Annotated in this window: 104 protein-coding genes, 10 tRNA genes and 1 pseudogene (1 of these 115 running past the window's edge); 62 read left to right on the forward strand and 53 right to left on the reverse strand. The window is 28.5% G+C overall.

Annotation, left to right across the window (positions count from 1 at the left end; translation table 11 throughout):
* Positions 1-12 precede the first annotated feature (12 nt).
* The 17 genes from dnaA to VC03_RS00085 all read left to right on the forward strand — a co-directional run bounded on the left by dnaA (position 13) and on the right by VC03_RS00085 (position 8,023).
* Positions 13-1,401, forward strand: a complete 1,389-nt coding sequence (dnaA, locus tag VC03_RS00005) for a chromosomal replication initiator protein DnaA (protein ID WP_052727729.1) — start codon at positions 13-15, stop codon at positions 1,399-1,401.
* Between the two features lies 1 nt (position 1,402).
* Positions 1,403-1,606 (forward strand): S4 domain-containing protein YaaA, encoded by a 204-nt coding sequence (gene yaaA / locus VC03_RS00010; RefSeq protein WP_046328102.1) that lies wholly within the window; start codon positions 1,403-1,405, stop codon positions 1,604-1,606.
* Positions 1,606-2,649 (forward strand): DNA replication/repair protein RecF, encoded by a 1,044-nt coding sequence (recF, locus tag VC03_RS00015; protein ID WP_046328103.1) that lies wholly within the window; start codon positions 1,606-1,608, stop codon positions 2,647-2,649. The genes yaaA and recF overlap by 1 nt, the downstream gene beginning before the upstream one ends.
* A complete protein-coding gene (locus VC03_RS00020) occupies positions 2,639-3,448 on the forward strand; it encodes a hypothetical protein (RefSeq protein ID WP_046328104.1) in 810 nt (269 codons plus the stop codon). Before recF ends, VC03_RS00020 begins: the two co-directional genes overlap by 11 nt.
* Positions 3,432-6,110, forward strand: coding sequence for a transcription-repair coupling factor (gene mfd / locus VC03_RS00025; protein ID WP_046328105.1), 2,679 nt, complete (start codon positions 3,432-3,434; stop codon positions 6,108-6,110). Before VC03_RS00020 ends, mfd begins: the two co-directional genes overlap by 17 nt.
* Positions 6,103-6,666, forward strand: a complete 564-nt coding sequence (locus tag VC03_RS00030; protein ID WP_046328106.1) for a hypothetical protein — start codon at positions 6,103-6,105, stop codon at positions 6,664-6,666. Before mfd ends, VC03_RS00030 begins: the two co-directional genes overlap by 8 nt.
* Positions 6,666-6,911 carry an RNA-binding S4 domain-containing protein gene (locus VC03_RS00035; protein WP_046328107.1) on the forward strand — a complete coding sequence of 82 codons (246 nt, stop codon included), beginning with the start codon at positions 6,666-6,668 and terminating at the stop codon, positions 6,909-6,911. Before VC03_RS00030 ends, VC03_RS00035 begins: the two co-directional genes overlap by 1 nt.
* A 193-nt stretch (positions 6,912-7,104) precedes the next feature.
* Positions 7,105-7,192, forward strand: a tRNA-Leu gene (locus VC03_RS00040).
* Between the two features lie 9 nt (positions 7,193-7,201).
* Positions 7,202-7,278, forward strand: a tRNA-Met gene (locus VC03_RS00045).
* Between the two features lie 7 nt (positions 7,279-7,285).
* Positions 7,286-7,361, forward strand: a tRNA-Gly gene (locus tag VC03_RS00050).
* A gap of 8 nt (positions 7,362-7,369) precedes the next feature.
* Positions 7,370-7,445: transfer RNA gene (locus VC03_RS00055), tRNA-Lys, on the forward strand.
* A gap of 38 nt (positions 7,446-7,483) precedes the next feature.
* A tRNA-Lys gene (locus VC03_RS00060) sits at positions 7,484-7,559 on the forward strand.
* 13 nt (positions 7,560-7,572) lie between these two features.
* A tRNA-Arg gene (locus VC03_RS00065) sits at positions 7,573-7,649 on the forward strand.
* 9 nt (positions 7,650-7,658) lie between these two features.
* Positions 7,659-7,735, forward strand: a tRNA-Ile gene (locus VC03_RS00070).
* A 9-nt stretch (positions 7,736-7,744) separates the two neighbouring features.
* A tRNA-Glu gene (locus VC03_RS00075) sits at positions 7,745-7,819 on the forward strand.
* Between the two features lie 30 nt (positions 7,820-7,849).
* Positions 7,850-7,939 (forward strand) — tRNA-Ser (locus VC03_RS00080).
* Between the two features lie 8 nt (positions 7,940-7,947).
* Positions 7,948-8,023 (forward strand) — tRNA-Phe (locus VC03_RS00085).
* A gap of 74 nt (positions 8,024-8,097) precedes the next feature.
* On the opposite strand, the gene VC03_RS00090 is transcribed toward VC03_RS00085, so the two are convergent.
* From VC03_RS00090 to yhfZ, 9 genes are read right to left on the reverse strand one after another with little or no spacing between them, the layout of a single operon-like run.
* Positions 8,098-9,321 (reverse strand): phosphopentomutase, encoded by a 1,224-nt coding sequence (locus VC03_RS00090; RefSeq protein WP_046328108.1) that lies wholly within the window; start codon positions 9,319-9,321, stop codon positions 8,098-8,100.
* Positions 9,314-10,462, reverse strand: a complete 1,149-nt coding sequence (locus VC03_RS00095; protein WP_046328109.1) for an alanine racemase — start codon at positions 10,460-10,462, stop codon at positions 9,314-9,316. The genes VC03_RS00090 and VC03_RS00095 overlap by 8 nt, the downstream gene beginning before the upstream one ends.
* Positions 10,459-11,562, reverse strand: a complete 1,104-nt coding sequence (locus VC03_RS00100; protein WP_046329209.1) for an aminotransferase class V-fold PLP-dependent enzyme — start codon at positions 11,560-11,562, stop codon at positions 10,459-10,461. Before VC03_RS00100 ends, VC03_RS00095 begins: the two co-directional genes overlap by 4 nt.
* A 7-nt stretch (positions 11,563-11,569) precedes the next feature.
* The gene (locus VC03_RS00105; protein ID WP_052727630.1) at positions 11,570-12,793 is read right to left on the reverse strand and encodes a serine hydrolase; all 1,224 of its coding nucleotides are present in this window, start codon (positions 12,791-12,793) and stop codon (positions 11,570-11,572) included.
* Positions 12,794-12,803: 10 nt separating this feature from the next.
* Positions 12,804-13,679: a phosphotriesterase family protein gene (locus VC03_RS00110; RefSeq protein ID WP_046328110.1), complete on the reverse strand. Its 876-nt coding sequence runs from the start codon at positions 13,677-13,679 to the stop codon at positions 12,804-12,806.
* Positions 13,680-13,689: 10 nt separating this feature from the next.
* Complete coding sequence (locus VC03_RS00115) at positions 13,690-14,994, reverse strand: YhfT family protein (protein WP_046328111.1); 1,305 nt, start codon at positions 14,992-14,994, stop codon at positions 13,690-13,692.
* The gene (locus VC03_RS00120; protein ID WP_046328112.1) at positions 14,991-15,350 is read right to left on the reverse strand and encodes a DUF2620 domain-containing protein; all 360 of its coding nucleotides are present in this window, start codon (positions 15,348-15,350) and stop codon (positions 14,991-14,993) included. The genes VC03_RS00115 and VC03_RS00120 overlap by 4 nt, the downstream gene beginning before the upstream one ends.
* Positions 15,347-15,712 (reverse strand): PRD domain-containing protein, encoded by a 366-nt coding sequence (locus tag VC03_RS00125; RefSeq protein WP_046328113.1) that lies wholly within the window; start codon positions 15,710-15,712, stop codon positions 15,347-15,349. The genes VC03_RS00120 and VC03_RS00125 overlap by 4 nt, the downstream gene beginning before the upstream one ends.
* Positions 15,713-15,761: 49 nt before the next feature.
* The gene (gene yhfZ, locus VC03_RS00130) at positions 15,762-16,670 is read right to left on the reverse strand and encodes a GntR family transcriptional regulator YhfZ (RefSeq protein ID WP_046328114.1); all 909 of its coding nucleotides are present in this window, start codon (positions 16,668-16,670) and stop codon (positions 15,762-15,764) included.
* Positions 16,671-16,901: 231 nt separating this feature from the next.
* On the opposite strand from yhfZ, the gene VC03_RS00135 reads away from it, so the two are divergent.
* A complete protein-coding gene (locus tag VC03_RS00135; protein WP_046328115.1) occupies positions 16,902-18,260 on the forward strand; it encodes a YadA family autotransporter adhesin in 1,359 nt (452 codons plus the stop codon).
* A gap of 119 nt (positions 18,261-18,379) precedes the next feature.
* Here VC03_RS00135 and VC03_RS00140 read toward each other — a convergent pair whose 3' ends face one another.
* A complete protein-coding gene (locus tag VC03_RS00140) occupies positions 18,380-20,092 on the reverse strand; it encodes an ABC transporter ATP-binding protein (protein WP_046328116.1) in 1,713 nt (570 codons plus the stop codon).
* Positions 20,076-21,818 carry an ABC transporter ATP-binding protein gene (locus VC03_RS00145; RefSeq protein WP_046328117.1) on the reverse strand — a complete coding sequence of 581 codons (1,743 nt, stop codon included), beginning with the start codon at positions 21,816-21,818 and terminating at the stop codon, positions 20,076-20,078. Before VC03_RS00145 ends, VC03_RS00140 begins: the two co-directional genes overlap by 17 nt.
* 105 nt (positions 21,819-21,923) lie before the next feature.
* On the opposite strand from VC03_RS00145, the gene VC03_RS00150 reads away from it, so the two are divergent.
* From VC03_RS00150 to VC03_RS00165, 4 genes are read left to right on the forward strand one after another with little or no spacing between them, the layout of a single operon-like run.
* Positions 21,924-22,922 carry a helix-turn-helix domain-containing protein gene (locus tag VC03_RS00150; RefSeq protein ID WP_158500348.1) on the forward strand — a complete coding sequence of 333 codons (999 nt, stop codon included), beginning with the start codon at positions 21,924-21,926 and terminating at the stop codon, positions 22,920-22,922.
* Positions 22,900-23,238, forward strand: coding sequence for a cupin domain-containing protein (locus tag VC03_RS00155; RefSeq protein ID WP_046328118.1), 339 nt, complete (start codon positions 22,900-22,902; stop codon positions 23,236-23,238). The genes VC03_RS00150 and VC03_RS00155 overlap by 23 nt, the downstream gene beginning before the upstream one ends.
* On the forward strand, positions 23,231-23,971 hold the full coding sequence (locus tag VC03_RS00160; protein WP_046328119.1) for a class I SAM-dependent methyltransferase: 741 nt from the start codon (positions 23,231-23,233) through the stop codon (positions 23,969-23,971). The genes VC03_RS00155 and VC03_RS00160 overlap by 8 nt, the downstream gene beginning before the upstream one ends.
* Positions 23,965-25,989, forward strand: coding sequence for a hypothetical protein (locus VC03_RS00165; RefSeq protein ID WP_046328120.1), 2,025 nt, complete (start codon positions 23,965-23,967; stop codon positions 25,987-25,989). Before VC03_RS00160 ends, VC03_RS00165 begins: the two co-directional genes overlap by 7 nt.
* An 18-nt stretch (positions 25,990-26,007) precedes the next feature.
* On the opposite strand, the gene VC03_RS00170 is transcribed toward VC03_RS00165, so the two are convergent.
* From VC03_RS00170 to VC03_RS00300, 28 genes are all read right to left on the reverse strand, one after another.
* Complete coding sequence (locus tag VC03_RS00170; protein ID WP_046328121.1) at positions 26,008-27,306, reverse strand: ATP-binding protein; 1,299 nt, start codon at positions 27,304-27,306, stop codon at positions 26,008-26,010.
* Between the two features lie 97 nt (positions 27,307-27,403).
* Positions 27,404-27,571, reverse strand: coding sequence for a hypothetical protein (locus VC03_RS06750; protein ID WP_158500349.1), 168 nt, complete (start codon positions 27,569-27,571; stop codon positions 27,404-27,406).
* A gap of 40 nt (positions 27,572-27,611) precedes the next feature.
* Complete coding sequence (locus VC03_RS00175; RefSeq protein ID WP_052727632.1) at positions 27,612-28,730, reverse strand: ATP-binding protein; 1,119 nt, start codon at positions 28,728-28,730, stop codon at positions 27,612-27,614.
* 153 nt (positions 28,731-28,883) lie between these two features.
* A complete protein-coding gene (locus VC03_RS00180; protein ID WP_046328122.1) occupies positions 28,884-29,324 on the reverse strand; it encodes a hypothetical protein in 441 nt (146 codons plus the stop codon).
* Positions 29,325-29,335: 11 nt separating this feature from the next.
* Positions 29,336-30,217 carry a metal ABC transporter solute-binding protein, Zn/Mn family gene (locus tag VC03_RS00185; RefSeq protein ID WP_046328123.1) on the reverse strand — a complete coding sequence of 294 codons (882 nt, stop codon included), beginning with the start codon at positions 30,215-30,217 and terminating at the stop codon, positions 29,336-29,338.
* Positions 30,214-31,098 carry a metal ABC transporter permease gene (locus VC03_RS00190; RefSeq protein WP_046328124.1) on the reverse strand — a complete coding sequence of 295 codons (885 nt, stop codon included), beginning with the start codon at positions 31,096-31,098 and terminating at the stop codon, positions 30,214-30,216. Before VC03_RS00190 ends, VC03_RS00185 begins: the two co-directional genes overlap by 4 nt.
* 12 nt (positions 31,099-31,110) lie before the next feature.
* Positions 31,111-31,800, reverse strand: coding sequence for a metal ABC transporter ATP-binding protein (locus VC03_RS00195; RefSeq protein ID WP_192942029.1), 690 nt, complete (start codon positions 31,798-31,800; stop codon positions 31,111-31,113).
* Positions 31,800-32,705: a metal ABC transporter solute-binding protein, Zn/Mn family gene (locus tag VC03_RS00200; protein ID WP_046328126.1), complete on the reverse strand. Its 906-nt coding sequence runs from the start codon at positions 32,703-32,705 to the stop codon at positions 31,800-31,802. The genes VC03_RS00195 and VC03_RS00200 overlap by 1 nt, the downstream gene beginning before the upstream one ends.
* Before the next feature lies 1 nt (position 32,706).
* Complete coding sequence (locus tag VC03_RS00205; RefSeq protein WP_144406218.1) at positions 32,707-33,153, reverse strand: DUF6162 family protein; 447 nt, start codon at positions 33,151-33,153, stop codon at positions 32,707-32,709.
* Positions 33,154-33,507: 354 nt separating this feature from the next.
* Positions 33,508-34,302 carry an ABC transporter ATP-binding protein gene (locus VC03_RS00210; RefSeq protein WP_046328128.1) on the reverse strand — a complete coding sequence of 265 codons (795 nt, stop codon included), beginning with the start codon at positions 34,300-34,302 and terminating at the stop codon, positions 33,508-33,510.
* Positions 34,303-35,394, reverse strand: a complete 1,092-nt coding sequence (locus VC03_RS00215; protein ID WP_046328129.1) for an ABC transporter permease — start codon at positions 35,392-35,394, stop codon at positions 34,303-34,305.
* Between the two features lie 12 nt (positions 35,395-35,406).
* Positions 35,407-36,315: an ABC transporter substrate-binding protein gene (locus VC03_RS00220; protein ID WP_052727633.1), complete on the reverse strand. Its 909-nt coding sequence runs from the start codon at positions 36,313-36,315 to the stop codon at positions 35,407-35,409.
* Between the two features lies 1 nt (position 36,316).
* Positions 36,317-37,210, reverse strand: coding sequence for an ABC transporter substrate-binding protein (locus tag VC03_RS00225; protein WP_046328130.1), 894 nt, complete (start codon positions 37,208-37,210; stop codon positions 36,317-36,319).
* Between the two features lie 8 nt (positions 37,211-37,218).
* Positions 37,219-38,139, reverse strand: coding sequence for an ABC transporter substrate-binding protein (locus VC03_RS00230; RefSeq protein WP_046328131.1), 921 nt, complete (start codon positions 38,137-38,139; stop codon positions 37,219-37,221).
* Positions 38,140-38,142: 3 nt separating this feature from the next.
* Positions 38,143-39,978, reverse strand: a complete 1,836-nt coding sequence (gene pulA, locus VC03_RS00235; protein ID WP_052727634.1) for a type I pullulanase — start codon at positions 39,976-39,978, stop codon at positions 38,143-38,145.
* Between the two features lie 14 nt (positions 39,979-39,992).
* Positions 39,993-40,481 (reverse strand): flavodoxin, encoded by a 489-nt coding sequence (locus tag VC03_RS00240; RefSeq protein WP_046328132.1) that lies wholly within the window; start codon positions 40,479-40,481, stop codon positions 39,993-39,995.
* 9 nt (positions 40,482-40,490) lie between these two features.
* The gene (gene recJ / locus VC03_RS00245) at positions 40,491-43,070 is read right to left on the reverse strand and encodes a single-stranded-DNA-specific exonuclease RecJ (RefSeq protein WP_046328133.1); all 2,580 of its coding nucleotides are present in this window, start codon (positions 43,068-43,070) and stop codon (positions 40,491-40,493) included.
* A gap of 1 nt (position 43,071) precedes the next feature.
* Positions 43,072-43,593: a hypothetical protein gene (locus tag VC03_RS00250; protein ID WP_046328134.1), complete on the reverse strand. Its 522-nt coding sequence runs from the start codon at positions 43,591-43,593 to the stop codon at positions 43,072-43,074.
* Positions 43,594-44,424 (reverse strand): glucosamine-6-phosphate deaminase, encoded by an 831-nt coding sequence (gene nagB / locus VC03_RS00255; protein WP_046328135.1) that lies wholly within the window; start codon positions 44,422-44,424, stop codon positions 43,594-43,596.
* 373 nt (positions 44,425-44,797) lie between these two features.
* Complete coding sequence (locus VC03_RS00260; RefSeq protein ID WP_046328136.1) at positions 44,798-46,969, reverse strand: coiled-coil domain-containing protein; 2,172 nt, start codon at positions 46,967-46,969, stop codon at positions 44,798-44,800.
* Between the two features lie 280 nt (positions 46,970-47,249).
* Positions 47,250-49,538, reverse strand: coding sequence for a hypothetical protein (locus tag VC03_RS00265; RefSeq protein WP_046328137.1), 2,289 nt, complete (start codon positions 49,536-49,538; stop codon positions 47,250-47,252).
* 286 nt (positions 49,539-49,824) lie between these two features.
* Positions 49,825-50,754 carry a transketolase family protein gene (locus tag VC03_RS00270; protein WP_046328138.1) on the reverse strand — a complete coding sequence of 310 codons (930 nt, stop codon included), beginning with the start codon at positions 50,752-50,754 and terminating at the stop codon, positions 49,825-49,827.
* The gene (locus VC03_RS00275) at positions 50,751-51,560 is read right to left on the reverse strand and encodes a transketolase (RefSeq protein ID WP_046328139.1); all 810 of its coding nucleotides are present in this window, start codon (positions 51,558-51,560) and stop codon (positions 50,751-50,753) included. Before VC03_RS00275 ends, VC03_RS00270 begins: the two co-directional genes overlap by 4 nt.
* A 12-nt stretch (positions 51,561-51,572) precedes the next feature.
* Positions 51,573-52,841 carry a PTS ascorbate transporter subunit IIC gene (locus VC03_RS00280; protein ID WP_046328140.1) on the reverse strand — a complete coding sequence of 423 codons (1,269 nt, stop codon included), beginning with the start codon at positions 52,839-52,841 and terminating at the stop codon, positions 51,573-51,575.
* A 13-nt stretch (positions 52,842-52,854) separates the two neighbouring features.
* Positions 52,855-53,133 (reverse strand): PTS sugar transporter subunit IIB, encoded by a 279-nt coding sequence (locus VC03_RS00285; RefSeq protein ID WP_046328141.1) that lies wholly within the window; start codon positions 53,131-53,133, stop codon positions 52,855-52,857.
* Positions 53,130-53,570: a PTS sugar transporter subunit IIA gene (locus VC03_RS00290; RefSeq protein WP_046328142.1), complete on the reverse strand. Its 441-nt coding sequence runs from the start codon at positions 53,568-53,570 to the stop codon at positions 53,130-53,132. The genes VC03_RS00285 and VC03_RS00290 overlap by 4 nt, the downstream gene beginning before the upstream one ends.
* Before the next feature lie 12 nt (positions 53,571-53,582).
* On the reverse strand, positions 53,583-55,505 hold the full coding sequence (locus VC03_RS00295; protein WP_046328143.1) for a BglG family transcription antiterminator: 1,923 nt from the start codon (positions 55,503-55,505) through the stop codon (positions 53,583-53,585).
* Positions 55,506-55,655: 150 nt separating this feature from the next.
* Positions 55,656-57,878 carry a hypothetical protein gene (locus tag VC03_RS00300; RefSeq protein WP_046328144.1) on the reverse strand — a complete coding sequence of 741 codons (2,223 nt, stop codon included), beginning with the start codon at positions 57,876-57,878 and terminating at the stop codon, positions 55,656-55,658.
* An 811-nt stretch (positions 57,879-58,689) separates the two neighbouring features.
* Between VC03_RS00300 and VC03_RS00305 the strand changes: the two genes are divergently transcribed.
* The 9 genes from VC03_RS00305 to VC03_RS00345 all read left to right on the forward strand — a co-directional run bounded on the left by VC03_RS00305 (position 58,690) and on the right by VC03_RS00345 (position 71,041).
* On the forward strand, positions 58,690-60,294 hold the full coding sequence (locus VC03_RS00305) for a TonB-dependent receptor (protein ID WP_046328145.1): 1,605 nt from the start codon (positions 58,690-58,692) through the stop codon (positions 60,292-60,294).
* A gap of 123 nt (positions 60,295-60,417) precedes the next feature.
* The gene (locus tag VC03_RS00310; RefSeq protein WP_144406219.1) at positions 60,418-61,008 is read left to right on the forward strand and encodes a hypothetical protein; all 591 of its coding nucleotides are present in this window, start codon (positions 60,418-60,420) and stop codon (positions 61,006-61,008) included.
* 224 nt (positions 61,009-61,232) lie between these two features.
* Positions 61,233-62,705, forward strand: a complete 1,473-nt coding sequence (locus VC03_RS00315) for a hypothetical protein (RefSeq protein ID WP_046328147.1) — start codon at positions 61,233-61,235, stop codon at positions 62,703-62,705.
* Positions 62,706-62,992: 287 nt separating this feature from the next.
* Positions 62,993-64,066 (forward strand): hypothetical protein, encoded by a 1,074-nt coding sequence (locus tag VC03_RS00320; RefSeq protein WP_046328148.1) that lies wholly within the window; start codon positions 62,993-62,995, stop codon positions 64,064-64,066.
* On the forward strand, positions 64,020-64,376 hold the full coding sequence (locus tag VC03_RS00325; RefSeq protein WP_046328149.1) for a sortase family protein: 357 nt from the start codon (positions 64,020-64,022) through the stop codon (positions 64,374-64,376). Before VC03_RS00320 ends, VC03_RS00325 begins: the two co-directional genes overlap by 47 nt.
* 285 nt (positions 64,377-64,661) lie before the next feature.
* The gene (locus VC03_RS00330) at positions 64,662-65,882 is read left to right on the forward strand and encodes a hypothetical protein (RefSeq protein WP_046328150.1); all 1,221 of its coding nucleotides are present in this window, start codon (positions 64,662-64,664) and stop codon (positions 65,880-65,882) included.
* Positions 65,854-67,353, forward strand: a complete 1,500-nt coding sequence (locus tag VC03_RS00335; RefSeq protein WP_046328151.1) for a TonB-dependent receptor — start codon at positions 65,854-65,856, stop codon at positions 67,351-67,353. The genes VC03_RS00330 and VC03_RS00335 overlap by 29 nt, the downstream gene beginning before the upstream one ends.
* Before the next feature lie 295 nt (positions 67,354-67,648).
* Positions 67,649-69,067, forward strand: a complete 1,419-nt coding sequence (locus tag VC03_RS00340; RefSeq protein WP_046328152.1) for a hypothetical protein — start codon at positions 67,649-67,651, stop codon at positions 69,065-69,067.
* 300 nt (positions 69,068-69,367) lie between these two features.
* Positions 69,368-71,041 (forward strand): hypothetical protein, encoded by a 1,674-nt coding sequence (locus tag VC03_RS00345; protein ID WP_046328153.1) that lies wholly within the window; start codon positions 69,368-69,370, stop codon positions 71,039-71,041.
* Between the two features lie 153 nt (positions 71,042-71,194).
* On the opposite strand, the pseudogene VC03_RS00350 reads toward VC03_RS00345, so the two are convergent.
* Positions 71,195-72,584, reverse strand: a pseudogene (locus VC03_RS00350) (transposase).
* Positions 72,585-72,639: 55 nt separating this feature from the next.
* Positions 72,640-74,067 (reverse strand): ISNCY family transposase, encoded by a 1,428-nt coding sequence (locus VC03_RS00355; protein ID WP_052727635.1) that lies wholly within the window; start codon positions 74,065-74,067, stop codon positions 72,640-72,642.
* Positions 74,068-74,495: 428 nt separating this feature from the next.
* Here VC03_RS00355 and VC03_RS06840 point away from each other — a divergent pair, with 428 nt between their 5' ends.
* The 14 genes from VC03_RS06840 (at position 74,496) to VC03_RS00420 (ending at position 90,795) form a co-directional block, all read left to right on the forward strand.
* Positions 74,496-74,618: a hypothetical protein gene (locus tag VC03_RS06840; RefSeq protein WP_257719620.1), complete on the forward strand. Its 123-nt coding sequence runs from the start codon at positions 74,496-74,498 to the stop codon at positions 74,616-74,618.
* Positions 74,619-75,625: 1,007 nt separating this feature from the next.
* Positions 75,626-76,879 (forward strand): group II intron reverse transcriptase/maturase, encoded by a 1,254-nt coding sequence (gene ltrA / locus VC03_RS00360; protein WP_046328154.1) that lies wholly within the window; start codon positions 75,626-75,628, stop codon positions 76,877-76,879.
* Positions 76,880-77,029: 150 nt separating this feature from the next.
* Positions 77,030-77,620, forward strand: coding sequence for a hypothetical protein (locus tag VC03_RS00365; RefSeq protein WP_144406220.1), 591 nt, complete (start codon positions 77,030-77,032; stop codon positions 77,618-77,620).
* Between the two features lie 119 nt (positions 77,621-77,739).
* Complete coding sequence (locus VC03_RS00370; RefSeq protein WP_046328156.1) at positions 77,740-78,765, forward strand: alpha/beta fold hydrolase; 1,026 nt, start codon at positions 77,740-77,742, stop codon at positions 78,763-78,765.
* A 490-nt stretch (positions 78,766-79,255) separates the two neighbouring features.
* Complete coding sequence (locus tag VC03_RS00375; RefSeq protein ID WP_046328157.1) at positions 79,256-80,719, forward strand: SIR2 family protein; 1,464 nt, start codon at positions 79,256-79,258, stop codon at positions 80,717-80,719.
* Position 80,720: 1 nt separating this feature from the next.
* Positions 80,721-81,212 (forward strand): TIR domain-containing protein, encoded by a 492-nt coding sequence (locus tag VC03_RS00380; protein ID WP_046328158.1) that lies wholly within the window; start codon positions 80,721-80,723, stop codon positions 81,210-81,212.
* Positions 81,213-81,249: 37 nt separating this feature from the next.
* Positions 81,250-81,819 (forward strand): toll/interleukin-1 receptor domain-containing protein, encoded by a 570-nt coding sequence (locus tag VC03_RS00385; protein ID WP_052727636.1) that lies wholly within the window; start codon positions 81,250-81,252, stop codon positions 81,817-81,819.
* Positions 81,820-81,825: 6 nt separating this feature from the next.
* The gene (locus VC03_RS00390; protein WP_046328159.1) at positions 81,826-82,956 is read left to right on the forward strand and encodes a toll/interleukin-1 receptor domain-containing protein; all 1,131 of its coding nucleotides are present in this window, start codon (positions 81,826-81,828) and stop codon (positions 82,954-82,956) included.
* Between the two features lie 388 nt (positions 82,957-83,344).
* Positions 83,345-84,790, forward strand: coding sequence for a hypothetical protein (locus tag VC03_RS00395; RefSeq protein WP_046328160.1), 1,446 nt, complete (start codon positions 83,345-83,347; stop codon positions 84,788-84,790).
* A 292-nt stretch (positions 84,791-85,082) separates the two neighbouring features.
* Positions 85,083-86,780 carry a TonB-dependent receptor gene (locus VC03_RS00400; RefSeq protein WP_046328161.1) on the forward strand — a complete coding sequence of 566 codons (1,698 nt, stop codon included), beginning with the start codon at positions 85,083-85,085 and terminating at the stop codon, positions 86,778-86,780.
* Between the two features lie 134 nt (positions 86,781-86,914).
* A complete protein-coding gene (locus VC03_RS00405) occupies positions 86,915-88,132 on the forward strand; it encodes a DNA-processing protein DprA (RefSeq protein WP_046328162.1) in 1,218 nt (405 codons plus the stop codon).
* 2 nt (positions 88,133-88,134) lie between these two features.
* Positions 88,135-88,371, forward strand: coding sequence for a hypothetical protein (locus VC03_RS00410; protein ID WP_046328163.1), 237 nt, complete (start codon positions 88,135-88,137; stop codon positions 88,369-88,371).
* A 326-nt stretch (positions 88,372-88,697) separates the two neighbouring features.
* Positions 88,698-89,399: a phosphoribosyltransferase family protein gene (locus VC03_RS06495; protein ID WP_052727637.1), complete on the forward strand. Its 702-nt coding sequence runs from the start codon at positions 88,698-88,700 to the stop codon at positions 89,397-89,399.
* A 229-nt stretch (positions 89,400-89,628) separates the two neighbouring features.
* Positions 89,629-90,795, forward strand: a complete 1,167-nt coding sequence (locus VC03_RS00420) for an amidohydrolase (RefSeq protein ID WP_046328164.1) — start codon at positions 89,629-89,631, stop codon at positions 90,793-90,795.
* 126 nt (positions 90,796-90,921) lie between these two features.
* Here VC03_RS00420 and VC03_RS00425 read toward each other — a convergent pair whose 3' ends face one another.
* From VC03_RS00425 to VC03_RS00475, 11 genes are all read right to left on the reverse strand, one after another.
* Positions 90,922-91,767, reverse strand: coding sequence for a DUF7916 family protein (locus VC03_RS00425; protein ID WP_046328165.1), 846 nt, complete (start codon positions 91,765-91,767; stop codon positions 90,922-90,924).
* Entirely contained in the window at positions 91,760-92,077 is a 318-nt protein-coding gene (locus tag VC03_RS00430) for a PTS lactose/cellobiose transporter subunit IIA (protein ID WP_046328166.1), read from the reverse strand. Before VC03_RS00430 ends, VC03_RS00425 begins: the two co-directional genes overlap by 8 nt.
* A 9-nt stretch (positions 92,078-92,086) precedes the next feature.
* Entirely contained in the window at positions 92,087-93,463 is a 1,377-nt protein-coding gene (locus VC03_RS00435; protein ID WP_046328167.1) for a glycoside hydrolase family 1 protein, read from the reverse strand.
* A 10-nt stretch (positions 93,464-93,473) separates the two neighbouring features.
* Positions 93,474-94,121: a GntR family transcriptional regulator gene (locus VC03_RS00440; protein WP_046328168.1), complete on the reverse strand. Its 648-nt coding sequence runs from the start codon at positions 94,119-94,121 to the stop codon at positions 93,474-93,476.
* A gap of 1 nt (position 94,122) precedes the next feature.
* On the reverse strand, positions 94,123-94,524 hold the full coding sequence (locus tag VC03_RS00445) for a DUF3284 domain-containing protein (protein ID WP_046328169.1): 402 nt from the start codon (positions 94,522-94,524) through the stop codon (positions 94,123-94,125).
* A 1-nt stretch (position 94,525) separates the two neighbouring features.
* Complete coding sequence (locus tag VC03_RS00450; RefSeq protein ID WP_046328170.1) at positions 94,526-95,839, reverse strand: PTS sugar transporter subunit IIC; 1,314 nt, start codon at positions 95,837-95,839, stop codon at positions 94,526-94,528.
* A gap of 4 nt (positions 95,840-95,843) precedes the next feature.
* A complete protein-coding gene (locus VC03_RS00455) occupies positions 95,844-96,149 on the reverse strand; it encodes a PTS sugar transporter subunit IIB (RefSeq protein ID WP_046328171.1) in 306 nt (101 codons plus the stop codon).
* Between the two features lie 128 nt (positions 96,150-96,277).
* A complete protein-coding gene (locus tag VC03_RS00460; RefSeq protein ID WP_046328172.1) occupies positions 96,278-96,478 on the reverse strand; it encodes a hypothetical protein in 201 nt (66 codons plus the stop codon).
* Complete coding sequence (locus VC03_RS00465; RefSeq protein ID WP_144406221.1) at positions 96,478-97,548, reverse strand: hypothetical protein; 1,071 nt, start codon at positions 97,546-97,548, stop codon at positions 96,478-96,480. Before VC03_RS00465 ends, VC03_RS00460 begins: the two co-directional genes overlap by 1 nt.
* 125 nt (positions 97,549-97,673) lie before the next feature.
* Entirely contained in the window at positions 97,674-98,330 is a 657-nt protein-coding gene (locus tag VC03_RS00470) for an HAD family hydrolase (protein ID WP_046328174.1), read from the reverse strand.
* Complete coding sequence (locus VC03_RS00475; RefSeq protein WP_046328175.1) at positions 98,320-100,197, reverse strand: ABC-F family ATP-binding cassette domain-containing protein; 1,878 nt, start codon at positions 100,195-100,197, stop codon at positions 98,320-98,322. The genes VC03_RS00470 and VC03_RS00475 overlap by 11 nt, the downstream gene beginning before the upstream one ends.
* Positions 100,198-100,454: 257 nt before the next feature.
* Here VC03_RS00475 and nadN point away from each other — a divergent pair, with 257 nt between their 5' ends.
* Positions 100,455-102,245: an NAD nucleotidase gene (nadN, locus tag VC03_RS00480; RefSeq protein WP_084710330.1), complete on the forward strand. Its 1,791-nt coding sequence runs from the start codon at positions 100,455-100,457 to the stop codon at positions 102,243-102,245.
* Positions 102,246-102,410: 165 nt separating this feature from the next.
* Here the strand turns inward: nadN and VC03_RS00485 are convergent, their stop codons facing one another.
* The gene (locus tag VC03_RS00485) at positions 102,411-104,213 is read right to left on the reverse strand and encodes an autotransporter outer membrane beta-barrel domain-containing protein (protein ID WP_046328176.1); all 1,803 of its coding nucleotides are present in this window, start codon (positions 104,211-104,213) and stop codon (positions 102,411-102,413) included.
* A gap of 334 nt (positions 104,214-104,547) precedes the next feature.
* Here VC03_RS00485 and VC03_RS00490 point away from each other — a divergent pair, with 334 nt between their 5' ends.
* The 16 genes from VC03_RS00490 to rpsQ all read left to right on the forward strand — a co-directional run.
* Positions 104,548-105,840 carry an ATP-binding protein gene (locus VC03_RS00490; protein WP_046328177.1) on the forward strand — a complete coding sequence of 431 codons (1,293 nt, stop codon included), beginning with the start codon at positions 104,548-104,550 and terminating at the stop codon, positions 105,838-105,840.
* Positions 105,841-106,101: 261 nt separating this feature from the next.
* Positions 106,102-106,473, forward strand: a complete 372-nt coding sequence (gene rpsL, locus VC03_RS00495) for a 30S ribosomal protein S12 (RefSeq protein ID WP_046328178.1) — start codon at positions 106,102-106,104, stop codon at positions 106,471-106,473.
* 15 nt (positions 106,474-106,488) lie between these two features.
* Positions 106,489-106,959, forward strand: a complete 471-nt coding sequence (rpsG, locus tag VC03_RS00500) for a 30S ribosomal protein S7 (protein ID WP_046328179.1) — start codon at positions 106,489-106,491, stop codon at positions 106,957-106,959.
* A 17-nt stretch (positions 106,960-106,976) separates the two neighbouring features.
* Complete coding sequence (fusA, locus tag VC03_RS00505; protein WP_046328180.1) at positions 106,977-109,055, forward strand: elongation factor G; 2,079 nt, start codon at positions 106,977-106,979, stop codon at positions 109,053-109,055.
* 17 nt (positions 109,056-109,072) lie between these two features.
* Positions 109,073-110,257, forward strand: a complete 1,185-nt coding sequence (gene tuf, locus VC03_RS00510) for an elongation factor Tu (protein WP_046328181.1) — start codon at positions 109,073-109,075, stop codon at positions 110,255-110,257.
* A gap of 73 nt (positions 110,258-110,330) precedes the next feature.
* Positions 110,331-110,636: a 30S ribosomal protein S10 gene (gene rpsJ, locus VC03_RS00515; RefSeq protein ID WP_046328182.1), complete on the forward strand. Its 306-nt coding sequence runs from the start codon at positions 110,331-110,333 to the stop codon at positions 110,634-110,636.
* Positions 110,637-110,702: 66 nt separating this feature from the next.
* Positions 110,703-111,329, forward strand: coding sequence for a 50S ribosomal protein L3 (gene rplC, locus VC03_RS00520; protein ID WP_046328183.1), 627 nt, complete (start codon positions 110,703-110,705; stop codon positions 111,327-111,329).
* 15 nt (positions 111,330-111,344) lie between these two features.
* Positions 111,345-111,983 (forward strand): 50S ribosomal protein L4, encoded by a 639-nt coding sequence (rplD, locus tag VC03_RS00525; protein ID WP_046328184.1) that lies wholly within the window; start codon positions 111,345-111,347, stop codon positions 111,981-111,983.
* Position 111,984: 1 nt separating this feature from the next.
* Positions 111,985-112,269 (forward strand): 50S ribosomal protein L23, encoded by a 285-nt coding sequence (gene rplW / locus VC03_RS00530; protein ID WP_046328185.1) that lies wholly within the window; start codon positions 111,985-111,987, stop codon positions 112,267-112,269.
* A gap of 141 nt (positions 112,270-112,410) precedes the next feature.
* On the forward strand, positions 112,411-113,238 hold the full coding sequence (gene rplB / locus VC03_RS00535; protein ID WP_046328186.1) for a 50S ribosomal protein L2: 828 nt from the start codon (positions 112,411-112,413) through the stop codon (positions 113,236-113,238).
* A gap of 27 nt (positions 113,239-113,265) precedes the next feature.
* On the forward strand, positions 113,266-113,541 hold the full coding sequence (gene rpsS / locus VC03_RS00540) for a 30S ribosomal protein S19 (protein ID WP_046328187.1): 276 nt from the start codon (positions 113,266-113,268) through the stop codon (positions 113,539-113,541).
* A gap of 53 nt (positions 113,542-113,594) precedes the next feature.
* Complete coding sequence (gene rplV / locus VC03_RS00545) at positions 113,595-113,927, forward strand: 50S ribosomal protein L22 (RefSeq protein ID WP_046328188.1); 333 nt, start codon at positions 113,595-113,597, stop codon at positions 113,925-113,927.
* Positions 113,928-113,945: 18 nt separating this feature from the next.
* Complete coding sequence (gene rpsC / locus VC03_RS00550; protein WP_046328189.1) at positions 113,946-114,602, forward strand: 30S ribosomal protein S3; 657 nt, start codon at positions 113,946-113,948, stop codon at positions 114,600-114,602.
* Positions 114,602-115,024: a 50S ribosomal protein L16 gene (gene rplP, locus VC03_RS00555; RefSeq protein ID WP_046328190.1), complete on the forward strand. Its 423-nt coding sequence runs from the start codon at positions 114,602-114,604 to the stop codon at positions 115,022-115,024. The genes rpsC and rplP overlap by 1 nt, the downstream gene beginning before the upstream one ends.
* Complete coding sequence (gene rpmC / locus VC03_RS00560) at positions 115,024-115,209, forward strand: 50S ribosomal protein L29 (RefSeq protein ID WP_046328191.1); 186 nt, start codon at positions 115,024-115,026, stop codon at positions 115,207-115,209. The genes rplP and rpmC overlap by 1 nt, the downstream gene beginning before the upstream one ends.
* A 10-nt stretch (positions 115,210-115,219) precedes the next feature.
* Positions 115,220-115,343 carry the 5' portion of a 30S ribosomal protein S17 gene (rpsQ, locus tag VC03_RS00565; RefSeq protein WP_052727638.1) on the forward strand. It continues 131 nt past the right edge of the window, so the window shows 124 of its 255 coding nt (coding positions 1-124); it begins with the start codon at positions 115,220-115,222; the stop codon falls past the right edge of the window.

The following is a 115,343-nucleotide window of genomic DNA, read 5'->3' on the forward strand; positions in this document are numbered from 1 at the left end:
GAGGGAAAATTTATGACACAAGAAGAATTAACGGTTACATGGAATTTAGCAAAAATGGTGTTTCTAAATTCTAACGGAATAGAACATCAGCATCTTTTGAATCAAGTAGATATTTATGATATTAGAGATGGATTTTGCTACTTACACTCATCAAGTAATTATGTTGTTGATGAATTAAAGAAAATGAAAGAAAAAATACAAGATGCAATAAATCAAGTTTTAAAACTTAAAGGATACGCAGTTGAAGTTGTAATAAAAAAAGAAATTTCAACAGATATGTTAGAATTTGAAGTTACAGAAAGTAATGAAAATGAAACTGATAAAGAAGAAGTTCTAGAAACAGGTCTTAGTCCAAAGTTTACTTTTGATAGTTTTGTTGTAGGTCAAAATAGTGAATACCCATATCAATGTTGTATGGCTACTATAGAAGCATTACTTGATAAAAGAACACCTCCATATAATCCGCTATTAATTTATGGTGATTCAGGTTTAGGTAAGACCCATTTAGCACAAGCTGCAGGTAATGAGTTGATAAAAAAAGATTTTAATAAAAAAGTTAGATACTTAACAGCTGAAGAATTCAATAATGAGTACCTTTGTGCAATAAGAAAAGGTAATTTGAAAAATAATATAGATACAGCTGAGAATTTTAGACAAAAGTACAGAAGTTTAGATATGATAATAATAGATGATATTCAATTCTTTGAAAAGGTATTCGGTAAAGGAGACGGTAGTGTGGAAGAAGAATTTTTCAACACATTAAATTCTCTTTTAATAAAAGACAAACAACTAATATTCATAAGTGATAGAAATCCTAAAAAGATAAAAGGTTTATCAGAAAGATTAAAGTCAAGATTTTTATCAGGTCTTAATGCTGAGATAAAAAAACCAGATTATTCAACAAGAGTTGCAATACTACAAACTTTATGCGAAACAAATAATATGCACATGGATAATACCATATTAGAATATATTGCAGATAATGTTACAAAAAACGTAAGGGAAATGCAAGGTATATTAAAATCTATTTCAGCCAAAGCCCTATTATTAAAGAAAAATATTACAATAGATCTTGCTAAAAGCGTTATAGGAGAACAAGCAGAAAAACTTAGAGCCTCTATAACAGCTGAGAAAATAACGCAAGCAGTTGCACAGTATTTTAATGTGTCTGAAGAAGAAATGAAGTCTGAAAAAAGAAAGAGTGAAATATTAATACCAAGACAAATTGCAATGTATATTATGAGAGAAAAATTAGAAATTAGTTTACATGAAACTGGTAAAATTTTTAATAAAGACCACGCTACTGTGTATAACGCTGTAGAAAAAATAGCTTCTAAGATAGCTAAAGATGATAATATTGCAAATGATGTAAAAGAAATTACAAAAAGGATATGTGAATAATATGGAAGTTAAAATAGATACTGAATATATAAAATTAGATCAACTATTAAAGTTTTCTGGATTAGCAGATACAGGTGGTATAGCTAAAGAAGTTATACAAAATGGTGAAGTTCTTGTTAATGGTGAGGTTGAAACCAGAAGAGGTAAGAAGATAAGAAAAGAAGATGTAGTTGAATTCAGAGGAGAAAAAGTAGTAGTAAAATAATGTATATAGAAGAAATTGTATTTAATAATTTTAGAAATATTAGAACTAATAAGATAACTTTATCTAAGAATTTTAATGTTCTTTATGGAAAAAATGCACAAGGTAAGACTAGTGTAATAGAAGCAATATATTTTTTATCAACAGGAAAAAGTTTTAGAACAAGAAAAGTGTTAGAGCAAATAAAAGAAGGTGAAAAAACTCTAACACTTTTTAGTAAGACTAGTGTTGATAATTTTTCTATACAGCTAAATAAAGAAAAAAAGGATTTCTATATTTCCAAAAACAAGGTTAAATACAAAGAATATATAGGTAAATTGCTTGCTATTTCTTTTAGTCCAGAAGACATTTCATTAATAATGGATACACCTGAGAATAGAAGAAGATTTTTTAATTATGAGATGTCTCAGATAAGTAAGCTCTATTTAAATGATTTAATAAATTTTCAAAAAGTATTAAAGGTAAGAAATAAGCTTATAAAAGAAAAAAAGATGGACAGCGAAATATTTAAAATATACAATGATAAGTATATTTTTTTATCACAAAGAATATATGAATTTAGAAAAAAATATATTTCTGATTTATCTAAATATATTAATCAAAAGTATAAGGAGCTATTTGATAAAAAAGAATTGATTATTAGATATGAACCCAGTTGTGATTACAATAAATTAAAGGAAATATTAGAGGAAAAGAAAGAAAAAGAATTATTCATAGGATTTAGTATATATGGACCACAAAAAGACGAGTATAGTTTTTTAATAGATAACAAGAAGGTTAAGACGTTTGCATCTCAAGGAGAGAAAAAGTCAGTGATATTTTCTTTAAAATTAGCTCAAATTGAGTATATAATAAACAGCACCCAAAAGACACCTATTGTCCTATTAGATGATATAACAGCATATTTTGATGAAATAAGAAAAAAAATAGTTTTGGAATATTTTAAAGAAAAAGATATACAGTGTATTTTTACATCTACTGAGGATATAGATATATGTGCTAAAAAGATGTATGTAAGTGACGGTGAAATAAAGGATGAAATTTAAGTCATTAGTGGATATTGTTAGAGAAAATAGTAGTGATATTTGGAGTTTTTTAGTACCTAAAGAATTTTTAAGCGAAACTTGTTTGGTTATAGATAAAGAGACTGCAATAATATATACTAAAGATCAAATATATGCAAATGAATTAAGTTTTTTTAAAGATGAATATCTAGATGCAATACAAAAAAAAGCAAAAGAAGTTAAGAGTATAAAGATAATAGTAAATCCTAAAAGATTTAAAGAAGAAAAGGTTGTAATAAGAAAAAGTGAAAAGAAATTTGAAAGTGTATTAAATGAGAAGAAAAAAGAAGCAGAAAAAATTTTTTCTAATATACAAGACATTGATGAAAAGAAATATCTAGTTTCTTGTTTAGCATTAAAGTTAGTAAAAGAATATTACAGTAAGGAAAATAAGGAAAAAAAATGCGAAAATTGTGGAGATTACTTTAAAGGACCTGATAAAATCTGTATAATTTGTAGAAATATAAAGAGAAAAAAAGATGTTCAGGATATAATTAAATATATGCTAGATGATCCATATTTAAGAAAAGAATATTTTTTGAAAATATTATCATATGACGAATTAACTTACGATCTAGCAAGAGATGAGGTGTTAAGATTACTTTATTTAAAACTACAAGATAAGTATAGAAGTGGAAAGGATTATGAAAAAGAGTTAAAAGATTACCTTGTTATGGATATAAAGTCACCTTATGATTTGGTATTAAACTTAGAAGGTAAAAAGATTATAAAACGATTGGAAACACTTTTTGGTGGAGAAAGAAATGAAAAAAATACTTAAAGAAGAGATAGAAGATATTTTTAAAAATATAGAAAATACTTGTATCTACATTAGTACATCATTGAAAAATATGGAATATTACGAATACATATTAGGGAAAAAAGGATATAATGTAACTTTTTTTAAGACTAATGTAGGAAGTAAAAAAGAATTAATAGATATTAATGTAAGATTAATTAATCTCTTAAATAAAAAAAAGAAGAATATAATATTTATAGACTTTTCATTAGCGATGTCTATATTTTTTGATAAATACGATAGTTTTACTTTGGAAGTAGGTAAAGACTATAACCTAAATAAAATAGAAGAAAAATTACAAGAATATGCATATGAAAAAAACTATTTAATTACTGAAATGGGTCAATATTCAAGAAGAGGAGATTTAATAGATGTATATTCAGCAACTATGGACAACCCTATTAGACTAGATTTTTTTGATGTAGAGTTAGAGAAGATTAAAATATTTGATATAGATACACAAAGATCTTATGAAAATTTAAAAGAAATACAGATTTATTCTAATATTTTAAGAGGAGATAAGGTATTAATAACAGAATTAACTGGTAAAACTACTAGTTTTTTCATAGAAAATCTAGAACTTGTAGAACATAGTCTTGAGACTATGTTACTTTTAGATAACAACGATAAAGAAAAAATACTTGCTAGATATGAGGTATTGAAAGAAAAGTCAGAAATAATAGAGGTAGCCTTAAGCGAAAATAGAAACTATCAATCAGAAATAGAAATAAAAAGAAAAAAAGAGTTAAAGAAAAAAATGAAATACAGCTCTATAACAGAATTAAATAAAGGAGATTATGTAATTCATGTTGAGTACGGTATAGGTAAGTATATGGGGCTTAAAATGATGTATGACAAGGAATACCTATTAATACAGTATGCTGATGATGGAGAGCTTTATGTACCTGTTGAAAAGCTATATCGTATAGAAAAGTATATAAATATATCAAATAAGGAACCAGAACTATATAAATTAGGTACTAAGGGATTTAAGAAAAAGCACAAGAAGTATAAAGAAGAAATTGAAAAAGTAGCAAAGGAACTTATTAGAATTCAAGCTAAGAGAAAAAAAGACAATGGTATTTGTTTTATGGAAGACACAGTATTTCAAAAACAATTTGAAGAAAAATTTGAATATTTAGAAACAGAAGATCAAAAAAAAGCAATAGAAGATGTAAAAAAAGATATGCAAAGCTATAAAATAATGGATAGAATAATATGCGGAGATGTTGGATATGGTAAGACTGAAGTAGCTATGAGAGCAGCTTTTAAGGCTATAGAAAGCGGTTATCAGGTTGCTTTACTAGCACCAACTACAATATTAGCTAATCAGCATTATGAACGGTTTAAAAAGCGATTTGAGGGTTTTCCGATAAATATAGCATCATACTCAAGACTTTCAACTAGAAAGGGAGTATTAGATGATTTAATTAGTGGTAAGATAGATCTTTTAATAGGTACACATAAAATTTTAGGTGATAATGTCATTTTCAATAATCTTGGACTATTAATAATAGATGAAGAACAAAAGTTTGGTGTTAAACATAAGGAAAAAATAAAGGAAAAAAAGACGAATATTGATGTTTTAACTCTGACTGCAACACCTATTCCTAGAACACTAAATTTGGCCTTGTTAGGTATTAGAGATATATCAGTAATATCAACACCACCTCTACAAAAATTACCAATAAAAACAGAAATATTAAATTTTAATGATGAAGAAAAATTAAAAAAAGTAATATTAGAAGAAATTAAAAGAGATGGTCAAGTCTTCTATATCTCAAATGATGTAAAAGGTATGGAAGATAAGGTTAAATATTTAAAAACTCTCCTTCCAAGCTTTATAGGCATAGAATATATACACGGTCAACTTAGTGCAAAAGAGATAAAAGGGAAAATAGATGCCTTTGAAAAGGGAGAATTTCAAGTTTTAGTTGCATCAACAATAATAGAAAATGGGATAGATATAGCAAATGCTAATACGATAATTATAGAAGGCTTTAATAACCTAGGTTTATCACAAATTTATCAATTAAGAGGACGTGTTGGTAGATCAAAAAGGCAAGCATATTGCTATCTATTAAAATCATTAAAACAAACACAAAAAGGTTTAAAAAAACAAGAAAGTATAAGTGAAATTGAAAATATTTCATCAGGTGGTTATGTAATTGCCATGGAGGATATGAATATACGGGGAGCTGGTGAAATTCTTGGAAATAAGCAACATGGTGCTATAGAATCTTTCGGTTATGATTTGTACATTAAATTACTAAATGAAGAAATTAAAAGACAAAAAGGTGAAATTACATTTAATAATTTTGAAGTCAAGATGGATTTAAAAGATAAGGGATATATACCAAATGACTACATAAAGGAAGCTGAAAGAATAAAGATATATAAGCGTATAGTTGAATTAACAAAAATCAGCGAAGTTGACGATATTAAAGATGAAATAGAAGATAGATTTGGTAAAATTCCTAAAGTTGTTAATACATTTTTAGATAGTGTTAAAATAAAGATATATTGTCAAAAACATAAAATAAGTAAAGTTGAAGAAAAAGATGATTTCCTTTATTTCTATTTTACAAATAATGTGTTAAAATTAAGTAAGAAAGAAGTTTTGGAAGGTGAAAAAGATGAATAAAAAGTTAGTATTATTAGTATTAATATTGTCTATAACATCATGTACAGGATTTAAAGGGGTAATTTCTCCCAACGATCCTTATAAAAACGTAGTATTAAGAAAAAAATTGGAACATACAGAAAAGGTAGAAAAACCACGTAATAATGATATAAGTAAAATGATAGTAGTAAAAAAAGAAGAACCAAAACCAAAACCAAGGGTAGAAAGTTTGGATAAAATAATATCAGTAAAAAAAGAAGAACCAAAACCTAAACCAAAGGTAGAAAGTTTGGATAATATAATATCAGTGAAAAAAGAAGAACCTATAAAGCCAGTAGTATTAACAAGGGACATAAAAGAAATTTTAAGAGCCATAAAAAAAGACTATAACCTAGTAGAATCTAATGATGATATAGAAAGAAAGACTGTTGAAGGTTTAACAAGATTAAGAAAAGAAACTAATAAGAATATAACACCAGCAGAATTGTTAAAGGAAATACATAAAGTAATAAAAGAAACAAATACAAAATCATATACTATGGCGATATCAAGAGTTCTAAATAATTGGAGTAAGTAATGAGATTAGATAAATTTTTAAAAATAACAAGAATAATTAAGAGAAGAACTATAGCACAACAATTATGTGATAGTGATAATGTACTAGTTAATGGTAAGGCACAAAAACCATCATATAGTATTAAAAAAGGTGACGAATTAGTTGTAAAATACTTTAATAATACTATAAAAGCAAAAGTATTAGAAATACCCAAAGAGTCACTAAAAAAAGAAGACATAGGAGATTATGTAAGTTTTGAAAATTAAGCTTAAAAAGGTCTCAATATGAGATCTTTTTTTGATAGGTTGGTAGAAAGGATACAAGATGTATAAGTATAAGACAATAGACCTATACACCATATAAAACAAGGTAAAACATATATATAAATAAAAAATAAAAAAAAGTAGTTGACAAAGAAATTGGATTAGTGTATAATCAATCTTGTTCTGATAGAGAAGTGCCTTGGTGGCGAAATCGGTAGACGCACAGGACTTAAAATCCTGTGGAAATTTATTCCGTGCCGGTTCGAGTCCGGCCCGAGGCACCAATGACGTATCGCGGAGTAGAGCAGTCAGGTAGCTCGTTGGGCTCATAACCCAAAGGTCATTGGTTCAAATCCAATCTCCGCAACCAAAAATATGCGGGAATAGCTCAGATGGTAGAGCGTCAGCCTTCCAAGCTGAATGTCGCGAGTTCGACCCTCGTTTCCCGCTCCATTAAGTATGAGCCATTAGCTCAGTCGGTAGAGCACATGACTTTTAATCATGGTGTCACTGGTTCGATTCCAGTATGGCTCACCATTCATTCATACTAATGTAAACTATAATGATATAATAATGGGCTATTAGCTCAGCTGGTAGAGCACATGACTCTTAATCATGGTGTCACTGGTTCGACCCCAGTATAGCCCACCAGTAATAATTATATGTACCTGTAGCTCAGTTGGATAGAGCAACAGCCTTCTAAGCTGTGGGCCAGGGGTTCAAATCCCTTCAGGTACGCCATATCCTTTTGGATCCGTAGCTCAGATGGTTAGAGCACGCGGCTCATAACCGTGAGGTCACTGGTTCGATCCCAGTCGGATCCACCATTAGTGAATGGACCCTTCGTCTAGTGGTTAGGACATCGGGTTTTCATCCCGGCAACAGGAGTTCGATTCTCCTAGGGTCTACCATTATAGCTACCATTAGGTGCTTTTTTTTATGGGCAGATGTCCGAACTGGCTAAGGAACCGGTCTTGAAAACCGGCGAAGATGTAACAGTCGTCTGGGTTCGAATCCCAGTCTGCCCGCCATTATATATGCCCAGATAGCTCAGTCGGTAGAGCAAGGGACTGAAAATCCCTGTGTCCGTGGTTCGATTCCGCGTTTGGGCACCATTGTTATCTCCTAAAGGAGATTTTTTTTTACTTTATAAAAAAAGAGTATGTAAGCATAGCTTACATACATCTTCTTATTTCAATAAGTCAAGATAACTTTTACCTTGTTCAACATTTTCATGTATATTAAAGTATTCTAGAACAGTATTTGCAGAATCAGACATAGTTTCTCTTAATCCTAAATCTATATTTTTCTTTTGATTGAATAATCTCTTATTATATACCAATAATGGTACATTTTCTCTTGTATGTTGTGAATGACCTATTGTAGGATCATTTCCATGATCTGCTGTTATAACTAAAATATCATCGTCATTTAATTTTTCTATAATCTTTCCAATATATTTATCAGCAATGCTCAAAACATTTGCATATCTTTTTGTATTTTGAGAATGTCCAGATAAATCAGTTTCTTGAACATTAATGCACATAAATCCTTTGTGGAAATCATCTAATTTCTTAAGGGTTAATTCGAAGATAGTTTTAGTATCAACTAAATTCATAAAGCTTTCTCCGTTCTTATTGTACACTATATCTGCTACTTTACCTATTAACATAACATCTATATTATTTTTAGTTAATATTGTGGGTACTTGATTATTTGGATCTACACCATATCCCATATGTCTAACCATATATCCTTCTTCATAAACTTTAGATAATGGTGCATCTATTCCCATATATTTTCCTTCTTTTTCTCTAGCAGCATCTAAGATACTTTGGGTTGTGGCTTTTGTTCCACCAAAGACAATAACTCTTTCAACTTTTACAATATCCCTAACAACTTGTGCTATTTTCAATTCATCTTCAAATGATATATTTTTAAATGTTGTTGTAACATTGTATACTTGTCCTAAATCTGTTTCCAAATTATCACCTATTGCAACGCAATCATTAACCCATAAGAAATTAACATTTACACCTTTTCTTTCAACTTTATACCCTTTTTTTAAAAGTTTTTTTTCAACAGTATCGATATAGAATGAAAAAGGCTTGTTCAAAGGTTTTTCAGTTTTAGTTCCCATCAATTCTTGGTGTCCTAAGAAAGTATCACCTCCGTGATGTTGTAATTTTGACTTACCAGCAATTTTGACATTAACTTTTTTCATAAAAGGTGTTTCAAAATCTAAAATATTCATTAATCCTAATTTTTCAAGATTTTCCCATTTAGAATCTGGAAGTTTTTCTAATATGTGTCTTGCAGTATTTGATCCAAAATCTCTTGGTCTAACCTTCAAGACATCATCCATATATCCAACTCCAAATCCATCTAATACTATTATTAAAAATCTAGACATTTTTCTTATCTCCTTGTGTGTTATATATACCAACTATATGTATATTATTACTATGTATACCCTCAATTAAAACAATATCTGATCTTGTAACAAACATTTGTGTTCTAAAGCAAAGTATTATAGGATCAAATATATTATATTTTCCTTCTAATGATAGGTAATAATCAATATTTGTTGCATTAAAATTATTAACGTTTACTATTTCATTATCAATATATCCATGTTTCATATGTCCTCTAGGGTAGTATCCACCACCATAAAAGTATGAATTATTTTTAAAAACATGAGAAATTTCTGAAATGTATAAATAGGCTGGAATTTCAATTCCACTGTCTATATTTAAAGGTGTTGTTCCAGTTAAAGCGTGTCCTGGTTCAGCATCTGTTCCCCCATAAGAATAAATTTTCTTTATATTTTCAACTGTAGATACAGATGGTAAATTTATATGTTTAACATACAAATTTTGATTCTTTAAGAATTCATTTACTTCTAGTACTGAAAAAAGATTATTTGTTTCTTTTATACATTTTTCATCAGGGGAGTACAAAAAACAAGGGAATGAAGTTATTCCATTTAGCTTAACACCTTTTAAATCTTTTAATTTTGGTATAAGTTCTTTAACTTCATTTACAGAAAATCCTGCTTCTTGTCCAGGATAAATTTCAGAATTTTCATCTAATATTCTTAACATAATATCTTGTGTCTTATTTAAAGATAAAGCAATATTAGAAATTTCTTTTATCATGTCATAAGAATAGACTGTTATTATCTCTACACCGTATTCTATTACACGTGATAGCATATTCTTTGGTATTTGAACGAGATGTCCTATATTACAAAGTTTAAGGTTATTTTTCATCATAACTTCAACTTCTTTAAAATCTACGCAGACTGCCCCTTTATACCCTAAATCTTCTAGTTTTTTTGCTAAATAAGGATTTCTACCTACTTGTTTTAACATATAGAAGAGATTAATATTGTATTTTTTTGCTTCATTTAAAATGTTTTTGGCATTTTCTAAAAAAATATCAACATCTATACAATAAGAATCTGGAAGAATTAGTCCTTTTTTGTATAAGTCTAGAGAGGCATCTACAAAAGCTTTATTTGTATCTAAAAGTCTTTTTAAAAACAATATCATTCACCTCTTTCCATAAAATATGCTTTTTCTAAAATTCTTGCTATATTTTCAGCTCCAGCTCTATTAGGATTTATTCTAATCATTCTTTCTGCTAGACTAGGATCAGTATCTATGAAAGTACCAGATACCCTATAAATCAAAGGGTTCATTTCAAATTTAGATTCTGCACCAACTGGGTGAGAAAGGGCACCTAATTTTACAGTTTGTTTTAAAATATTTTTAGCTATGTGTTCGCAAAATTCAACTAAAACAACTTTAGATTGAGAATTTGCGATATATACATCTTTTATATATGGAAATCTTTTTTTATCTTTTAGAATATTATATAAACCTTCTATTTGTTTTGCTTGAATACTTAAAGCAACTGGTGCATAAACTAAACCTCTTAGTACTTCCATAGCTTCAAATCCTTGAACTTGTGAACCACCAGAATAATTATGTTTTCTCATGTTTTCTATAATTTCTCTTTTTCCAATTATCAATCCAATACCAACAGGTCCTAATAGTTTAAAACAAGAAAAAGCAGAGATATCAGCTCCCATTTCTACTCCATTTTCTGGTGTTTTAAGTACGGCATAGTTATCGTCAACAACAATTTTAATGTTATTATCGATTTCTTTTATTTTCTTTATTACTTCTTTTAAAACATATTTATCATCTAATTTTTGACGTGTATGTTGTAATAGTACAACTTTAATATTATTTTCAACTATATATTCTCTTAAAGTAGAAAGATCATTAAAGTTGTACTTTTTAATATTTACTTTCATTGAGTTTAAACTAAATTCACTAGTCTTGTATATTGGACCATCGTGAACAAGTATAGTATTTTCATTTTTTAAAAATTCAAAGAAAGTTAGTCGTAAGGCATTTGTTCCAGATCCCCTAACTAAAAATGCATCTTCAGCATTAAAGAAGTTTGCTAGAATTTTTTCTATTGTTCTTGTTCTAATAGGCATATTATTTGTTTTTTCCACACCTAAGTCGCCCAAATCTAATATTTCTTTACCATTAATATATTTTCCTATTAAATCTACTAATCTAAATTGTTTTTCCATAGCTTCTTCTAAAGTTATAGATTGTAAGGGATATGTTTTCATTTTTACCTCATTTCTTATATAATACATCGCCAACTAAATTCATTATTTCTCTTGCATATTTCCAAGTTGATTTATAGCTTCCGTCAGAATCAACTCCATAATTTTGTTTATTTGTTAAAATAATTACTTGTATTTTATTATCTAAATCATATACAACTTGTGTACCTGTAAATCCTGTGTGACCTACAAATTTATTAGTTGCATATTTTCCCATATATCCTTTGTCTACACCACCTCTATTTATTTCATAACCATAACCATGTCCAAATTTACTTTCAATTTTTGTAAACTCATCTACTACATTTTTATTATATAGTCTTACTGATTTATATTTTCCATTGTTTAATAAGACTTCACCTAAAACATATAGATCATGAGCAGTTGAAAATAATCCAGCATGTCCTGCTACACCATTATTTGCGTAATATGAATTTCCATCATTTACCAAACCAGTTAATGTATGTCTTCTCCAGTATCTGAAAGAATTATATTCTTCATTTATCTTATACCCAAAATTATCATCATAAATCATTTTTTGTTCAAAAGGATTACCATGTGATGTTGAAGCAATTTGATTTTGACTAAACACTTCAAGAGGCAAAAATCTTGTTCTCTTTAAATGTAGAGGCTTATATATTTCTTCTAATACATAATCATTAAGCTTTTTATGTGTAACCTTTTCAACAATGAATGCTAAAGTCATGAATGAAAAATCACTGTATTTTCTATTACTTCCTGTTTTGTATTCTAATGGTAGATTACAAATATATTTTAATTCTTCATCACTATTTTTAACATGATAGTATGTAGGTAACCATGGAGTTAAACCAGATGTGTGAGTTAATAAGTCTTTAATTTTAACATCTTCTTTACCATTTTTAGCAAATTCAGGTATATACTTACTAACTTTGTCATTTACATTTATTTTACCTTCAGAAACTAATTTCATAATTACTTGTGTTGTAGCAAATATTTTAGTAAGTGAAGCTAAATCGAATATAGTATCTGTTTTCATTGGTCTTAACTTTTCTTTATCATCTTCTAAAACTTGTGCATAACCAAAAGCTTTGTTATAAAGAATATGACCATTTTTGGAAACCAAAACAACAGCACCAGGCATTGTCTTATTACTTATATATTTTTCGGTTATAGTTTGTATATCGTTTAAGCTTTTTGTAAAAGTAAAGACACTAAATAATATACTACAAAAAATTAATATTATCTTTTTCATTTTTATTCCTTTATTTGTTGAAGAAATTCATAGGGTTTTTACATAACATTAAATCAAGAGATTCATCTGTTATACCTTTTTCTTTTAGCATAGGTATAAATGAATCAAATATATATGAATAACCTATTCCACCCATAAATTCCATATTAGATTTTCTTGAAATATCTTGTGATAAGAACACTTTATTAAGTAAATTCATATCTTGTAATATTTTTAACATTTCAACTCTTTTAGAGTCTAATAAATAGTTATTTTTCCCTATTGTATCAAATGAAATATATACACCTTTAGATAAAATTTCTATAATATATTGTACATCTCCACTTAAATCAACGTGCCCTATATTTACCTTTGACAAATCAACATTATTTTTTTCAAAAAATTCAATTTGTCCTAAAGCATTTGTACCTAATGTAGTATGTGTGCTAATAGGCACACCAGTCTTTTTATGTGCAATTACAATACTTTCAAATATTTTTTCTTCTTCTTTTGTCATATGATCTTTACTTGTACCAATTTCACCCAATAATTGTGCTTTTATACCTGTACCATCGATACCTATTTCTATATCATTTATCAAAAGTTCAGCAATTTCTTCTTTATCCATTTCATAGACATAGTCAGGTAAGAAAGGTTCTTTATAGAATCCTGTAGAACAAATGAAGTTTATTCCACTTTCTTTTGATATTTTAACAATATTTTTTACATTTCTACCCATACCTCTATTGGTAACTTCTACAATATTTCTAACACCTTTAGAGTATAGTTTTTTCATTTCTTTTGTAATTTCATCTATGCAGTCTACCTTGCAATCTAAATTATGTTTTTGACCAGATAAATCTATTGTCATATGTTCGTGCATAAGTGTATAACCATTTTGTAACATTTTAAATCTCCTATTTAGCTACTACTGGGACAAATAATTTAAGTAAAAATAATATGTTTAGTATTATTCCAAATCCTATTGTTGCAATTGGACCTACTGCCATATCAACTAATGGTTTCTTAGCAGCTCTGTTTAATAAGTAAACACCTATAACAAATAGGAATCCTAAACCATTTTTACCAGCCATATCATTACATGCAATCATAGCACCAACTAGGATTGCAACTTCTAAAACCTTTGTCATACTAGTTCTTATTTGATCACCACAAGCTTTAACACCAGGGAATTTATCTAATAATTTTGCAATTTGTTCTAGTAGTAAAATTTCTATTGCTAAAACGATAGCACCTAAAACAAAGGCGATTATTGGATTTCTAACAAATATACCTATAACAAATACGAATGTTAAACCAGCAGGACCATATACCCCTGTAGTTATAGCTGTTGTAGCAACTAAAGGTATAAATCCTATAGTTCTTGCTAGTGCAACTATTCCTGCATCAGATAATTTCCCTTCTTGCATCAAGTTTAATGAAATAGGGTCACCAGCTAACATATTTAAACTAACAGCAGCAGCAACTAATCCACCCATAATAGATAGTATTAATATATTTTTCTTTACTCTAGCAACTCTTTCAGAGAAAATACCTATTAATTGTTCATTTGAATTTGTTACTTCAGTCTTATCCATTACTGCGAATATTAACATAATAACTATACCTGCAAATAGTGCTATACCATCAGCATTTAATGCAATTTTAGCTTCACCAAATGTAAATTTACCAAATAGTGAAATTAATTGTCTAATAATTAAAACGATAATTAAAGAGAAAGCACCTTTTTTAACACCATATTGGTAACCAACTACTAATACAGGGAAGATTGCAAATGCAACGATTATAGGGCTACCTATGCTAGTTAAATTAGGTAAGAAATTAACAGGTAATTTTGCGAATACGTCAACAATAACCTTTAATCCTAATACTAATCCAATACCATATAAGGCACCTATTATTCCTGATATAGCCATACCTTTTTTATTGTCTGGGCACATTGTTCCTATTATATCAGTTCCAAGCAATATACTATGTATTAATATAACGCTTTTACCGATAGAAAATGGGATACCAAAACCAATAACTAGTCCGAAGCTTAATGCAAAGCTGGTTGCAAGTAATGATTTTCTATCCATTCTTTTTTCCAAGTATTCTGGTATTAATGGTCTTAAACCATCATTAAATACAGCAATACTTTGGTTAGCTAAAATTGAAGCTAGTCCAGCTAATAAAGCCATTACAATAATTCTTGATATCATAATTTACCTCCAATAAATTTTTTTATCATTTTTATAGATTTTTCTGTAGCATTTGGAGTAAAACCAAATGCAATTTTTCCATCTTCAATACCTTTTTTTACTTCTTCTTCAGTTAAAACTTTTCCAGGACTTGCAACAGTCAAGCATTTATTTGCACCAACGATAGCTATAGCCATTGCCAGAGCACCTCCACCACCTGTATTACAAGCACCAAAATAATAATCATAATTTCCTGATTTTAATCCCATAGCAGCATCTATATCTGACTTTACATCAACACTAGCATCAGGAAATTCAGCATTTAAAATTTTTTTGACATTTTCTTTGTCAATTTGTCCACCTACAACAATTTTCATACCCTATCCACTCCTTCTAAAAAATTAATTAAGTGTGCTAAAATAAATGTTTTTTCGCTATCATTAATTGGACCTAGAACGTCCTTTTCTAAATTTTGTATAATCTGCAATGCTAAAGTATATTTTTTAGATTCTTTTAATTCATTTAAACTATCTATATCTAAACCTTCAATACTTTCCTTGTCTTTTCTTTCTAAGTACATAGCAATATGCGTTACTAACATAGAAGAATTTTCCTCTGTAAGATTTAAGTCGTATTTTTCTTTTAAATAATTTAGCATATTAAGTACAGTTTTCATGTTTTCTTCATGTAAAACGCCTGATTTTAAAAGTAAATTTAATCTGTTAATTAATTCATTCATAGTATCTCCTAAATTTTCATTTTTTTGAATATTTAACTTAAAAAAATTATTAGTACCGAGGTACTATAATTTTTTCTAAAACATCTTTTTGTATTTTTCCAATATATTTAATATCTAATATATTTTTTACTAAGCTTTCCATCAACTTATCGGATTTATTTATCACTATAACTGCTTCATTTGCAAGATTTATATATTCCTTATCAAAGATATCTTGAACTTCTATACCATTAATCAGTTTTTCTTCTATTTCATCTAAACTCAATATTGCTTGGTCTATAAGAGAGTTTTGCATATCCTTAACAATGTTATCAGAGTTAACATCAATAACATCATAATCTTTACCGCTGAAGTATTGGTTTGATAAAAAATATTGGTCTTCAGAGTTTTTATCTATACCCACTCTTATCTTCTTGCTTTTTGTAGGAACTTTAAGTAATACGTGCTTTGATACGTAACTTTCAGGACCTAAACTAAAAACCTTTTTAATATTTTTTTTATCAGAATTTTTAAATGCCAAATTAGACATTAAAGCAAAATCATAAATTCCACTTTCAAGTAGTTTTAGTCTTACCCTAGATCCTTGCATATATGCAAAGTAGAAGGTTATACCATGTTTTTCAAATGAATTCTTTATAGCCATAGCTAAGCCTTCATAACGTTTTGAATAAGGTAGAGGCATAACACCTACTATTGAATTAATAAATGCTTTTTTTATTAATTTGTCGTCATATTTAGCTTCTAAAATTTTTCCAAATACACCTTTTTTTGATAAAGATATACATTTTTCACTTTCTAAAATTTCAAAAGCTTTTTGTACACTACCTACAGACATTTGTAATTCTTCTGAATATTCTTTTACAGATTTTAACCTATCCCCTATTTTAAGCCCCATTATATCTCTAGCTACTGTTATTATAGCTATATCAACCTTATTTAAAGTTCTAATTTTTTCCATAAGCCAACTTTCATTTTTTTGAATATTTATATAATATATATTACCTTGAATAAATTAAAAGTCAAGTTAAAAAAATATATTTTGTAGATATATCAAAATTACTAAAAAAGAAGAACTATTTTACATTTAGGTTAAAAAATAAACTGAAATTTATAAAAAAACCTACTTTTTTTTTTTTTTTGAGTAAAATGTGGTTGTAATCAAATATTAATTAAGAAAAGAGATGGAAAAATGAAAAAAATATCAATGATTTTAACTTTGTTATTTTCACTAACAAATGTGATGTATGGTAATACTGGTGATCCTGCTCAAATAACAAATTCTTCTCAAAGAAATGCAGATGGTTCGACAAATTATATAAATCTAGGAGGATATGGTGGAGGAAATTATATTTTTTCACCTAGTGGATCATATGTCTATGGACATGGGAATGTTTCAAATTCTGATACTGCAATTTTAATAGGTGATAATAATTTTAATGGTTATACACAATCTGTTGGAATTGGAGGAGAAACATCTGTTCTAGAACAAGGTTCTGTTGCATTAGGTTTTGGATCAGTTGCTGGTGATATGAAAGAATATACTTTGGAAAATCAAGATATATTTACAAAAATAGCAAAAGGAACTGTAACAAAAGAAGATTATGCAAAATTAGAGAAACCAGCAACAAGATATCAAAGAATAGCCTATAGAAGAAGTGGTTATGATATTTCTACTGGAACACAAATATGGGATGATAATGATATACGGTATAAGGCACAAAGTGAAGTTTCTGTTGGTGTTGAAAAAAATTACAAAAAGAGAAATTATCAGTTCAATTCTTTATATATAAATAAATACAATGAAGATCAAAAAGCATTCACAAGACAAATAACTAATGTTGGTGCAGGTAGTAAAGATACTGATGCAGTCAATTTAGCACAATTAAAAGATTTGAAATCATATATAGATAATATAAGTGTTTTTGAAATGCAAGATAAAAATGGTAACAAAGTAGTTAAAGGTAAAGATGGTAAATTTTATAGAGCAAAAGATATAAAAGGTAGTCTTTATTATAATAATAAATATTTTGTAACTGGTTTAAAAGAAGTAAGTAAAGATGAAATAGTAAATAAGGCTATAGTTAGAACAGAATACGAAGATAAAATAGATGCAATTAAAGCTAGTATTCAAACAAACGATACAAAGTTAACTGGTATTTCAGAAGATATATCTAAAATAAAAGATAATGTAAAGATAGTAGATAAAAAATCAGACCTAGCCTTAAGAGGTGTTTCTAATGCTGTGGCTATGGCTAATTTACCTAATGTTTCAGGAGATAGAAAATTTAATCTTGCAGCATCATATGGCTATTATGGTGGATCACATGCAGTTGCTGTTGGATTTAGTGGTATAAATGACAAGCAAAACTTTACATACAAGTTAAGTGGAGCAGTTAATAGCAAGGGTAATCTTGCCTTTGGTGTTGGTGCTGGATTTATGCTTGGTAGTGTTAATAATAGACTTCAAGAAGAAAATATGAAGCTAAAATCTGATGTTGAAAACTTAAAGAATCAAGTAAAAGAATTATATAAATTATTGAAAAGATAATAAAAAAACCCTAGTGAAGCATAAATTCATTAGGGCTATTTTTATACAGAAAGCTATATTAAAAGTAAAAATATAAATCCATAAAAATAGTATATAATAAATATGGAAAAATGACAAGCTTAATACTTAAATTTTTCTGTTAGATTAACTTTATCTACTAAGTTCTTGTAAGTTTTACAAGATTTTAAAAGTTCATTATGTTTTCCTTCGCCTACAACTTTCCCTTCATCAAGAACCAATATTTTATCAGCATTTTCTATTGATTTTATTCTATGAGAAACAATGATTACAGTCTTATCCTTTATCAATCTTTGTAAGCTTTCTTGTATTTTTGTTTCGTTATACACATCTAGTGAAGAAGAAATTTCATCAAGAAGTATAATACTTGCATTTTTTAAGAATGCTCTTGCAATAGAGATTCTTTGTCTTTGACCACCAGATAAGTTTACACCATTTTCCCCTATTACTGTATTGTAACCTTGAGGTAATTTTTGTATGAATTCATCACAATTAGCAAGGGTTAATGCATTTTTTACTTCTTCATTACTTGCTGATAAATTACCTATTCTAACATTTTCTAATATTGAAGAATTAAATAGCATAACATCTTGGAAAACAACTGATATATGTTTAAATAAGGAAGAAGTTGATATCTTTTTAATATCGTAATTATCAATTAATATTTCACCTGAGTCATAGTCATAAAGTCTTGCTATTAATTTTAATAGTGTAGATTTACCACAACCTGATTTTCCTACTAAAGCTGTAACTTCATTTTGTTTAGCAGTAAATGAAATATTTTCTAATACTTCCTTTTCTTTATCCTCATATCTAAATGAAACATTTTTTAAAGTAACATCAAATGTTTTAAGTTTTTTATCTTCACCTTCTTGAATCTTTGTATTTCTAATTTCTTTTAGTCTTTTAACTCTTGCGTCAATATAGAAAAGTTCTGATATATTAAGAGTAACAGGTATTGCACCTTCATTTAATTTAAGTGCAATTATCATTAAACAAACTATAGACATTATACTAATTTCATGATTTAAGTAAAGATTAGTTCCAACTAGGATTATTACCCCTAATGAAATGAACATAAGTAGATTCATAGCTGAAAGTAGGGCAGTAATAGAAGCTTCTACATCAAAGTGTACAACTTCCGTATCATCCATTTTTTTGTATAACCCCTTATTAACCTCATCTTGCATACCCATACTTTGTATTTCTTGTTGTAATTCAATGGTTTCTTGGAAAGCTTGTGCATTTTCTCTTAATATATTGTAGTATTTAGTATGCTTTTTAACCTGTATTTTTTTTGACATGAAAAGCAGTATAACATTAATTACAAATGGAAAACTTAAAGCAAGTCCCATTTTAATATTAAAGAAAAATATACCTATTGTTGTAACAACAAAGAAGATGATAAAACTAATAGTTTGTGCCAAGCTGTGGCTTATAGCGTGCTCCATCTTTGCAATATCACTCATAATTGTTTGAGATAAGTCTGATAAATTCTTTTTAGAAAAATATGCAAGAGGTAATTTACTTAATTTTTTCCCTATATCTATCCTCAAATTAGCACTTTCATTGTATGTAATATTATACAACTTATCGTATTCATTACTTAGAGAGATGTATAGCAAGATAAGTAGGATAATAGATAAAACTACATAAACATATATATTACTAATAATTTTGTTTAAATAAAGGATAATTAATATTAGAGGTAAAAAACTTGATATATTTACCAATAGTGATGCAAAGATAGCTTTAAATATATTTGATGCTCCCATATTTGTTACAGAAAAGCATTTCTTAATCCATTTTTTCATTATTTACCCTCCAATTATTAGCAGAATGATAAAGGTTCATATAGTATGCATATTTTTGATTCTTTTCCATCAATTGCATATTATTCCCCCGTTCTTCAATTTTTCCGTTTTCTACAACAAGTATTTCATCAGCGTTAGTAATACTTGTTAGTCTATGAGCTATCATTATTATCGTTTTGTCCTTTATTAACTCACTTATTGCAAGTTTCAATTCGTATTCATTATCAGGATCTATTGCTGAGCTTGCTTCATCTAGGAGTATAATCTTAGAATCTTTAAGTAAAGCACGAGCTATTGCTATTCTTTGAATTTCACCACCAGATAAGTATACACCTTTAGAACCTATTATTGTATTTTCTCTATCCTTAAACTTATTTAATATTGTTTCACAACTAGCAAGTTTTAATGCTCTCATAACTTCTTCTCTTGTTGCTGTAGGTTTAGCAACTTTAACATTGTCATAAATACTAATTTTAAATAGTTTAGGATTTTGAAAGACGAATGATATATTTTGTATTAAAGCATTTTTTGTATATGATTTAATATTTTTACCACCTATTAAAATTTCTCCTTTTTGTATATTGAAAAAACCAGAAATTAATTTTGCTATTGTAGTTTTACCACCACCAGATGCACCTACAAGAGCATAAATTTTGTTTTCTTCCAATTTAAATGATAAGTTATCTAAGACCATATTTTTGTCATCATAACTAAAGCTAACATTCTTAAATTCTATATCAAACCCTTCCATTGTATCAATATTACCAAAGCTTAGAGCATCTTTTTTCATGTTGTTAAACAAGTCTTCTAATTTTTCTATTGCATAACTTCCTTTAAATGAATACATAAACACATACATAATACGTATCATAGTAGAATAAAGTACACCAGTTAAAAATAGTATGAACACAATTTCAACTGTATTAAAAAAGTTAAATAGAACAACAAATGGTAAAATTATTGCACCTATTCCAAAGAATACCCATTGGTAAAGTACGAAAGGCATCTTATTTGTCTTTGAGTATTTTAGTGCATTTTTTGAATAGCTAAGTATTGCTTGATGTAGTGTTTTAAAACTTGTAATATCTATACCAAATATTTTAATAACCTGTATAGCACGTATATATTCTACAGTTTTACCACTCATATCATCTAGTGCTTGTTGATAATAGTCCATAAATTTTCTTTTTCCCATCATTAAGAAAACGAAGAGGAAAGTAACTATTAATGAAAGTATTAGTAGTATACCAACACGGTAGCTAATTAAAAATCCTATTACCAAAATCAATATTGGGGTCATAAAAGCATTAGCATTATCAGGGATTAAATGTGCAATTATTGCATGAGTTTGGCTTGCATTATCATCTATTGTTTTACGTATATTACCTGAAGCATTAGAGTTAAAGAATTTAAAACTTGCATTAGTTAAAATATCTATACCCCTTTTACGTAAATTTGTTTCTAGTCTAAATCCTAACTTATGTGATAGCATATTCGCTATATATTGCAGTATAGACCCTATAACCAACAGAACAGAAACCATCAGTGCATAAAACTTTGTCATAGAAGTATCAGCGTTAATTATTAGGTTATTGAAAAATTTGTACATAAAAAAATATGCTCCAACTGTAAAGAAGCTAGATACAAATGACGAAAAAATACTAAGGTATGTGAGATAACTTAGTTCTTTTACATAGTGTAAAATATTTTTGTATACTTTAAACATATGACCTCCACTTTATTTTAATTAGATAAATTAATTGTACTATTTTTTGTTTTATAGTACAATATATACAACATACGAGTGTCTAATCGAGATAGGAGAAAAATGGTGAGTGAATTTGAAAAGGTATTAAAAGATAATTTTGGTTATTCTTTATCTGGATATTGTCATAAATATTCTGACATAGGTAGAACTTATCAAATAGATGATAAAAATTTTAAAGGTATCTATTGGTTTTATGAAACAGATGAATATATTATAGACATATCGGATCTTTATGTAAAAAGAGATGTTGTTATCAATACAGACTATATCCTACAAAACTACTTATACAATTGTGTATATATCCTAACAGGTGATGGTGAATGGTTTGATCCATACCAAAGTTTAAGCTCTAATACCGTTATCTTTATCAATAATCATAAAGAAGTGGCTCACTATTTACTATACGGTAATCGTCCCTTCATATCTGTTAGTATAAGGTTCAAGAAGGATATATTGAATAACAGAGGTAATTGTAATATGTACAGGGTATTTTTCGAGATGAAAGAAAAGTTCTCAAAAGATCTTTTTAAGATAGCTAATGAGATTATGCACTGTCATATGGAAGAGGACGATGCTAAAAAATTCATGGATAAAAAAGCTAGAGAGTGGCTAGATATTATGAAAAAAATTTGTATCGATAATTATAGGGCGAGCATGAATGCTGACGATGAAATGGGGATAATAAATGTTGGCAGGTATATAGCTGAGAATTACAATAAGCAAATAACGCAAAAGCTACTAGAACAAATAGCTATGATGAGTGGAACTAAACTTAAAACCAAATTTAAAGAAAAGTTTAATATGAGTATAACGGAATATATACAAAGAAAGAGAATAAATGTTGCAGAAAGTTTAATTTTAAATACCAAAATGAGTATGTCAAAAATCTCGGAATATGTAGGTTATACGTCAAATAGTAGATTTAGTCTTCTCTTTAAGAGGTATAAAGGATTAAAACCTACGCAAATAAGGGAAATTAGAGGAAAAACTGGTTGCAATGGTTGCCCAATTTTCCATCATGAATGTGAAGGAGTGAAAAATGGAAATAGTAAAAAATATTAAGAAGAATGAAGTTATTGACTTTACTAAAGAAGTTACATACTTAGAAAATCAAATAGTTTCAAAGACAATAGTGCAAGATAAGCAAAAATCAATTACTATCTTTTCTTTTGATAAAGGTCAAGAAATATCTACACACAAATCAAGTGGAGATGCCATAATACAGGTTATAGACGGAGAGGCGTTAATTACAGTAGATGGTGTAGAACATATATTAAAAAAAGGTATGAGTATAGTTATGGAAAATGGACTACCTCATAGTGTGTATGCAAAAGAAAAATTTAAAATGATACTTACGGTGGTGTTTAAATATGAGTAAAGAAATGGGACATATATTTTTGAGAAAATTAGGTAAGAAAAGACTAAGACCAGGTGGTAAAAAGGCTACAGATTTTCTTTTAAATCATATGAAATTAGATGAAAATACAAAGGTTTTAGAAGTAGCTTGTAATAATGGAGTTAATTTGGAAATGCTTTCTAAAATGCACCCTAATACTCAGTTTTTTGGAGTAGATTTAGATGCAAAAATGATAGAAGAAGCAAAAGAAAGAAATCTAGAAAATGTAGAGTTTGTAAAAGCAAATGCAGTTAAATTACCATATGAAGATGGAAGTATGGATTATGTAATAAATGAAGCGATGTTAACTATGTTACCTAATGAAACAAAAAAGAAGGCAATACAAGAATACTTTAGGGTATTAAAAAAAGGTGGACTACTTTTAACACATGATGTATGTATAGTTAATAACGAAGAACAAGCAATTAAAATTTTGTCTAATGGGATAAATATAAACGTCAGTCCATTGACAAAGTCAGGTTGGTTTACAATGTTTTCAGACAATGGGTTTAACGTAGTAGACAGTTTAAGTGGTAAATTAACATTAATGAATCCAATAGGTATGATAAAAGATGAGGGACTATTAGGAACATTAAGAATAATTAAAAATGGATTGAAGAAAGAAAATAGGGGACAATTTATAGCTATGAGAAAGACATTCATGAAATTGAAAAATGATATATCATACATTGCAATTGTAAGTGAAAAATGTTAAAGACAATAATAGCTTATCCTAGAATAGGAGAAAACAGAGAATTAAAATTTTTAGTTGAGGGATATATTAATGGTGAAATTACTGAAGGAGAACTAGAAGAAAAGGCTAGTCTTTTAAGGATAGAAAAGCTAAAGTATTTAAAGTCTTGTAAATTAGAATATATCCCTGTAAATGACTTCTCATACTATGATAGGGTCTTAGATACTGCTGTCTTGTTTGGGATAATAGGGTCAAGTATGAAAGAATATTTTTCTTGTGCAGATAAAATGCCCATGAAAAAATGGTTTAACACTAATTACCATTACATTCAACCAGAATACAAGAAAACAGAATTAAAACTTAATACATCTAAGATAGAAAAAGAATATTTAGAAGCTAAGAGTTTGGGTATAGAACCTAAGGTAACAGTAATAGGTCCATATACCTTTCTTTATTGCATGAATTTAGATAAGATAGATGGATTAATTGAAAAATATGCTGAAATGATAAAAAAATTAAGTGATATGGGAGTAAAATTAGTTCAATTAGAAGAGCCTGTATTAACTATGAAAAAGTTTTCTAGTATACAAGAGGTGTATAACAAAATTGCAGAAGATAAAGGTAGTTTGGAGATACTGGTTCAAACATACTATGAGGGTCTAGGTTTAAACTATCATGAACTATTAAAAACAAATATAGATGCAATAGGTCTAGATTTTGTTAATACAGATGAGAATTTTTTTGTGATACAAAAAGAAAAAAATATAAAGAAGCTATTCTGTGGACTTGTAGACACTCAAACAGTATTTTGTGATGATACAGACCTAATACAGCAAAAAATTGCAACTATACGAAAGTATGCAAGCGATATACTGATATCTTCATCTACTTCTTTAATACATTTACCATATACAACTAAAAATGAAAAAGATGATAGATTTAAAAATCTTGCATTTGCAAAAGAAAAGATAGAGATATTATTGAATATACAAGATAAAAAAGCAAAAGAGTATGTACCTAAAAAAGATAAGGCAAAAAGAAGGATAACAAAATATACTGAATATACAAGTAAGATAGAAAAGGATTTAGTTTTTTCTACCATAGGATCATTTCCTCAAACTAAAGAAGTACGTGATAAAAGAAGAGAGTGGAATAATGGCGATATATCAAAAAGAGAATATGTAGAATTTATACAAAAATGTATTAAAAATTGTGTTAAATTGCAAGAAGATGTAGGTGTTGATATATTAGTTCATGGTGAATTTGAAAGATCTGATATGGTCTACTACTTTGCAGAAAAACTGGATGGTTTTTTAATTGGTGAAAATTCATGGGTTCAATCTTATGGTACTAGATGTGTAAAACCACCAATAATCTACAGCGATATTAAAAGAAGAGAAGAAATATTGCGACCTATATTAGACTATACTAAATCTTTAACTAAAAAGAAGGTTAAAGCAATATTAACAGGGCCTAATACCATATTAGCATGGTCTTATGTAAGAAAAGAAGATATGCTAAAGGCACTGTTTCAAATATCTAGAGTACTAAATTATGAAGTTAGAAATATTAGTGATTATGTACAAATAGATGAACCAGCATTAATAGAAAAGATGCCAATAAGAAAGAAAAAACAAAAAGAATATATATCTAATGCCATTAAAGCTTTTAGGATGGTAATAAGGGGCAAGAGAAAGAATACAAAAGTTTTATCTCATCTTTGTTACAGTGATATATCAAAATATATTTGGGTCTTAAATCGTTTAGGTGTTGATGCCTTTTTAATAGAGTCTAAGAAGTCAAATAATATTGTTGATAAGAAGATAAGCTTTGTATTAGGATTAGGTGTTCATGATGTACATTCAAGAAGAATACCTAGTGTAGAAGAGATAAGGGACAACATATTGGAAGCTAAAAAACACTTTAATATTTTATGGATAAATCCAGACTGTGGTCTTAAGACAAGAAATAACGAGGAAGTGAGAAAAGCACTATTGAACATTAGAAAAGCTATAGATACATTAAATAAGGGTGAATAATGCTACTATAAAGTAGCATTATACATCTAAACTATTTTTATCTAATAGGAAATCAAATAGATTAATTGTAAGTATACCATTTTCATCATAGAAAGGTTTTATTCGGTCTTTTGTGATTATGATTTTTTTGAATGAATCATTAATGTTTAATAAAGAAGCTTTTTCTTGATTTATTTTTTCTGTAGTTGGAAGACTATATGCTGATTGGATATAGTATTTCTTACTTCCAAGATTAGCAATGAAATCAACTTCTAGGTGTTTTTTAATATCTTTACCTTTATCACTTTCTCTTTTAACGATCATTCCGACATCAACCGTATATCCTCTAAATCTTAGTTCGTTATATATAATATTTTCCATAATATGTGTTGGTTCTATTTGTCTAAAATTTAATCTTGCATTTCTAAGCCCTATATCTTCAAAATATATTTTGTAAGGTGTATCTATATATTTTCTTCCTTTTACATCATATCTATAAACCCGTTTTAATATATATGAATCTTCAAAATATTCTATAAATTTATCAATTGTATTAGCAGAAATTTTTGATTTTTTAACTGATGAAAAAGTAGCTGCTATTTTTGTTGGATTGGTAAGAGTTGAAATGCCAGATGCTAAAATATTTAGTAAATCTGCTAATTCAGATTTTAAGCGTATATCATATCTGCCTACAATATCACGTAAATATACATTTTCCAATTGTCCTTTTAGATAATTCATTTTGTCTTCATCATTATTCATTAAAGATTGTGCTGGTAATCCACCATATATTTGATACTCAGCAAAAGCATCTTCTTTATCATTACCATAAGTTTGTATGAATTCAGAAAATACTAGTGGCATTATATGTATTTCATCACCTCTACCTGCAAATTCAGTTATTACATCTTTAGACAGAAATTTAGAATTACTACCAGTAACATAAACATCAAAATTATCTTGACGTAAAAATCCATTTAAAACTTGTTCAAATGATGCTAATAATTGAACTTCGTCTAGGAGTATATAGAATTTATCGCTGTTATTTGTTTTACTCATTATATATTTTAAAAACTTTTTAGGATTAACTAATCTTTTTCCACTTAAAAAGTCTAAATCTGTTAAATCCTCTCCAATTTTCAATAGATCCCTTCCTGAATCAAATGCGAATTTTATAATATGGTCTTCATCTACGCCACTTTCTATTAAATGATTATAGAATAGGTTGTTAAGTAAATATGATTTTCCACTTCTTCTAATTCCTGTGATAATTTTAATAAATCCATTATGCTTTTTTCTTATTAATTTATTTAAATAATGATTACGTGTTATTTCCATGAAATACACCACTTTCTATTTAGAATTATTTCCGTTTTGGAAATTAATATAAATATATTATATATGATTTTTATATTAAATTCAATTATATAAGGATTTATTTGGCTATATATTTACCTATTTCATATGCTAATGCAAGAGGTAAGCTATATGATGTGTTGTCGTTCTTTTCATTAACCCCTATATTCAACAATGAAAACTTAAAGCCTATTTCTGGTTTGTATTTTTTTACGAATACATCATATGATTTAGCTTTTGTATTCATATTTGCCTTAACTTCAATAGGAATAATCTTATTATCATTTTCAATTAAAAAAATCTAATTCTGCACTATTATCTGATCTCCAAAAATATGTTTTGTATCCTTGAGATACAAGTTCGTTGTTAATATAGTTTTCTGATAAAGATCCTCTAAATCCCCCAGTTGCTTCATCCTTTTCCATTAAAGATCTAAGTGTAAAATTAGCTATTCTTGTAAGTAAACCTACATCAGATAAATATACCTTATATGCAGAAGAGTCATTAGAAAAAGAAAGTGGTATTTGTGGACTTTTAATTTTTGATACTACATGTATTAATCCAGCGTCAATAAGCCATGTAATAGACTTTTCTAAATCTTTTGCACGAGCTGACTTTTTTACTCTTGAAAAAACAAATTTGTTGTTTTCTTTTGCTAATTGTTCAGGTATTGAATGCCAAATTAACTTTATATTAGATAATTCATTTTTTGGGCAATGTCTTGAAAAGTCATTTTCATATCCACTAATTATGTCATCTTGAATCTTATTCACTTCAACTAAGTTTTTGTTATTTATCCAACTTTTTACGACTTCAGGCATTCCACCTACAAAAAGGTAGTTTGTATATTCTGTATTCAATTTATCTAGTAAATAATTTGGTAAGGGTTCATCTAATTTGTTTTCATTTATGCGATTAATTGTAGTTCCATTATCTATTGCAAAAAGGAATTCCTTAAAATTCATTGGATACATTTGTAATCTTTCAACTTTACCAACTGGAAATGAAGCACCTTCTTCTCTTATAGATACACCTAAAAGAGACCCTGCACCCATTACCGCAAGTTGAGGTAAATCTTCATAAAAATATTTTAATGATGTAATAGCTTTTGGATTAAATTGAATTTCGTCTATTATTAATAAGGTGGTATTAATATCGAATTCAGGTATTAAGCATAAATTACTAATATCTTGAATTATTCTTTTTACATTGAAATTGTAATTAAATATATCAGAAATCTGAGGATCTCTTTCTAAATTGATATATACACAATTTTTAAAATGTTTTTCCCCAAATTTTTTTAGTATATATGTTTTACCACATTGTCTTACACCTGTAAGTATTAGTGGTTTCCTGTTTTCTTTATTCTTCCAGAATAAAAGATTATTCATAATTTCACGTTCCATAAAAACTTCCACAATAGTATTTCATCTTATTCCTATGGATTTTGCAATATTTTCCAAAATATTCCTATGGATTTTGCAGGAATTCCAAAATTATTCCTATCCTTTTTGCAGTTAAACAAAAAAGACCTAGATAAACTAAGCCTTTTTCCTAAGTTATTTAACTTTTCCTATCCATTTGTCTTTCCATACACCTAAGTGTGTATCTTTTTCTATGGCGACCTTCCAAGCATCCATTTCTTTTTCAGTTAATTTTGGACCTTTCTTTTCTACTACGTGTCCAGGACCTGCATCAAAGATTACAAGGTACTTACCAACATTTGGTTTAGGTAATTTTACTTCACCATTTTTTAATCCCATTTTACCAAATGTAGATTGTAGTATTACCATTTTACCATCACGAGCTTCTTCAGTTCCGTTATAGTTCTTATCTTTTACAACAATTAATTCTACATCATCTGTAGGTGCCCCATTTGAAAATCCAGGGTAAAGATATATATATCCATCATTATTATCTTGTACATCAAGTAAAGGTGCGTGTGCGAATAATAGTAATGAAGATAATAGTGTTGCAATAATTAAAAGTATCTTTTTCATTATACATTCTCCTATCTATTTTTAAGTTGTTTTAAATTATCTTTTAACATATTAATTAATCCATCTTTTTGACTTAATTCATCGTTATTTTCATCTTCAAGAGGGAAGTAACCAGTTTGAATTAATATTACTCTACCACCATTTTTGCTTATTACATCCATAATATTCTTTTTAAATGGTCTTGTAGTCATAAATATCTTTAAACCAGTATCTTTCATAATCTTTTTAACAGTATCTTTTGTAATATTTTCATATTCTACATATGTGTTATATATATTCAAATATTCAACTAAGTAGTTTAAATCTTCGCTTGTTGATATTACACCGTCTATTCCTTCAATATCATTGTAATCATCAATGATACCATCTAAAGTTTTAAGACTACTATCAAGATTTTTTTCTATCTTTTCTTTATCTTGTGGGAAAAGGGCTATAAGGTCGTGTGCAACAATCTTATACATCTTAGATAAGTTATTTAAATTAAGATATGCATAAGGATTACTTACACCCTTGTTTTCTCCTTCATTGTAATTTGCAATTAATAGTGCAAGACTAGATACATTTTGATAAGAGTATGTAGCATCTATTTCTACTACATGTATATTTTCTCTTCTTGCTTGTTCATATAGGACATCATCATTCCATACTCTTTGTAGGTCTATAACAGCTTTGGCATTTTTTAATAGATTCTTATCTACTTCTGCACTTTTAAATGTATTTAATTGATCACTTGCCATATTACCATTAGTTCCATATACATCTTTTACTGTTATATTAGTGTCTTTAGTAAGCATACTACCAATAGTATATGCAACTTGTGTGTTAGTCAAAACTAAATTTTCTGAAAATGCAAGGCAACATGAAAATATTAAAAGTAAGAATAATTTTTTCATATTAAGCTCCTTTTTAAATTTTTAATAATTACTGTAATAAAGAAAATTACTGCTGCTATTAGTATAATTGAACCACCAGATGGTATAGTAACATCGAAGTATAGTGGAAGTAATATACCTAATATACAGCTAATTAGTGCAAAAATGATACTATATACAAAAAAGCTTTTAATAGACTTTGACAGATTCTTAGCAGAAGCAGCAGGTATTAAAAACAGAGCTTCGACCAAAGATGCACCAATAATTTTAATTGATGATACAGTAACAAGTGTAATTAAAAGAATAAACAGATATTCTAATAATTTAACACGAACACCTTTAACTACAGCTACATTTGTATTGAAACTTGATAAAAGCATTTTATTAAAGTTTGGAATAACAATAAGTATTAGTAGTATAGTTGAGAAGAATAGGACTAATAAGTCTCTATCTGATACAGTTAGTATTGATCCAAACAATACACTTTCTAGCATATGCGAATTAACTTTTGATGAAACAAAGATGATAAGTGTACCACCTAGTGCTATTGAGATAGATAAGAATATACCTATCAAAGTATCAGATGACATCTTTGTTCTATTTCTTGTAAAATTGATTAGTATAGCAAAAACAACACAGTATGTGAATAGCATAATATATGGAGATTCATATGGTTCTCCTAGTAATACACCTAGTGCTATACCAGTTAAAGCAGCATGCCCTATTGATTCAGAAAAGAATGCCATTCTTTTTGTTACGACCATAGTACCTAGACCTCCAAGGATGGGCCCAATGAATAATGCTGATAGTAATGAATTAATTACGAAAGCATATTTAAAATAATCGGGAAGAGCTCCTATTTCAGCAAGGTGCATAAAAAAGTTTCTAATTGAATCTAACATTTTTCCTCCTTCTTATACGTAAATATCTAATAATCTTTCATCAGTTAATTCAGTTTTTGGATCTCCTGAGAAGAATACTTCTTTTTTTATACAAGTTACAGTGTCAGCCATTTCACGTACTTGCTTTATATTATGGTGTATCCATAATATAGTAATTCCTTCTTTTTTTAATTTTTTAATAACTTTCATAAAGTATTCCTCACCAATAGCATCTATACCAGAGAATGGTTCATCTAGTATTAATAGATTTGGACGAGGATTAATTGCTTGTGCTAATAGCAATCTTTGTAATTCACCACCAGATAAATTACCTAAAAGTCTTTTTCTTTTATCTTGAAGTCCAACTTCAGTTAATATTTCGTCAAAATATGACTTATTTTTCTTTGTAACACCTAAAAATGCTGGAGTTCTTTGATAACATAACATTAAGAAATCTTCAACAGTTATAGGTAGACTTCTTTCAAATTCTATAAATTGAGGTACGTAACCTATTTTTTTGTTTTCTTCATATTCTAGGTAAATTTCACCATCATAAGGAACTTGTCCTAGTATACAACGGATAAGAGAAGTTTTACCACCACCATTTGGACCAACAATGCAGTTAATTTCTCCACGCTTTATTAAAAGATTGATGTTATTTAATATATGAGTATTACCTAAATTTAATGAAAGATTTTTTATCTCAATTTGTATTCCTTTTATCATCTTTTACCTTTCGAAATGCTCTTTAAAGCAGTAGCTACATTTGATAAATCATGTCTTATGAAGTTTTCAAATGAGTCAGCAGTATAATTACCTTTTGTTATGTGTGAAAGTTTTGCAATCTTTATACCTGTTGCATTATGTAAAGTCATAGCATTTTTAGGGTTTCCACCTTCTTCATCAAATAGCACAGCTATATGATCTTTTTTAATCTTATTAATTGCATATGCAAGGTCGCTAGCATTTGGTGCTTGTGCGTGGTGTGGTTCTATAACTAGGCTAACTGTTAAACCGAATTCATTTAACAAGTAGTCATAACCAGCGTGTGTAGTTGCAACTTTAATATTAGATAGATTACATCCTCTAACTTTACGTAATTCTTGGTTTTTTATACTTCTTAATTTTGAAATATATTGCATTGCATTTTTGTTATAGTATGCCTTGTTAGCTGGGTCATATTGACCTAATCTTTTAGCAATATATCTAATTTGTTGTATGCTTTGAGTAATAGAAATAAAGGTATGTGGATTCTTTGTAGAACCTCTTTTTTGACCTGCAACGTTCATTATAGAAGTTTCAGTGTCTGCATTTATTATCTTTAATTTTCTATTATTCTTCATAGCAGAACGTATCATTGGTTTTACAAATTCATCATGTCCTATACCGTTTACTACTATGAAGTCTAAGTTAGTTAATTTTTTCATGTCATTTGCTGTTGGATGATATGTATGTACGTCAACATTACTAGGTATAACTGGAACTACATCCATCTTATCTTTTACTATATTCTTTGTATAACTATAATATGGTAAAAGAGTTATTCCAACCCTATATTTACTAAATCCTAAAAAAGAACATAGAAATGTTCCTAACAAAATAAGTACAGTTGATTTGAATGATTTCATTTTAATTTCCTTTCGTTTCCTTTGCTAAATCATCACCAGTGTAGGCGACAATTTCTTTAAATTGATTAATAGCATGTGCCAAGGTTTCTTTATTGTTACTTAATTTGTCATAATCTTTAAAGTTTTTTGTGTATCTAATTTTGTATTCAAAGGTTTTGGCGTTAATAACCAAGAAGAAATCTCCAGCAATGTTCTTATCAGAACTGATACCCACATAGTACACATAATTTTCATGTGTAAACATGGTCCATTTGTGTTTACCAGAATCTTCCCATGACGCATCTTTGCAAAAAGGTGCGTAGAATAACTGTTCATCCAATACCTTAGGACTTAGGTCCTTATTATCGCTCTTTAGATCTTTGTAATCTTGTGCGAAAAGTCCTAAATTCGTAAATATCGAAATTTCTTCATTATTTAAATCTATACTAGATATCTGAGTGCTAGTCACAGATTTAGTATAATGCTTTGTGTTTGTAAAATGTAATAAAATACCTGCGAAGAGAATCAATAAAATTATTGTAATAATAATATTTATAGTTTCCGACTTCGGGCTAGCAGGTTTTATAAGTTCCTTTTTTATTATAATCACCACCAATCCTTAATAATTTTATCACTTTGATTTATATTTTTCAAGTTAAAAATACTTTTATAACAAAACTAAAAACCTACAAAATAAAGGCTTACAAAATATTTTTAATTGATAACTGAATTAGGCGCATTTATGCAAACACTGAAAATAAAGGGTTTTCAAGTGAAAAATAATATATAACTGAAAAAATGCTACCATTTGATAGCATTTTTATTAGAATAAATCTTTATCAGATAAATCTGATAATTTAAGTTCTTTTTGTTTAAATAGGTTAAGCAATTTTTCAACTGTTAAGTTTTCTTTTTCTTCACCTTTAATATCGAATATTATCTTTCCTTTATGGAACATTATTAATCTATTACCATATTTAATAGCATCTTGCATATTATGTGTAATCATAAAGGCAATTAGATTATTCTTTTCAATAATTTCTTTTGTCTTTTCTAATATTATTTGACTAGTTTGTGGATCAAGGGCTGCTGTATGTTCATCTAGTAAAAGGATATCAGGTTTTTTTAATGTAGCCATTAAAAGTGATAAGCATTGTCTTTGCCCTCCAGATAATGAACCAACTCTTGTATAAAGTTGTTTTTCAAGACCTAAACCTAAGTCTTTTAGTTGTTCATTAAAATAGTCTATGTGCTTAATATCAAGACCAAAATGTAGATTAAATGGTTTACCCTTATTCATAGCCATAGATAAATTTTCTAAAACGACCATAGAAGGTGATGTACCTAGAGTAGGGTCTTGATATACTTGTGAAATCCACTTAGCTCTTTTATGAGGCTTTAGGTTAGTTATATCAACACCATTTAACTCTATACTACCAGAGTCAACTTCTACATTTCCATTAATAATGTTAAGTAGAGTAGATTTACCAGCACCATTACTTCCTATTATTGTTATAAATTCTCCCTTATTTGCTACAAGGCTTAGATTATCAAAAACAGTTTTAGAATGGCCAAGTTCTGTATAAAAGGTCTTATTAATATTTTTTAATTCTAACATCTACTTCACCTTCTTTTTCTTTTTCTTGTTATCTATTGCAAGTATTATACCTAGTAGTAGTGCTGTTATTATCTTAACGTCTGTCGGTTTAACTGAGAATTTAGATATTGTTTGTTCGCTAAAGTGTAATGCTGTAAGTAATATTTCTGTTATTCCTGATGAGTTAAGTGCAAAGTTAATTACAATATAGTAAACAATAGATCCAACAATTACTATAGATATGTGGTTAATAATATTAGACTTTTTAATTATACCTAGTCCAAAGATTATAGAGGCAAGTCCAATAACCATAGTACCTACTGAAGATGATAGGTCTATAACACGTATGTATTGTGTGAATAAGGCACCTGATAAACTAACTAAGGCATTAGATAACATAAGACCTAAAATCTTTAATTTATCACTGTTAACACCAAGACCTGTTACTATGTTTTCATTATCACCTAAAGCTCTTAAAATGAATCCAAACTTTGATGTTAGTATGTAATCCATTACAAGCTTAATGATAAATACGATTAATACAGTTAGATACATACTAATGTCTTCTGTATAGTATGTGTAATAGCAAAGAACTAATAGTATGACAACATAGATTAAAAAGCTTTTAATAACATATTTGTTCTTTTTAATATTGTAATCATATAGGACTTTTAAAGCTAATAAGACTATGCTTATTATAAAGAATAATAAGAAATGGTGTTCATATGAAATGACTCCATAAATACTCTTATTTGCATCAATAAATACACTAGGTTTATCCACAATTCTTGCATTAACACTGTAAAGAGTTATCATTGTTAAGATACCAGCTAACAGTTTGTCTATACCACATTTAACGTGGAAAACACCAGTAATAAGTCCAGCAATAGCACCCGCTATAATTGAGAATACAAGTCCTACAAAGGGAGAATATGAACTAAGTGCAAAGTATGCAAATACAAACCCTCCTAATGGAAATGATCCATCAACTGTTAAATCTGGGAAATCAAGTATCTTGTATGTTATGTACACCCCCATAGCCATAATTGAATAGATTAATCCAATTTTTATTGACTCAGGGATGACATTAATAAAAATTAATAGTTCATTCATTTTATCCTCCTTCTATTCTTGTATGACTACGTTTAGTAATTTTTCTGTTTCTTTATTGACATATAGCTTAGGTTCTGCAGTTACATAAGGTATATCAGAAGGCTTTTTACCATTTAATATTTCTAATAATATAGAACCAGTTTTTTTACCTAATTCGTAATAATCAACACCATAAGAGAATAATGCACCTTGTTTTACTGATGATGGTTCAGAAGCTATTAATGGTTTTTTAACTTTATTAGCCTCATCTATTAAGTAAGATATATTAGCAACCATTAGATTATCTGTTGGAATGTATAAAGCATCAACTCTTTCTAATACATTTTTTGCTACTTGAGGTATTTCACTAGAATTTGTTGCACCTCCACGTACAACGCTAAGTCCTAATTTTTTTGCTTGTTTTTCTATTTCATTTACTTGTGATACAGAATTCAATTCAGAGTTTGAATAAAGTACCCCTATTTTCTTTATATTAGGAAAACACTTTACAAGTAGTTTTAATTGTTTGTCAACACAAACTAATTTATCAGATGTACCAGTTACATTCTTAGCTAATAAGTTGGCATCTTCAGGACTAGATACAGCACTGAATAATACTGGTGTAGTGTCATTAATATTTTTAAGCGATTGGCTTGATAATGTACCTATACCAATGACAGCGTTTTTACCACTAATTTTAAAGTTTTTAGCTATTAAATCAGCTGTTGCAAGTTCTCCATTTGCAGTTTTGACCTCTATTTGTATATTTTTTCCCTCTAAAACATCTTTTATACCTTTTTCAACTAGGTCTAGTGATGGATGTGCTACAACTTTAGATATTCCAATTTTTATAACACCATTTACTTTAGTATCTTTTTTAGGTTTACCGAGGCACGATAATACTAATAAGGGAAGTAATAGAATAATAAATATTTTCTTCATGCTAGTCTCCTATTTTAACGTTTAATAATTTTTCTGTTTCTTTATTTACAAAAAGTCTTGTATTTTTTGCCATTTGCACTGGAATATCACTAGGTTTTTTACCATTTAAAACTTCTAGTAATATATTAGCAGTTTGTTTACCTAATTCATAGTAATCAAGTCCTATTGAAAATAGAGCACCTAATTTAACTGATGAACTATCAGAAGCAATTAAAGGTTTTCTTTTTTCATTTGCTTTAGTTATTAGATAAGATATATTAGCAACAACTAAATTATCTATAGGTACATATATTGCATCTGCCTTATTAAGCAAATTAGTTGTAACTTGTGGAATCTCAGATGAATTAGTTACCCCCAGTTTTATAACATTTAAATTTAACTTTTTAGCACTAGTTTCAATATCTTTAATATGTACTAGAGAATTCAATTCTGAAGTTGAATAAATAATACCAATATTTTTTACTTTAGGGAAAGCTTTTTTTAGTAATTTTAACTCATCATAAGTAGTATCAAGTCTATCACAAATACCAGTAATATTATCACCTTTTAAGTTAGCACTAACAGGATCTGTAACACATGAGAAAATTACAGGTGTATCTGTATTTGCACTTTTTAGTGCTTGGCTAGGAAGTGTACCTATACCAATAACAGCAGACATATTGCTCATTTTAAAGCTTTTAGCGATTAAATCAGCAGTAGCTATTTCTCCATTAGCACTTTTAACTTCAATTTTAATATTTTTATCTTTTAAACCATCTTTTATTCCTTTTTCAATTTCATTTATTGATGGATGATCAACAACCTTTGCTATACCTATTGTAATAGCTTTTTCTTGCTTTTTACATGAAGTGAAAAAGAAAGGAATAAGTATTAAAAGATATATTAGCTTTTTCATTTTTCACCTTATTTCAAATCACTAGGTAGAGTTATACCTAATTTTTTAAGAGTATCATTATTAATAGATATATCAGATAGAGGCATAGTAGCAACAGGTATGCTAGAGACCTTTATGTTTTTAAATAATATATCGTTTGCCATACTACCTGCACGTTGACCTAACTTAAAGTAGTCTATACCTTTAGTTATTAAAGCACCAGCTTCAACGTGTGCTTTTTCTGAACCTATAATTATCTTTTTTTGAGCTATTGCTTCATCTGAGATTATAGGTAAAACAGAAGCTATTAAATTATCAGTAGGTGTATAAATTGCATCTACTTTGGTTACAAGATATTTAACTGCTTGTGGCACTTCACTTATTTGTGTTACACTTTTTAATTCTAAATTAAGATTTAGATTTGCACAAGCTTTTTTAAGCAGGTTAACAGTTGCAAGTGAGTTAGCCTCAGATGAATTGTATAATACACCAATAGTCTTAATCTTTTTATCTATTTTATTAACCATTGATAGTTGTTCTTGTATATCAACATAATCGCTAACACCTGTAATATTAGGGGCTACAATTCCAGCGTCTTTTGGATTTGTAACTGCTGAGAAAATTATGGGGATATTCGTTGTAGCATGCATCGCAGCTTGAGCACTAGGTGTTGCTATTGCATATATTAAATCAACATGTTCTCTTTCAAATGAACTTGCAATAATATTTGCTGTGCTTATTTCGCCATTTGCATTTTTTACAATAAAAGTAATGTTTTTGTGATCTTTTTTTAAGCTATCTTTGAACCCTTGCAACGATCTATCTAATGCAGGGTGTGCTACAAATTGTATTACACCTATTTTTAGTGGTCTATCTGGGTCATTTTTGGCTTTTTTCGCACAGGAAAAAAGCAGAGCTACAAAAAAGATTGCTAATAAGATCTTTTTCATAAACTATTTCTCCTTTTTTAAAATCATGAAGTTTAGAGATGTGACATTAATATTTCCATTTAATATCTTTTTTTCATCGTTAAACTTATAGTTTGAACTAATAATAGCATATTTAGAAGATATATTAAAGACTTTTGTTTTTTTAGATGTATTTGCAAGTATTAAATATTCCCCTAATTGGTATGCAATAAAGCTTTTTGAGTATTTCAATAACTTAAAGGCTTTTTTAATTTCTTCATAAGTATTTAGTCTAAATACAGGAGTGTTTTTCTTAAACTTAATCAAGTCAGAAACATAATTAACGTACTTTTTATTACTCTTCATTCTAGACCAATCAAATTTATTTATCTTATCACTAGACTTATATGAATTTTCTACATTATACTTCGTTCTATAAAACTCTTGACCAGAGTGTATAAAACTAATACCTTGTGCTAAAAGTGCAATAGAAGTTGCCATTTTATGCATTTTTTTAATTTCATTAATTTTGTTTTTATCACTTGAAATACCTAATTGATCAAATAAGGTATAGTCATCATGTGATTCTACATATTGTACTAATTGATTTGGACTAGTGTATGAATAAAGACCCAAACCTCCCATAATAGATTTTACTAAACTATCTTTTTTTGACTTCCATGAATTAACGAAGCCTGTAGTAATTTGTTCGTATGTTGAACCTTTTAAATCATTTCTAATGTCATCATTGAAGAATGCTACACCAGGCATTTTACCAGCATTAGTTTGGGTAGCCATATCAGCTTTATCTAAATCAGTATTTAGATGCCAACCTTCACCAAGCATGATAATAGAAGGGTCAATTTCATCTAATTTTTTACGTATTTCATTCATTGTTGTAACATCAAGTATACCCATTAAATCAAATCTAAATCCATCAAGTTTGTATTCATTTGCCCAGTATACAACACTATCAACTATATATTTTCTAATCATTAAGTGATCACTTGCAACATCATTACCGCAACCAGAACCATTAGAAAAGTTACAAAATTCATCTTTTCTAAATCCATAATCTGGTACAAGTTTTTCAAAACTATGTTGCATTGCATCATAAACGTGGTTGTAAACAACATCCATAATTACACGTATACCATTATCGTGTAAAGTCTTTATTAATTTTTTAAGTTCCTTTATACGTACAGTAGGCTTTGTAGGATCAGTTGCAAAAGCACCTTCTACAACATTGTAATTTACAGGATCGTATCCCCAGTTATACTTATCAAAAGGGTGAAGTTCGTCTACTGAGTCACAACTAAAGTTGTATATAGGCATCATTTGTACGTGTGTAATACCTAGAGACTTTAAATATTTAATAGCCTTATTCTCACAAAGACCTAGAAACTTACCTTTGTTTTTGAATTTTGCATTAGGATCAACAGTAAAATCTCTAATACTTAGTTCGTAAATAACGGCATCAACAGGATTAGTAAAAGGAGCTAATCTTGTAAATTTTTTAGGATTAGTCTTTAATAAGTTTACAACTACACCTTTTTTACCATTTACTGTAGTAGCTTTTACATATGGATCAACAGCTTCATTAACTAAATTATCAAATTTAATTTGGTAATTATACACAAAACCATCTAAATTTCCCTTTATTGTTATACTAAACACACCCTCATTATCTTTTTCCATAGGATGCAGTATAGTTTGACCATTGTCTAGGTACTCAATTAAATTCATTTCTGTTGCTGTTGGTGCCCAAGCATTGAAAGTAGTCTTACTGTTTGTGTAGATAGGACCTAGTTCTTTTGAAGTATAAAAGAGTTTATCTATCGCATAAGTTCTAAGGTTGTAATCTATTCTTTTCGTATTCATACGTTATCCTTTCATTAATGTATATATTTATTTAATATTTCTAGCCAATTATCTATTCTTTCTTCTGTTTTTTCTGCTTCATTCATGTGGTCTATAGGAAGAGCTATAAACTTGTTGTCTATAATCGCAAGTGAAGCAACGAAGTCATAACCATCTGTTGGCACCATTCCAACAATATTTGCACCATTTTTCTTACACTTATCATATAGCAATCTCATTGCGTCTATAAACGTATCTGCAAATGCAACACAGTCTCCTGTACCTAATAAAGCAACGGGTTTACCGTTAAATTTAGGTAAGTCATCAATTACAGCCATCCAATCATCTTGTAAGTCTCCAAGACCCCAAGTTGAAGAACAGAAAATTAAAAAATCAAAATCGTTCATATTATCTATACCATTTGCGACATCAAACATTTGTGCACCATCAATTTTATCGCATAATATTTGTGCAACTTCTTCAGTTACACCAGTTGTTGTCCCATAAAAAATTCCAACAGACATTTTCCCTCCTTATATTATCTCATAAATACTATCATCTGACAGTATAATCTCATTGTTATTTATTTTATCTACAAATTTCTTTTTTTCCTTTAGTGGAAGAAATTTTGTATATATATTTTCCATACCATATTTTTTAATATTTTCATTATTAAGTTCTAGCACATTTTTAGGTAAAATAACCTCATTTTTAACAGACATAAAGTTATCTTTTTCTGAAATACTATCGTCTAAGAGTATTATCTTTTTAAAATTAGTTAAGTCTACTTTTTCTTTATACGTATTCTTATCTAATATTAAATATGGACTTTTTTCTTTAGACATATAGAATACAAGTCTTTTATCATTCAAGATATCTTTATCACTACTTAAAATTTGAGTTTTAAAACCTTTAACCATGTTATACATACAAAAAGTAAGTAATATATTGTGACTTATAGGGCCAGTGATATTTTTTTTAGATAAAAGTATATTCATATTTTCCTTATACAAACAAGATAAGGCTTTCTTTGTTGTTGAGTCATATTCTAGTGGGCCTATTATATTAGATTTAATATAGTTAAAAATATTTTTGTCATTCTTCTTATACGTACTTATTCCATAGTCCCTGTAGATAATAATCCCAACGTTATTAACCCCATCATATACATTGGTGCTTTCAACTTTAACTTTGAAGTTAAAAGCGTAAAATGTGTGAAGGCAAGTTAAAAGTCTTGAAATATTTTCATCTAATTTACCTACGATTCTTGTATTAGATAATACAACACGATTACTTGTATATTCAATATTTAACATACTATCTTTTTCAAGATAAATATATGAATAGAATACAGATTTCATAGGGAAACTTGTTTCAAATAAAGATTTTAAAAATGTAAATTTATCACTAGATTTAAGTGTAGATTCTTTCATATCATCTATTAAAACTTTAGTATAGAACTTTCCTTTAAATAGATTAATATTTATCTTAAAAACGATATCATAAAATATACTAGAATTCATTTCATTAATTTTATCACCTTTAGAAAACCATATAGCTCCTTTTGTAGCAAATCCTTTTTTTGAGAAGTCAAAACTTAGGTGTGACTTATCTTGCCCTATTAACTTTGCGTTTTCTACAATAACATTTTTAGTTAAAAATGTTGGTGTAGGATTACCAAATCCAAAAGGTTTAAGTAATTCTAAGGTTTTAAAGAATTCATATGAAATTTTTTGTATAGGTAAGACCTTATCTATATCTATTACCTTATAGAAATCTTCTTCTTTAAGTGTTTTTTTAGCGTATTCATTAATTTTTTCTCTAAATTTTTGTATATTTTGTATTTCTATTGTAAAACCTGCAGCACCAGTATGCCCACCATATCTTACAAGTAAGTCTCCACAATATTGTAGTGCCTTTGTTATATCAAAATTAGGTATACTACGACAAGATGCAACAGCGATATTTTCATCACTTTTTTCTTCTAATATTATGCAAGGCTTGTAATACATATCTACTAATTTTGCTGCAACTATGCCTATTACACCATGATGGTATTTAGGGCTTGAACTAATTAATACATAGTCAGTTTGTGAATACTTTTCTATTTCTTCTTTTGCTAAATCGAAGATGCTATTTTGTATTTCTTTTCTTTCTTTGTTTTTAAGTAGTAATTCGTCTATTATAGTGCTAATTTCTCTTTCGTTGTCAGAAATTAAAAGATATACTACAAGTTTTGCATCTTGTAATCTACCAGCTGCATTAAATATTGGGGATATTGTAAATCCTACATCACCTGAAGAATATTCATCAAGCTTATCAGGAAAGACTTTTTTTAGGAGCATTTTAAGTCCTAGATTTTGTGTGTTTTTTAGTCTTTCAAGACCGTATTTAACAATTATCCTATTTTCTTTAATTAATGGAACAACATCTGCAATAGTACCAAGACAAACCAAATCTATATATGAGAAAGCTTCTTCATATATACCTTTTCTTTTAAATAGTGCAAGTACTACCATAAATGCTGTACCAACACCTGCTAGTTCTCTAAAAGGGTATTTATTTTCAAGCCTTTTAGGGTTTATAACAGCATATGCATTAGGTACAACTGGATCTAGTAAGTTATGATGGTCTGTAATTATCACACTAAGACCTATAGAATTAGCATAGTTAATTTCCTTGTATGATGTAATACCACAGTCAACTGTTATTACAAGATCTGTACCATTAGCTTTTATTTGATCTAATGCTTGATTATTAAGTCCATATCCTTCGTCTCTTATTGGAATGTAGAAGTCAAGATTTTTAGCACCTAGCTTTTTAAAGGCTAAGTATAGAATAGACGTGGAAGTAATACCGTCCACGTCATAATCACCATATATACAAATCTTTTCATTATTATCTATAGCTTTTAATATTCTATCCACAGCTTTATCTAGATCTACTAATAGACTAGGTGAGCTTAGGGCCTTAATATCTGGGTGTATAAAATTAATAATGTCTTCTTTTTTTGTAATTCCTCTAGAAGCAAGGATATTTAAAACATCTTTATCGATGTTAAGAGTAGATATACGAGATACCTTTTCTCTTAAATTCCATTTAGTGTTTTGCATACTATTTTATAATTCCTCTCACTTCAATTGGATATATTGGAATAGAAAGATTTTTATCCGCTAAACTTGTAACGTTATTTAATAGAATATTTATAGTAAAATCTTCTAGATAGTATTCTTGGTTAAACCATGTAGAAATACCATTAAATTTAGAATCTGTTATTCCTAAATCAGCAATTCTTTCTTTAATAATTCCGTTTATAGGATCTGCATATCCCTTAACAAATAAATCTTTAAGATTTACTTTTTCTCCTGTTTTGCTGTCAAAAGTTAAACCATAATACTTGTCCTTAGAAGTGATTAAAAAGCTTTTAAAATAGTCATTATTAGCTTTAACTTGTAAATTACCATTAACTTCTTTTGCTTTTTTTTCAACTTCTTCCCATATCTTCTTATTAACAGCATTAGTATTTTTATCAAACGCTTCTTGTGAAACTGTATTTGAAAGATAGAATTCACGCAATGTAAAAGAGAAAGTATTAAGTGCTATTAACATACTTACACCTATTAGAATCTTTTTCATCTAATTTCCTCCTAATATTAATTTTTTTAGATTTTCCAAATTTAAATTTTTTGCTTCAATGTCTTTGAAATATTTGTATGTTTTAAGTCTTAAGTCTAGTGCAGCATCTTCATCTATTACAAGTATAGCTTTTTTATGCATTTGCAACATTGAAACTGTCCACATATGATTAACACCCATTTCAATAGCATGTCTTACAGCCAGTGATTTTTTGTAACCATTAGCCATTATCATTACTTCTTCACTGTCCATTATTGTACCAACTCCGACTGTTAGTGCTAAAGTTGGAACTTTAGATATATCATTATCGAAGAATCTTGAATTAGCTAGAATAGTATCTTGTGTTAATTCTTTATCTCTAGTTCTTGAAGCAAGAGAAGAACCTGGTTCATTAAATGCAATATGACCATCTTCACCTACACCGCCTAAGAAGAAGTTAATTCCACCATAGCTTTTCATCTTGTTTTCATATCTTAAACATTCTTTATCAGGATCACTTGCAAGTCCATCAAGTATATTGATATTTTCTTTTTTTATGTCGATGTGATTAAAGAAATTTTCGAACATAAAATAGTGATAACTTTGCTTGTGACTAGGACTTAATCCAACGTATTCGTCCATATTGAAAGTTACAACGTTCTTGAATGAAACTAATCCTTCTTTGTACAAGTTTATTAGTTCCCTATATGTAACAAGTGGTGTAGAACCAGTTGGCAATCCTAATACGAAAGGTCTTTGTTCAGTAGGTTTAAATTCATTAATACGCTTTGCAATTAGGTATGCACTCCATTTTCCAATTTCTTCTTTGTCTTTTAATATTATTACTCTCATATTTATACCCACCTTTCTCCTTATTATACAAAAAAAATGAAAAAAAGTACAGAAAATGAGCTAAAAAAAGCAAAAAAGTTTAATTAATTCCAAGTATAGTTCATATTAAATTCTGTTTTAACAGTTGAGAAATTTTTAAAGCTAATTTTACCACCAAAGCTTAAACCTGTATCCTTAACTTTAACTTCTGTTTCAATGAAAGTTTCTGGTTTTGCAGAGAGTAATATGACTTTCTGTTGCAGCCTTTTATCATTAATATACTATATCTTAATCATATACGGATGAAATGAAAGATGTTTTTAGAGATGATAAAGAAAATTTTTTAACAAAAAAAAGAAGTGAGACTATTTCTAATCTCACTAATTTAAGGGGGCTATTTCCATTCATATTTCATGTTAAATGCACTTTTTATGCTTGTGCTTTGGTATCCAAATTCATTAATTCCTGTTCTTCCAAAGTTAACTGGTACTTCTACTGAACCTGAAACTTTTAATGTTTCCATTGGATTGTATTCTACAGATACTTTTGGTGCTAATACTAAGCTTGGGTTAACCATTCCAGCATAAATATCAGCGAATGTAGCTGTAACATTAGCTTCTGGACTTACAACTAACTTATCGTTTAATAACTTGAAGTCATATTTTGTACCTGTGTGTAATTTAACATATCCTGTTGTGTACTTAATAGTTTTATCGAATAATGAATGATGTCTACCAGCAAATACACCATCAGCAGTTAATGTTAGATTCTTAACACCAGTGTACTTAGCACCTAATTTGAATCCAAAGTTAACTAGGTCTGAATTATATTTTTGTATATTTACAGCATTTATTATTCCATTTTTAGTTTGTTCAATTTTTTTCTCAAGGTTTTTTACTTTATCTAATGCTTTTCCATATTCGGTTGTCATAATTTTTTTTGCTATGAATTTTTCTTTATTTTCCTCAAATTTTTTAACGTTATTTTCTGCTATAGCAAAATTTTTACCTGCAGTAACTGGTCCTCCAAAAGAAGCTTGTAAAAATTGTAAAAATTGTAAAAATTGGCCAGCTTTGCTATTAGCATCATAAAGTGATAATGTTAGCTTTGCTATTTGTGCTCTAGTTTCTTCTATTTCTTCGCTAATTCTACTTATTTCGTTTTGATATTTTTCTTCATTTATGTATTTAGATTTTACTTTTGTTTTTAAGAAATTATGGTCATTTTCAAGTTTACTTTTTGCTGATTCTAATTCTTCTGCTTTTTTTTCTAGATTATTAATTTTTACTTGAATGTCATATCCTTTTTTTACATCTTCTTTTTCATCATCAGAGTCGTTATAGTCTTTTTTAATTCCTTTATCTTCATTATCTGATTTAGTTTTTAGAACATTTAATTCTTGTTCATACTGAGTGTTTGCCTCTCTATATACTTGTTCTTTCGTAGATGATTTTGATTCAAGATCTTTTAAAGCTTCTTTGTATTCTTTTTCAATTTCAGCTAATTCTAATTGTGAATTAGTTATGAAATTAGGATCATTTGATATTAAGCTTTGAGTGTAAAGTTTTTCTAAAGAATTTCCATTAACTCCACCTTCATTAAAGTGTATGTGTTGTACAAATGCTCCTGCTGTTAATTCTAGGTCTTTTACTCCTGTGTATTTAGCATCTAATTCATATGAGTGTGCATATGCATCTTTGTTTAATACTATGTCTGAATCTGTTATGATATCTTTAACTTTTGAAGTACCTTTTACTTGGTATTTGAAGTTGAATTTACCATCTAATTCTAGATCCTTAACTCCTTTATAGTTTGCTCCAGCTTTTAATGATACAGCCATGTTCTTATCTGTCTTACCATCGTCTTCTTTTTCGTCTATAAAGTTGAATTCTCCATTTAATTTAGTATCTTTTAATCCTACATATGTTCCTTTTGCATTTAATTCAGCTTTTCTGAATCCATCTTTTGCATATACGTGCCCTATAGTTAAGCTTGCTTCTAGGTCTTCAAAGTTATTTAATTTCTTTGCTCCTAATTTTAATGTGTGTTCTGATGAAGCTGCTTTACCATATTCTCCATCTTTCTTTTCGAATGGGAATGTAGTCTTTGAAGTTAATGATACTTCTGCACCGTTACTGAAGCTGTGAGCTAATTGTCCTTCTAATTCTACATTACCTTTTTTGAAGTTTAATGTTTTATCTGCTTCATATTTAGCTTTAGGATTTAATGTTCCTTTTACATATGATTTAATTCCAGAAAATTCTGGTAATTCATATTTAGCGTATACACTTGAATTGTCTAATAAGTTTTCTGTATACATTTCAGTTGTTAAAGGGTTAACTTTAGATATTGCTTTAATATCTTTATTCTTTAATACTGCACCTAAAGTAAGTTTATTAACTTTTACTTCACCTTTAAGTGATAATTCATCAAGATTTCCAGTAAGTACAGTCATATCATCTGCTTTAGTGAAGTTTAAATCACCTTTAAAATTACTCTCAACAAAACCAGTTGATGCCATTGAAACAGTTGTAATTAAACTGGCTAATAATAGCGTTTTTTTCATGAAAATTTCCTTCTTTCCGTTACAAGTATATATTATTAATATTATTTTATATGTAAAATTATAAAATATAAACATAGAAATTAATAGTTTTCAAGATTATTTTTTAACCATTTAAGACATATTCTGAATTTATATAGAATATTGGTAAAAAATACACCTTACAATTTTTTAACCATATTTTTTAAATTTATAGATTTTTAATATTATTTGTTTTTCATTGTCATATTTTTTTTAAATGTATTATACGAATTCAAATAAAAAAGGGCTTTTGCCCTTTTTATTATTTCCATTCATATTTCATGTTTAATGCACCTTTAATAGATGTGCTTCTATAACCGAATTCTTCAAATTGGTTTAAACCAAATTTAACTGGAACTTCTACTGAACCTGAAACTTTTAATGTTTCTATTGGGTTGTATTCTACAGATACTTTTGGTGCTAATACTAAGCTTGGGTTAACCGTTCCAGCATAAATATCAGCGAATGTAGTTGTAGCATTAGCTTCTGGACTTACAACTAATTTATCATTTAATAACTTGAAGTCATATTTTGCACCAGTGTGTAATTTAATGTATCCTGTTGTATATGGTTTGAATTTAAGCAATTGATCATATCCTGAATGATGTCTACCTGCAAATACACTATCAGCAGTTAATGTTAGGTTCTTAACACCAGTGTACTTAGTACCTAATTTGAATCCAAAGTTTACTAAGTCTATTTTTGCTTTGTATTCACTTAGAGTATTTATAGCTTCGTTATATTTGTTTTTAGAATAATTTTCGTAGCTTTCTTTAGTTGCTAAAGCTTTTCCATATTCAGATTTTGTTATATCGTATACATCATTCGCTTTAACATCACCTGAAGTGGCTATCTTATATGAACCATCTGCTTCCTTTTTAAATACTAGATCTTTAATTATATTCTTGATTTTTTTGTTTTCTTTTTCTTCGTGAAGGAATACTTCTTTATTATATTCTGCTTTTGCTAATTTTTTACCTTTTTCTTCTGGGGTATCTGGTATAGCACTAGGTATAAGATCCTTAACAAAACTCTTAGCTGCAGCTTTTGCTAATGAATAAAAGAATACAAAAGCACCTTTGTCTTCTTTATCTTTTTTTAATTCTTGTATTTGTTTTTTAGATTCTTCTAGTAGCTTATCTATTTCTTCTTCTTTTTCAGTTTTCTTTTCTAACTGTAGTTTTTCAAGTTGGAAATGTATGTTTGATAATTTTGCTGATAATTCTCCAGTTTTAAATTCTAGATTATTAATTTTAACTTGTGTTTCATAAGCTTTTTTAGCAGTAGCTTTATCTTTTTCGTCTGTTATGCTGTCATATATTGCTTTAGCAGATTTAATTTCTTCATCCAATTGTAATTTTTTAGCTTCTATTAATTTGTCATAAATTTCTTTGTTGTCATTATATTTCTTCTTATCTTCTGTTTTTGTAGCTTTTATAGTTTCTAAAGCTTTTTCGTATTCTTTTTTAGCTTTTTCTAATTCTTCTTTATGTTTAGCAAAGAAGTCTTTATCGTTTGATACTAAGCTTTGAGCGTATAGCCATTCAGAAGGATTTGCTACGTAATTACCTATTCCACCTTCATCAAAGTGTATATGTTGTACGAATGCTCCTGCTGTTAATTCTAGGTCTTTTACTCCTGTGTATTTAGCATCTAATTCATATGAGTGTGCATATGCATCTTTGTTTAATACTATATCTGAATCTGTTATGATATCTTTAACTTTTGAAGTACCTTTTACTTGGTATTTGAAGTTGAATTTACCATCTAATTCTAGATCCTTAATTCCTTTATAGTTTGCTCCAGCTTTCAATGATACAGCCATGTTCTTATCTGTCTTACCATCGTCTTCTTTTTCGTCTATAAAGTTGAATTCTCCATTTAATTTAGTATCTTTTAATCCTACATATGTTCCTTTTGTATTTAATTCAGCTTTTCTGAATCCATCTTTTGCATATACGTGCCCTATAGTTAAGCTTGCTTCTAGGTCTTCAAAGTTATTTAATTTCTTTGCTCCTAATTTTAATGTGTGTTCTGATGAAGCTGCTTTACCATATTCTCCATCTTTCTTTTCAAATGGGAATGTAGTCTTTGAAGTTAATGATACTTCTGCACCATTACTGAAGCTATGAGCTAATTGTCCTTCTAATTCTACATTACCTTTTTTGAAGTTTAATGTTCCATCTGCTTCATATTTAGCTTTAGGATTTAATGTTCCTTTTACGTATGATTTAATTCCAGCAAATTCAGGTAATTCATATTTAGCGTATACACTTGAATTGTCTAATAAGTTTTCTGTATACATTTCAGCTGTTAAAGGGTTAACTTTAGATATTTCTTTAATATCTTTATTCTTTAATGCTGCACCTAAAGTAAGTTTGTTAACTTTTACTTCACCTTTAAGCGATAATTCATCAAGATTTCCAGTAAGTATAGTCATATCATCTGCTTTAGTGAAGTTTAAATCACCTTTAAAATTACTCTCAACAAAACCAGTTGTTGCCATTGAAACAGTTGCAATTAAACTGGCTAATAATAGTGTTTTTTTCATAATCTCCTCCTTATTTTATTACAAATATATATTATTAATATTATTTTATATAAAAAGAGTGGAAATATGAATATATTTTTTAATTTTTTTCTAATTTAATATTTAACTAAAAATGGAAAGCACAATTTTAGTAACGAATATTTGTACTATTTTAAAATATTTAGTTTTTTAACTTCATATTTATTTCTTGTTGTCACGATTTAATTTCATTTTGTGAAGTAGAGTGCGAAAAAAATAAAAATTAATTAAAAAAAGTGAGATTTTTCAACCTCACTTAAATGATCTTTTATTTTAAATATATATTTTTTACATTTTCTCCAGATAGTCCATACTTTTCTTTAACTTCTATAGTTTTACCAGATTCAGTAAATGTATCATTAACTCCTACTTTTTTAAGTTTAATATTTAAATTATATTCTGCAATTATTTCTGAAATTATTGTTGCTAAACCTCCATAAATCGTATGATTTTCAACTGTAACAACTTTTTTAACTTTTTTTAATATGTTTACAAGATATTCTTTGTTTAACGGCTTAATTTGTTTTATACTGATTAATTTATTTTTAAATCCTAAATCTTTTAATAGTAAATAACCATCAAGTGCTTGCTTACAAGCAGTACCTTCAAAAATTATAGCACCATCATTTCCATCATCATAGATTACTTCGCTTTCTGATGAATAATCTTTTAAAGGAGTATTATGTATTACAGGTACTATATCTCTTGCACATCGTATATATACAGGTCCGTTTATTTCAATAGCTTTTTTTATTGCTGCTTCTAAATCGTTAACATCTATTGGATTTAATATTGTTAAATTTGGTAATGCACGGGTTAGTGCTAAATCTTCTAATGCATGATGTGTTGCACCATCTGGACCATCATCCATACCAGGATGTGTTCCTATAATCTTTATATTTAGTTTTGCATAACAGGCTTGTCTTAATTGAGTCCAAACAGTACCTGTGCAAAATATAGAAAAATTAACATAAAATGGAATTAAACCTTCTAAAGAAAGTCCAGATGTAATTCCTAGAGAATTTTGTTCAGCTATTCCTATTTCAAAGAATCTTTCAGGGAACTTTTCTTGGAATTTATTTGTTGTTACAGAACTTGATAAATCACTATCAATAACAACAATTTTATCATTATTTGTTGCAATATCTATCAAAATTTTACCTATATAATCTCTTGGTGAAACAGTTTCATAATTCATTGTATTCCCCTTTCTATATCTTTATATGCAATTTCTCTTTGTTCTTCTGTTATAGCACCACTATGCCATTTTGGATTGTTTTCCATAAATGATACACCCTTACCTTTTATTGTATTTGCTATTATGAAAGTTGGTTTTGAATTTTTTTTCTTTGCTGTAAGTATGGCTTCATTTATTTCATCAAAATTATGTCCATTTATATTTAAAACATTAAAACCAAAAGCCTTTATTTTATCATAAATAGGTTCAAGATTCATGACCTTATTAACATCACCTTTTGATGATAATTTGTTATAGTCAAGTATTGCAATTAAATTATCTAGTTTGTAGTGTGAGGCTGACATTAATGCTTCCCATATTTGACCTTCATGCATTTCACCATCACCTATTATACAATACACATAGTTATCATCCTTATTTAATTTTTTTGCTAAAGCCATACCAACAGATATTGATAAACCTTGACCTAGTAAACCTGTATTAGCGTCAATTTGATTTATTTTCTTTTTATCAGGATGACCTTGTAATTTTGAATTAACTCTTCTAAAAGTTGTAATATATTCACGAGGTATAACACCTTTTTCTAAAAATATTGAATATAGTGCAGGTGTAACGTGTCCTTTTGAAAGGACTAATCTTGAACGTTTATCCTTATTTAGATCTATTTCATATGTATATAGATAATTTAAAATATCAATACAAGATAAGGAACCTCCTGGATGCCCAGCTTTAGCATAAAAAATTAAGTCAATGATATCTTTTCTTAATATCTTTGATTGTTCAATTAAAGTGTTTTTGTTATACATATTTTTCCCCCATTATCTACCAAAAATTTTACCTACATAGTATACAACTAGTCCTAATGCAACAAAGTCTGTTTCTGGGAATGTAGTTCCACTTAGCCCAACTATTTTCATTATAGGGTAAATTACTGCTGGACCTACTGCAATTAAAATTCCTGTAACAAACCCTCCTAGTATGCAACCTTTCCATCCACCAGTGGCATTTCCGAATACACCTGCTGTTGCACCAATGAAGAAATATGGTATTGCAACTGGGATTATGACAACCATACCAAGAGATGCAAGTATAACCATTGTTAGTAGTCCACCTACGTAGGCTGATAAAAATCCTAAAACTGTAGCAGTTGGGGCATATTGAAAGACAACAGGGCAATCAAGTGCAGGTTTTGAATTAGGAATTAATTTTTCTGAAATTCCCACGAATGCAGGTATTATTTCTCCTAAAAACATTCTAACTCCTGTTATTATAATATATAAGGCTGCTGTGAATGTTAATGATTGAAATAATGGGAAAATCAACCAGTTTACACTTCCTGAAAGAGTACTAACATATTCTTTACCTGCTGCTATTGTTGCAATATAGAAAAATACTAAAATAGATATGCTTACTGAAACAACATAATCTTTAAAGATTGATAACCAACCAGGTAATTTTATCTTTTCGGTACTTTCTTTTGGATCACCAACAAATTTACCTAAAAATCCTGATAAAGCATATGCTAGAGTAACATAGTGTCCCATAGCTATTTCATCATGTCCTGTAACTTTTCTCATATACGGTTGAGCTATAGCAGGATAAATAGCAGCAGCTAATCCTAAAAGAATTGCACCTATTACTATAGTAACTATATTAGATAAATTTAGTGCTTTTAGTACAACTGTAAGTAATGCTGCAAGATATAAGTTATGTTGTCCAGTTAAAAATATATATTTGAATCTTGTGAATCTAGCAATAATTAAATTGAATAAAAATCCCAAAATCATTATTAGTGAAACAATAATTGCAAACTTAGATTGGGCAAGAGCTGTTACAGCTTCTGCTAAAGGTAGAACACCAGCTAATCCAAATCCTTTTTGAAAAAGATTTTGGAAACTATCAAGAGCTTTTACAGCCATTGCACCTCCACCACTAAAAATTAGAAAACCTACAATAGTTTTAATAGTACCAGATATAACTTTAGTAGCAGGTTTCTTTTGTAAAATTAGCCCAATTAAAGACATTAACCCAACTAAAATAGCTGCTTGCCCTAATAAGTCAAAAACTATAATTTTTACAAATTCCATAAAAATATTCCTCCTATTGATTTTTATTTAGATAATCAAGTAATTTGGCTTTTAATTCTTCTTTATTCATTAAATCTTCAATACCTATAACTGCTTTTACATCATCTTTTACTTGATCTACAAGATCATTCATTGTTACAACAAAATCTACATCATAATTTGTTATTGCACTTAAAACATCATGTTCTAAATCTATATCTAAATTATTTTCAGATATAACTTGTTCTAATTTTATTCTTAACATCATGGAACTTCCCATACCTGTTCTACAAACAACTAAACCTCTTTTCATAATTTAACATCTCCTTTATTGTTAATATATTTTATAAATTCATCAATATTAAATTTATTGTTATTTAATGATTCAAATAAATTTTTATCTTCTAATATAGATGTAATTGATTGGATTTTATCTATATGTTCATTTGAATTTAAAGCTAAAATATAGATTAAATACTGTATCTTATTTCCTAAAAAATCTACTTTATTCCTTAATTTAAAGAATGCTAATCCAGACTTAATTACACCTTCATCTGGTCTTAAATGTGGTATACCCACATTGCTTGTTATAATATAATAAGGACCAATCTCCTTAGTTATATTAATTAATTTATTGATATATTTATGTTCAATATATCCATTTTTTTCTAATATATTACAGGTATTTTCTAACGCATCCTCCCAATTTCTAGCTTGAATATTAAAATTAATTAATTCCTTTTTAAACATACTGCTACCTTTCTATTTATATGATAAATAAGATTTTAAATCTTCTACATTTTGTATTTTATTTAAATCTTGTCCATTATCGATTATTTGTAAAATGTTATCAATTAATTCCCTTGAATCATCGCAATTAATATGAACAAAAAACAATAATTTCACCCTTTTTCTTCCAGGGAATATTATAGGGTACTTAAGATATATGATATATACACCAGTTTTATAATTTTCATTTTCAACCTTTGCATGAGGTAGAGCAATATTTTTGGTAATTATCATATATGATCCATATTCATTGATAGTATCAATAATTTTATTTGCATAATCATCATTTACAATGCCAAGTTCAACCATTTTTGAAACGCCATATCTTATAGTGTCTTCCCATGTATTAAATTTTATCTTACAGAATTCTATGTTATTAAAGTATTTCATTGAAATTGTCTCATACTTAAGGGTGTTAAATTCGTTTATTAGTGTTTGCCTTTGAATAACATCAATGTCATGATTTTCTTTTAGATTTAATAATAAATTTTCATAATTTAAACTATTATTTTTTATCTCAAATAAAGAATCTAATTTCTTTAATTCTTTATTTGTTAAGAATGGTGAAATTTTAATTTTATTTCCAAAATCGATGTTATCCACATCAATAGTTGAAATTAATATATCATATTCATTTATATCAATTTGTTTTAATTGCATAAGAGAGATAATATCAATCTTATTAAAATTGTATCTATTAGTTAGTTTATTGATTAATATCTTAGTAGTACCATAACCACCTACGCAAAGTAATAATACTTTCTTATAATTTTTACAGTTATTATTATTTCTTTCTATTGATGCTTCGAAATGTACTGCATAAAGTAAGATTTCTTCTATACTGAATTTTATTTGAAAAATATTTTCTATATACTCTATTTCTTTTTTTACAACTTCAATTAACTTATTAGTCATAAATTCATCAAATAGGTAATTAAGATCACCTAATTTAATGTTTTTTTTACATCTATATATTGATTGTGGTATGTGATTTTCAAGCCCTTTTAGCAAAAATTTATCTTGTATAAAAGGAATGTTTGTTGCTATAGACATATTATCTATGAAGTTTCGAGTTATGATTCTAAATTCTATCCATTTGTCGGTTATAATATTGTCATAATTAGAAATTGTATTTATTATAAATCTATAAAATGCATTTATTTCATATTTATTAACGTTAAGTTCACTAAATGCTAATACAATAGCGTTATATAGTTTTATATTACATATTTCATTATCAATATCTTTTTTTAAGGTTTTACCGTTTTTAATACGGACTATTAATACTAAAATATATGTAAATACCAAATTATTATTTATCATATAATTAATATTTAGCTTATTATAAATATCAAGTGCTAAATTATATGATTCCATTATTAAATCTGGCATCTTGTTATTCTTGTTCTCAAATACTACAGTTGATAATGTTTCAAATGCCTTTTTTCTTACATCTATTTCATTTCCATCTAAAAAATAATGACCATCAAATTTTATTGAGATATTGTATAAAGTATCTTTTAATTTTATTAAATCTTTTTTTATTGTAGCTTTAGTTACAAATAAATCATTAGCTATTTTTGATAAACTTATAAAATTTTCAGAAATTAGACATAAAAAAATGTAGTTAATTCTTTCTATAGAACTTAATTTCAAGCATTTATTCAAATAAGATAAAATATTGTTTGGAGTATCATTTAGTTTAAAATATATTTTTTTATTCTTTAAATAAATTTCTCCCCAGTTATGATTATTTAAAGTCATTGATAAAATATCTAATTCATATCTAAATTTTCTTTCATTTAAATCTAAAACTTTTAAAATATGATAAGAATCAGTTATTTCATTTACACAAATTAAATCAAAAATTTTTATAGTTAACATATTTACTAGCATATCTGTCTCCTTATAATAAAGTTTACCTTACATGATATTAAATAAAAGATGAAATAATTAAAAAAAAATTACAAAAAATATACACCTATAACAAAAAAAGAGGCTTTCGCCTCTTTTCGACTATATATTAAATTTCCAATAAGAATTGGCTTATTTCCATTCGTATCTCATGTTTAATGAACCTTTAATACCTGTATTCTTGTATCTAAATTCATTAAGTTCATTTAATCCGAATCTTACTGGTACTTCAACTGAACCTTTAACCTTTAATTCTTCTATAGGTTTGTATTCAACTGAAACCTTTGGTGCTAATACTAAGCTTGGATTGCATATTCCAGCATAGATATCAGCAAATGTAGTTGTAACATTTCCTTCTGGGCTTACAAATAATTTATCATTTAATAACTTGAAGTCATATTTAGCACCAGCGTGTAATTTAACATATCCTGTTGTGTAAGCAGGTAATTTGAATAATTGATTATATCCAGAATGGTATCTACCTGCAAATACACCATCAACAGTTAATGTTAAGTTCTTAACACCAGTATATTTAGCTCCTAATTTAGCACCGAAGTTAACTAGGTCTAATTTAGCGTTACCATATTCTTTATATCTTTCTACAAAATTTTTGTATTCTTCTTTAATATCTAATGCTTTTTTATAATCTTTTAAAGCTTTTTGAGCTTGTAAGTAATCTGTATTAAGTAAATTTTCTGTTAGAGTTTTAGAATTTAAATCTCCAGTTGCGTTATAGACTAATTTACCAGTATTAGAATCTTTATTGAAATAGATTTTATTGCTTTCAAAGTCAGTAACTTTACTTGCTTTCTTACGTTGTATTCCTACTTTAGCAAGAGCTCTATTAGTGTATGAACCATCCTTAGTTGAAGTTGTAGCAGTTTTAACTGCATCATTTACTAATTTATTCATATAAACAACAATATCTTTTGAAGACGCATTAGAAGCTAAGGTTATTTTTTTATCATATTTACCTTTAACTCTATTAATTTCATTAACTGCATTATTAACAGAAGTGAATAACGTATCACGTTCGTTTGTAAGTTTTGCTTTTTCGCTTGTGATATATTCTTTATTAGCGTATTTATAGTTTGAAATAGAGGTTAATGATGATGTTTTTTTATCAATAGAATCTATTTTTTCTAATTTATCAAATATTTCTTTTGTCTTTTGAATGATTATATCTGCGTTTGCTTTATCACGTGAAGATGTTATTTTACCAAATTTTTCATTTATAGTTTTTTCTTCTTTATCTAATTCGGTACCATATGCATTTAGTGCATCATCGTAAATAGACTTAGCATCGTTATAAGCTCTCTTTTGTTCTTCTGTGATTTTTTCTAAATCTTCTTTAGCTTTATTATATTTATTTTTAATATCGTTTAGTCTATCAACGAATACTTTTGATATATCCTTAGTATCGCTTAATAAACTTTGTGAATATAAATCGTTAAGAGCATTTGCTGAATAATTACCTAATCCACCTTCATCAAAGTGTATATGTTGTACGAATGCTCCTGCTGTTAATTCTAGGTCTTTTACTCCTGTGTATTTAGCATCTAATTCATATGAGTGTGCATATGCGTCTTTGTTTAATTTGATTTGTCCATCTGTTAATAGGTCTTTAACATCTGATGTTCCATTTACTTGGTATCTGAAGTTTGCTTTACCTGTTAACTTACTATCTTTTAATCCTGCATATGTTCCTTTTGCTGAAAGATCAACAAACTTAAATGCTTCTTCTTTTGCATATGTATGATTTAATTTTAAGCTTGCTTCTAGGTCTTCAAAGTTATTTAATTTCTTTGCTCCTAATTTTAATGTGTGTTCTGATGAAGCTGCTTTACCATATTCTCCATCTTTCTTTTCGAATGGGAATGTAGTCTTTGAAGTTAATGATACTTCTGCACCATTACTGAAGCTATGAGCTAATTGTCCTTCTAATTCTACATTACCTTTTTTGAAGTTTAATGATCCATCTGCTTCATATTTAGCTTTAGGATTTAATGTTCCTTTTACATATGATTTAATTCCAGAAAATTCTGGTAATTCATATTTAGCGTATACACTTGAGTTGTCTAATAAGTTTTCTGTATACATTTCAGTTGTTAAAGGTTTAACTTTAGATATTTCTTTAATATCTTTATTCTTTAATACTGCACCTAAAGTAAGTTTGTTAACTTTTACTTCACCTTTAACTGATAAATCGTTGATATCTCCATCAACAAATGTTTTACCATCTAATGTTTTGTTAAATCTTACTTCGCCGTCACCGTTTCCTTCTACGAAACCAGTAACATTAGCCATTGTTGTCATGCTGGCTATTATTCCTGCTAATAATATTGTTTTTTTCATAATTGTTTTCTCCTTTTTTTACATATCTATAGTAGTCAAGTATATTATAGCCAAAAAAGTTGAAGAAAAAAGAAATAAAATAGAAAACAAGTGTTTAATACTTAACTGAAATATTTCACATACAAACTATTCTTCTGTATAAACACATTTTATGACTACCATTTTTTTAACTTAATATATTTTTTTATTATTTTAAAAAAAGTTTTGAGTATTTTATGTGCTTTTGGGCTCTAATTTTTTTAAGTTGAATTTTCACTATATCATACATTCTTACTATCTATACATTTTTTTGGGTACATATCACTTTTAGGGGGATAAAAGTAGAACATATTAGTGTTCTACACATATTTTTTTGCATTTTTTTAAATAAGCTACGTTTAATGTCCGACATTATGCTGATTTAAAAAATATGATATATCTTTTTCTTTGTGTGTCATATTATTTAAAAAAATGCTAAATACACAGTATTTATTCAATATATCTGCTTATTATACCTGATTTTACAAAAAAATACATTAATGAAAAATTTAACCACTTTATACTTTACATTTGTTACCATTAATTTTTACTTTGTATAAAGGGACTACAGACGATAAATTTTTTTGTTCTAAAAAAATTTTGTTTTTGGTTAATAAAGTGTACTTGAGTTATAGAGTGCGTAAAATATACATAAGGTTGAGATAGTATAATAGTCAGGTTAAAAAACTATTTTAAATAAAAATAAAAAGTTCTTTCATTTCTTGTATATATAGCTACAATATACTTGACTACTATATAAATATATTAAATTTTTGATAAGAGGAGAGATATTATGAAAAAAACAATATTATTAGCAAGCCTTGTTGCATCTATAACTACATTAGCTGCAACTGAAGGTCATGTTAATTACACATTTAAAGGTGAAATAAATTCTACTTATAATCACGCTAAAAAAGCTTCAACTAACGAATTCAAAGTTCCTGAAACTTTTGTTGAAACTGAAGTTAAAGTTAAAGGTTCTGGTTTAAGCTTTGGTGGAGAATTCAAAGCTAAAGATATTGAATTAGGTAAAGATGCTAAAACAAATGCAGATAAAGTTGTTAAAAAAGCAAACTTTTTAAATCACTCTAATGTTTTTGCTAAATATGAATTACCAGAAATAAAGGGTGTTAAATCATTCGTAAAAGCAACAGTTAAACCTGAATTTGTTGATGGTGAAACTGATAATTACAAATTCGGTGGATCAGCAGAACTTGAAGGACAAGCAAGCTACAAATATGATGCATTAACATTTGGTTTAAACTCAAAGACTAACTTCCCATTTGCAAAATCAGCAGGTAATGATAATTATGGAAAAGATGTTAAATCAACTCACAAAGTATTTGTAGAAAGTGAAACAGATAAAGACGTATTTGTTAAAGGATTAAAAGACGTAAAAGCAAATGTTGAAATTAAACATGACTACAGAAAACTTGAAGAACAAAATCCAAAAGCTGCAAAAGCTGTAGATTACGTTAAAGGTGAAGTATCAGCAAAATATGATGCTATTAAAGACTTCGCTGTTGAAGGTAAAGCAGGATTTAAAGTTAATGTTTCTAAATTCCTTGTTTCAAACGATGATTACTTTAAAGAAGATAAAGATGGACACGATGTTATCTTAGGTGGGGTTAAATTAAATCATTACTTAGATAAATTTGATGGTACAGATTGGATTAGAAAAGTAACTGGTTTACACAGAGAATATGCAAATGTTAAATTAACATATACAGGTGTTAAAGGATTAACATTATCAGCTAACCCATTTGTAGACTATACAGAAGGATACAGAAAATATGATAATAATAGCCATAAAGTTGTTGAAAATGCACACTTAATTATGTTTGGTACATCATTAGATGCTAAATATGTATTATTAAACGACAAGTTAACATTAACTGGTAATGTACTATTATCTGGTGTTAGAGATGTTAAGACTAACACAACTAAGACTATTAAAAATAGAGGAGTTTATGTAGCTAAATTAGGTGCTAAATACGATTATGCTATTAATTCTAAATTAACTGTAAGTCCTGAATTCACAGTAAGCTCAGCTGTACTTACAGATGATTATTTAGCTAATAATAAAGCAGGGTTCGTTACATTAAAACCAGAAGTAAATGCTGTTTACAAAGCAACTGATAAGTTAGAATTAAAAGGTGGATTAAGCTTAAGTGCTAACTTCGATAAAATTAAGAAAAATAACAACAAACTTGTAGGTACTAAGGAATTAGAACTTAAACCAAGTGCTTCATTAGTATACAAACCAGTAGAAGGATTAGAAGTTAATAATAAGGTTGAATTACCAGTTAAATTTGGTGAAAAGACTACTGATAAATCTCTTGAATATAAAGGTCTAGATGTTAAGACTGAATTAAACATCAAATATTCATGGAAATAATTGAATAAATTTTTTAAAGATTAACCTTGGTAGGGGTTAATCTTTTTTTTTTACACTTGATTTCTCATAAATTCTCTTCTACAATATGTTAATTTTTAGGCGGGGCGGGAAGGTAGAGAATTTATGAGGAAAAAATTATTGATGATAATTATTGCTGTTTTACCGATACTATGTTTTGGTGAACTTTCAGTTGATACAACGTTGTATTTTAATAAAAAGATAGGTAAAACGGAACATATACTTAAAAATTCAGTTAAATTTGAAAAAGAAAATACTGTATTAGGTATTGAATTAGATACGTATAAGCAGAGGAGTATTCTAAGCGGATATATTGGTTATACAACTAATATAGATAAGTTAGCAATTACTAATGCAGTGGGGTATAAGTCACGGGGATATTACAATTTAAATGTGAGATATATGGGATTAATTAAACCGTATATAGACTTAAAGGTGTATCCGTTTGATGATGCTTGTATAGTTGAGTTAGGAACGGCTATGGAGAAGAAAATAGAGGACACAAACTTAGAATTAAGTTTAAGTACTAGTATTTTAAAGAATAGAAAAATATCAAAAGTAGGTACAAATGTATCTCTTAAAGTCTATAGAGAACAAGATTTATCTAGTAATATTAGGGCTAAATATGGGATTAAAGCTATGTTGGATAATTCAAATCCAAGTTTAGCCATATTTTATGGAATTAGTGTAAGATAATGTAAAAGAAGCTCCGCCTAAAAAGATAATGTTTTTAATTAATATTTTTGATGTGTAGTTAAAAAAGTATTAATTAAAATATATTAATGAATTTCATACTTTAATTACACTGTATTCAGTTAGGTTAAAAAAATAGGCGAACATTTAGTAAAAATGTCCTTATTTTTTTATTTTTTTTGTTAAAATATACTTGACTATTTATAGAAACATAAAGGAGAAAAATCATGAAAAAGACATTATTACTAACTAGCTTAGTTGCATCAATGGTTGCAATGGCTGGAACAACTGGATCAGTAAAATCATTTGCTGAATCAGAAGCTAAATTTGAAACAAGAAAATCTGTTTCAGAAACTGATCTAAAAAGAATAGAAACAGAAACAATAAAGAGTTATAAAGTTGAAAAAATTGGAGTAGAAACTGAAGTTAAGGTTAAAGGATCAGGATTAAGTTTTGGTGGAACATTCCAAGCTAAAGACCTTAAATTAGGTGAAGTTAAAAAAGTTAACTACTTAAATCACTCAAGTGTATGGTCTAAATATGAATTACCTGAACTAAAAGGTGTTAAGACTTATGTTAAAGCAACTGTAAGTCCTAAATTTGCAGATGAAAAAGAAGGACAAGAAGATAATTACAAATTCAATGGATCAGCAGAACTTGAAGGACAAGTAAGCTACAAATATGATGTATTAACATTTGGTTTAAATTCAAAGACTAACTTCCCATTTGCAAAATCAGAAAATAATGATGATTATGGAAAAGATGTTAAGTCAACTCACAAAGTATTTGTTGAAAGCGAAGAAAAGAAAGATGTATTCGTTAAAGGATTAAAAGATGTAAAAGCAAACGTTGAAATTAAACATGACTATGCAAAAACAGTTACAAAAGCTGGAGATAGAGTAGACTATGTTTCAGGTGAAGCATCAGCAAAATATGATGGTGTAAAAGATCTTGAACTTGAAGGTAAAGTTGCATTTAAGAAAAACTTTAAATCTGGTGAAAAGATTGGAGACTATGAAGTTTTAGGAACTAAACTATTTAAAGAAGTACCTGCTAGATATATACACTCATATGAATTAAAAGGAACATACACAGGTGTTAAACACTTATCATTATCTGCAAAACCATTTGCTGTTCATGTAAATGTTGCAAAAGAAGTTACACAAGATAATAAATTAAAAAGAAATGACTTTGTTTTATACGGTGTAGAACTTGGTGCAGAATACAAGATGTTAAATGACAAATTAACATTAACAGGTAAATCATTACTTGCAGGTGTACATCATAAAACAATAGATGAAACAGCAAGTCAAGAAGCTAAAAAAATAGTTAAAGAAAATTTTGGACATTTTATATTTGATGCAAATGCTAAATATGACTATAACGTAACAGATAAATTTACAGTAAGTCCTGAAGCTGGTGCTAACTTATATTTATATGTTTCTAAATCAGAAACACCAGATAAATTAGATACTGAACCTACATTAACACTAACACCAAAAGTATCAGCTGAATACAAACCAACTGACACATTAACATTAAAAGGTAGTGTAGAAGTACCAGTTAAATTTGGTATAGTTACTAAATCATTCGAAAAAAAATCAAGTGGTGAATATGATCAATTCAAACCAGTTGATGGATTTGGATATTATTCAACTTCAATTAAGACAAGCTTAAACTTAAAATATGAATGGAAATAGTTATCAACATGTTTGATATATAATACCCCTTGGGATTAGTCACCTGAGGGGTTTTTGATTGTTGTAAACAAAAAATATTTGATCCCTTTTTATTTATTTTACATTTTGGTTAAAAAATAATAATGCCATATTGTTATTGAAAATTATACATTTTCTTTAGGTGAAATAATGTAAGTTAAAAAATAAACATACATTTAATGAAAATGTCCTTTTTTTTTTTTTTTTGGCTAAAATATACTTGACTACTATAGAAATATTAAAATATTTTTTAAAAAAGGAGAAAAATCATGAAAAAGACATTATTAATAACTAGCTTAGTTGCATCAATGGTTGCAATGGCTGGAACAACTGGATCAGTTGAAGCATATAACGAAAATGAAGCTACATTTGAAAAAGGTAAACCCGCAACTTTCGTAGCAAAGAAAACAGGAGTTAAAACAGAAGTTAAAGTAAATGGAACAGGATTTAGCTTTGGTGGAGAATTTAAAGCTGAAGATTTAGAATTAGGTAAAGTTAAAAAAGCTAACTACTTAAACCACTCAAGCGTATGGTCTAAATATGAATTACCTGAACTAAAAGGTGTTAAGACTTATGTTAAAGCAACTGTAAGTCCTAAATTTGCAGATGAAAAAGAAGGACAAGAAGATAATTACAAATTCAATGGATCAGCAGAACTTGAAGGACAAGTAAGCTACAAATATGATGTATTAACATTTGGTTTAAATTCAAAGACTAACTTCCCATTTGCAAAATCAGAAAATAATGATGATTATGGAAAAGATGTTAAGTCAACTCACAAAGTATTTGTTGAAAGCGAAGAAAAGAAAGATGTATTCGTTAAAGGATTAAAAGATGTAAAAGCAAACGTTGAAATTAAACATGACTATGCAAAAACAGTTACAAAAGCTGGAGATAGAGTAGACTATGTTTCAGGTGAAGCATCAGCAAAATATGATGGTGTAAAAGATCTTGAACTTGAAGGTAAAGTTGCATTTAAGAAAAACTTTAAATCTGGTGAAAAGATTGGAGACTATGAAGTTTTAGGAACTAAACTATTTAAAGAAGTACCTGCTAGATATATACACTCATATGAATTAAAAGGAACATACACAGGTGTTAAACACTTATCATTATCTGCAAAACCATTTGCTGTTCATGTAAATGTTGCAAAAGAAGTTACACAAGATAATAAATTAAAAAGAAATGACTTTGTTTTATACGGTGTAGAACTTGGTGCAGAATACAAGATGTTAAATGACAAATTAACATTAACAGGTAAATCATTACTTGCAGGTGTACATCATAAAACAATAGATGAAACAGCAAGTCAAGTCAAGTCAAGATGCTCAAAAATTAGTTAAAGAAAATTTAGGATATTTTGTATTTGATGCAAACGCTAAATACGATTATAGTGTAACAGACAAATTTACAGTAAGTCCTGAAGCTAATGCTAACTTAGAACTATTAGTATCTAAACCAGCAGATAAATTAGTTACTGTACCTTTATTAACATTAACACCAAAAGTATCAGCTGAATACAAACCAACTGACACATTAACATTAAAAGGAAGTGTTGAAGCACCAATTAAATTTGGAGTAAATAATGATAAGTTTGAATATCTACAAACACAACTTAAGACAAGCTTAAACTTAAAATATGAATGGAAATAGTTATCAACACGTTTGATATATAATTGTTTTTTCTACCCCTTGGGATTAGTCACCTGAGGGGTTTTTGATTGATATAAACAAAAAATATTTGATTTTCTTTTATTTATTTTACATTTTGGTTAAAAAATAATAATGCCATATTGTTATTTAAAATTATACGTTTTTTTTAGGTAAAATAATGTAAGTAAAAAAATGAATATACATTTAGTAAAAATATCCTTCTTTTTTTCTTTTTTTTTGGTTAAAATATACTTGACTATTACAGAAACATAAAGGAGAAAAATCATGAAAAAGACATTATTAATAACTAGCTTAGTTGCATCAATGGTTGTAATGGCTGGAACAACTGGATCAGTTGAAGGGTATAACGAAAATGAAGCTACATTTGTAAAAGGTGCAAAACCAACTTTCGTAGCTAAGAAATTAGGAGTTAAAACAGAAGTTAAAGTAAATGAAACAGGATTTAGCTTTGGTGGAGAATTTAAAGCTGAAGAATTAGCATTAGGTGGAGTTAAAAAAGCTAATTACTTAGATCATTCAAACGTATGGGTTAAATATGAATTACCTGAATTAAAAGGAGTTAAATCATATGTTAAAGCAACTGTAAGTCCTAAATTTGCTGAATTAGAAAAATTAGAAAAAGCAAATAATGAAGAAATAAAAGTTAAAGAAGATAAAGGTAGTGCAGAACTAGAAGGACAAGTAAGTTACAAATATGGTGATTTTACATTTGGTTTAAATTCAAAGACTAACTTCCCATTAAGTAACAAGGAATATAAATATCCGGCAAATAGTACTGATCCAACATATGATGGTACTGTTGAATATGGAAAATTAGTTAAGTCAACTCACAAAGTATTTTTAGAAAGTGAAAAAGATAAAGATGTACTTGTTAAAGGATTAAAAGACGTAAAAGCAAACGTTGAAATTAAACATAACTACGCTAAAGGAGTTATAGCTGGAGAAAGAGTAGATTCTGTTAAAGGGAATGTTGAATTAGCATACGATGGTATTAAAGATTTAAGAATGGACGGAAAAATTGACTTTACTGTAAACGTAAACGGTCCTAAAGAATTAGGTAATACTAAATTAGGTGACTACAATTTAAAAGATCTTGAATTAGGTGGAGAATTAAGTAAGGAACCTGTAGATTTCGTTCATACTTACAATGCAAAATTAACTTACACTGGTGTTAAAGGATTAACATTGGCAGTAGCTCCATTTGTAAGTCACATAAAAAAAGTTGATACTGATATCTTAATGTATGGGTCATCATTGAATGCACAATACAAGATGTTAAATGATCAATTAACATTAACAGGTAAAGCTCTATTAGAAAGAGATAGTGTTCTTGAAAATGGAGCAAATGTACAAAATTCAGGTGTAGTATCATTAGGAGCGAACGCTAAATATGATTACAAAGTATCAGATAAATTCACAGTAAGCCCAGAAGCAGATGCTAAACTAGACTTATTAATTGCTAATCACCAAACTGTACCATACTGAAAAACCAACTTTCGTAGCAAAGAAAACAGGAGTTAAAACAGAAGTAAAAGTAAATGGAACAGGATTTAGCTTTGGTGGAGACTTTAAAGCTGAAGATTTAGAATTAGGTAAAGTCACAAGAGCTAACTACTTAAATCATTCAAGTGTATGGGCTAAATATGAATTACCAGAATTAACTAAAGGACTTAATATGTATGTTAAAGGAACAGTTAATCCTAAATTTGACACAACACCTGAATATGAATATGTTCCAAAAGAAGATGATTTAAAAGCTGAATATAATACATTATTAGGTAGTGAAACTGTTGCTGCTAAGATAAATGAAAAATTAGTTGAAGTAGCTAAAGGATATAAATTAAGTGATACAGCAATTGCTACAATTAAGGCTTCTGATACAAAAGATGCCCAAGTAGCAGCATTAGCTAAAGCAAGAATAGACGCATTAAAAGCAAAAAATGCAGAAGTTAAACCAGAAGATAGAGGTAATGCAGAATTAGAAGGACAAATAAGTTACAAATATGATGTATTAACATTTGGATTTAATTCTAAGACTAACTTCCCATTAAGTAACAAACAATATTCTTATAAATTAGCAAATTATGATGCATCAAATCATGGAATTCGTACAATTGAAAATGTAGAAGATTATGGTGCGACAGTTAAATCAACTCACAAAGTATTTGTTGAAAGCGAAGAAGGAAAAGATGTATTCGTTAAAGGATTAAAAGACGTAAAAGCAAACGTTGAAATTAAACATAATTACGCTAAAACAGTTACAAAAGCTGGAGAAAGAGTAGATTACGTTTCAGGTCATTTAGGTGCAGCTTATGATGGTGTAAAAGACTTAAGATTAGAAGGAGCATTTGACTTTAAAGTAAATGTAAATAAAGCTGTAAAATTAGATGATGGAGACTTTAAAGATACAATAGGAGCATACAGATACTCAGATACATATGACTTTAAAGCAATATATACAGGAGTTAAAGGATTAAAATTAACAGTTAATCCATTCTTAGGACACTATAACACAGCAATTACACCTACACGTTCAGATATATTAACATACGGTGTAAACTTAGAAGCTGAATACAAGATGTTAAACGATAAATTAACATTAACAGGTAAATCTAAATTACAAGGAGCTTCTTTATTAGTAAGCGATATACCAGCAGTAAATTATGGTAAATTTGATTTTGATGTAAATGCAAAATACAAATATGATATAAATGAAAAATTCAATGTAACACCAGAAGCAACAGTACATCTTGGATTAAATACATTACAAGGAGTATTAACAGGTGCAGAATTAGTATTAACACCAAAAGTATCAGCTGAATACAAACCAACTGACACATTAACATTAAAAGGTAGTGTAGAAGCACCAGTTAAATTTAAGACAGTTGGAACAGAATTTAAGTATACAGATACTCAAGTTAAGACAAGCTTAAACTTAAAATATGAATGGAAATAGTTATCAACACGTTTGATATATAATTGTTTTTTCTACCCCTTGGGATTAGTCACCCGAGGGGTTTTTGAATGCTATAAACAAAAATATTTGATCCCCTTTTATTTATTTTACATTTTGGTTAAAAAACGATAATGCCATATTGTTATTGAAAATTATACGTTTTCTTTAAGCGAAACAATACAGGTTAAAAAATAAACATACATTTAATAAAAAATTTTTTTTTTTTTTTTTTTGGATAAAATATACTTGACTACTATAGAAATATTAAAATATTTTTTTAAAAAGGAGAAAAATTATGAAAAAGACATTATTACTAACTAGCTTAGTTGCATCAATGGTTGCAATGGCTGGAACAACTGGATCAGTTGAAGCATATAACGAAAATGAAGCTACATTTGTAAATGGAGCACCAAAACCAACTTTCGAAGCAAAGAATGTAGGAGTTAAAACAGAAGTTAAAGTAAATGGAACAGGATTTAGCTTTGGTGGAGACTTAAGAGCTGAAGACCTTAAATTAGGTGAAGTTAAAAGAGCTGACTACTTAAATCATTCAAGTGTATGGGCTAAATATGAATTACCTGAATTAACTAAAGGGCTTAATATGTATGTTAAAGGAACAGTTAGTCCTAAATTTGCAGATAAAGACACAAATGAATATAAATTTGATGGATCAGCAGAACTTGAAGGACAAGTAAGTTACAAATATGATGTATTAACATTTGGTTTAAACTCAAAGACTAACTTCCCATTCAGATTATCAGAAAGAAATACTGATTACGGAAAAGATGTTAAATCAACTCACAAAGTATTTGTTGAAAGCGAAGAAAAGAAAGATGTATTCGTTAAAGGATTAAAAGATGTAAAAGCAAGTCTTGAAATCAAACATAACTATGCTAAAGTAGCTGCAACACCTGGAGCAAGAGTAGATTATGTTAAAGGAAATGCAGAATTAGCATATGATGGTGTAAAAGATTTAAGAATCGATGGAAAAGTTGACTTTACTGTAAACGTAAATGGTCCTAAAAAATTAGATAATGTTAAACTAGGTGACTACAACTTAGAAGATCTTGAATTAGGTGGAGTAGTAAGTAAGATACCTGTAGACTTCGTTCATACTTACAATGCAAAATTAACTTATACTGGTGTTAAAGGATTAACATTAGCAGTAGCTCCATTTATAAGCCACAGCCAAATAAAAAATACAGAATTGAAATTTAATTTATTAGGAGAAGAACGAAAGTTTGATAAAACTACTCTTACAGCACTTAATAATATTAATACTGCTTTGAGATTTGATAACGTAATGTATGGAGCATCATTAAATGCACAATACAAGATGTTAAATGATCAATTAACATTAACAGGTAAAGCTCTATTAGCAGGAGATAGTTTATTTATAAATGGTTTAAATGCAGGAAATTTAGGTGTAGTATCATTAGGAGCAAATGTTAAATATGATTACAAAGTATCAGATAAATTTACAGTAAGCCCAGAAGCAGATGCTAAATTAGACTTATACATTGTAAGTCCAACAACTGCACCATTATTAACATTAACACCAAAAGTATCAGTTGAATACAAACCAACTGATACATTAACATTAAAAGGAAGTGTAGAAGCACCAGTTAAATTTGGACCAACAGGACAAGATACATTTGGATATCTACAAACACAACTTAAGACAAGTTTAAACTTAAAATATGAATGGAAATAGTTATCAACACGTTTGATATATAATTGTTTTTTCTACCCCTTGGGATTAGTCACCCGAGGGGTTTTTGAGTGTTATGCATATAAGAAAACTTTAATATGATTGATAAAAAAATAAAAAAAGTTAAAAAATGTTGTGCCGTAAAAAGTGAATAAATAAACAAGAAAATAAATGCAGTATTATTCTAGTTAAATATTAAACAAAAATTTAACAAAAAACTTCTTTTTTTTTATATTTTTTTGGCTAAAATATACTTGACTACTATAGAAATATTAAAAATTTTTTTAAAAGGAGAAAACAATTATGAAAAAGGCATTATTACTAACTAGCCTAGTTGCATCAATGGTTGCAATGGCTGGAACAACTGGATCAGTTGAAGGATATAACGAAAATGAAGCTACATTTGTAAAAGGTGCAAAACCAACTTTCGTAGCAAAGAAAACAGGAGTTAAAACAGAAGTTAAAGTAGAAGGAACAGGATTTAGCTTTGGTGGAGACTTTAAAGCTGAAGACCTTGAATTAGGTAAAGTTACAAAAGCTAACTACTTAAATCACTCAAGCGTATGGGCTAAATATGAATTACCAGAATTAACTAAAGGACTTAACGTATATGTTAAAGGAACTGTTAGTCCTAAATTTGCTGAAGATTTAGATTATACATCAGTTCCAGAAGATAATAAATTAAAGGAAGATATTAAAAAAATATTAGGTACTGAATCAGATAAAGTTAAGGCAAATAAAGTATTAGTTAAATTAGCTAAAGAAAAAGGATTATATGATGCAATTGCTACAATTAAAGATACTGATGAAATAGATGCTCAAGTAACAGCATTAGCTACTGCAGAAAAAGCAGCAATAGAAGCTGCAAATCAAAAAGTTAAATCATATGATAGAGGTAGTGCAGAATTAGAAGGACAAGTAAGTTACAAATATGATGTATTAACATTTGGATTTAATTCTAAGACTAACTTCCCATTAAGTAACAAGACATATAAATATGGAACTGTAGATCTTAAACCAATATTTGATGTTGCAGAAGACTATGGTGCAACAGTTAAATCAACTCACAAAGTATTTGTTGAAAGCGAAGAAGGTAAAGATGTATTCGTTAAAGGATTAAAAGATGTAAAAGCAAGTCTTGAAATCAAACATAACTATAAGAAATTAGTTACAACACCTGGAGAAAGAGTAGACTATGTTAAAGGAAATGTTGAATTAGCATACGATGGTGTAAAAGACTTAAGAATAGATGGAAAAGCTGACTTTACTGTAAACGTAAATGGTCCTAAGAAATTAGGTAACATTAAATTAGGTGACTACAACTTAGAAGACCTTGAATTAGGTGGAGTAGTAAGCAATATGCCTGTAAACTTCGTTCATACTTACAATGCAAAATTAACTTACACTGGTGTTAAAGGATTAACATTAGCAGTAGCTCCATTTGTAAGTCACAGTCAATTAAAGATTGGTAATCTTTTAGTTCCAGCATTAGGACATACATATTTATTAGATAAAGATTTAAATAATGCATTTGCTGCATTACAATCATTAAAATTTGATAACGTAATGTACGGAGCATCATTAAATGCACAATACAAGATGTTAAATGATCAATTAACATTAACAGGTAAAGCTCTATTATCAGGAGATAGCTTGTTCGTATGTGGAATAAATGTAGCAAATCTAGGAGTAGTATCATTAGGAGCAAACGCTAAATATGATTACAAAGTATCAGATAAATTTACAGTAAGCCCAGAAGCAGATGCTAAATTAGACTTATACATTGCAAGTCCAGTAACTGTACCATTCTTAACATTAACACCAAAAGTATCAGCTGAATACAAACCAACTGACACATTAACATTAAAAGGAAGTGTAGAAGCTCCAGTTAAATTTGGACCAACATTAGATGGTAAATTTGGATATCAACAAACACAACTTAAGACAAGCTTAAACTTAAAATATGAATGGAAATAGTATTTTAAAGGGGCTGTTGCAAAGTGACTAATTTTTATTGAAATTTTTCATTTTGTTAAGCTTCTATCAAAAAATCTCTCAAATTTTTGGGAGATTTTTTGTTCTATATATTTTTATATATCAAAAAATTAAGAAACTTTATTTATGTCATTTTTAAGCTTCTTTTTTCAATTCATGTAAAACATTTCCTATTTTTTTGTTTTTCTTTTTCAGTATATGCATTTTGAAATTGTAACCCAGTAATAGGAAACCTATTTCTCTTTCTACATTTTCTTTACCTCTAACTTTTAATTTACGGAATTTTAAAGTTTCTTTTATTAATCCAAATGACCCTTCTACTTGAATAGATCTATTCATTCTTAATTGCTTTCCAAATTCACTGCAAATATTTTCTTTAGATTGGTTTGAATATTCTTTAAATTTGTAATTATACCAGATATTTTTATCAGTTTCTGGATTGTAATACAACTTGTAGTTAATATTGTTTTTTAATCCATATCCTACATATTTTAATTCAAGTCCGTCTTTTCTTGTAAGGGTATTTGTTTTAGCATGATATATTAAATTTTCTGGTCTATTTAAATCTTTTTGGAAATTTCTAGTTTTGCTTTTTTCATATTGTTGTGGCTTTATATACGGTATTAGATTATTATCCTCAATATATTGATAGTTTTCATAGCTTTCATAACCAGCGTCAGCAACTATATTTTTCAAGTAAAAATCTTTTGCTTTCAAATCAACTAAAAAAGGAATAAGTGTCTTAATATCTGTAGGATTACTAAATACTTTGTAATTTAATATTAATTCACTACAAGTTGCAATTTGTAAATTATACCCTGGTTTAAGTTGACCATTTCTCATGTAATCTTCTTTCATTCTCATAAAAGTAGCATCATGATCAGTTTTAGAATAACTATTTCTATCTTTACATATATCTAAATGAATATCATATTTAATGCAAGTATCTAAATAGCTTTTAGCCTCTTCCATGTACAAAATTTATATTTTTGTTTTCTAGGAAATGTATAAGTTCTTGAATAGAGTTAAATTCTCTAGAATAATATACATTAGCTTCAAAGATTAAAGCATGAATTTTTTCATTTAATTTTTCATAATTTTTAAGAACAGCTTTTTTCCATACGAATGTATATTTATTTGCGTAGGCTTCTATTTTAGTACCGTCAATATATATATTTTCAGAAGTAATATTATTTCTTTTCATAATTATTTTAACTATTTCAGTAAAGATATCTTTAATAATTGGATTGCATTTAGCCATAAATCTACTAATAGTTGTATGGTCTGGTGCTTTGTTATCATCAAGAAGATACATGTATTTTATATTTTCTTTACATAAAGTTTCAATTTCTCTAGTAGATTCAATTTTATTTGAAAAAGCATGAATGATAACAGCTAAAAGATTTAATGGATGAACCTTTGTTTTGTGTTTAAATAGGTTGTAAAAGGAATTTAATTCTGCCTCCTCCAGAATATTTTTTAGTTCCACTACAGGATCATCATTACAAATATTATAGTGTATCATATTGAAAAGTTTTGGTGTCAAGTAAAAGTGATTTTGTCGCAAAAATTCAATTTTATTAGCCTTGTTTTTTAAGCAGGGCTTTTTCACCTTTTTTAGATTTCAATTTATTTAAATAAGCTTGATAACTTGCTTGTTTCCAAGGGTGATTAGCTGGTGGGCGATATATCTTTCTCTCTTTTTTAGGCTCTTCTTGTATGTCTAAATCAAATTCTTTTGAATTAACTTCTTTTTCATCTATTTCTATTAAGTTGTATACTTTATCTTCAACTAAAATTATTTCTTCTTTATTAAATATTTCTAAAAACAATACTTTTGTTTTTGGCTTTAAATATACTTTTTCTAAATTTTCATTGATAGGACAGTATTTCTTTTTGTTAAAATGTATTATATTTCCTCTATCAATAGTTCTCTCACAAACCTTTGATAAATATATATTTATCTCTTCATCAGTAATATTTTTTTCGAAAATACTTTCGCTTGTTTTAATATTGTAATCAAAAATATTACATAATTTTTTTAAATATGGTATGATGAATTGGTTAGCTTCTTCAATAGTCGTAATACCTGCAATTTTGAAGTCTATAGGTATTCTTAATTGAAGTGTGTGATTTAGCCTTTCAACGCGTCCTTTTGCTTCGGCTACGGAGGTTGTTTCGATTTTGACTCCTAACTTAAAGCAAGCGTATGAAAAATTAGTCATATACTCTTTGTCTATTGGAGAGTCTTTTCTTTTATACTCAAATACAGTTCTCTTATCAGTCAAAAACTTATGTGGTATACCGTATTCTTTTAATATTTGATTAAATACATTGTAATAACCGTTTAATGTTTCTTCTGTATCAAAATATGCTCCTACAATCATCTTAGTACTATCATCTATAGCAACATGTAGATGAGTTTTAATACCACCAAACCATTCATAAGAAGAGGCATCCATTTGTATTAATTCACCTGCATATTTTACTCTAGGTCTTGTAGGATGTGTTTCAAATCTTTCAAGTTCTTCAACTTTCTTCTCAATTTCTTTTCTTTCTTCAGAATTACTATTGTCTTTAATCTTGTTTTTTAACATTTCTTTAAGTTGTCTTTTGTTTTTCTTAGTAGCACATTTAGAAATTAAATAGTTTTCTTTTAGTATTGTGTGTATAGTGGTTGTACTTATTTTGATTTCATAATTTTCAGCTAGAAGATCTTTTAAATGTTTAACAGATAAAATCATAGATCCTTCATTATATTTTTTAAAAAGCTCAATAATTAATGATTTAATATTATCAGGTGTTTTAAATTTAGAAGGGACCCCTCTATTTTTATGAGCAAATGCATCTTTACCTTTTTCTTTATATGCTTTAACAAGTCTTTGAACAGTTCTCAAAGAACAATTTAATTTAATAGCACATCTTCTTTTATTTCCATTTGTTTCAACTAACTTTTTAATAGCTTCATACTTTATGTTTTCATTCATAGATAATTCAATTCTCCTCATCACTTTAGTCTCCTTTAATTATTTAAGAATTATATTATACAGCATATCTTAAATAACTAAAATGACATAATTACTTTTATCTTACCTATGACAATATCACTGTTATCTCACAAAACTCGGGGGAATAATATTTTAAATATTGACAAAATAAATGGGGGGGTATAATACAATATATTATAATTTTTTAAAAAAATTAGAAAAAAGATAAATGTAATTTATGAAAAAAAGAATAGAGATAATTAAAGCATAAGAAATAAAAATATATAAGGAGATAATAATATGGGTTTGGGGGATTCTGTATACAGGGCAATGATTGAAACTCTTGTAAAAAAGGAGATTATGCTAAAGTTGCAGAATTAAAATAAGGAGAAGACGATAGATATTAATAAAAATTATTAATAAAATAAGAGTAAAAGGAGGTGAAAAAAATGTCAACACATATATTTCAATGCAAAAAATGTGGATTAGCTGTTCAAAAAGAAAATTTTAGTTATCCGAGTGGTACTTGTCCTAATGGGGGATTTCATGATTGGGCTCATACAACAGTATAATTTTTTATAACCTTAGAGTTAGTGATATCTAAATCTAAGGTTATTTTTTATATAATTATATATAATATTAGGAGTGGTTATGAATAATTTATATGTTAATTGGTTTGATTTATATAAATATAAAAATGAGTTTATTTTAAATAAAGGGTTTAGTCTTGTTAATCCTTTTTAGTTTTATAGAGATTTATTTCCTTTAGGTAGTTTACAAAATAAAGATGAAAGTTTTAATAATAAAGGTAATATTGTTGGTATTAGTATTGATAAAAATGAAAGAAAGAATAATAAAAGATTTATTGTTTTTGATGATTTTGAAAATTTAGAAAATTTAGTTAATGTTGGGTTTGTCAAGTAAATTGTGTAATTTTTTGGGTAAAAATAGGTCTAGTTATAATGCTAGATTTTTATTTGCTATAGCTAATGATATTGATTATGTTGTTGAAAATAGGGAGTGTATAATAAAGTGTGTAAATTATAAAATAATTTATGCACTTTATTTTTAGTATGACGGGCATGTCATCAATCTGTGGTTAAAGTCCACGTAGGGCGTAATTATCAACGAACCTCATAGCAATTCCCAAGGTTTGTATCGCGAGGTATAGACGAGAAGAAGGGATAGCGAAATTGTAGCCTGACGAACAGAAACCTAATACGAAGGCTTGTATGGTGGATAAGCGGGCCTAAAGTCGTGAAGTCCAAAAGATAATCGTAACCCATATAAGTAAATTAGGCAGGTATACAAGGGAAGATTGATGACTTATCCCGTGAGGTCTCACTAGCGAAGTAGTAGTAACAACTAATAGTGAGAAGTCTGCAAAATCCATAGTAGTGTTGAAATCCTTGTAATGGGGGTGGAGCGAAGGGCTGAATAATTCAAAGTCAAATAGACTTGCAAAAGTATGTATCCATATCTGACAAGAGAATAGTACCAAAGACGTAACGGCGAGAAATTTTCATAAGAGGTAGGAGTATGAGGATACAGAGCATAACAAAGAAAGGAGACAATCCAAATGGCAGAACTACTAGAACATATACTCAACAGTGGAAATATGCTTGTAGCACTAAATAAAGTAAAAGCAAATAAAGGTGCAGGAGGAGTAGATGGAATATCTACCAAAGAAATAGACCAATATCTTAAGGATAACTGGTCAGAAATTAGAGATAAAATTCGACAAAGAAAGTACAAGCCTAAACCTGTTAGGAGAGTAGAAATACCTAAACCAAATGGTGGTGTACGTAATCTTGGAATACCAACAATAGTAGATAGAGTAATAGAACAAGCGATTGCACAAGTACTAACGCCGATAGCAGAACCACACTTTAGTGACAATAGTTACGGTTTTAGACCAAATCGCAGAGCACAGCAAGCGATAATAAAATTACTTGAATATTTTAATGACGGAAAGGTCTATGTCGTAGATATTGACCTAGAGAAATTCTTTGATAATGTTCCACAAGATAAACTCATGACCCTAGTTCATAATCTCATAAACGACCCAGACACAGAATCTCTAATTAGGAAATACCTTAATGCAGGAGTAATGATAAATGGTAAATGTGAAGAGACAACTAAGGGAACACCACAAGGAGGGAATCTATCACCACTTTTAAGCAATATAATGCTGAATGAATTAGATAAAGAACTAGAGGCAAGAGGATTAAACTTTGTAAGATATGCAGATGACTGCATAATTACAGTAAGAAGCAAAGCATCAGCTAATAGAGTAATGGCGTCAGTAACAAAGTGGATAGAAAAGAAACTAAGACTAAAAGTGAATGCAACGAAATCTAAAGTCACAAATCCAAGGGAATTAAAATATTTAGGATATGGCTTTTGGAAAAACAAAACAGAATGGAAAGCAAGACCACATGAAGATTCAGTTAAAAGATTTCAGAGGAAACTGAAACAGTTAACAAAGAGAAGTTGGGCAATACCAATGACTTATAGAATCAATAGACTGAATCAAGTAATTAGAGGGTGGATAAACTATTTTAGGTTAGGAAATATGAAACGTACATTGAGAAGGATAGATGAACGACTTAGAACAAGAATGAGAATAATTGTATGGAAACAGTGGAAAACAAGAGAAAAGAGAATATGGGGTCTTCGAAAACTCGGGACACCAATGTGGATGGCAAAACAGTCAGCAGGATTTGGAGACCATTATCAATCGGTAGCCAAAACAAGAGGATTATGCCATATAACTAAAGAAATCCTCGCAAAGCGAGGACTTCAAAGTTGTTTGGATTATTATTTGAATTAAACCGCTGTATGCCGAACGGCACGTACAGTGGTGTGAGAGGGGCTACATTTTAGTCCCTACTCGATTTTTTTTTTTTAGTACACTTGATTTCTCATAAATTCTCTTCTACAATATGTTAATTTTTAGGCGGGGCGGGAAGGTAGAGAATTTATGAGGAAAAAATTATTGATGATAATTATTGCTGTTTTACCGATACTATGTTTTGGTGAACTTTCAGTTGATACAACGTTGTATTTTAATAAAAAGATAGGTAAAACGGAACATATACTTAAAAATTCAGTTAAATTTGAAAAAGAAAATGCTGTATTAGGTATTGAATTAGATACGTATAAGCAGAGGAGTATTCTAAGCGGATATATTGGTTATACAACTAGTATAGATAAGTTAGCAATTACTAATGCAGTGGGGTATAAGTCACGGGGATATTACAATTTAAATGTGAAATATATGGGATTAATTAAACCGTATATAGACTTAAAGGTGTATCCGTTTGATGATGCTTGTATAGTTGAGTTAGGAACGGCTATGGAGAAGAAAATAGAGGACACAAACTTAGAATTAAGTTTAAGTACTAGTATTTTAAAGAATAGAAAAATATCAAAAGTAGGTACAAATGTATCTCTTAAAGTCTATAGAGAACAAGATTTATCTAGTAATATTAGGGCTAAATATGGAATTAAAGCTATGCTGGATAATTCAAATCCAAGTTTAGCTATATTTTATGGAATTAGTATAAGATAATGTAAAAGAAGCTCCGCCTAAAAAGAAAATATGACAATAATACTGTATGAAATTCTATGTCATTTAGGGTTGAAATTTAGGGGTAGAATCTGTATGATATTTTAAAGGGAGGGAATAAAATGAAGAAAATATTTTTTATAATCTTTTCATTTATTATTATCTTACTAGCTTTAGTTTTTATTCTTAGAATATATAATGACCATAAGTATAAAGATATCGGTGTTTTAAATTTCCCTAAATATTATATGGATGTTACTAATATAAGGCTATATCCTACAGATATTGATGGAGTTGATGTAACTTATGTAGATGAAGGTAGAATGCAAGGATTTAGATTTGTACCTAAGAAAAAATTACATAAGGGTCTTGTAATTTGTTTTGGAGGTTCTGAGGGAAGTCCAAATTTTGAAAATGCTAAGATATTAGCAAAAGAAGGCTATGAAACCTTTGCTCTATTTATGTTTGGTATGAAAAATCAAAAACAGACTTTGAGAAAAATTCCCTTAGAACAATTTGAAGATGTTATCAATTATATAAATAAAAATATAAAAGACAATAAACCGATAAGTGTTTTGGGAGCGTCAAAAGGTGCAGAATATGCCCTTAATTTGGCTAGCAAATATCCTGAAATAGATAATCTGATTTTAATATCGCCTTCATCATATAATTTTGCTGGTCTAGATTTTAAAGATTATGGTTCATCATGGACATATAAAGGAAAGGAACTTCCATATATAGATATAAGAAGAACATCATTAAAATCATTTTTTAAAAATATTTTTGTTCCATGTATTATTAAAAGTCCTATTAGCTATAAAGAAACATATAACAGTGCAATAGAAAAAGACTCAACAAGGCAAGAAAAATTAATACCAGTTAAAGACATTAAGGCAAATATATTAATGATTGTAGGTGAGGATGATTTAATGTGGGATAGTCTTGCCATGGCAAATAAAATAAAAGAACAAAACTCTAAGGCAAAGATTTATTCATATAAAGGAGCTGGGCATATATTTATTGGCAATGGTGTTTTAAATTTAGGAAAAATTATAATTGCAACAGGTGGAACAGCTGAAAGTAATGATAAAGTGAAAAGCGAATCAAGAAAAATTATTGATGACTTCTTAAAAGAAAACCATAAATAGAAAATTGTTTGGATATTTAAGGACGGTAGAAAATCAAATTCTATCGTCTTTTTGCTTTAATAAGAAAGAAGTTCCGCCTAAAAAGGACTGTTAGTCCTAAAAATTGTTAAAGATTTTGATAGTGAATTTGAAATTTAGAGAACACTTTTAATTACTACATTTGTTTGACGAAAGATTTATATGGAAGTGATAAACTATGCAGAAATTAAAGCTCTTGCTACAAGTTATTCAAAGGTAAAAGAAAAAACTTAAATACTTGATGTGAAGAAAATAAGAATGAGAAAGTTAAATGAAGCAAAAAAGGATATTGGGTATTTAGAGTTTAAAGTGTAATGTGATTATCAGAAAACGTAGAAAAGTAATTTTGGTCAGAGTAATATTATAACTACTCTGGTTCTTTTTGTTTTTTTGAAATTATGTTATAATTTGTTAAATAAAAAACTATAATGTGTTATTGAAACTTTTTATAAAAAAAAGAGAAGGATAAAAAATGAACAATATAATTGATGAAAAAGAATTGATTGAAATTGTTGAACAGGCATTATATAACAATGAATTAGCGATTTTTGTTGGTGCTGGACTTTCTATAGATGCTGGATACTATGATTGGAGAAGGTTATTAGAAAAACCTGCAAATGATTTAAAATTAGATATATCAAAAGAAAAGCATGATTTAATTTCTTTGGCACAGTTTTATTGTAATAAAAACAAAAGAAGTGCCATTAATGAACTTTTATCAGCTTCATTTTCTTCTAATAAAAAACCAACGGAAAATCATAATATATTATCACAGCTTCCAATTTTTACATATTGGACAACAAATTTTGATACGTTAATTGAAGATGCCTTAAAAGAAAATAATAAGAATGTTTCTGTCAGAAAGTGTGATAATGATTTACAGCTTTCTTATAAAAATTATGATGCTGTTGTATATAAAATGCATGGAGATATTCAGAATCCAGCTGAGGCAGTAATAACTAGAGATGATTATGAAGAATATGGAATTAATAGCAGAAAATTATTTAGAGATGTTTTAGAAGGAAAATTACTAACAAATACTTTTTTATTTTTAGGATTCAGTTTTAGTGACCCTAATTTTAATTTTGTGCTTAGCAAAATGAGAGTTTTACTAGGAGATAATAACAGACCGCATTATTATGTACTAAAAAAAATTACTAAACCTAATAAAGATAAATTTGAAGACGAAAAAGAATATAAAAAAGCATTAGATGAATACGAATATGATACAATTAAACAAAATCTTGAGATTGCAGATTTAGGAAGATATGGAATAAAAATATGCTTGATTGATAGTTATGAAAAAATCACGGAGATATTAAAAAATATATTAAATAGATATAAAAGAAAAACTGTGTTCCTTTCAGGGAGTGCAGAAACTTATGCTCCGTTAGATACACAAGTGGCTAAGGATTTTATCAGGAAATTATCTCTTGAACTTGTTAAGAATGGTTATAAAGTTGTTAATGGATATGGATTAGGTGTAGGGACTTATGTAATAAATGGAATTGCTGAATATTGTTATAACGACAGTAACATTAAAATTGAAGATAGATTAAAACTAATGCCATTTCCATTAAGTGCAAAAAATAATGAACAACTTCGGGCAACTTGGAGAAAATATAGAAAAGAAATGATTTCTCAATGTGGCATAGCAATTTATATGTTTGGCAATAAAAAAAAGGATGGAAAAAATATTAATGCTAATGGTATAAAAGAAGAATTTAATATTGCTGAATCATATCAATTAGTGAATATACCATTAGCATTTACTGGGTCTATGGCTCAGAAATTATATTCTGAAAATGGTGATATGGTTGAAAAAATTTTAAATAATGATGAAATTGAGTATATTACTAAATTTTATGATATAGACACTAATGTTGATAAAATAATTAAAATGATAAATAGACTTAACAATAAGGAGGAATGTTAATATGGCAAGAAGAGTATTTTTTAGCTTTCATTATGAAGAGGATATTAATAGATCAATGACAGTGAGAAATAGTTGGGTTACTCGAGGCAAAGAGGCTGCAGGTTTTATTGATAAGGCGGAATTTGAAAAGGTTAAAAGAAATGGCGAAAATGCTGTTTACAAATGGATAGATAAGCAACTAGAAGGAACTTCAGTTACTGTAGTCCTAATTGGCAAAGAAACATTAAACCGTCAATTTGTCCAATATGAAATACGAAAAAGCATTGAAAGAGGGAATGCAATAATTGGGATTTATATACATAACATTAGAGATGTGAGAACTCAAAGAACATCAGTAAAGGGTAATTCACATACTGTTATTGGATACTATAATGATTGTACACCTATGTATTTTGACTCTATTTGTGATGGTTTATATGACTATTCGGAAGATTATGGATATTATAATTTGGGAAGCTGGATTGAAAAAGCAGCACAAAAAAAAGGAAAATAAATGTAGTAAGTTGATAAAAATAGCGAGGTGATAGGTTATGAAAGAGATTTTTGAGAAAGGAGAATTTAGTAAATATAGGATTAATAACTTACAAAAATCTAAGTGTGCTATTAAAGAGTCTTTTGCTTTTTTTGAGGAAAAAGTTCCTATCTTTATATCACATAAACATGAGGATTTAGATGATTTAAAGGGTATTATAGGATTTCTTGAAAAAAATTTTAATGTTATTGCATATATTGATAGTAGTGATTTATCTATGCCTAAAATAACATCTGGAGAGACTGCTAAAAAAATTAAAGATAGAATAAAAAAATGCAAAATGTTTATTTTATTAGCCACTGATGGAGCAGTCGAATCAAAATGGTGTAATTGGGAGTTAGGATTTGCTGATGCGATTAAAGGGAAAAAAGTTGTACTTTTTCCTATGAAAGAGAAGGGGAGTAACTATAAAGGAAATGAGTATATGGAAATATATTCATATATAACATATTTTTATGGGCGAGAAAAATATAATTCAGGGAAAAAAGTGAATGCAGGATATTATGTTATGACAAAATCTAAAGGTAAAAAATCTATAATTTCACTTTCAAGTTGGCTAAAAGAGTAATTGGTTATGGGAAAAACAAAGAGACAATTTAATAAAATTTATATTAAATATAAAAAGAAATTTAAAAATCCAATTCAACAAGTTTTGATGTTAATGCCGCAAACTTTTTCAGGCGATAATATCGTTAATACATTTAAAGAGTTATATCCATATATGTGGGATGATTTGAATAAACAGTATAAATTTTGGCATAATAAGAATGTGCTTTTGCTTAGGCATTGCAGAAAGAGCAGATATAATTTTAGGAAACCATACAATTTTATTTTAGATTGTGCTTATCATAGTGCGAAGAAACTTAGAAAAGATAAGAACAGAATTATTTTGGAAAAAGATGAGGTGGGGAATTTAAAAAATGAAATAAAGAAGCTATCAAAATCCAAATTTAATAAAAGAAAACAAAAAGTCGACGGCACATTAAGATTTATTCAAGAAATAGAACCATCATATACATCATTTTTTATAGATAGATATTTTAATACTTACGACTTGCATCAAAAATTAGAGATAATGAGAGAGCTTTCAAAATATAAATCATCAAATATTACAGAGTTTTTTTACAAGGTTAATTCATGTACGAGAAATTTTTCTTTAAAAATAGAAGCCCAAAACTATATTCAATCTATTGGATTACCATTTATGTTAAGACGTAAGAAAAAAGGTAAGAAAAATTATAATGATAACGAAATTATAAAAAACAATTCAGGTCCTGAAGTTTTAAAACAGAGATTGTACGTAGATGATTTAGAAAAGGTGAAAAGATTTGATATTTTTATATCTCATAACTCTAGTGATATGAATCAAGTAGTTGAATTATATAAAAAACTAAATACAAAAGGATATGTGGTTTATATAGATTGGGTTAATGATAAATATGATTTGAAACGAGAATGGTGTAATGCTTCAACATCAGAAATTATTAAACTAAGAATACATCAAAGTAAGAATTTTATAATATTTTTAACAGAATCGACTCTTAAATCGCAGTGGTGTTCATGGGAACTTGGATATGCAGATGCTTTGAATAAAAAAATTTATGTTTATATTTCACCCACTTTTAAAAATAAAGATATTCCTATTTTATATAAAAGTTACACTGAAATAAAAAGTGTTGATGAAATTATAATAGAAAATTATTGAAATAATGTGAATTGTATATAACATATAAATTTCATAGTATATTTTAGAAGAATGCTCATGTATTAGGGTGTTCTTTTTTTATATTTTATCAAGTGTAACACGTTTGATATATAATTATTTTTTCTACCCCTTGGGATTAGTCACCCGAGGGGTTTTTGAATGCTATAAACAAAAATATTTGATCCCCTTTTATTTATTTTACATTTTGGTTAAAAAATGATAATGCCATATTATTGTTTAAAATTATATGTTTTCTCCAAGCAAAACAATGCAGGTTAAAAAATAAACATACATTTAATAAAAATGTTCTTTTTTTTTTTTTTTTTAGCTAAAATATACTTGACTACTATAGAAATATTAAAATATTTTTTTAAAAAGGAGAAAAATTATGAAAAAGACATTATTACTAACTAGCTTAGTTGCATCAATGGTTGCAATGGCTGGAACAACTGGATCAGTAAAATCATTTGCTGAATCAGAAGCTAAATTTGAAACAAAGAAATCTGTTTCAAATGATCAAAAAGAAGTAGAAACAAAAACAACAAAGAGTTATGAAGTTGGAAAAATTGGAGTAGAAACTGAAGTTAAGGTTAAAGGATCAGGATTAAGCTTTGGTGGAACATTCCAAGCTGAAAAATTATCATTAGATCCAGCACCAACAAAAGATAAATTCTTAGACCACTCTAAAGTATGGGCTAAATATGAATTACCAGAAATAAAGGGTGTTAAATCATTCGTAAAAGCAACAGCTGAACCTAAGTTTATAGGTACAGCTACAGATAAAGGATCAGCAGAACTTGAAGGACAAGTAAGTTACAAATATGGTGAATTTACATTTGGTTTAAACTCAAAGACTAACTTCCCATTTGTACAAAAAACAGCTAACGTTAATTATGGAACAGATGTTAAATCAACTCACAAATTATTCGTTGAAAGCGAAGAAAAGAAAGATGTATTCGTTAAAGGATTAAAAGATGTAAAAGCAAGTCTTGAAATTAAACACAACTATGCAAAAACAGTTGCAAAAGCTGGAGATAGAGTAGACTATGTTTCAGGAGAAGCATCAGCAAAATATGATGCTGTAAAAGATCTTGAACTTGAAGGTAAAGTTGCATTTAAGAAGAACATATCTGGTAAAGAAATTGGAGATTATGAAATTTTAGGAACTAAACTATTTGAAAAAGCAAATGCTAGATATATACACTCATATGAATTAAAAGGAACATATACAGGTGTTAAACACTTATCATTATCTGCAAATCCATTTGTTGTTCATGTAAATGTTTCAAAAGAAGTTACAAACAACAAATTAAAGAGAAATGATGACGTTTTATACGGTGTAGAACTTGGTGCAGAATACAAGATGTTAAATGACAAATTAACATTAACAGGTAAATCATTACTTGCAGGTATACATATTAAAACTATAGATGAAACAGCAAGTGAAGATTCTAAAAAATTAGTCAAAGAAAATTTAGGTGTATTTGTATTTGATGCAAACGCTAAATATGACTATAGTGTAACAGATAAATTCACAGTAAGTCCTGAAGCAAATGCTAACTTAGAACTATTAGTATCTAAACCAGCAGATAAATTAGTTACTAAACCTACATTAACACTAACTCCAAAAGTAAGTGCAAAATATGTTCCAGTAGAAGGATTAACAATTGAAGGTGAAGTTTCAGTACCAGTTAAATTTGGTGTAGTTACTAAATCATTCGAAAAAGATTCAAATGATAATACTAAATATGTTTCTACAAAACCAGTTAATGGATTTGGATATGATTCAACTTCAATTAAGACAAGCTTAAACTTAAAATATGAATGGAAATAGTTATCAACACGTTTGATATATAATTGTTTTTTCTACCCCTTGGGATTAGTCACCTGAGGGGTTTTTGTTTGTTGTATATAAAGAAACTTTAATATAGTTAATAAAAAAATAGAATGAGTTAAAAAATAATATAGCATAAAAAGTGAATAAATAAACAAGAAAATAAATGTAGTATTATTCTAGTTAAATATTAAACATACATTTAATAAAAATGTCCTTTTTTTTTTTTTGGCTAAAATATACTTGACTACTATAGAAATATTAAAATATTTTTTTAAAAAGGAGAAAAATTATGAAAAAGACATTATTACTAACTAGCCTAGTTGCATCAATGGTTGCAATGGCTGGAACAACTGGATCAGTTGAAGGATATAACGAAAATGAAGCTACATTTGTAAAAGGTGCAAAACCAACTTTCGTAGCAAAGAAAACAGGAGTTAAAACAGAAGTTAAAGTAGAAGGAACAGGATTTAGCTTTGGTGGAGACTTTAAAGCTGAAGATCTTGAATTAGGTAAAGTTACAAAAGCTAACTACTTAAATCATTCAAGTGTATGGGCTAAATATGAATTACCAGAATTAACTAAGGGACTTAACGTATATGTTAAAGGAACTGTTAGTCCTAAGTTTGCTGAAGATTTAGATTATGAATCAGTTCCAGATACATTAGAAGCAGATATTAATAAATCATTAACATTATCTGGTGTAAAAGATACTGAAAAAGATAAGATAAATGCAGTATTAGTTAGATTAGCTAAAGAAAAAGGATTAAGCGATGAATCAATTGCTAAAATTATAGCTAAGAAAGGTGAAGAAAAAGCTACACAAGTAACAGAATTAGTTAATGAAGAAAAAGCAGCAATAACAAAAGCAAATAAAAAAGATAAATCATATGATAAAGGTAGTGCAGAATTAGAAGGACAAGTAAGCTATAAATATGATGTATTAACATTTGGATTTAATTCTAAGACTAACTTCCCATTAAGTAATAAATCTTACAACACAACTATAGAAGGTAATGGTGATGTAAAACACCATATTGCTCCTGCAGAAGACTATGGTGCAACAGTTAAATCAACTCACAAAGTATTTGTTGAAAGCGAAGAAGGTAAAGATGTATTCGTTAAAGGATTAAAAGATGTAAAAGCAAGTCTTGAAATCAAACATAACTATAAGAAATTAGTTACAACACCTGGAGAAAGAGTAGACTATGTTAAAGGAAATGTTGAATTAGCATACGATGGTGTAAAAGACTTAAGAATAGATGGAAAAGCTGACTTTACTGTAAACGTAAATGGTCCTAAGAAATTAGGTAACATTAAATTAGGTGACTACAACTTAGAAGACCTTGAATTAGGTGGAGTAGTAAGCAATATGCCTGTAGACTTCGTTCACAGCTACAATGCAAAATTAACTTACACTGGTGTTAAAGGATTAACATTAGCAGTAGCTCCATTTGTAAGTCACAGTCAATTAAAGATTGGTAGTCTTTTAGTTCCAGCATTAGGACATACATATGTATTAGATAAAGATTTAAATAATGCATTTGCTGCATTACAATCATTAAAATTTGATAACGTAATGTATGGAGCATCATTAAATGCACAATACAAGATGTTAAATGATCAATTAACATTAACAGGTAAAGCTCTATTATCAGGAGATAGCTTGTTCGTATGTGGAATAAATGTAGCAAATCTAGGAGTAGTATCATTAGGAGCAAATGCTAAATATGATTACAAAGTATCAGATAAATTTACAGTAAGCCCTGAAGCAGATGCTAAATTAGACTTATACATTGCAAGTCCAGTAACTGTACCATTCTTAACATTAACACCAAAAGTATCAGCTGAATACAAACCAACTGACACATTAACATTAAAAGGTAGTGTAGAAGCTCCAGTTAAATTTGGTCCAACATTAGATGGTAAATTTGGATATAAACAAGCACAAATTAAGACAAGTTTAAACTTAAAATATGAATGGAAATAGTTATCAACACGTTTGATATATAATTGTTTTTTCTACCCCTTGGGATTAGTCACCCGAGGGGTTTTATTTTTTCTTACATAGTAGTTGACAACTTTAAACCACATAGGTATAATTAATGTAGTTAGGAGGTAAAAATGGAAAGTAATTTAGCTAAAAAATTGTTTTTTGCAAAAGAAGCAGCGAAGTATCTTAATATATCTCCACAGAGATTAAATATTTTAGTTAAAGAAGGTAAAATTACCCCATTAAAGAAAGATCCTTCAGGAACTATATTTTATATAGACGAACTAAAAAAGAGAAAAGAAGAACAAAATATTTTTAATAAAGATATTCGAGGAGTTGAAAGAGGAATGTTTAAAATTGATACTAATGAAAAAAAAGAAGCATTAAATTTTGCTACTTTAATGAATTCATTAAATATTACAGAACAGAAATTAGACCCTTTATTTACAAAATTTAGTGAAATAGTAGATGTAACAGTATTCATGAATAGTGATGAAAACATATTAAAAGAGTATTCTAAATTTTTCAATATAGATATTGAAAAATTAAAAAAAGATTTTGAGATTGCAAGAATAGCGTTTTCTAATCTAAAACCTACAGATATGATAGTAAAGAGAGGAACTAGAAATTATCCTCCACTTTTATTAGCGACTAAGCAAGCACCTCGATTTTTGTACTTAAGAGGGAATAAAGCTTTGTTATTTACTGAAAGAACAGTTGCACTTGTTGGTTCAAGACAAGCATCACAGATATCCAAAGAAAATACAAGAAAATTAGCAAAAGTTTTAGGTAATAATGGCATTACAATTATTTCTGGTTTAGCTAAGGGCATTGATGTAACTGCTCATAGATCAGCATTAGAATCTGGATTTAATACAATTGCTGTTATAGGGACAAATTTAAATCAGTATTATCCTATGGAAAATAAGGCAGTTCAATTAGAAATAGAGAAAAAAGGACTAATAATTTCTCAATTTTCACCAGCAACTAAAACAAAAAATTGGTTTTTTCCATTAAGAAATGGGGTTATGAGTGGCTTGTCTTTAGCTACAGTTATTATGGAAGCTGGAGAAACTTCAGGGGCATTAAAACAAGCAGATTTTGCACTTAAGCAACAAAGAGAAGTTATTATACCTAAAAGTGCATTAGAACTAAAAAATATTACATGGCCAGAAAAATATATAAAAAAAGGGGCTAAAGCTGTTGAAAATTCTAAAAGAATACTAGAAATACTTGCAGATAGCAATATTTTTAAAGTTGAAAAAAAAGAAAAATATACCCAATTAAGTTTTGATGATATACCTACTTCTAAAAAAAATCGTGTAGCACATATTGTAAGAGGAGAATAAATATGTTTACAGTTACTGAGGAATTAAAAGGTCTAGTAATAGATTATGATAGTTTTGAAAATATATCTGTTGATGAAATTAGAAGTTTAAATAATGAAATTAAATGTATAATAATAACATCAAAATTTGATAATAAAAAATATTTTGATACAGAATTAAAAGGTATAAATATTTTATATTTAGATGCTTCTGAGAAGAATCTTTCTCCAAATATATATATACACATAAAAAAATATTAGATATAATAAATTTAAAAACAACTGAAATTGGTTATTTTTCAAGTGATTATTTTTTTTTAAAAAGAGCATATATTTTTTTAAGTACAACAATATGGATTTCTGACATAGTTGATTATGATAGCACTAAAGCATTACCAGATATAATTATAGATGATATAGCGTCATTTATTAAAATATTAAAGGGAAATAGTTTAGGTTTTTTTGGAGAAAATTATATATTTTCTTCAGAAAAACGTTTAGGGACAGTTACACAAACAAGCTTTAATGTTGGAAATGAAAAGATTCCTATTTATATTGCTGGAAGATACTTTGGAAGTAATCATTATATGAAAGAATTACATCCTTATTCTAGAGCGATATCTTTAAATAAGAGAGAAAAATCTAGATGTAAAAATAAATTTAATATTGAATTTAAAAATATTTTTTTTAGAATAATTAATATTATAAGTAAAAATAATATTGTTTATGGGGTTTTATCAGTGCCAGTTAAGCCTAGTAAACAAAATAGATTTTTAGAATTATTAGATTATATTAGCCAAAAATGTAACTTAAAAAATTTGAGTTCAGAATTCTTATGTATAGAAAATTATTCAGATCAAAAGGAATTAAATTCAGAGGAACGAGAAAAAAATATAAAAGGTGTTTTTAAATATAATGGTAATTTGAAAGGTAAAACTATTATTTTAATTGATGATATAATTACAACTGGTGCGACATTACGAGAATGTATTAAAGTTTTAAAAGATGCTGAAGCAAAAGAAATTATTATTGTCGTTTTAGCTATTAATCAAATTGAGTCATACTATTATACATTAAATACACCTGAAGTTATTTGCCCAGTATGTAGAGAGATTATGAAACTAAATGCGAATGGTGAAACTAAAGAATTTTTCTACTCTTGTATAAAATGCTATAAAAATAAAGGAAAAAGTAAAACTATAGGATTCAGTTATGCTTTGAAAAAAGTTCTAGAAGAAGAAAATGAAAAATTAAAAAAAGTTAGAGAAAATGAAGACTTTTCATTTTAGTTGTTATAATTAAATAAAAATGGGTTAAAAAATTAAAAGTTATAAATTTATGGAATGTATTTTATGTGTAATACTACATAAGTTAATTTTCTAAATTTTATAATTAGAAGGATAATACTAATAATAGAAACAAAAATACCCCCCACCTTCTACCCTTTGGGATTAGTCACCCGAGGGGTTTTTGTTGTTTTACCTCCCTATTAGTGTTACAATACCTTGAGGTGATTAAATGTTAATAGATGAACTATTTCGTGAAATAGATGAAAATAAAGATCTTATGGTAAAGATTAGAAGACATCTACATATGTATCCTGAAGTGTCTTTTGGAGAAGTTAATACTTCTAAGTATATTAGTGATTTTTATGCTTCTCTTGATTGTGAAGTAAAGACAAATGTAGGGGGTAATGGTGTTTTAGTCGCTATTGATACAGGTAATGCTGGTCCTAGTATAGGACTTCGTGCTGATTTTGATGCACTACCAATACAAGAAGAAACTGATTTAGAATATTCTTCTAGAGTAAGTGGCGTAATGCATGCTTGTGGACATGATGCACATACGGCTTACCTTATGGTCTTAGCTAAGATATTAATAAAGCACAAAAAAGAATTAAAAGGTAAGATATATATTATACACCAACACGCTGAAGAAATGACTCCTGGTGGTGCTATAGGCATGATAAAAACAGGGTTGTTAGATAATATAGACAACTTCTTTGGAATACATGTTATGAGTGAATTTGAATTAGGTAAGGTATATTATCATAAAGGTGAAACACAACAAGGAAGATCTAAATTTACAATAAAATTAATAGGTAAAGGTGGTCATGGTTCATCACCTCATAGTGCAAATGATGCAATAGTTGCAGGTTCATATCTTGTTATGGCACTACAAACAATAGTATCAAGAAAATTAAGTCCTTTTGAAAATGGAGTTGTGACTATAGGGTCATTTGATGGTAAAGGTACATTTAATATTATCAAAGAAAGTGTTACAATTACTGGAGATGTTCGTGCTATGAGTGATAAGACTATGAAAAAGATAGAAGAACAAATCTATAGTATAGCTAACGGAGTGGCACAAACATATCAAATGAAGGTAGATGTAGACTTTAAGCTAGACTATCCTATACTGTATAACGATAGTGATATGACAGATTTAGTTATATCTGCAGTTAAGTCTAGTGGATTACCAGTAGAAGATTGTGGAGCATTACCACCATCAGAAGATTTTTCACACTATGCAAGACTTAAACCTTCATGCTTCTTCTATGTAGGAGCAAACAAAAAAGGAACTAAATCATATCCACATCATAATTCACATTTTGTAATAGATGAAGGATGTTTAGAAATATGTGCTAAGGCTCTAGCTTCTGTAGTTGTTAAATATATGTCTTGAAGTAAAAAAAAGGCTACAACCTGTAGACCAAAATAAATACATCTTGAAATAAAGCAAAAGTCATGCTAAAATTAATTAAAGAAAAGAAAAATGGAACTGACCCTAGGACCCCTCCTAGGGCTTTTTTTATCTGAGATTAGAACTAGCTATTAGTCTTAAAGTGTGTGTTAGACCCCTTATTGTTTTTGATAGTTCAAATATATTTTCATACCAACCAACATTTGCAAATGATCCATCACCTATATGTTGTATATCGACACCAATAATTTTATTCTTTAATGCGATATATCTAATCACTTCTTTTGAAGAACTTTCTTGACTAGTTCCTATTGTAGACATACAAAGTTTTTTGTTCTTGTGAGCATATTTAACTATGGTTGTTAAATCACTTTCTGATAATCCAGGAACTGTACCTACAGCAGGGACTAATAGTATGTCTATTCCACTTTCAATAAATTGTTTGGCAGTTTCTAAGTTTATTACATCTTCATCTATACCACTAGAATGCATTTTACCTGCTATTATTATTCCCTTATAGTATTTTTTACTAAGTTTAATACATTCTAATATATCAGTATTTCTTACATTAGTATTAGGATTAGCAGTTAGACATATGAAGTCGAATCCATATTTATTTGCAAGTAAAAGAGCTTCCTTATTACAGTCTTTAGGCTCTATATTAACCCCTACAGGACGACCTACAAGTTTTCTTAAGTAACATATAGGATCATTTGTTTCAGGTAGAGCTTGTATTTGTATATCGAATAGATTTATACAATTAAGGAGTATAAGATCAGCACCAAAGGCTCTAGCTATTTCACTATTAGTCACATTAAAACAAAGTGTGGCAGAACTTGCCACATTTTCACTTAAAACAGTTCTACCACAACTTAGTTTTATAGCCTCTAGAAGTTCATCTTTACTCATATTTAGTAGTTCACTAGAACTACAAGATAAAAGTCTTTTAGCCATTATTTTTTACCTCACATAATTTTATTAACTTAGAAACTAAGTTTTTTATTTCAATACAAGACATTAAATGGTCTTGTGCATGAACAAAAAGAACAGATAATTCAACCTTTTCACCATTTACTTCTTTTTGTATTAAATTTGTTTGTATTTCATGAGCTTTTAAAAGGTATTCATTTGCTTCATCCAGTTTTTTGTAAGCTTCATCTATTTTACCTTCTATTGCAAGGTCTAGTGCTTCATAGCAAATACCTTTTACACAACCAGCATTGCTGATTATTTCAAATACTATTGTTTCCATTTCTTCTTTCATATTTACCCCTTAAAATCCATTATTATCGCTTAATTCTTTAAACCAATAACCTGATTTTTTTATATATCTTTTTTGTGTGTTATAGTCTAGTTCTATAAATCCATATCTATTTTTGTATGCATTAAGCCATGACCAACAGTCTATAAAGGTCCAGTGCATGTATCCCTTACAGTTAGAACCTTCTTCTATTGCTTTATGTAATTCAACTAAGTGTTGTTTTATGAAGTCGATTCTATAGTCATCTTGTATTATGCCATCTTTTTTAAACCTAGATTCATCTTCAACACCCATACCATTTTCAGCAACAAACCATTCAATATTTCCATAGTTATTTTGTATATTTTTAGCTATATCATAAAGTGCGTGTGGGTATATTTCCCAACCACGATACTTATTTATTCTTCTACCTGGCATAACATATGAATCATAATAGTATGTAGGCATGAAAGGTGCATTATCATTAGGCAAATTAGCCTTTGCACAAACTCTTAGTGGTTGGTAGTAGTTAATACCTAAAAATGATACTGTATTTTCTTTTATTATTTTCAATTCTTCCTCAGTGTATGATGGAAGAAGATCATGTTTTTTTAATATTTCAACTAAGTCTTTGCTATATTCACCCTTAACACAGGGATCAAGGAAGGAGTTAGTCGCAAAAAGGTCAGCTATATGAGCAGCTTTAACATCAAATTCATTATTAGATCTAGGGTAGCTAGGTGTAATATTCAATATTATTCCTATCTTACTTTTAAGATTTAATTTTTTAAATTCTTTTACTGCTAATGCACTAGCTAGTGCTATGTTATATGCCACTTGTACTGCTTTTTTTGAATCTACCTCTAATGGATAGTGATACTGAAGTAGGTAACCACATTCAACAGAAACTATTGGTTCATTGAATGTAAACCAACTATCAACTAAATCACCAAAAAGTTCAAAACAAGTTTTTGCATACTTAGCATAAAGCTTTACTGTTTCTTTTTGAACAAATCCATTGTATTTTTCTTGGATGTATAATGGTGTGTCAAAGTGATATAGATTAACAAAAACTTTAATTCCATTTTCTTTTAATAAAGAAAAGTAGGAGTTATAGAAAGTGACTGCTTTTTGATTTATATTTCCCTTATCATCTATTAATCTTGCCCAAGAAATAGATGTTCTATATGCTGTGTGGCCAGTTTGTTTTAGTAGTTTTATATCTTCTTTAAAATGTTTGTAAATTGTACTTGTAGTTTCAGGTCCAATATTATCATGGAATTTGTATGGACTGTCACTAAAAAATTTATCCCAAACAGTTAACATTTTACCATCATTTTCTAAACGTCCTTCACTTTGTTCTGCACTAGTAGAAGAACCCCAAAAGAATCCGTCTTTAAATTTTATCATATTAACCCCTTTAATATATTGTTATCTTATTATTATTCGGATTAAGGTAAGATTTAATAACTGCACAAAGATTAGTTTTTCCATCGTATACCTTATTTGTAATTAGTACAATAGGAGTGTTAAGTTTTACGTTTAAAAATCTTGAGAATTTAACGGGAGTTATAACAGCTTCTATTGTTTGTTGTATTTTAAACTCTTTTAATATTTCTAAATTTTCACGATTGATATCTTTGAAAACATTTCTTAACTTTTCATTTTCAGGATCAGGTGAAAGTAAGACCTCTTCTATACTCATAATATTTTTGTTTTTTGAGGTTATAAACATATATCTTTCAGAATTTTTATAATCATTAAAAATACTTTCATCTATTGAATAACTTAAATTTAAGTAAATTAATTTAAAAGTATTTGTACTGTCAAAAAAAGCAAAAGACACAATATTCCTATTAGGTGTCTTTTTTACAAAAGTTCCAATATTATTTTTCTTATATAAATAACCCTCTTCAACAAGGATGCTTATTATCTTTCTAGCTGTAAGCTTAGATATATTTTTGTATGATGCAAGACTTCTTTCAGAATAGAAATGAGAATCTACTTTAAAATATTTTAATTCCTCAATCAATTCATTTAGAATCTTTTCATAGAGTTTTTCTGCCATATTATTTCTTTCCTATTAGATAGTTTTCTATGGAACGGAAAGTTTTAATTTTCTTTCTTTTTAAGAAAAAACCAAATAAAACTTCTAATAAAATGTTGTTTTGTTTTTTTAAAAATGAATTTGTAAAATATTCTTCTATATATTCTATACAGATACTCTCATTATCGCATGGGATAATAATATATTCAATAGTATTTATACCTAAGCTTGATTTAATTGATAATTTGTATCCCACATTTTCTTTTAAATAGTCAATAGTAAGAGTACAAGGTACTTTTTTACCCATTTTAGAAACAATATCTTTTTTTATTGTCTTTTCACCGTGAAATTCCTTTTGTAGATTTTCGTAAAGGAAGTTAAAGAAAACTTCCTTTTTACAATTCATAGTATATTTTAATTTCATATTAGTCATCCAATTTATTAGCTATTAATACAAATGGTGTCCAAATTAAGAATGCAACAAATATGTTTAGTATAGAAACTAGTGCTGCCATAATTGAACCACCAGTTGCAAAGAATGCATATAGACCTGTTGGCATTATCCATGGAACAATAACATAAACAGGAGGTATAACACCTATAGCTGTTAATACATATGCTATTATTGCACCAACAACAGAAACAAGAACGAATGGTATGAAGTATAGTGGATTTAATACTATAGGCATACCGAATATCATAGGTTCATTAATGTTAAATATTCCCATAGGTAGAGCCATTTTAGAAACTGCTCTATTAGCTTTTTTCTTTGAGAAAATGAATATAGAAATTATTAGTGCTAATGTCATACCTGAACCACCTAATTGTAGGTAAGCATCAAATGATCCTCTAGTCCATAAGTATGGTAATGTTTTAACTGTACCACCTTTTGCAATGTGTTCAACATTGGCAAGTAATGCAGGTTGGTATATACCATCAAGTATAGGAGCTAATACATTGTGTCCGTGTAATCCAAAGAACCATAAGAATTGTATAAGGAATGCTAAGATTACAACTGATAGTAAACCTTGTGATAGACCTAATAATGGTTTTTGTATGTATAGAGATATTATATCTATTAATGATTTATTAGTTAATTTAAATATTACTTGAGATATAATTGAACATACATATATTGCAACTACTCCTGGTATAATAGAAGCAAAGGCCTTATTAACAGCAGGTGGGACAGAGTCAGGTAATTTAATAGTAACCTTATGTGTCATTAATTTGCAGTATATTATACTAGAGATGAAACCAATTATCATTGCAGGGAATATACCTTGTGCACCAAGATAATTAACATTTAAGAATCCCCAAGATGATACTTGTGTTGCAACACCGTTTATATCTGTTGTAAATACAGCTTCTTGCGGTAGTAGAGCTATGAATGAAGCAAATGCAACTAAGGCACCTGCAATAGGATTAACCTTATAGCTTTGTGCAAGATTGTAACCTAATGATAATACAAACGCTAATGATAAGATAGCGAATGAAGCGAACCATACTATACCATTTATAGAGATTAATGGATTCATTACTTCAACAAATTTTGTATATCCATTTGCAGTAGGTATATCTCTAAAGAAAACGTTAAGTAGTACGGCTATTGAACCGACCATAGTTATTGGCATTATTGCTATAAATGAATCTCTTATAGCAACTAAGTGTCTTTGTGACGCGATTTTTGTCACTTTTGGGATAAATGAACATTCAACCCAGTTCATAATACTTTTCATAAATCTATTCTCCTTTAAGTAATTTCAAAGCATCTTCTAATACCTTTTCACCGTTCATAGTACCGTAACTCATCATATCTATTACGGTAACTGGTGTATCCTTGAAAAGTTCTTTCATACTAGGTAAAAGGTATTTAACTTGTGGTCCTAAAAGGACTATATCAACTTTACCGACATATTCATTAGCTTTAGCATCTGGAATAGCTAGAATATCTGTTTCTATATTTTTGTCTTTACTAGCTTTTTTCATTTTTTCTACCATGAAACTTGTAGACATTCCTGCGGAACATATTAATAATATTTTGGTCATATGTATACCACCTTTCAAAATATTTTATAATAAAGTATACCACTAAAAAATAAAAAAGCAATATTATTTAGAAAAATATTGATATTTTTAATTTAAAAAAGTATACCACTAAAAAAGGATAGCCCCAGCTATCCTAGATTAAAGAAGATACCGTCTGTGTTCTCACTGTATGTGATGTACGATATTTTCTTACCTTTTAAAACTTTTGAAACAGGGATAATTAATTCAATGTTTTTTATTAACTCTGTTTCTGTGTAAAGAGAGTACTTTTTCATTATAGCGACTATGATGTTACTGTAAGGCTTTCTGTAACCAATAACTATACTCACTAATCCTCCTTAAGATAATCTATAAATGCATTTACACGGTTATTAGCGTAATGGAAAGTGTTGTAAAAAGAAATTCTTTCTTTTTCTGAAAAATCTTTAAATTCTTTTGTTTTTAGTACATTTAATTTTTTATTCAAGTTATTTTGAAATAAAAGAATCAAATCTTCATTTAGATTACTTGTAGATAGAATATATCTTGTCTCGTTTGTCCACCATAGTTCCTTTATTAATTCATTCTTACTTTTAAGAAATATATTTATATTTTTCTTACTAACTTTTTTAAATTCATCAAAAGTTTTCTTCATGTAGATATTGTATCTTTTACCGTTAAATAGTATTGATAATATGTTAAATAACTCAGTAAATTCATCTTTTGATATATCACCAACATAAATATTAATGCAGTCTATATTCTTCTTACCCTTTATATGAAACGCCTTATAGTTTCTAAATTTTTTGTTAGATATATATGATTTAATATCTTTTTGTTTAAATACATTATAATTTGGTAAGTGTATAGCAGTGTATTCGCTTCTTTTCTGTAAGATATATTCTTGGTACTTCTTATCATTAATATTTACTAATTTATCAAAGATAATGTAAAACTTATCATTAATACCTTTATCTTGGAAATTAGATACAGAAAAAGGTTCTACATTTTCTCTAATTAATAAAGGTTTAAAAGTATTTTGTAATAAAAAATTATCCTTGTTGTAAGTGTTTGATAAATATACTTTTGAGTTTTTTGAAAGAATGTGTGAAATTTTAATATATTCATAAAGGTATAATAGATTTTTTGTGAATAGTTCAATAAAGTCTTTTTCCTTAATATACACTCTTCTTTTTCTTAATTCTTTATCTAATGTTTTGTATAGGATCAATGAATTAATTTTAAAGTATTTTAAATAGAGTAGTTCATCCAATCTTGAAAAATTATTTTCAACATTTTGTGGACTATAGAAAGTAAATATATATTTGAAAAAAGCATCTTTATCGCTTTTGAAAAGAGATGAAATATTTATTCCATCATAATCATTTTTAAAAAAATTCTTATAAACTTCATATAACATATTAATAGTATAGAAAAATACAAAAATGTAATGTAGACACATTCCTTGAAAAAGAATAAAATAATGAAAAAAAAGGCCTTTAAAAGCCTTTTAAAATGCTAGCTGGTTCATAGATTAAAAAATATTTACTCTAGATAGTCTTTTATCATGTAGATATCATCTAAAATCAAGTCAGCTAGAGCTTTCATTTCTTCATTTGGTTGTAATATATTAGGTACCATAATTGCTTTCATTTTAGCACTATGAGCTGCCTTTATACCATTATATGAATCTTCAAATACCATGCAGTTATCAGGAGATATATTTTGCTTTTCAGCAGCTAACAGAAAAATTTCAGGGTCTGGTTTTCCGTTTGTTACCTCATCTCCAGAATATATGTCCACAAAGTAGTCTTCTATATTATTTCTTTTTAGATAAGTTTGTATCATGTTTCTATTTGATGATGAAGCTATGACACAAGGGAGCTTTCTTTCTTTTAAGTATGATAAAAGGTCAAGTACATGAGGACAAAGGTCCAAACCATTTTTTTCATTGTAAGTCATTAATTTTTTGTGAACTAATTTAGATAAAGTTTCAAATGGGAAATCCTTACCATAATGGTTTAAATATAGAGCCCTTGTTGATTTCATATTCATACCTATTGAACCCCGTATTATATCCTCATTAGCAGTAAATCCAAGTTCTGATATAGATTCAGGTAAAAATTTTAAGTATAGTCTTTCTGTTTCAAAAACCAATCCATCCATATCGAAAATAAAGAGCTTAATATTTTTAAATTTCATTTTCTTCCTCCAAGTCTAGTGAATATTTTTGCCATTCTTCCATTAATGTATCTTCTTTTTTACTTAAGTCATCTAATTCATTTTGTAAGTTTACTAACTTTTCAATATCTTTAGCTACATCAGGTAAAAACATCGCCTTATTTATCTCACTTTTTCTTTTTCCTATTTTTTCTAATTCTTCTTCGGTAGAACTTATTAATCGTTTAAGTTTAGATATCTTCTTACTTTTTTCTTTTTGCAAGATATATTCATTTTTTGTATCCTTTTCTTTTTCTATAACAGTCTTTTTCTTTATGCTTTCCTTGTAATCGTTGTAATTACCTTTAAATTTTGTAAGACCATTTTCATCTAATACATAGATGGTGTTACATACCGAATCTAAAAAGTGTCTATTGTGCGATACTACGACCAATGTTCCTTGAAAATCGCTTAGGGCCTGTTCTAGTATTTCTATAGAATAAATATCAAGGTGATTAGTAGGTTCGTCTAATAAAAGAAAGTTAGGATGCTTTTGTATTAGTTTAATGAATGAAACACGTACTTTTTCTCCACCAGAAAGATCCTTTATTCTTTTATCTACATCTTCGTCTTTAAAAAGAAAGCTAGCAGCCATACTTCTTAAATATTCTTGTGTGTAGTTAATATTTGTGTTAATTTCTTGCAAAATGGTGTTGTCAGGGTAAAGGTCATCAACATTTTGATCAAAGTATCCCATTACAGCATTTTGTGCTATTTTAATACTACCACTATCAAGGGACAACTTATTAGCTATCAACTTTAAAAGTGTAGACTTTCCACAACCATTTTTACCTATTATACCTATTCTTTCTCCCTTATACACCTTAAGACATATATCCTTTAGTAGTGTCTTGTTATCAAAATTTTTGCAGACATCTTCTAAGGTTAGTACAGAATCAGATGTTGTATTCTTTATTTCAAATTTAAGTTTCATCTTTGGTGGTGTGTAGTCAGGGTTATCATGAACTAATAGGTGAGATAAAAGCTTTTGTTTTCCACGAGCTTGCTTTGCCATACGACCAGCTCTGTTTCTTTCTATGTACTCATTTAATTTTTTTATTCTATCTTGTTGCTTTTCGTATTCTTTGATTTCACCCTTTAGTATCATTTCTTTTTGTATCATGAAACTTGAGAAATTACCTGAATATTCATGTAATTTCATATTTTCAATTTCAAATATTTTGTTACAAACATTGTCTAAAAAGACTCTGTCGTGTGATACAAGTAGAAAGGCCTTGTTATACTTTTTTAAAAATTCTTCAAGCCATTCTATAGATGCTAAATCAAGGTGGTTTGTAGGTTCGTCTAATATTAGTAAATCAGGCTTTTGTAAAAGCAGTTTTGCAAGACTAACTCTTGTTTTTTCTCCTCCAGATAGTTTACAGATAAGACTATCTTTTAAATTTGTTAAATCAAGCCCGTTTATAACCTGATTTAAAAGATAATCAATGCTGTAACCGTCATTAGCATTAAAGATATTGTATAATTTATCTAATTCATCTTTTAATTTAGGGTTGGTTGCTAGTTCTAAATTCATCTTCTCTATTTTCCTATACACCTTATGTAGTTCACTAAATACTGTATCTAATTCTTCAAATACGGTATTATTCTCGTCACTAAAATGGTGCACTTGTGAAATGTACCCTATATTAATATTCTTATCTACAAATACAGTACCACTATTAATACCTTCTTTTGAGAGTATAATATTGATTATTGTAGACTTACCAACACCGTTTAGCCCTATAAGGCCAATTCTATCGCTTGAATTTATACTAAAAGATACATCTTTTAGTATTTGCTTATCCAAAAAACTCTTGTAAACATTATTGAATTGTATAAATGCCATAAAACTTTCCTTTTTCATTTGATAGCCTATTATACCATAAATTAATTATTTCGATTAGACTAAAAAAAGTTTAATAAAAAAGAGAATAAAAAAATATTTTTTGGAAAATAAATTGAATAAAGTTATTTTACTTTTAAATTAGGTCTTTTTTTTAGCAGATAAAAACATAATGAAAGAAAATATTTAAAATTAAGTATTGATTACAAAAATATATATCTATGGTATATTATTCCTAATTCTATACGTTCGGAGGTTTTATGAAAAAAAATTCTTTAATTCTAATTACAATTTTAGCAACAACATTTCAGTCGTATGCTAAAAATTATCCTTTAAATTTAAGTATCGTTCATATGAATGACACACATTCACATTTTGAACCAGAAACAGTTAAGTTTACAATAAACGGTAAACCTACATCAGTAAAAATAGGGGGATTTCCTGAAGTTATACACGAATTGAATGAATACAGAAAATCATTGCCTAAAAATAGACAACCACTAGTTTTACACGCTGGTGATGCATTGAATGGTACTTTGTATTACACACTATTTAAAGGTGTTTCTGATGCAAAAATGATAAATGCAGCTAAGTTTGATTATCTAACATTAGGTAATCATGAGTTTGATTCAGGAGATAAAGGTTTAAAAATATTTTTAGATAACCTAAAAGTACCAGTCCTATCTTCTAATGTTATACCCAACAAAAAAAGTATCCTATACGGTTACTGGAAACCTTATGCTATTAAAAAGATTCGTGGTGAAAAAGTTGGGATAATAGGGCTAGAGTTTGCAGAAAAGACTAGAGAATCTTCAAGTCCAGGTAAGGATATTAAGATAATAGATGAAGTGCAAGCAGTTCAAAAGTATATAAATATTTTGAAGAAAAAAGGGGTTAATAAGATAATACTTCTATCACATGCTGGTGTAAAAGGTAATACACGTGTTGCTAAAAACACAAAGGGATTAGATGTAATAATATCAGGTGACTCACACTTCCTTTTCGGAAATGATGAAATGAGAAAGTTTAAATTACCTGTAATATCAGAATATCCAACAAAGGTAATGAGTTTAAGCAATGAACCTGTGTATATAGTAGAAGGATGGGAGTATACTAAGCTATTAGGTAGATTGGATATAAAGTTCAGTAAATCTGGTATAGTAAAGAGTATTAAAGGTAATCCTGTAATTGTGTACCATGAAGATTCTAGTTTTGAGAGAAAAGATGAAAATGGTAAAAAATACATTCCTAAAGGTAAGGAAAGAGAAGAAATATTAGAAACATTAAAGAATACAAAGACATTTAAGTTAGCAAAACCAGATAAGAAAGCTAAGAAAATATTTGATAAATATTACAAGCTAAAAAAACAACTTGGTGACCAAGTTATAGGTGAGCTAACAGGAGACGTAATGCCAGGAGGTTCTGAACATAGAATTCCTCATAAGAATAATCCTAAAGGATCTATTGCAACTAGATTTGTTGCAGAAACTATGTTAACACAAATGAGAAGCTTTGGTGAAAATTCTAAGGTAGACTTTGCTATACAAAATTCAGGTGGTGTAAGACAAAATATTAATACAGGTAAATGGACATACAATGATGCGTATAACTTATTACCATTTGGTAACACATTATACCTATTAAATATGAAGGGATCACAAGTTAAAAATGTGATAGAAGAAGCTCTAGACTATGGTTTAGGTGGTGGATCAACAGGTTCATTCCCTTATGGTGCTGGATTGCGTTATGAAGCAAATCAATACAAGGACAAAAATGGTAAGAGAATAGTTAAAATTGAAGTTGAAAATGCTAAAACTGGTAAGTTTGAAGACTTGCAAGATGATAAGGATTATGTAGTTGTAACAAACGGATATATCGCAAAAGGTAAAGATGGTTACAAGACATTTGGTAAGATACAAGGAAAAGATACCTTCATACCTGATGCACAAAGCTTTATTAAATTCTTACAAATGCACAAGAACTTTAAAACATATACAGATTCTAATGTAATATTCCATTTTGATGAAAATAATGAAGTTAAGACAAAATAAGAGAGTGTGGTTACACACTCTCTTCTCACTTTCAAAACTTTAATTTTTTTTAACTTTTGAAAGCGGTATATAATAAGAAGTGTATTAAAAATTGAGTTTATTAAAAAAAATCCACTTTCAAAACTTTAAAATTTTTCATCTTTTGAAAGTGGAATTTAAAAATTGTTAGAATACTACACCTAAATTAAATTTAAATTTATTTGATAGTTTATTTCCGAATTCTTTTTCTAAGCTGTATTGTAAATATGCTTTATCCCTTATACTATATTCACCACCTATTCCTAGATTGAACCAAGTATCTTTGTTGCTTAATTTTACAGTAGCTTCATCACGTGGATCAGTAAACTTGTATTTTGCATCGCCTAAAAATTCTCTAAGTGCACTAGCTTTTATATATTGCCCTTTATACATTAATTTTAGTCCTAATTCACCTATTAATGAATCTATTTTATCAGATTTAACACTAATGTATGTATTAGGAATTTTAAATTCTTGTCCTTTAGATGTGCTATATGTTAGTGAACCTTCAGGTACTAGTGAAAAGCTGTTATTTAATTTAAATTCTTTGCTATATTTACCTTTTATACCTAAATCTAAAGTATTATACTTCAAAAATTTAGTATTTCCACTTACAAAAGAAACTTTAGGGATTAATTCAAATGTACCTATTTTACTTGTATTATTTAAATATCCTAGGATACTTGTTGATTTAGCTTTATCATTACTAAAGTTCATTCTATGTGCAAGTGATAAACCTACTAAAGTATTGTTGATTTTATAATTGTATCCAACTTGCATGGTGTTGTATAAGCCATTATCTAGTCCCAAAGTAGATTTTAACCACATACCTTTTCTTGAAGGTATATTGTATTCATCTAAACCATCTCTATGTAATTTATACAATGAATTTGAATCATTACATATATCATTTATTATTGGGTTGTATAGAACTTTTAAGCCAGATATAAAGTGCGAGATAAAGAAAGGTTCATAGGTTATTATATTATTTCCATAACTAATTCCTACACCTATAAGTTTCATCATAAAATTGTTCTTTTTATCTTCTGAAATAGAACTTAGATTATTGTTATCTACTGCATTTTTAATATCGTTATCAATTACTAGGTCATATAAATAATTATATTCACTACTGCCACCATTTCCGTCAGGGTCGACATTTTTTTTAATTAATTTAACGGTTTTGTATATAACATCGTCTTTTTCTTTTGGTGACAAATCAAATACATTAAATTTTTTTATTATTGGTGCATATGATTTAATATACATTGGATTAATTTCATCTTTTGAAAGATATTGTATGTTGTTTTTTAAAGTAGAAAAAGAAAATGGTATTAAGTCTGTATGTTTATCTACTAAATAAAATTGTTTTAGATCTTTAATACTTTCATCACTTAATTCTAAGTAAAGTTTAGTGTTAGTGTTTTTTAAGGCCATAATAGTAATAAAGTCTGTTCCTTTTTTACTAATAAAATCCATAAGTGTGGAGCTAGAAGTAAGTCCGTGAATTCCTGGACATAATCCAAGACTTGTTATTTCACTTGATTTACTAGATACATTTATTTTAAATGTAATCCCATCACCACTAATATTATTAACGCCTTCTTCATATTCATCTATTCCTAATAAAATTCCACCATTATCTGTTATGTGTTTGATTTCTATTTTACCATTATTTGAATTTAAACTACTGATCTCTACAAGAGACGGATATGTAATACTACAATTTGGATCGTAATAATTAGTCTTCACAATGAAGTTCATTTTAGAGTTTGGAGCAAGATTTACAACATTATAAAATGAGAAATGGTTACCATTATCGTCATATATATTAGGATCTAAGATGAAATCATTTTGTTGGTTTTCTTTAAGTGAATACTCATCACGAAATTCATATGCAAAAGCAAAAAAACCTAACAAAATCGAATAAAAAATAATTAATTTTTTCACACAAATCACCTCTTACCCGTATTTTACTACTTTAATAGTTTATTGCAAGAAGAAAATGAAAAAAAATTAGAAGTTATTCCACACTTGTAGATTTTTTTTCGATTTTTTGAAAAAACTTTTATAAAAAACTTTTTTTGCTATTATTAGAAATAAATTGATAGAACTTAAAGATACAAGTCTAATAAAGGTAATAACAGGTTAAATGGAGTTTTATTAATTTTGTAAGCTAAGATTACTTTCAAAAGCATATCCTAAAAGTTTTTTCAGTTTTTTGAAAAAACTTGAAAAAAAACTTTTTTTTTGCTATTATTAGAAAAAAGAAGGGTAAAAAAACATGAAGAAAAGAGATACTTATTTAAATAAACTTATAGAATTTAAAGATACAAGTCTAATAAAGGTAATAACAGGTTTAAGAAGAACAGGTAAATCTAGCTTGTTAAAACTTATGGTTATGTACTTAAAAAAACAGGGTATAAAAAGTGATAGAATTATAGAAATGAATTTTGAAAGTTATAGATTTTCTAAAATGAATTGCGATGATATGTATGAATATGTGAATAAAAAGGTTAATAATAGCGATGAAAAAATATATATCTTTTTAGATGAAATACAAAAAGTTCAAAACTGGGAAGAAGTAGTGAATGCTTTTAGAGTTGATTTTAATTCAGATATATATATTACAGGATCTAATGCATATTTACTTTCTTCTGAATACGCAACATATCTTTCTGGAAGATATGTTGAAATTAAAATGCTTCCTTTATCGTTTAAAGAATTTTTGTACTTTAATAATTATAAAGTAGAAAAAGAAATTAACGCTTTAGGGAATGATAAATTTGAGATATTTGATTACAAAGGGTTAAAAGTAGAAATAAAAGAGGCTTTTGAATATTATTTACATTTTGGGGCTATGCCACAGATAGCAGAATTAGGTTTGGAACAAGAAAAGGTATTATTGTTGTTTGATGGCATTTATTCTACTGTTGTTGTTAAGGATATACTTGAAAGAGAAGCTATTAAAGGGCGTAATAAGGTTACAGATATGCTACTTTTGAAAAAGATTGTAATGTATTTAGCAGATAATATAGGGAATAATTTATCTACATCTAATGTAGCAAAAGTTTTAGCAAATGAAAAACTTGTAGATAGAAAAACAACGAGCGTAAATACAATACAGACGTATATACAAAGTTTACTAGAAGCATATATGTTCTATGAAATTAAAAGATTTGATATTAAAGGAAAACAGTATTTAAAAACTTTAGGAAAGTATTATATAGTAGATTTAGGACTTAGAAATTATCTTTTAGGATTTAGAAATAGAGATAGTGGGCATATTATTGAGAATATAGTATATTTTGAGCTTTTAAGAAGAGGTTATGATGTTGCTATAGGTAAAGTAGGAGATTTAGAAATAGACTTTATAGCAACCAAAGTGAATAGTAAGGTATATGTACAAGTTACAGAAAGCATGCTAGAAGAAAGCACAAGAGAAAGAGAAATTAAGCCATTAAAAAAGATAGATGATAATTATGAGAAAATAATACTTACACTTAATTGTGGACTTGAAAAAGACTATGATGGAATTAAAGTGTATAATTTGATAGAATGGTTATTGGGAGAATAAAAAATATTTTAAAATACACCCCAAAATTATTGACATTTAGCTAAAAATAGTATATTATTAGCAAGTACAGAGCAGACGCTGTTCTGTTTTATAGTGTAAAAAATTATTGTTTAGTGAGTTAGCTAACCTTTAAGGAGGCTTGATTTTTACTACTTTTGTTAGAACGTCAAAAGTTTTAAAATATAGATTAATTAATTGTGAATGAACTTAACTAAGACCCAACAATAAAAAAAGAAGAAAGAGGAAATGAGAGGAGGAAACATGCCTACAATTAATCAATTAGTTAGATTTGGTAGAAGCACTTCTGAAAAGAAGAAAAAATCACCTGCATTAAAGGCAAATCCACAAAAAAGAGGGGTTTGTGTAAGAGTTTATACTACAACACCTAAGAAACCTAACTCAGCTTTAAGAAAGGTAGCCAGAGTAAAACTTGTTAATGGAATAGAAGTTACAGCATATATACCAGGTATAGGACACAACCTTCAAGAACACTCAATAGTGTTAATAAGAGGAGGAAGAACAAAAGACTTACCAGGGGTTAGATACAAAATAGTTAGAGGAGCTTTAGATACTGCTGGTGTAGTAAATAGAAAACAAGCAAGATCTAGATACGGAACTAAGAGACCTAAATAATAAAGGAGGATAAAGATGTCAAGAAGAAGACAAGCAATAAAAAGAGATGTTCTACCTGACTCAAAGTACAGCGATAAAGTTGTTACCAAGTTTATTAACGGTCTTATGGTAGATGGTAAAAAATCTTTAGCAGAATCAATATTTTATAACGCTTTAGAAGCAATAGAACAAGAAACAAACGAATCAGGAATAGAAGTATTCAGAAGAGCTATGGAAAATGTTAGACCACAATTAGAAGTTAGATCAAGAAGAATTGGTGGGGCAACATACCAAGTTCCAGTTGAAGTAAGAAAAGAAAGACAACAAACTCTTGCAATAAGATGGTTAGTTAAATATACAAGAGAAAGAAAAGAATATGGTATGATCGAAAAATTAAAGAAAGAATTAATAGCTGCTTCAAATAATGAAGGTGGAGCTGTTAAGAAGAAAGACGATACATACAAGATGGCAGAAGCAAATAGAGCATTCGCTCATTATAAATGGTAATAGTAATAGGAGGATAAATGGCAAGAAAAGTAGAGCTTAAAGATACTAGAAATATAGGGATAATGGCTCATATTGATGCTGGTAAGACTACTACTACTGAAAGAATTTTATTCTATACTGGAGTTAATCACAAAATAGGAGAAGTTCATGATGGAGCTGCTACTATGGACTATATGGAACAAGAACAAGAAAGAGGAATTACAATAACTTCAGCAGCGATTACTTGTTTCTGGAAAAAACATAGAATAAATATCATTGATACACCAGGTCACGTTGACTTCACAGTTGAAGTTGAAAGATCATTAAGAGTATTAGATGGTGCAGTTGCAGTCTTTTCAGCAGTTGATGGAGTACAACCACAATCAGAAACAGTTTGGAGACAAGCTGATAAATATCACGTTCCAAGAATTGCATTCTTTAACAAAATGGATAGAACTGGTGCAAACTTTGAAATGTGTGTAGATGATATTAAGAAAAAATTAGGTGGAAATGGTATACCTATCCAATTACCTATAGGTGCAGAAGAACACTTTGAAGGTATAATAGACTTAATCACTGAAAAAGAATACATTTTCCATGATGAAACAATGGGTGCAGATTACGAAATTAGAGACGTAAGACCTGAATTAAAAGATGCAGTTGAAGAAGCAAGACACAACTTAATAGAAGCTGTTGTTGAAACTGATGATGCATTAATGGAAAAATTCTTTGCAGATGAACCTATTAGTGAAGAAGAAATAAAGGTAGCCTTAAGAAAGGCAACAATAGATGGAATAGTAGTTCCTGTAACTTGCGGAACAGCGTTCAAGAATAAAGGAATTCAACCATTACTTGATGCAATAGTTGCATATATGCCTTCTCCATTAGATATACCATCAATTGAAGGAATAAATCCTAAGACTGATGCAGAAGAAGTTAGACATCCATCTGATTCTGAAAAATTCTCAGCATTAGCATTTAAGATAGTAACAGATCCATTCGTAGGAAGATTATCATTCTTTAGAGTTTATTCAGGTATGTTACAAAAAGGTTCATATGTTTTAAACTCAACAAAAGGTAAAAAAGAAAGAATGGGAAGATTACTTCTAATGCATGCTAATAAGAGAGAAGAATTAGAAGAAGTTTACACAGGAGATATAGCAGCAGCAGTTGGATTAAAAGATACAACTACTGGAGATACTCTATGTGATGAATCAGCACCAATTATATTAGAAAACATGGAATTCCCAGATCCAGTTATATCAGTTGCAGTTGAACCAAAGACTAAAGCTGACCAAGAAAAGATGGGAACAGCATTATCTAAATTAGCTGAAGAAGACCCTACATTCGTTGTTACTGCAAACCAAGAAACTGGGCAAACAGTAATATCAGGAATGGGAGAATTACACCTAGAAATTATAGTAGACAGAATGAAGAGAGAATTCAAGGTTGAAGCTAATGTAGGTAAACCACAAGTTGCATATAGAGAAACTATACTATCTAATTCAGATGTTGAAGAAAAATACATCAAACAATCAGGTGGTAGAGGACAATATGGACACGTTAAGATTAAAGTTGAACCTAACAAAGATAAAGGTTATGAATTTATTAACGAAATTACTGGAGGGGTAATACCTAGAGAATACATACCAGCAGTTGATAAAGGTATACAAGAAGCATTACAAGCTGGGGTTGTAGCAGGATATCCAGTACAAGACGTTAAAGTTACTCTATATGATGGATCATACCACGAAGTCGATTCATCAGAAATGGCATTCAAGATTGCAGGATCATTAGCTATTAAGAGTGCTTTAAAACAAGCACAACCTATCTTACTTGAACCAATATTCAAAGTTGAAGTTACAACTCCTGAAGAATACATGGGAGACGTTATAGGTGACTTAAACTCAAGAAGAGGACAAGTATCAGGTATGAATGATAGAAATAACGCAAAAATAATAGATGCACATGTACCATTATCAGAAATGTTTGGATATGCTACTGACTTAAGATCAAAAACTCAAGGAAGAGCATCTTATTCAATGGAATTTGAAAAATATGTACAAGTTCCAAAGAACATATCTGATAAGGTAGTTGAAGAAAGACAAGGTAAATAATTTAGGAGGAAAAGCAAATGGCAAAACAAAAGTATGAAAGAAGTAAACCACACGTTAACATTGGGACAATAGGACACGTTGACCATGGTAAAACAACAACAACAGCAGCAATATCAAAGGTATTAGCAGCAAAAGGGTTAGCACAAAAGGTAGATTTTGAAAACATCGACCAAGCACCTGAAGAAAGAGAAAGAGGAATAACAATCAACACTGCTCACATAGAATACGAATCAGAAACAAGACACTACGCACACGTAGACTGTCCAGGGCACGCTGACTACGTAAAGAACATGATAACAGGAGCAGCACAAATGGATGGAGCTATCTTAGTAGTTTCAGCAGCAGATGGTCCAATGCCACAAACAAGAGAACACATATTACTAGCAAGACAAGTTGGAGTACCTTACATAGTAGTATTCTTAAACAAAGTAGATATGGTTGATGACGAAGAATTACTAGAATTAGTAGAAATGGAAGTAAGAGAATTATTAACTGAATATGGATTCCCAGGAGACGAAATACCAGTAGTAAAAGGATCTGCATTAAAAGCACTAGAAGGAGACGCAAAAGCTGAAGAACAAATTCTAGAATTAATTAAAGCAGTAGACGATTACATACCAACTCCAGATAGACCAGTAAACTTACCATTCCTAATGCCAATAGAAGACGTTATGACAATAACAGGAAGAGGAACAGTAGTAACAGGAAGAGTAGAAAGAGGAACAGTTAAGGTTGGAGAAGAAGTAGAAATAGTAGGAATAAAACCAACTACAAAGACAACAGTAACAGGAATCGAAATGTTCAGAAAATTATTAGACCAAGGAGAAGCAGGGGATAATATCGGAGCATTATTAAGAGGAGTTAAGAAAGAAGAAGTAGAAAGAGGACAAGTATTAGCAAAACCAGGAACAATAACACCACATACAGAATTCAAAGGTGAAATATATGTTCTAACAAAAGAAGAAGGGGGAAGACATACACCATTCTTCACAGGATACAAACCACAATTCTACTTTAGAACAACTGATATAACTGGAGAAGTACAATTACCAGAAGGAGTAGAAATGGTAATGCCAGGAGACAACGTATCAGTAGAAGTTAAGTTAATACACCCAATCGCAATGGAACCAGGATTAAGATTTGCGATAAGAGAAGGTGGAAGAACAGTAGCTTCTGGAGTTGTTGCAAAAATAGATAAATAAGATACATTTAATTATGAAAACAAGTAGTGAGGGGGTTTTCCCCCCTTTACTACACTCAAAGTAGGGAGGAAAAATTTTGGAAAATAAATTAAGAATACATCTTCAATCTTATGATCACAAATTGTTAGATCAATCTTCAAAGAAAATTGCTGATGTTGTTGCAAAAGCAGGATCTGAATTAGTTGGACCTATGCCTTTACCAACAAAGATAAAAAAATATACAGTATTAAGATCAGTACACGTAAACAAAGATTCAAGAGAACAATTTGAAATGAGAATACACAGAAGATTTATAGAAGTTAAAAATTCAAATCAACAATTGATGACAGCTTTAAGTAGTTTAAGTTTACCATCAGGTGTTGGAATAGAAATAAAGTAAGATATGTGTTAAAAGACACTTTGATACAAGTTGGATAGCCAACCAATATATTAAGGAGGATAATAAATGATATTAGGTAAAAAAATTGGTATGACACAAGTATTTGAAGACAAAAAATTAGTGCCAGTAACTGTAATAGAAGTAGCATCAAACTTTGTTGTTCAAATAAAGAAGGAAGAAAAAGAAGGATATAATGCAATTGCATTAGGATTCGAAGACAAAAGAGAAAAATTAGTAAATAAACCTGAAATGGGAGTTTTCAAAAAAGCAGGAATTACTCCAAAGAGATTCGTTAAGGAATTTCATGTTGCTTCAGTAGAAGGATATGAATTAGGTCAAGAATTGACAGCACAAACTTTATTAGAAGGTGTTGAATTTGTTGATATTCAAGGTGTATCTAAAGGTAAAGGTACTGCAGGTGTTATGAAGAGACATAACTTCGGTGGTAACAGAGCTACACACGGGGTTTCAAGAAACCACAGACTTGGAGGATCAAATGCAGGGGGTGCAGCATCTAATAGTAATGTACCTAAAGGTAAGAGAATGGCTGGAAGATTAGGAAATGAAAATGTAACAGTTCAAAATCTAAAGGTTGTAAACTTTGATAGCGAAAATGGTGTACTATTAGTTAAAGGTGCAGTTCCAGGAGCAAAGAATGGATACCTTGTAATTAAAAAGGCAATTAAAAAATAACGAAAGGAGTAAATGATGGCAGTTTTAAATGTATATAAATTAGATGGTTCTCAAAATGGAACTATTGAAATTAAAGATGAAATATTTAGTATAACACCTAATGTTAGTGTTATGCATGAAGTATTAACAGCTGAACTTGCAGAAGACAGACAAGGTAGTGCAAGTACAAAAAATAGAGCAGCTGTGTCAGGTGGTGGAAAGAAACCATTCAGACAAAAAGGAACTGGTAGAGCAAGACAAGGTTCTACAAGAGCTCCACACATGGTAGGTGGAGGTGTAGTTCACGGGCCAAAACCAAGATCATTTGAAAAGAAGATTAATAAAAAAGTTAGAAAGTTAGCTTTAAAATCAGCATTAGCTACAAGATTCCAAGCTGGAAATATTGTTGTTATTGATGAATATAGCTTAGAAGTACCAAAAACAAAGAGCTTTGTTGAATTTTCTAAAGCATTAGATATGGTTTCAAACAAGAAGTTGTTTGTTATAAACGACTTAGTAGAAGATAAGGACTATAACTTATTCTTATCAGTAAGAAATATTAAAGATACACAAATTTTATTACCAAATGAAATAAGTGTATATTGGTTATTAAAGAGTGAAAAATTAGTAATTACTAAGGAAGCACTTTTAAGCCTTGAGGAGGTGTTAGCATAATATGAATATATATGATATTATCAAAAAACCAATATTAAATACAGAAAAAGCTAGAGATTTAATGAATACTAATGAATATGTATTTGTTGTAGACAAAAAAGCTAACAAACTTCAAATAAAAGAAGCAGTAGAAAAATTATTTAAAGTAAAAGTATTATCAGTAAATACTTTAAATACAAAGCCTATAAAAGCTAGATCAAGAATGACAGTTTACACAATTTCTGGTTACAAAAAAGCTATTGTTAAATTAGCAGATGGTGAAAAAATTTCTGCTTATGAAATGTAATAAAAAGCTAGTAATATAAAAATATTTATGATATAATAACAAGGTAAGGCAAATTTTTTTGCCTTGCACTGTTAAAAGACACACGAGACAGTGTGTGTTAAAAATTATAGGTTTAATAAACAAATTGGAAGGAGAAAAAATATGCCTATTAGAAAATTAAAACCGGTTACCAGTGGGACTCGGCATATGTCTATATTGGTTAATACCGAACTTGATAAGGTTAGACCTGAAAAAACTTTAGTAGAACCATTAAATTCTTCATACGGAATTGATAATTATGGTCATAGAACAGGAAGAAATAGACACAAAGGACACAAGAGATTATACAGAGTAATTGATTGGAAGAGAAATAAATTAGGAATTCCTGCTAAAGTAGCTACTATTGAATACGATCCAAACAGAACAGCTAATATAGCTTTATTACACTATGTTGATGGTGAAAAGAGATATATTTTAGCACCAAATGGATTAAAAAAAGGAGATATGGTTTTAGCTGGTGAATCAGCAGATATTAAACCAGGAAATGCAATGAAAATCAAACAACTACCTATAGGTACACAAATTCATAACATTGAATTAATACCAGGTAGAGGTGGACAAATAGCAAGATCTGCTGGAACATCTGCAAGATTAATAGCAAAAGAAGGAATATATTGCCATATTGAATTACCTTCAGGAGAATTAAGATTAATTCACGGTGAATGTATGGCAACAATAGGAGAAGTTGGTAATTCAGAACACTCACTAGTTTCATTAGGAAAAGCTGGTAGAAATAGACACTTAGGAAGAAAACCTCACGTAAGAGGATCAGTAATGAACCCTGTGGATCACCCACACGGAGGAGGAGAAGGTAAATCTCCAGTTGGTAGAAAATCACCAGTTACACCTTGGGGTAAACCTGCTCTTGGTAAAAAGACTAGAGGTAAGAAGAATAGTGACAAGTTTATCGTAAGAGGAAGAAAAAAATAAGTAGGATAATGAAATAAAGGAGGAAAAATGGCTCGTTCATTAAAAAAAGGACCTTTTGTAGATAGCTATTTATTAGAAAAGGTTAGCAAAATGGGAGAAAAGAAACAAGTTATTAAAACATGGTCTAGAAGATCAACAATATTCCCTGAATTTATTGGACATACTTTTGCAGTATATAATGGAAAGAAACACATACCTGTATACGTTACAGATGAAATGATAGGGCACAAATTAGGAGAATTTGCACCTACTAGAACTTTCTATGGACATGGAAAAGATAAAAAAGATATTAAGAAGAAATAAATAGTGAGCTAGCTATTTAGCTAGCTTAAAACTAATTTTGAAAGGAGTAATATATGTCAGCATATGCTAAATTACGTTACCAAAGACTAAGCCCACAAAAGGCAAGATTAGTTGCAGATATAGTAAGAGGAAAAGATGCATTATTAGCATTAAATATTTTAAAATTTACTAATAAAAAAGCTGCTCCACTAATTGAAAAAACATTAAAATCAGCAATTGCTAATGCAGAACATAATTTTGGAATGAATCCAGATAAACTATATATATCTAAAATATCAATTGATAAGGGACCAGTTCTTAAGAGAATGAACCCTAGAGCAATGGGAAGAGCAGATATTATAAGAAAGCCATTAGCACATATAACTGTGGAAGTTGAAGAAAGATAAGATATAGGAGGTAAATCTGTGGGACAAAAAGTAGATCCTAGAGGACTAAGAATTGGAATTATCAAAACATGGAATTCTAAATGGTTTGCACAAGGAAATGATTACTTAAATAATTTTCATGAAGATTTAAAGATTAAAGAATACATAAAGAAAAATTATTACCATGCAGGTATTTCAAGAATATTTATAGAAAGAAATTCTTTAACAGAATTAACTGTAATTATTGAAACTGCAAAGGCTGGAATTCTAATCGGAAGAAAAGGACAAGAAATAGAAGCTTTAAAAGCTAAATTAGAAAAATTAACTGGTAAGAAAGTTAATACAAAAGCATTAGAAATAAAGAACCCTAATAAGGATGCTCAATTAGTTGCAGAATCAATCGCAACTTCAATTGAAAAGCGTGTTGCATACAAACGTGCTGTACAACAAGCAATGCAAAGAGCTGAAAAATCAGGAGTTAAAGGAATAAAAGTTAAGGTATCTGGTAGATTAAATGGTGCTGAAATAGCAAGAAGTGAATGGACATTATCAGGAAGAGTACCTTTACATACTTTAAGAGCTGATATTGACTATGCAACAGCAACAGCAAATACAACTTACGGAGCTTTAGGTATCAAAGTATGGATATTTAATGGTGAAGTACTTCCAACAACAAAGGAAGGAGGAAACGAATAATGTTAATACCAAAGAGAACAAAATATAGAAAGCAATTTAGAGGAAAAATTGGAGGAATAGCAACTAAAGGTAATACAGTTGCATTCGGAGAATTTGGACTAGCTGCAAAAGAATTTGGATGGATAACATCAAGACAAATAGAAGCATGTCGTATTGCAATAAACAGAACATTCAAAAGAGAAGGTAAAATTTGGATAAGAATATTCCCTGACAAACCTTATACTAAGAGACCAGAAGGAACAAGAATGGGTAAAGGTAAAGGTAACACTGAAGGATGGGTTGCAGTAGTTAAAACTGGTAAGATCCTATTTGAAGTTGGAGGAGTTAAAGAAGAAACAGCAAAAGAAGCTTTAAGAAAAGCAGGACATAAATTACCTATAAAAGTTAAGTTCGTTAGAAAAGAAGTAGGTGGTGAAAACTAATGACAGCTAAAGAAATAAGAGAATTATCTAGTGAAGAACTATCTTCAAAAGTTAAAGAATTAAAGCTTGAATTATTTAATTTAAAGCTGCAAAAAACATTAGGACAATTGCAAGATACAGCTAAAATAAGAACAGTTAAGAGAGATATTGCAAAGATTAAAACTATCTTAACTGAAAAGAAATAGGAGGTTAGTTGTGGAAAGAAACGAAAGAAAAGTTAGAGAAGGTGTAGTTGTTTCTGATAAAATGGATAAAACTGTTGTTGTAGTAGAAGAAACAATGAAACTACATAAACTATATAAAAAGAGAGTAAAATTTT

Source organism: Sneathia vaginalis (genome assembly GCF_000973085.1).
Classification (GTDB): domain Bacteria; phylum Fusobacteriota; class Fusobacteriia; order Fusobacteriales; family Leptotrichiaceae; genus Sneathia; species Sneathia vaginalis.

Excerpts from the sequence above, each read along its gene's own strand:
- dnaA (WP_052727729.1), top strand. The coding sequence starts at position 13 with ATGACACAAGAAGAATTAACGGTTACATGGAATTTAGCAAAAATGGTG.
- yaaA (WP_046328102.1), top strand. The coding sequence starts at position 1,403 with ATGGAAGTTAAAATAGATACTGAATATATAAAATTAGATCAACTATTA.
- recF (WP_046328103.1), top strand. The coding sequence starts at position 1,606 with ATGTATATAGAAGAAATTGTATTTAATAATTTTAGAAATATTAGAACT.
- VC03_RS00020 (WP_046328104.1), top strand. The coding sequence starts at position 2,639 with ATGAAATTTAAGTCATTAGTGGATATTGTTAGAGAAAATAGTAGTGAT.
- mfd (WP_046328105.1), top strand. The coding sequence starts at position 3,432 with ATGAAAAAAATACTTAAAGAAGAGATAGAAGATATTTTTAAAAATATA.
- VC03_RS00030 (WP_046328106.1), top strand. The coding sequence starts at position 6,103 with ATGAATAAAAAGTTAGTATTATTAGTATTAATATTGTCTATAACATCA.
- VC03_RS00035 (WP_046328107.1), top strand. The coding sequence starts at position 6,666 with ATGAGATTAGATAAATTTTTAAAAATAACAAGAATAATTAAGAGAAGA.
- VC03_RS00090 (WP_046328108.1), bottom strand. The coding sequence starts at position 9,321 with ATGTCTAGATTTTTAATAATAGTATTAGATGGATTTGGAGTTGGATAT.
- VC03_RS00095 (WP_046328109.1), bottom strand. The coding sequence starts at position 10,462 with ATGATATTGTTTTTAAAAAGACTTTTAGATACAAATAAAGCTTTTGTA.
- VC03_RS00100 (WP_046329209.1), bottom strand. The coding sequence starts at position 11,562 with ATGAAAACATATCCCTTACAATCTATAACTTTAGAAGAAGCTATGGAA.
- VC03_RS00105 (WP_052727630.1), bottom strand. The coding sequence starts at position 12,793 with ATGAAAAAGATAATATTAATTTTTTGTAGTATATTATTTAGTGTCTTT.
- VC03_RS00110 (WP_046328110.1), bottom strand. The coding sequence starts at position 13,679 with ATGTTACAAAATGGTTATACACTTATGCACGAACATATGACAATAGAT.
- VC03_RS00115 (WP_046328111.1), bottom strand. The coding sequence starts at position 14,994 with ATGATATCAAGAATTATTGTAATGGCTTTATTAGCTGGACTAGCTTCA.
- VC03_RS00120 (WP_046328112.1), bottom strand. The coding sequence starts at position 15,350 with ATGAAAATTGTTGTAGGTGGACAAATTGACAAAGAAAATGTCAAAAAA.
- VC03_RS00125 (WP_046328113.1), bottom strand. The coding sequence starts at position 15,712 with ATGAATGAATTAATTAACAGATTAAATTTACTTTTAAAATCAGGCGTT.
- yhfZ (WP_046328114.1), bottom strand. The coding sequence starts at position 16,670 with ATGGAAAAAATTAGAACTTTAAATAAGGTTGATATAGCTATAATAACA.
- VC03_RS00135 (WP_046328115.1), top strand. The coding sequence starts at position 16,902 with ATGAAAAAAATATCAATGATTTTAACTTTGTTATTTTCACTAACAAAT.
- VC03_RS00140 (WP_046328116.1), bottom strand. The coding sequence starts at position 20,092 with ATGAAAAAATGGATTAAGAAATGCTTTTCTGTAACAAATATGGGAGCA.
- VC03_RS00145 (WP_046328117.1), bottom strand. The coding sequence starts at position 21,818 with ATGTTTAAAGTATACAAAAATATTTTACACTATGTAAAAGAACTAAGT.
- VC03_RS00155 (WP_046328118.1), top strand. The coding sequence starts at position 22,900 with ATGGAAATAGTAAAAAATATTAAGAAGAATGAAGTTATTGACTTTACT.
- VC03_RS00160 (WP_046328119.1), top strand. The coding sequence starts at position 23,231 with ATGAGTAAAGAAATGGGACATATATTTTTGAGAAAATTAGGTAAGAAA.
- VC03_RS00165 (WP_046328120.1), top strand. The coding sequence starts at position 23,965 with ATGTTAAAGACAATAATAGCTTATCCTAGAATAGGAGAAAACAGAGAA.
- VC03_RS00170 (WP_046328121.1), bottom strand. The coding sequence starts at position 27,306 with ATGGAAATAACACGTAATCATTATTTAAATAAATTAATAAGAAAAAAG.
- VC03_RS06750 (WP_158500349.1), bottom strand. The coding sequence starts at position 27,571 with ATGAATACAAAAGCTAAATCATATGATGTATTCGTAAAAAAATACAAA.
- VC03_RS00175 (WP_052727632.1), bottom strand. The coding sequence starts at position 28,730 with ATGGAACGTGAAATTATGAATAATCTTTTATTCTGGAAGAATAAAGAA.
- VC03_RS00180 (WP_046328122.1), bottom strand. The coding sequence starts at position 29,324 with ATGAAAAAGATACTTTTAATTATTGCAACACTATTATCTTCATTACTA.
- VC03_RS00185 (WP_046328123.1), bottom strand. The coding sequence starts at position 30,217 with ATGAAAAAATTATTCTTACTTTTAATATTTTCATGTTGCCTTGCATTT.
- VC03_RS00190 (WP_046328124.1), bottom strand. The coding sequence starts at position 31,098 with ATGTTAGATTCAATTAGAAACTTTTTTATGCACCTTGCTGAAATAGGA.
- VC03_RS00200 (WP_046328126.1), bottom strand. The coding sequence starts at position 32,705 with ATGAAATCATTCAAATCAACTGTACTTATTTTGTTAGGAACATTTCTA.
- VC03_RS00210 (WP_046328128.1), bottom strand. The coding sequence starts at position 34,302 with ATGTTAGAATTAAAAAATATTAATAAGACCTTTTATACAGAACTTGGC.
- VC03_RS00215 (WP_046328129.1), bottom strand. The coding sequence starts at position 35,394 with ATGAATGAACTATTAATTTTTATTAATGTCATCCCTGAGTCAATAAAA.
- VC03_RS00220 (WP_052727633.1), bottom strand. The coding sequence starts at position 36,315 with ATGAAGAAAATATTTATTATTCTATTACTTCCCTTATTAGTATTATCG.
- VC03_RS00225 (WP_046328130.1), bottom strand. The coding sequence starts at position 37,210 with ATGAAAAAGCTAATATATCTTTTAATACTTATTCCTTTCTTTTTCACT.
- VC03_RS00230 (WP_046328131.1), bottom strand. The coding sequence starts at position 38,139 with ATGAAAAAGATCTTATTAGCAATCTTTTTTGTAGCTCTGCTTTTTTCC.
- pulA (WP_052727634.1), bottom strand. The coding sequence starts at position 39,978 with ATGAATACGAAAAGAATAGATTACAACCTTAGAACTTATGCGATAGAT.
- VC03_RS00240 (WP_046328132.1), bottom strand. The coding sequence starts at position 40,481 with ATGTCTGTTGGAATTTTTTATGGGACAACAACTGGTGTAACTGAAGAA.
- recJ (WP_046328133.1), bottom strand. The coding sequence starts at position 43,070 with ATGCAAAACACTAAATGGAATTTAAGAGAAAAGGTATCTCGTATATCT.
- VC03_RS00250 (WP_046328134.1), bottom strand. The coding sequence starts at position 43,593 with ATGAAAAAGATTCTAATAGGTGTAAGTATGTTAATAGCACTTAATACT.
- nagB (WP_046328135.1), bottom strand. The coding sequence starts at position 44,424 with ATGAGAGTAATAATATTAAAAGACAAAGAAGAAATTGGAAAATGGAGT.
- VC03_RS00260 (WP_046328136.1), bottom strand. The coding sequence starts at position 46,969 with ATGAAAAAAACGCTATTATTAGCCAGTTTAATTACAACTGTTTCAATG.
- VC03_RS00265 (WP_046328137.1), bottom strand. The coding sequence starts at position 49,538 with ATGAAAAAAACACTATTATTAGCCAGTTTAATTGCAACTGTTTCAATG.
- VC03_RS00270 (WP_046328138.1), bottom strand. The coding sequence starts at position 50,754 with ATGAATTATGAAACTGTTTCACCAAGAGATTATATAGGTAAAATTTTG.
- VC03_RS00275 (WP_046328139.1), bottom strand. The coding sequence starts at position 51,560 with ATGTATAACAAAAACACTTTAATTGAACAATCAAAGATATTAAGAAAA.
- VC03_RS00280 (WP_046328140.1), bottom strand. The coding sequence starts at position 52,841 with ATGGAATTTGTAAAAATTATAGTTTTTGACTTATTAGGGCAAGCAGCT.
- VC03_RS00285 (WP_046328141.1), bottom strand. The coding sequence starts at position 53,133 with ATGAAAAGAGGTTTAGTTGTTTGTAGAACAGGTATGGGAAGTTCCATG.
- VC03_RS00290 (WP_046328142.1), bottom strand. The coding sequence starts at position 53,570 with ATGTTTAAAAAGGAATTAATTAATTTTAATATTCAAGCTAGAAATTGG.
- VC03_RS00295 (WP_046328143.1), bottom strand. The coding sequence starts at position 55,505 with ATGCTAGTAAATATGTTAACTATAAAAATTTTTGATTTAATTTGTGTA.
- VC03_RS00300 (WP_046328144.1), bottom strand. The coding sequence starts at position 57,878 with ATGAAAAAAACAATATTATTAGCAGGAATAATAGCCAGCATGACAACA.
- VC03_RS00305 (WP_046328145.1), top strand. The coding sequence starts at position 58,690 with ATGAAAAAAACAATATTATTAGCAAGCCTTGTTGCATCTATAACTACA.
- VC03_RS00310 (WP_144406219.1), top strand. The coding sequence starts at position 60,418 with ATGAGGAAAAAATTATTGATGATAATTATTGCTGTTTTACCGATACTA.
- VC03_RS00315 (WP_046328147.1), top strand. The coding sequence starts at position 61,233 with ATGAAAAAGACATTATTACTAACTAGCTTAGTTGCATCAATGGTTGCA.
- VC03_RS00320 (WP_046328148.1), top strand. The coding sequence starts at position 62,993 with ATGAAAAAGACATTATTAATAACTAGCTTAGTTGCATCAATGGTTGCA.
- VC03_RS00325 (WP_046328149.1), top strand. The coding sequence starts at position 64,020 with ATGAAACAGCAAGTCAAGTCAAGTCAAGATGCTCAAAAATTAGTTAAA.
- VC03_RS00330 (WP_046328150.1), top strand. The coding sequence starts at position 64,662 with ATGAAAAAGACATTATTAATAACTAGCTTAGTTGCATCAATGGTTGTA.
- VC03_RS00340 (WP_046328152.1), top strand. The coding sequence starts at position 67,649 with ATGAAAAAGACATTATTACTAACTAGCTTAGTTGCATCAATGGTTGCA.
- VC03_RS00345 (WP_046328153.1), top strand. The coding sequence starts at position 69,368 with ATGAAAAAGGCATTATTACTAACTAGCCTAGTTGCATCAATGGTTGCA.
- VC03_RS00355 (WP_052727635.1), bottom strand. The coding sequence starts at position 74,067 with ATGAGGAGAATTGAATTATCTATGAATGAAAACATAAAGTATGAAGCT.
- VC03_RS06840 (WP_257719620.1), top strand. The coding sequence starts at position 74,496 with ATGTCAACACATATATTTCAATGCAAAAAATGTGGATTAGCTGTTCAA.
- ltrA (WP_046328154.1), top strand. The coding sequence starts at position 75,626 with ATGGCAGAACTACTAGAACATATACTCAACAGTGGAAATATGCTTGTA.
- VC03_RS00365 (WP_144406220.1), top strand. The coding sequence starts at position 77,030 with ATGAGGAAAAAATTATTGATGATAATTATTGCTGTTTTACCGATACTA.
- VC03_RS00370 (WP_046328156.1), top strand. The coding sequence starts at position 77,740 with ATGAAGAAAATATTTTTTATAATCTTTTCATTTATTATTATCTTACTA.
- VC03_RS00375 (WP_046328157.1), top strand. The coding sequence starts at position 79,256 with ATGAACAATATAATTGATGAAAAAGAATTGATTGAAATTGTTGAACAG.
- VC03_RS00380 (WP_046328158.1), top strand. The coding sequence starts at position 80,721 with ATGGCAAGAAGAGTATTTTTTAGCTTTCATTATGAAGAGGATATTAAT.
- VC03_RS00385 (WP_052727636.1), top strand. The coding sequence starts at position 81,250 with ATGAAAGAGATTTTTGAGAAAGGAGAATTTAGTAAATATAGGATTAAT.
- VC03_RS00390 (WP_046328159.1), top strand. The coding sequence starts at position 81,826 with ATGGGAAAAACAAAGAGACAATTTAATAAAATTTATATTAAATATAAA.
- VC03_RS00395 (WP_046328160.1), top strand. The coding sequence starts at position 83,345 with ATGAAAAAGACATTATTACTAACTAGCTTAGTTGCATCAATGGTTGCA.
- VC03_RS00400 (WP_046328161.1), top strand. The coding sequence starts at position 85,083 with ATGAAAAAGACATTATTACTAACTAGCCTAGTTGCATCAATGGTTGCA.
- VC03_RS00405 (WP_046328162.1), top strand. The coding sequence starts at position 86,915 with ATGGAAAGTAATTTAGCTAAAAAATTGTTTTTTGCAAAAGAAGCAGCG.
- VC03_RS00410 (WP_046328163.1), top strand. The coding sequence starts at position 88,135 with ATGTTTACAGTTACTGAGGAATTAAAAGGTCTAGTAATAGATTATGAT.
- VC03_RS06495 (WP_052727637.1), top strand. The coding sequence starts at position 88,698 with ATGAAAGAATTACATCCTTATTCTAGAGCGATATCTTTAAATAAGAGA.
- VC03_RS00420 (WP_046328164.1), top strand. The coding sequence starts at position 89,629 with ATGTTAATAGATGAACTATTTCGTGAAATAGATGAAAATAAAGATCTT.
- VC03_RS00425 (WP_046328165.1), bottom strand. The coding sequence starts at position 91,767 with ATGGCTAAAAGACTTTTATCTTGTAGTTCTAGTGAACTACTAAATATG.
- VC03_RS00430 (WP_046328166.1), bottom strand. The coding sequence starts at position 92,077 with ATGAAAGAAGAAATGGAAACAATAGTATTTGAAATAATCAGCAATGCT.
- VC03_RS00435 (WP_046328167.1), bottom strand. The coding sequence starts at position 93,463 with ATGATAAAATTTAAAGACGGATTCTTTTGGGGTTCTTCTACTAGTGCA.
- VC03_RS00440 (WP_046328168.1), bottom strand. The coding sequence starts at position 94,121 with ATGGCAGAAAAACTCTATGAAAAGATTCTAAATGAATTGATTGAGGAA.
- VC03_RS00445 (WP_046328169.1), bottom strand. The coding sequence starts at position 94,524 with ATGAAATTAAAATATACTATGAATTGTAAAAAGGAAGTTTTCTTTAAC.
- VC03_RS00450 (WP_046328170.1), bottom strand. The coding sequence starts at position 95,839 with ATGAAAAGTATTATGAACTGGGTTGAATGTTCATTTATCCCAAAAGTG.
- VC03_RS00455 (WP_046328171.1), bottom strand. The coding sequence starts at position 96,149 with ATGACCAAAATATTATTAATATGTTCCGCAGGAATGTCTACAAGTTTC.
- VC03_RS00465 (WP_144406221.1), bottom strand. The coding sequence starts at position 97,548 with ATGTTATATGAAGTTTATAAGAATTTTTTTAAAAATGATTATGATGGA.
- VC03_RS00470 (WP_046328174.1), bottom strand. The coding sequence starts at position 98,330 with ATGAAATTTAAAAATATTAAGCTCTTTATTTTCGATATGGATGGATTG.
- VC03_RS00475 (WP_046328175.1), bottom strand. The coding sequence starts at position 100,197 with ATGGCATTTATACAATTCAATAATGTTTACAAGAGTTTTTTGGATAAG.
- nadN (WP_084710330.1), top strand. The coding sequence starts at position 100,455 with ATGAAAAAAAATTCTTTAATTCTAATTACAATTTTAGCAACAACATTT.
- VC03_RS00490 (WP_046328177.1), top strand. The coding sequence starts at position 104,548 with ATGAAGAAAAGAGATACTTATTTAAATAAACTTATAGAATTTAAAGAT.
- rpsL (WP_046328178.1), top strand. The coding sequence starts at position 106,102 with ATGCCTACAATTAATCAATTAGTTAGATTTGGTAGAAGCACTTCTGAA.
- rpsG (WP_046328179.1), top strand. The coding sequence starts at position 106,489 with ATGTCAAGAAGAAGACAAGCAATAAAAAGAGATGTTCTACCTGACTCA.
- fusA (WP_046328180.1), top strand. The coding sequence starts at position 106,977 with ATGGCAAGAAAAGTAGAGCTTAAAGATACTAGAAATATAGGGATAATG.
- tuf (WP_046328181.1), top strand. The coding sequence starts at position 109,073 with ATGGCAAAACAAAAGTATGAAAGAAGTAAACCACACGTTAACATTGGG.
- rplC (WP_046328183.1), top strand. The coding sequence starts at position 110,703 with ATGATATTAGGTAAAAAAATTGGTATGACACAAGTATTTGAAGACAAA.
- rplD (WP_046328184.1), top strand. The coding sequence starts at position 111,345 with ATGGCAGTTTTAAATGTATATAAATTAGATGGTTCTCAAAATGGAACT.
- rplW (WP_046328185.1), top strand. The coding sequence starts at position 111,985 with ATGAATATATATGATATTATCAAAAAACCAATATTAAATACAGAAAAA.
- rplB (WP_046328186.1), top strand. The coding sequence starts at position 112,411 with ATGCCTATTAGAAAATTAAAACCGGTTACCAGTGGGACTCGGCATATG.
- rpsS (WP_046328187.1), top strand. The coding sequence starts at position 113,266 with ATGGCTCGTTCATTAAAAAAAGGACCTTTTGTAGATAGCTATTTATTA.
- rplV (WP_046328188.1), top strand. The coding sequence starts at position 113,595 with ATGTCAGCATATGCTAAATTACGTTACCAAAGACTAAGCCCACAAAAG.
- rplP (WP_046328190.1), top strand. The coding sequence starts at position 114,602 with ATGTTAATACCAAAGAGAACAAAATATAGAAAGCAATTTAGAGGAAAA.
- rpmC (WP_046328191.1), top strand. The coding sequence starts at position 115,024 with ATGACAGCTAAAGAAATAAGAGAATTATCTAGTGAAGAACTATCTTCA.